The following is a 114995-nucleotide window of genomic DNA, read 5'->3' as shown; positions in this document are numbered from 1 at the left end:
CGGCGCGCTAGAATTGCGGGCGACGGGAGGGATTCAAGTGATGGTGCGTAAAGCCGTTTTCGTGGCCGCGTTGCTGGCGTCGGCAAGCCTGGCGCATGCCAGCGACAAGCCGATCTATGCCCCGGCGCCCGATTGGGTGAGGCCGGCGCCGGCGGTCGATCCCGCCAAGCTCGGCGACGATGCGCCGGTGTTCCTGATTCTCGACCGGCAGCAACGGCTGAAGGACGGTCAGGTCTGGTCCTACCAGGATACCGAAACGCGCGCGGCAAGCCCGCAGGTGCTCTCGCAGATCGGCACCATCACGTTGACCTGGGCACCCGACAAGGGCGATCTCGTCATTCATCGCGTCGAGATCATCCGCGGCGCCGATCATATCGATCTGCTTAAGGGCGGCGATCCGTTCACCGTTCTTCACCGCGAGCAACAGCTCGAGCAGCTCCAGCTCGACGGTATGTTGACGGCGACGATGCCGGTCAGCGGCCTGCGCGTCGGCGATGTGCTGCGGTTGACCTATTCGGTGACCGAGAAGGACCCGACGCTGGCCGGCAACGTGCAGGATTTCGCGCCGCTGCTGGCCGATCCGTTCCGCGTGCAGTTCGCACGCGAGCGGATGATCTGGCCCGATGGGATGGACCTTCATTACAAGGTGCTGGGCGACAAGGTCGCGCCGGCGCTGAGCGATGCCGGCGGCTATCACGAACTGGTCGTTACCGAGCCCGTCGCCAAGCAGCCCGACATGCCTGACGACGCGCCGGCGCGCTATCGGCGCGGCACCGCGATCGAGGCATCGAGCTTCCCCGACTGGGCGTCTGTATCGAAGATCATGGCGCCGCTCTATGACACCGCGGGCACGATCCAGCCCGGCAGCCCGCTCGCCGCCGAGGTGGCCAAGATCGAGGCTGCGAGTCTCGATCCCACCAGGCGCGCGATGCTGGCGCTGCAACTCGTGCAGGACAAGATCCGCTATCTCTTCAAGGGCATGGACAACGGCAATTACGTGCCGCAGAAGCCCGCCGACACCTGGCAGCTGCGCTATGGCGACTGCAAGGCCAAGACGATGCTGCTGCTCGCGCTGCTCCACGAGATGAAGATCGACGCCGAGCCGGTGCTCGCCTCGAGCCAGCTCGGCGATGCCGTACCGACGCGGTTGCCGATGCCGGGCGCGTTCGACCATGTCTTCGTCCACGCCACCATCGACGGCAAGTCGCTGTGGCTCGACGGTACCAGCGCCGGCGCGCAGCTTGCCGACGTGGACGACGTGCCGCCGTTCCGCAACGTGCTGCCGCTGCGCAGCGCCGGTGCCGGGATCATGCCGCTGCCGGTGCGGGCCAGCGCGCGGCCGGACATGACCGTGGCGATCACCTATGACAAGCGCGCCGGGCTGTTCTTTCCCGGGCCGTTCGAAATGAACTTCACGATGCGCGGTCCGCTGGCGCAAACGATCAAGGCTGGTGCCGCGCAAGCGAGCAAGGACGATATCGAAAAGATCGCGGCGAAAGCGGCCAACGACATGATCTCGGCCAGCATCACCGTCACCGGCGGCAAGCTTACCTTCGATGATGCCGCCGGCACCGCGACGGTCGTCGCCACCGGCATTGCCTACCCCGAATGGACTCATGAGGACGAGCGGTATCGCGTCGCGGTCGACAAGATGATCTCCACGCTGAGCTTCGATCCCGATCGTTCGCGCACCGCCTGGCAATCGATCCCGGTCGCCACCGGCGATCCCGCGCATGTGCAATTCACCACCCGCTACGAATTGCCGGATGGCGGCAAGGGCTTCACGCTCGACGGCGCGCAGACGCTCGACACCACGCTGGCCGGCCAGACTTTCCATCGCACGACCAGCCTGGCCGATGGGGTGCTGACGATCCACGACGATGCGGTGAACACCGGCGCCGAGATCGCGCCCGCGGATATCGCCGCCGAGCGCCAGCGTGTGGCCGCGGCGCAAACCCATCTGCTGCGGTTACAGGCGCCGGTCGATTATCCGCAGGGCTGGGCGACGGTGGCGGCGGTGCGCAAGGCGCACGGTTTCGATGCCGCGCTTGCCGACTATCAGGCCAATATCGCCGCGCATCCCGATGAGGCCGATCCCTATCTTGCCCGGGCGCGCTTTCGCGTGATGACCTATGATCGCGAGGGTGCCCTCGCCGATCTCACCAAGGCGATCGCATTGGCGCCGACCGCGGACACCTATGCGTGGCGCGCGGGAATCTATCGAGATCTGGGGCAGAAGGACAAGGCGCTTGCCGATTACAAGGCGGCGCAGGCGCTCGATCCCGGCTCCTCCGGCGTCATCAGCGGCCTGGCGTCGATCGAGGCCGATCAGGGCGACAAGGATGCCGCGCTCGCGCTGGTGCAGGAGCGGATCGATGCCGGCGGCAAGGACAAGAGTGATTTCCTTGCGCTCAAGGCCGATATCCTGAGCCGCGTCGGCGATAAGGACGATGCTCTGGCGGCGATCGACAGCGCTATCGCTGCCAGTCCCGGCAATCCGACGCTGCTCAACAATCGCTGCTGGATCAAGGGGACGCAGAACACCGCGCTCGATACCGCGCTCAAGGATTGCACCAAGTCGATGGAGCTCAGCGATTCGCCGATCTCGGCGCTCGACAGCCGGGCGATGGTCTATTTCCGGCTGAACCGGATCGACGACGCGCTCGCCGATCTCAACGCGGCACTCGATCTCAATCCCAACCTTGCGGCGAGCCTCTATATGCGCGGGGTGATTCGCAAACGGCAGGGCGACGCCGCCAAGGCCGCGGCGGATCTGGCCGCCGCGCGCCTGCTCTCGCCGCAGATCGATCAGGATTACGCTCGCTACGGGATCAAGCCGTAACGGGCTGGCGCGCCGCATGGCAGCGCGCGTAGAAGCGCTGCGATGCAGGTCCGCGCCGATGCCCTGATCCTCGCCGTTCGCGGCCATGGCGAGCATGGTGCGATCGTCCGCGCGATGACGGCTGGGCACGGGCTGCTCGCCGGCTATGTTCGCGGCGGGCGATCGCGGCGGCTGCGGCCGGTATTGCAGCCCGCCAACCTGGTGATCGGCGAGTGGCGCGCGCGCACCGAGGACCAGCTCGCGCAACTCTCGGTCGAGTTGATTCACAGCCGCGCGCCGCTGTTCGGCGAACCGCTGCCCGCCGCGGCGCTCGATTGGGTGACGGCGCTGACCGCGGCATCGCTGCCCGAAGGCCATCCCTATCCTGCGGTCCACACCGCGTTGACCGGCGTGATCGAGGCGATCGAAGCGGCGCCGGCGGCGCGCGGCTGGGCGGTCGCGCTGGTCCGCTACGAATTGTTGCTGCTTGCCCAACTCGGGTTCGGCCTCGCGCTCGATCGCTGCATCGTGACGGGCGACAGAGAGGATCTCACCTGGGTCAGCCCGAAAAGCGGCGCCGCCGTCAGCCGCGCGGCGGGCGAAGGCTATGCCGATCGCTTGCTGCCGCTCCCCGCCTTCCTGCGCGAAGGGGGTATGGCGGCATGGGACGATATCCTCGCCGGCTTGCGGCTGACCGGGCATTTCCTCGAGCGCGATCTGCTCACCGAGCGGCGCGCGGAGACGCTCGCGGCGCGTGGGCGATTGATCGATCGGCTGAAAAGGGCGGTTGCGTGAGGCGGCGTCACCCGGCACAGGCGTTCCCCACGCAACCAGGGAGCCCCGCATGCCGTTGATCGCCGTCCTCGCCGGAGATGGAATTGGTCCCGAAGTCACCGCCGAGGCCCGGCGCGTGCTCGAGGCACTCGATCTCGGGCTCGATTTCGAGGACGGATTGGTTGGCGGAGCGGGTTATCGCGGTGCTGGGCATCCGTTGCCGCCAGCGACGCTGGAACTGGCGAAACGTGCCGATGGCGTCCTGTTCGGCGCGGTCGGCGATCCGGCGTGCGACGCGCTCGAACGATCGATGCGGCCCGAACAGGCGATCCTCGGCCTGCGCAAGGCGCTTGGCCTGTTTGCCAACCTCCGCCCGGCCAAGCTGTTCGAAGGGCTGGAGGATGCCTCCGCGCTGCGCGCGGAAGTCGCGCGCGAGATCGATCTCGTCATCCTGCGCGAGCTGACCGGCGACGTCTATTTCGGCGAGAAGGGCATCCGCACCACCGCAGCCGGGCTACGTCAGGGCTATGACGTAATGGCCTATGACGAAGCCGAGGTCCGCCGCATCGCCACCGTCGGTTTCGAGATGGCCAAGCGGCGCAAGGGCGTGCTGCATTCGGTGGACAAGGCCAACGTGCTGGAAACCTCGCAATTGTGGCGCGACGTGGTCAGCGAGATCGCGGCCGATTATCCCGAGGTTACGCTAATCCATATGTACGCCGACAATGCAGCGATGCAGCTCGTCCGCAATCCGGGCCAGTTCGACGTGATGGTGACGGGCAACATGTTCGGCGACATCCTGTCCGATCAGGCCAGCATGTGCGCCGGCTCGATCGGCATGCTGCCCTCCGCGGCGCTCCGGCAATGGTCGGACGATACCGGCCTGTACGAGCCGATCCATGGCAGCGCTCCGGACATCGCCGGGCAGGGCAAGGCCAATCCGTGCGCGGCGATCCTGTCGGCGGCGATGCTGCTCCGCCACTCGCTGGAAATGCCCGAACCCGCGGACCGGATCGAGGCGGCGGTGGCCAAGGCGATCGTGGGCGGCGCGCGGACGCCCGATCTGGGCGGATCGCTGTCGACGAGCGGCATGGGCGACGCGGTGCTGGCGGCGCTGTGACGCACGGCCCGGCGATTGCAGGGCCGGGCGACGGGATGGCCCGATGACCGCCTCCCTCGAGCTGGCCGTGGTCATCCCGACTTTCAACGAGGTGGCGAACGTGGCGGCTCTCGTCGCCCGGCTCGATGCGGCGCTCGCGGGGCGGGTGTGGGAAGCGATCGTCGTCGACGACGACAGCCCCGATGGCACCGCCGACGCGGCGCGCGCGATCGCGCGGCACGATAATCGCATCCGGGTCATTCAGCGGATCGGTCGGCGTGGTCTTTCCTCGGCCTGCATCGAGGGGATGTGCGCCACCGCCGCGCCGCTGGTCGCGGTGATCGACGGCGATTTGCAGCATGACGAGACGATCCTGCCGGCGATGCTCGATGCGTTGCAGGCCGACGACGGGCTCGATGTCGCGATCGGCTCCCGCTTCGTCGAGGGCGGCGGCACCGGCGATTGGGACCGCGATCGCGTCGCCAAGTCGGCGCTGGCGACGCGGCTGTCGCGCCATGTGCTCAAGGCCGAGTTGAGCGACCCGATGAGCGGCTTCTTCATGATCCGCACCGCGATCGTCCGCACGCTTGCCCCCGACCTTGCGGGAATCGGCTTCAAGATCCTGCTCGACATCATGACCGGCAGCCCGCGCCCGCTCGTCTTTCGCGAGTTCGGCTATGTTTTCCGCACGCGTGAGGCGGGCGAATCGAAGCTCGATCATGTCGTCGCGATGGAATATCTGGTCGCGCTTTACGATCGCATGTTCGGGCGCTTCGTGCCGGTGCGGTTTGCGATGTTTTCTGCAATCGGGCTGCTCGGCGTCGCGGTGCACATGGCTGTGCTGTCGCTGCTATACCTCGCGCTTGGCACGACCTTTGTCGCCGGGCAGATAATCGCTGCGCTGGCGGCGATGACCGGCAACTTCTTCCTCAACAACGCCCTCACCTATCGCGACCGGCGGTTGCGCGGGTGGCGGCAGCTGCTCGATGGCTGGGTGTCGTTCTGCGCGGTCTGCGCAGTCGGGCTGGTCGCCAACGTCGGCGTTGCCGCGTTCGTCCACGATGCCCAGCACGGCGAATGGGCAGCGTCCGCGCTGCTTGGCGTGCTGGTCGGCGCAGTGTGGAATTATGCCCTGTCCTCGCGCTTCGTCTGGGGACGGTATTGAGAGGCCGAGATGAAAATACGTGAGGCGCGCGCGGCTGATGCCGAGGCGATGTCGGATGTTCTGGTAGAACTGGCGTTGGCCGGAAAGCGCGCACAGGCCGGCGATGCCGCATTCGTTCGGGAAAGATATCTGGACGATCCACAGCGCGTGCGATGCTCGGTTGCGACAGACGGCGCCGGTCGAGTTCTCGGTTTTCAGTCGCTCAAGGTCGCCGATGAGGGCAATCCCTACGATACGCCGCTCGGTTGGGGGATCATCGGCACCCATATCCGACCGTCGGCTGCCCGGCTCGGCATCGGCCGTGCACTGTTCGTCGAGACGCTGGCGGCCGCTCGCGGTGCCGGGCTGAAAGATATCGAAGCGTTTATCGGGATGTCGAATACCGAGGGCCAGGGCTATTACGAGGCGATGGGATTCGAGACCTGGCGCGAAACCGAAACCGCGATCTGCAAGTCGTTCAAGATCGATCGGCAGTCTGATTAGGCCGCGCTCAAGGCCAGCTCGGTAGCCACATCCAATATTGGAACGACTGCGGGCCGGCCAACGCTTGCGAAGAAATGATCGGGTAGAAATAAGCGAACAGGCCGATCGCGACGATGACGAACCATTCGTCGATCCGTCGCTGCCTAAGCCAGGCATAATGTTCGAACGCGCCGGCGAGCGCGAGGCTCAGGAAGATGCTCGCCGGATAGTAATAATAATAGAAGCCCAGCGATTTGGGGATGACGATGAAGATCGCGAGCGCGCCGAGCCACAGGCTGGCGACGCCGAGCAATCGCCATGATCCGTCCCGCCACCAGCCCCAGAAACACGCGATCGCCGCGACGAGGCCGCCCCAGATCACCGCCGGATTGCCGAGCATCAGCACGCCACGCTGCGCGCCGTCGACCACTTCATAGAGATACCAGATCGGACGAATGTCGAGCGGCCAGCTCCACCAGCTCGACTGGTAGGTGTGCGGGGGCAGCACCTGCGTCTGCTCGGCATACATGCGGAGCTGGAACGGCAGCAGGTGGGCGAAATCGAGCGGGTCGGTGGCGTAGAAGAATTGCGGGGCGAAGGTCGCCAGATAGGTCGCGACGCTGACTGTGCCGAAGAGCAGCAGCAGCGGCAGCGTGCCGACACCGGGCCAGTGCCGCTGCCCGCGCGCGTAGAGCGCGGCTTCGAGGTCGCGCCCCGCCTTCCGCCCGTCGCGGATACGGATCGCGATGACGGCGAGCCCGGCGAAACCCAGAAACGGCACCGCCGTCCATTTCGCCCCCGCCGCGAGCCCGAGCAGCACCGCCGCGAGCACCGTCTTCGCTTTTACCCAGCGCGGTCCGCGCATCGCCCACAGCATCGCCGCCACCGAGAGCACGAGGAATGCCGCCATGAAGCCATCCAGCATCGCGATGCGCGCCTGGATGAAGACGGTCATGTCGACGATCGTCAGCACCGCTGCGATCACCGCCGGGCGCATCCGGCCGAAGGTCAGCCAGGCGATCGCGAACACGCCCATCACCACCGCGCTCGCCGCGATCGTCGAGGGGAAGCGCCAGCCGAAGCTGGTGTCACCGATGAGATGGGTACCCAGCCCGATCAGTTCCTTGCCGACCAGGGGATGTTCGATATTGACCGGATGATCGAGCGCCCACAGCGTCCTTGCCGCGGGAACATAATAGATTTCGTCGAACATCTGCTTGTGCGGAAAGCCGAGCCGGAAGACGAATAGCAGTTCCGCGACGAAGCCGAGCAGCAGCGCGACCAGCAGCGGACGGGGCTTGGCGGTCGCGGGCGTCATCATGGCAAGGCTTAGCGACTCGCGGCGGCGGGCAAAAGAGCCTTGGGCACGCGAAAGGCCAAGGCCATTGCATCGGCCGCGCCCGCCCGGCATTGACGGTGCGATGAAACGCCGTACCGGACAAGACCGCTCGATCACCCAGAACTGGCGCCCTGCGACGCAGGCCGTGCGCGGCGGCACCGCGCGTTCCGAATGGGGCGAGACGTCGGAAGCGATCTTCCTCACCTCCGGCTACGCCTATGATTGCGCCGGCGATGCCGCCGCGCGCTTCGCCGGCGAGCAGGACGGGATGACCTATTCGCGTCTGCAGAACCCGACGGTGCAGATGCTCGAGGAGCGCATCGCGCTGCTCGAAGGCGCCGAGGCGTGCCGGACGATGGCGACCGGCATGGCGGCGATGACCGCGGTGCTGCTGTGCCAGTTGTCGCAGGGCGACCACGTCGTCGCCGGCCGCGCGGCGTTCGGATCGTGCCGCTGGCTGGTCGATTCGCTGCTGCCGCGCTTCGGCATCGAGACGACGACCGTCGACGCACGCGACCCGCAGCAATTCGCCGACGCGGTGAAGCCGAATACCAGGGTGTTCTTCTTCGAAACCCCGGCCAACCCGACGATGGACGTGGTCGATCTCGCGGCGGTGTGCGGCATCGCGCGCGAGCGCGGCATCACCAGCGTGGTCGACAATGCCTTCGCCACGCCGGCGCTGCAGCGCCCGCTGGAGTTCGGGGCCGATGTCGTCGCTTATTCGGCGACCAAGATGATGGACGGGCAAGGTCGTGTGCTGGCCGGCGCGGTGGCGGGACCACGCGACTTCATCGAGGAAACGCTGCTCTCCTTCACGCGCAATACCGGGCCGACGCTTTCGGCATTCAATGCCTGGGTGGTGCTGAAGGGGCTGGAGACGCTCGACCTGCGCATCCGCAAACAGAGCGAAAACAGCCTGACGGTCGGCACATTCCTCGAAAGCCGTGTGCCGCGTATCCTTCACCCCGGCCTGCCGAGCCACCCGCAGCACGAACTGGCGATGCGGCAGATGGAGGCGAGCGGCCCGATCTTCGCCTTTCATGTCGATGGCGGCCGCGCACAGGCGCACGCCCTGCTCGACGCGCTCAAGCTGATCGATATCTCGAACAATATCGGCGATTCGCGCTCGCTGATGACGCATCCCGCGTCGACCACCCACGCCAGCGTCTCGCCCGAGAACCGGCGCGAGATGGGGATCGACGAAGGCATGCTGCGCTTCAATGTCGGCCTGGAAGACCCGCAGGATCTGATCGAGGATCTCGACCAGGCGCTGCGGGCCGTGGGATTGTGAAGGCGCTGTTCCCCAATGTCGCGGAGACGCGGGGAGTCGTGGTCCGCGTGTCGGTCAGCTATCTGGCCGAACAGTCCGAGCCCGATCGCGGCCGCTGGTTCTGGGCCTATCATATCCGCATCGAGAACGAGGGCGAGCGCACGGTGCAGCTTCTCACCCGCCATTGGACGATCATCGACGGTCGCGGCGTCAGCCACACGGTCGAGGGTGAGGGCGTGGTCGGCGAGCAGCCGACGATCGAGCCCGGCGCGAGCTACGATTATGTCTCCGGCTGCCCGCTGGCGACGCCCACCGGCGCGATGCAGGGCAGCTATCACATGATGGATGACACCGGCACCGGGTTCGACGTCGCCATCCCCCGGTTCGCGCTGATCGCGCCGGCGGTGGCGCAATGAAGCGCACGCATCTTCCGCTGAACGGCTTGCGCGTGCTCGACGCAGCGGCGCGGCACTTGTCGTTCACCCGCGCCGCCGACGAGCTGGCGGTCACGCCCGCCGCGGTCGGCCAGCAGGTTCGCGCGCTGGAAGACACGCTCGGCGTCGTGCTGTTCCGGCGCACGACGCGCGGGCTGGAGCTCACGCCCGAGGGCGAAGCCGGGCTCGATGCCTTGCGCCAGGGCTTCCTGCAGTTCGAGGAAGCGGTTCGGGCGATGCAGGCCGGGCAATCGTCCAAATCGCTGACGATCGCCGCGCCGCGTGACCTCACCACCAAATGGCTGATGCCTCGCCTCGCCGAGATCGCCAAGGCGGATGGCGAGCTGCGCTTCGTGCTCGTCGCCGCGGACGACGCGGTCGATTTCACCGAGGCCAATCTCGATCTCGCGATCCGCTGGGGCGAGGGGCCGGGCGAGCATGAGGGCGAGGCGATCGAATCGGACGGCATGGTGACGCTTGCCCATCCGGACGGCGGGATCGATACGAAGATCGCCTGGCCCGGCTGCCTTGCCGAGGATGCCGGCGCGCTGGTGCGGGTTGCCGATGCCGGCCTGGCGATCGATGCCGCCGCGCAGGGGCTGGGTCGTGCGACGGTGCCCGAGCTGCTCGCCGCGCGCGATATTGCTGCCGGCCGCGTGACAGTGATCGGCGAGCCGCGGCCGTCGAAGCTTGGTTACTGGCTGGTCGCGCCGCTGCCGCAATGGCGGCAGAAAAAGGTCAAGGCGCTGGTCGACGCGCTGGTTTCATGATCGACGTGCCGGCCCTCGCCACCGCGCGCCTGCGGTTGCGCAAGCTGGTGGCCGACGATGCCGACGCGCTCCATCCGACGCTTGCCGACGTCGAGCTGATGCATTGGTGGTCGAGCGCGCCGCACACCTCCATCGAGGAAACCCGCGCCTATTTCGCGCCGCGCATCGATCGCGACGGCTGGCGCTGCTGGGCGATCACGCTGGCCGGGCAGGATCGCGCGATCGGCTGGGTGGCGGCGGGCGAGAAGCGGCAGGGCGGCGTGACCGAGATCGGTTACATCCTGTCGCGCGATCATTGGGGAAAGGGCATCGCCGCCGAGGCCGTCTCCGCGGTGATCGACCGCTTGTTCGCCGAGGGGCAGCGGCGCGTGTTCGCCGATACCGATCCCGAGAACGCGGCATCGCTGGCGCTGCTCGAACGGCTCGGCTTCCGGCGCGAAGGCTATCTGCGCGGCGAGTGGGAAACGCATATCGGCGTGCGCGACAGCGTGATCCTGGGATTGCTCAGGGACGAATGGCGCGCGTCATAGTGGGCTGGTGCCGCTTCCACGCAAGTGGATCAAATTCTAACGCGGTAAATCGCAGGCGCGGCGGCGGTCCCAGCGCGGCCAGCCGAACGACAGGCGCACGGCATAGCGGGCATAAGGCCGCTGCCATCCGGCATAATGCGCCGACTCGCCGGGATCGAGCCGCTCGGCCGGGCCGTTGAACAACCGCCCGATCGCGATCTCGCGCTCGCCATGATCGTCGGGCAGCTGATGAAAGCCGCCGACATTCTTCATCGTGCCCTTCGCGTCGCGGATGACCACCGACGCGAAATAGGCCTCGCTCCAGTGTCGCGCGAGCACGCCGTGGAACATCAGCATCCGCGCCGGGCGATCGTCGCCGACGGCCTCCGGCAACGGCCGCACGCAGATCAGCGCGAGCAGCGCCAGCGTCGCCGCCATCGTCACCGCCCAATCGCGCCACCGGATGAACGCGCGCAGCCAGAGCCACATTCCGGCACCGCCGAGCGGCAGCAGCCAGATCAGATAATGCGCATTGCCATAGACCCACATTCCGGAGGGCTGGAAATCGGTATAAGCGAGCTGGATCGCGAGCAGCGGCAGCCCGGTCGCGGCGATCAGTGCCAGCATCCGCCGTGCCGCTTGTCCACCGATCGCCGCGGTCGCCACCAGCCCGGCCGCGCCCGGCAGCAGGAACGGTGCGACCTCGATCAGCCCGCGCCCGTCGGGGAACCACGGCCGGGGCGCGACGAGCAGCGTGTAAGCCTTCCACGGCAGATCTCCGAACGCGAACCCCTGGCCCCTGCCGGCGATGATATAGCCGCTGAGCTCAGGCCCGTAGATCGCGAGATAGAGCAACCCATAAGGCAGCGCGACGGCCAGACCACCGGCTGCGACCAGCCCGATCGTGCGGCGATCGAGCACCCCGCGCCGCGCCGCGATCACGCCCGCCGCGACCAGCGCCGCGAGCCCGCCAACGGCATCCGCCGGCCGCGTCGCCGGCAACGCGGCGACCAGCGCGCCGACCGCTACCAATGGCCCGGCGGGCGGCTTGCCCTCGCTTTCGAACAGCATCGCCATTGCCGCGAACAGGCCGTAGAGCAGCGCCGCGGACAGCGTCGTCGTCCACGGTTCGACCCACAGGATGGCGACTTGTGAAATCGTGAGCGTCGACAGCGCGAAGATCGCCGCGCCGAGCCATGGGCCGATCCCGAACGGCCGCATCGCGCGCGCGAATGCGGCGGCGGTCAGCGCGAACAGCACCATGTCGGCGATCAGGAACGGCGTGTTCGGGGTGATCCAGGCGAACGGCAGCGCGCTCAACGCATAAGCGGGCGGATACCAATGCTGCGCGGCATCGAAATCGAGCTGCATCAGCGCGCGGACGGATGCGAGATAACGGCTCTGATCGAACCAGCCGGCCCAAGGAGGCGCCGCCGGAAAGCCGAAATCGTGCGCATAGCGCGCCAGCCACAACAGGCCGACGACAAGCGCCGGCAGCCAATAGCCGCCTCGCCAGCGCGAAGCCGCGGTCAATGCGCCACCAGCGTCAGCGCGCGGTTCATCAGCGTGACGAAATCGAACTCGCTGACGGCCGCACCGGCATCGTGCCAGTTGCCCGTCACCGCGAGCCATTGCCCGGCCGTGGTCCTGACCAGGAAATTGAGGGTGATGACGCCCGGTTCGGACCCACCCTTGAAGCCGACATAATCGAACCGGCCGGCGATGGCCGGCGCGGTGCCGGGGTTGACCGCCAGGATCGCGCGCGTCGTGTCGTCACCGTGGCGGCGCAACCAGTCGAGCGTTCGCGCCATGTCGCGCGGACTGGCGAACCATTCGATCGTGTCGATCGCGAGCGGCTTGCCGTCGAACATGTGCGGATCGACGGGCGTCGCGGCGAAGGCGGCCGCGTTATCGTCGAGCAGCTTGGCGCGGGCCGCTGGCGCCTCTTTCGCCCAGGCAGCGGCCAGCGCGGCATTGGCAGGCGATTTGAGCTCGAACGCTTGCATCGTCGTCAACACCGGTAACGTCCGCGCCGGATCGGCGACACCGATCGTCTTGACCATCGTGCCGACCTTGTCGCGGCCGAGCGTCGTCAACAGCGTATCGGTCGCGGTATTGTCGCTGATCGAGATCATCTGCGTCGCCAGCGTCTGCAGCGTCACCGGCGCGTGATCGGGCCAGGTCTGCAGCACCCCGCCGGGCAGCGACTTGCGGCCGACGCGCAGCACATCGTCCCAATGTCGCGTGCCCTTTTGCACGTCGCGCGAGGCTTCTGCCAATATCCACAATTTGAATGCCGAGCCGAGCGGTGCGGCGGCCTCGCCGTTGATTTCCGCGATCGGCGTCAGCCCGGAGTCGCCGAGCCGATAGATGCCGAACCCGGCGCTGCCGTGGAGCTTGCCGAAATCGGTTTCCAGTCTGGCGAGCGAATCGTCGCGCGGTTCGGCGCCGGTGATCCTGAGGCCGGTGATCTGGTGCGGATCGGCGGGATCGACTGCCACCAGCATCGTCGCGACGATCTTCTCATAGCCGACCGTGATCGTTGCCTGCCATGCGGTGTCGGGCGTGATATTTTCGATGCCGGTCGCTGCGCCGCCTTGCGCCTTTAGTTGCGCGACGATCGCATCGAATTTCGCCTGTGGCACGGCCTCGCGGAACACCGGTGCGAACAGTTCGTCATAATCACCACTGCCGTTGAGCAGCGTTACGAGCTGATCGAGCCGCGCCTTGAAGGTCGGCGCGGGCGTGATCGACGTGGTTGCCGCTGGTGCGGGTTGCGCCGATGCCGGCTGGGCAGCGATCAGCGCGACGAGCGACAGTGCCATGAGTTTCGGCATGATAATGTCCTAGCGTGAATCAGTTGGAGGCGTCGAGCGCGTCGATGGCGCGGGTCAGCCGGCGCGCGGCGGCGCGGTTGAGCCAGTGGATACCGGTGAAGACGATGACCGCGATCAGCACGGCGGGCACGATTCTGGCCGTCGCGGCCAAGGCGCCGGCGTGGACATATGCCATTCGCCAGACGGCCGCGAACAACAGCGCCAACCCCGGCACCAGCGGCGCGAGATACCATTGCCACACGGACCGAAGTGCGTCGCGCTGACGCACCAGCTGGGCGCGATGATGGTCCAGCACGGGCGCCGCCCAGTCTTCCTTGCGCGCCGCGCCGCCGTGAACGTGGACGCCACGCAGCACGACGATGACGCCGAGCAGGATTGCCGCGCAAGCCGCGCGCAGCAGCCAGTCGTGCTGCATAAGGGCGACGGCGCCGAAGATCGGAATCAACAGCGCACCGGCGCCATATTCAAGCGCGTTGCGCCGCCGCACGCGGCGGTCGAGTTCCCGTGCGCGATGGGCGAGTTGCTCGGGCGTCGGCCGCGATGGCGTGATCGGCTGGCCGCCCCATAGCGCCTGAGTCGGATCGGTCATGGCTGGTCTCCGGCATGGAAACGGCGCGCGAGCAGCGCCTTGAGGCGATGCACTTTCACGCCAATATGGTTAGCAGAAAGGCCCGTGATTTCGCCGGTCTGGCGGGCGTCGACGCCTTCGAGATAAAGCAGCATCACGCTGCGGTCGGCGGGTGTCAGCCGCGCGATCAGCGCGTACAGCCGGTCGAGCGTCAGCGCCGCGTCGGCAGCGTGTTCGGGATTATCCGATGCCGGCGCCTCGGTGATCGCGTCGAGCCCGACGAGCGGCGCGGCACGCGCGCCCCTGGCGGCGTGGCTCGCTGCGACATTATGGGCGACGCGATAGGTCCAGGTCGCTAGCGCGCAATCGCCCGCGAAGCTATCGAGGCTTCGCCAGAGCGCGAGGTGGATGTCCTGTTCCAGGTCGCGCGCCCGATCGGGATCGCGTTCGACCGCCCGGGCGAGGCGGGCAAGCGCCGGGCCCAGCGTCTCGGCGGCCTCCTTATACAGGCGATCACGCCGATCGGGGCGCGGCGTGTCGGATGGCGGATTGTCCCTGCTCATGCTCCCTTTAGTCGCCGGGCGTCGTGATGTCTTACGCGCGCCCGGCGAAAAAAGGCGATCAGGCGTCGATCGCCTCTTCGTCGAGCCGCGCCGCGTTTTCCTGGATGAAGGCGAAACGGTGCGCCGGGTTGTTGCCCATCAGCCGGTCGACCAGATCCTTGACCACCGCGCGCTCCTCATATTCCTGCGGCAGCGTGATGCGCAACAGGCTGCGGGTGCCCGGGTCCATGGTCGTTTCCTTGAGCTGCGCCGGGTTCATCTCGCCCAGGCCCTTGAACCGCGCCACGTCTACCTTCTTGCCCTTGAACGGCCCGGCCTCGATCTCGGCGCGATGGGCGTCGTCGCGCGCGTAGAGGCTCTTGCCCCCGGCGGTGAGACGATAGAGCGGCGGCTGCGCGAGATAGAGGTGCCCCTGCCGTACGATATCGGGCATTTCCTGAAAGAAGAAGGTCATCAGCAACGTCGCGATATGCGCGCCGTCGACATCGGCGTCGGTCATGATGACGATGCGTTCGTAGCGCAGATTGTCGGGCCGGCAGTCCTTGCGCGTGCCGCATCCCAGCGCCTGGATCAAATCGGCGATTTCCTGGTTGGCCAGGATCTTCGCCGCGGTAGCGCTGGCGACGTTCAATATCTTGCCGCGGATCGGCAGGATCGCCTGCGTCTTGCGGTCGCGCGCCTGCTTGGCCGAGCCGCCCGCCGAATCGCCCTCGACGATGAAGATCTCGGTGCCCGCGGGATCGTCCGCCGAGCAATCGGTGAGCTTGCCGGGCAGACGCAGCTTGCGCGACGAGGTGGCGGTCTTGCGCTTGACCTCGCGCTCCTGCTTGCGACGCAGGCGCTCGTCCATCCGCTCGAGCACATAACCGAGCAGCGCCTTGCCGCGCTCCATATTGTCGGTGAGGAAATGGTCGAAATGATCGCGCACCGCCTTCTCGACCAGCCCCGCCGCCTCGGGCGAGGTCAGGCGGTCCTTGGTCTGGCTCTGGAATTGCGGATCGCGGATGAAGACCGAGAGCATCAGTTCGCTGCCCGTCATCACGTCGTCGGCGGTAAGATCCTTGGCCTTTTTCTGGCCCGTCAGTTCGCCGAACGCGCGCAGGCCGCGCACCAGCGCCGCGCGCAGGCCCTGTTCGTGGGTGCCGCCATCAGGGGTCGGGATCGTATTGCAATACCAGCTGTAGCTGCCGTCGGACCATAATGGCCAGGCCACCGCCCATTCGACGCGGCCCTGCTCGTCGGGGAAATCCTGGCTGCCGGAAAAGAACTCGGCCGTCGCGCACTCGCGGCCGCTGATCTGTTCCTTGAGATGATCGGCGAGGCCGCCGGGAAACTGGAATACCGCTTCAGGCGGCGTATCGTCGGTAATCAGCTCGGGCGCGCACTTCCAGCGGATCTCGACCCCGGCGAACAGATACGCCTTCGATCGGGCGAGCTTGTAGAGCCGCGCCGGCTTGAAGTGCATCTCCGGCCCGAAAATCTCGGTATCGGGCACAAACGACACGCTCGTCCCGCGCCGGTTGGGCGTGCCGCCGAGCTTCTCGATCGGCCCCAGCGTAACGCCGCGCGAGAAGCTCTGGCGATAGAGCTCGCGGTTGAGCGCCACTTCGACCACCGTCTCCGACGACAGCGCATTGACCACGCTGACGCCGACGCCGTGCAAGCCGCCCGAGGTCGCATAGGCCTTGCCGTCGAACTTGCCTCCCGAATGCAGCGTCGAGAGGATCACTTCGAGCGCCGACTTGCCGGGAAATTTCGGGTGCGGATCGACCGGGATGCCGCGGCCATTGTCGACGATCGTCAGCCGGTTGCCCGCCTCCAGCGTCACCTCGATCCGACTGGCATGTCCTGCCACGGCCTCGTCCATCGCATTGTCGAGCACTTCGGCGGCGAGGTGGTGCATCGCGCGTTCGTCGGTGCCGCCGACATACATGCCGGGGCGGCGGCGGACGGGCTCCAGCCCTTCGAGCACCTCGATCGACGAGGCGTCGTATGTGGGCGTGGTCTTGGCGGTGGACGCGAACAGATCGGACATCGTCACGATATAGGAGGCGGGGAGTCGCGCAGGCAAGCGTCGCGACAATCGGCCGGGCTGCAGCATTGCGGGCTTGCCGCCGGCGCGATCCGCCGTCAGGAGCCGCGGCAATGCCCGCCGCCGAGCCTCGCGCGCCCGCGCCCCCGCCGAACCGCCGCCAGTCGGCCGCGATCGGCATCGCGCGCGTCGTCTGCATCCTCGGCATCGTCTATGTTCATGCCTGGACGGGGATGAGTGGCGACAAGCTCCGGGCGATGGCGGACTCTTGGCAGGGCGTATTGCGCTGGGCGGTCGCCGAGCTGTTCGGGCTGAGCGCGGTGCCGCTGCTCAGCGTCATCTCGGGCTGGCTGGTCGCGCCGTCGCTGGTACGGCGCGGGCTTGGCGACTTCTATGCCAGCAAGACGCGCACGATCCTGCTGCCGATGCTGATCTGGAACGCGCTCGCCTTGCTGTTCGTCGCGCTGCCGGGCTGGCTCGGCTGGCTCGCCGCGCCGGCGCCGTCGAGCTGGGTCTGGACGCTCAACGAGCTCACCGCGATCGCCCGGCCCAACGAGATCGACGTGCAGATGCCCTTCCTGCGTGACCTGTTCGTCTGCATGCTCGCGGCGCCGGCATTGGTTCGCCTGCCGGGCTGGGCGTTGGGGCTGGTGATCGCGCTGTCGCTCGCCTGGTCGATCACCGGCCTGCAACTCTACGTGTTGTTGCGCCCGGCAATTCTCGTCTTTTTTGTGGTCGGCATCCTTGCGCGGCGCCACGATTGGGCGCGCCGCGTTGCCGAGCGGCCGTTATGGCTAACCGGGCTGGGCTATGCAGTGTTCGCCGGGATCGAAATCTGGCTGCAGATTGGCGGGGCGTCGGTCGATCGCCCGCATTTGCTCGCGACGCTCGACCTTGCGATGCGGCTGGCAACGGCGATGTTCTTCTGGTCGCTGGTCTGGCGTCTCGCCGTGACGCGCGCCGGCGCGATATTGCTCAAGCTCGAGCCATACGCTTTCCTGCTGTTCTGCGCGCAATTGATCGTCATCTGGCTCGGCGGCCCTGCGGTCGGACGGCTCACCGGCCCGCTCGGCGCGCCGCTCTATCCGCTGTTCCTGCTGCTCCAGCCCGTGCTGGTGCTGGCCGCGGTGCTGGCGATCGGCCGGCTGCTTGCCGCGCTTTCTCCCGCCGTCGCGGCGCTGCTCAGCGGTGGACGCCTGTCGGCCGAACGGATTGCCGCCGATCGCGCGCGCAACGCCGGCTGATTCAGGCGACCAGCGCTGGCGTGCCGCACCGCATCCCGGTCACGCGCACATCGGCCTGCCCGTAATGAACCCCCAGCGCGCTGGTGATCGTGTCGATCACCTGATCGAGTACCGGGGCGACCAGCATCAGCGTCGACCCCAGCGCGCCGACGACCGGGCCGAGCGCAAGCCCGGACACGTCGAGTTGCAGGTTGCCGATCAGCGATTCGGCGATCCCCGAAACCGCCGAACTGCTCGACACCGTCTGGATTGCCGCCTGGTCGATCTGCGCCTGGTTGAAATGCACCGGCTGCCAATTTTCCGCCGCGCCGAGATCGATCGTCGCGCGCCCGTCGACGTTGAGCAGCAGCGCGTGGACCAGCGTCACCTTGTTCACCGCCAGCTCGGTGGTGAAATCCTGCAATTGCGCGGTATCGACCGATCCGATCGCCAGCGTGCTCGGCCCGGTCTTTGCTTCGATGGTGACGCCGCGGCTGGCATCGGTGGAACAATCGATCGCCTTGAGGCGCGCCTCGGCGCTCGCCATCTCGACATAGAGCGGCAGCTTGATCGACACGATCTTGCCGAGCAGCGAGGCGCCGCCGATCACCGTTTCGGCATAGATGCGGGCCTGCGCGGTGCGGATCACGGGATCGCCGTCGTCGCTCACCGCCAGCCAGGGCGAATGTTCCGGCCGCTCGCCGATCGCCACCGTCACCTTGGTCTGCGCGAGCCCGGGAATGCCCGCGCCGAGATCGAGCGCGACCTGTCGTTTCGCCGTCGCCGTCTCCAGTGCGGCGGTAACCAGATCCATCGCGTTGACCTTGAATGCGCCGGGATCCACCTTGTCCTGTCCGCCCAGCAGCCCCGGATCGATCAATGCGCCGAGCTTCAGACTATTGCTTCCGGCTTGCCCGGCAAGCAACTTGAGCGCGGCCGCGGCGGCGAGATCGCCATTGGCCTGCGCCACCGAAGCAGCAGCCTGCAGCACCTGCCCGGCGGTCACCGTCGTATCGAGTGCGTTGTCGTAGCTGCCGGCGCTGATCGAGGCGGTGGTGCGCAGCGCGTCGATGAACCCGAACAGATCGATATTGGCGCCGGCCAGCGCATTGTAATCCATCACGCTCAACGAGATATTGCTGCCGGTCAGCCCGCCGAGCAGCCCGTTGACCAGCCCGCCGTTCAGCGCCGCGAGCCGGCTGCCGAGCGAATAGCTGGCAAGGTTGATCTGCGCCGCGGTGGCGCTGCGGCTGATCGGGATGCTGCGGATGCCGAAAATGCGCGCGAAATAACTCGGCGCGGGCGTCGAGAGCGTCACGCGCACCGCATTGGCGGTACCCGCGCCGGCAACGAACCGGTCGGCCGGTGCGATCGCGCGGTCGCCCGAATAATGGCCGGGTGTCGTCGTCACCGTGATGGCGCCGGGCCAGCGATCGGTCGCGATCGCCGCGCGGGCGAGCGCGTCGGCGCGGCGGGGATCGCCGGCGGCGGCCATTGCGGCGGCGTCGGCGGCGCCTTGCAGCTGTCGGGTCTCGAGCATCGCCGAGCCGAGATCGACCGCCAGCGCGGTCGCACCGATCAACACCGGCATCGATGCGGCGATCATGATCCCGACGCCGCCGCGCCGGGCGCCAAACAGGCGGCGGATCATGTCAGCCCGCCGCGCCGCACCACCGCGCGCCGCTCGATCAGTGGTGCCGGCATCGGCACGATCGGCGTGTTGAACGGCGGCAGCCCGTGCGCGTCGAGCGTGACCTCGACGGCGACCGCGTCGCCATCCTCGTCGACCTGGGTGGCGACGCGCGAATCGGCAAATTCCCGAAGCGCCGAGACATCGTCGGAGACGCTCTGCTTCGCCAGCGCCTCGCGTTCGTCCTTGTCGAGCCCGGCGACCGTGGCGCGCGCGGCGTCATTGGCGATCTGCTGCACGCTGTGCGCCAGCAGGAAATATTGGCCATAGCCAAGCACGCCCAGCAACAGGCAGATCAGGATCGGCAGCACCAACGCGAACTCGACGATCGTCGCGCCGCGCGTGCTTGGGCCAAGGGGCGGTTTTGCCATATCGGGTCCTCCGTCGAGGACACGATCATCGCGATTTGCAGTTAGGGCATGGCGAAGCGCCAGCCGCCAATGGCATACGTCAGTTGCAGACGATATGTGCCCTCGGCGGCTTGGCTGGCGGTCCAATTACGCCGTTTCGGCGCAATCCTTGCGCGATTCGCGTCAGCGCGCGCGGGGGCCGCCGAACGGCATCGGTGGCGGCGGGCGACGATCGCGACGCGGCAGCTGTGCCTGATAGGCGTGGCCGCAATGCTCCACGCAATACGGGAAACCCGGATTCACCGGGTCGCCGCAGAAATGGAAGTCGGGCTCGCCGGGATGGCCGATCGGCCATTTGCAGATGCGGTCATTGAGATCGAGCAGCGAGGTCTTGTCGGCAACCTCGGGGCTGGGGCGCGCAGGCACCAGGCGGCGCGGCGGGGCCGGCGTGGCGGGCGGCTGCTGCTCGCCGGGAGACTGGCGGATGAAGCCGCCGGGCCCGACCGAACGGACCATCAGCCGCGCGTCCTTTTCCCCCGCCGCAGGCTGCGGCGCCGGGGCCGCGGCCGGCGGAGCGGGACGGGCGGGCGCGGCAGCCGGTGCCGGCTTGGGAGCCGGCGCCGCAGCAGCCGCAGGCTTGGGCTCGACCGGCTTGGGCGCAGGCGCGGGCGCCGGCCTGGCCGCCTTAGGCGCCGGCTTGTCCTCGGCGTCATTGGCCTTGACCGGCGACGGGCGCGATTGCAGCCCCAGCCGGTGCGCCTTGCCGATCACCGCATTACGGCTCACGCCGCCGAGCTTCTCCGCGATCTGGCTTGCGGTCATGCCGCTTTCCCACATCGACTTCAGCGTATCGATGCGTTCGTCGGTCCAGGCCATTCTTCGTCCTTCAAATCCAAGTGCCGGGTTGCCGGGAGGTGCGGCAGCGATTAGTCGATCGCGCCATGAGCAGCCAGCCCGAATTCGGCCAAATTCCGTCAGCGATCACCAATGCCCCCGGCGTGCCGGTGATCCGGAACGTCAATTGGGGTGGCTTACGCACCCTCTATGTGAAGGAGGTGCGGCGTTTCTTCAAGGTCCAGCTCCAGACGGTGTGGGCACCAGCGGTAACGACGCTGCTTTATCTCATCATCTTCACGCTGGCGTTTTCGGGCCGCGGGCGCGGCGCGGTGATGGGCGTGCCCTTCGCCGAATTCATCGCGCCGGGGCTGATCGTGATGGGGATGCTCAACAACGCCTTCCAGAATGCGAGCTTCTCGCTCCTGGTCGGCAAGATCCAGGGCACGATCGTCGATTACCTGCAACCGCCGCTTTCGACCGGGGAGCTGCTGGTCGGCCTCACCGGCGGCGCGGTGACGCGCGCTTATTGCGTCGGCGGCGCGGTGTGGCTGGCGATGCTGCTGTGGCCGGGCATCCACGTTACCCCGCACCATCTTTGGGCCGTGCTGTGGTTCGGCACGCTGGGCGCGATCTTCCTTGCCTTCATCGGCGTGCTGACGTCGATCTGGGCCGAGAAATTCGATCACGCGGCGGCCGTGACCAATTTCGTGATCGCGCCGCTGACGCTGCTTTCGGGCACCTTCTATTCGGTCGATCGCCTGGCGCCGGCATTCCGCACGATCAGCCATCTCAACCCGTTCTTCTACATCATCTCGGGCTTTCGCTACGGCTTCCTCGGGGTCGCCGATTCGCCGATCGCGTTGGGCAGCGTCGTCGTCATCGTGATGGATGTGGCGCTCGGGACGGTCTGCTACATGGCGTTGAGCAAGGGGTGGAAGCTCAAGAGCTAGTCGCCCGAATCCAAGGTTCGCGTCATAAATGCCGTCATGCTGAACTTGTTTCAGCATCCATGGCGCAACGCCAACCGCCCCGCTTGGCGGCGATGGAGCACCTTGGGCTCTTATCGTCCCCCTGGAACCCTTTGCAATGTTGGAGTTCTTCTGGTCTATCCTGCGGGATGGAACAGCATCGCATCCGCGCCGCTTCTCGCCACCGCCGCGCAGTCGCCGCCCGTCCGCCGCGTCCCTGTCGCGTCCCTGTCGCGTCCGTGTCGCGCGTGTGTCGCCGAACCGGCGCGTCGTCGGCGCAGAAGGCGACAAAACCCCGCGACGTTCTCCACTTTCTCCACTTCAGCGGTCGGTCCCGGTATTTCCGGCGTGACGGTTTCTCCGATGGTGTTGCGCCGCACCCCCGCCAGTTCTAGAAGCGCGTTGGGGCAGCCGACCGGCTGCCCTTTCAGTTTCTGCAATCAGGAGCACGTTCCGATGGCCATCACCCCGCTCATGCCCGTTTACCCGCGGTGCGATGTGCGTCCGGTGCGAGGCGAGGGCGTCTACCTGATTTCCGATGACGGCCGCCGCTTCCTCGATTTCGCGGCCGGGATCGCGGTCAATGCGCTGGGCCACAGCCATCCGCACCTGATCGAGGCGATCCAGGAGCAGACCGAGACGCTGATGCACGTCTCGAATCTCTACGGCAGCCCGCAGGGCGAGAAACTGGCGCAGCGGCTGGTCGACAACACCTTCGCCGACACGGTGTTCTTCACCAATTCGGGCACCGAGGCGGTTGAGTGCGCGATCAAGACCGCGCGCCGCTATCATTTCGCCAACGGCCATCCCGAGCGGCACGATCTCATCACCTTCTCGTCGGCTTTCCACGGCCGCACGATGGGCGCGATCTCCGCGACCAACCAGGCCAAGATGCGCGAGGGGTTCGAGCCGCTTGCCCCCGGCTTCAAATATGCCGAGTTCAACGATCTCGACGGCGCGCTCGCGTTGATCGACGACAATACCGCCGGTTTCCTGGTCGAGCCGATCCAGGGCGAAGGCGGCATCCGCCCGGCGACCGACGAATTCCTCCAAGGCCTGCGCAAGGCCTGCGACGAGCATGGCCTGTTGCTGGTGCTCGACGAGGTGCAAGCGGGCTACGGCCGCACCGGCAAGTTCTTCGCGCACGAACTCTACGGCATCACGCCGGATATCATGGCGGTCGCCAAGGGCATCGGCGGCGGCTTCCCACTCGGCGCCTGCCTCGCCACCGAAGAAGCGGCCAAGGGCATGGTGTTCGGCACCCACGGCTCGACCTATGGCGGCAACCCGCTGGCGATGGCGGCGGGCCAGGCAGTGCTCGACGTGATTTTCGAGCCGGGCTTCCTCGACCATGTCACCAAGATGGGCGAACGGCTGCGCGCGAGCCTCGAACAGCTTATCCCCAACCATGACGAGCTGTTCGAGGGCGTCCGTGGCAAGGGGCTGATGCAGGGCCTCAAGCTCAAGCACCCGAGCCGTGATTTCGTCGCTCACCTGCGCGATCACCACGGCCTGCTGACGGTTGCCGCGGGCGACAATATCGTCCGGCTGCTGCCGCCCCTCATCATCGAGGAAAAGCACATCGCCGAAGCGATGGAGAAGCTCTCCGAAGGCGCGCGGACCTATGTGGTGCCCAGCGATGATTGATTCCGGACTCTGATTCCCGTTCGTCCGGAGCCGTCGAACGGTCGTTCTTTCCTTCCGCCCGGCGCGAGGAATGCACAATGTTCGGCAAATTCGGCACGAACGGCGGGGGAACTGACTGATGACCTACCGCAACTTCCTCGATCTCTCCTCGGCCGGCGCCGATGGCATCGCCGCGATCCTGGCCGACGCGCTCGATCGAAAGCAGGCGCGTGCCGGCTGGCCCAAGGGCAAGCCCGATGCCGATGCACCGTTGACCAACCACGTCCTGGCGATGGTGTTCGAGAAGAACTCGACGCGCACGCGCTTCAGCTTCGACGCGGCGATCCGCCAATTGGGCGGGCAGGCGATCATCTCCGATTCGAGCCAGATGCAGCTCGGCCGCGGCGAAACCGTCGCCGATACCGCGCGCATCCTGTCGGGCTATTGCGACGCGATCATGGTCCGCACCGATGATCACGCCAAATTGCTCGAGATGGCCGAATACGCTTCGGTGCCCGTCATCAATGGCCTCACCGATGCCTCGCACCCGTGCCAGATCATGGCCGATCTGCTGACCATCCTCGAAACCGGCACCTCGCTCCCCGGCCTCAAGGTCGCGTGGCTGGGTGACGGCAACAACGTGCTCGCCTCGATCGTCGAGGCGGCGGGGCTGCTCCAGTTCGATGTGGTCGCCGCGTGTCCGCAGGGATTTCAGCCCGAGGAAGCCGATATCGCCCGCGGCAATGGCCGCGCCCGCGTCGTCGGCAGCCCGCGCGAGGCAGTCGAGGGCGCCGATGTGGTCGTCACCGACACCTGGATCTCGATGGGGCAGGACCACGCCGACACCAAGCTCGCCGCGATGATGCCGTTCCAGGTCACTGCCGAGCTGATGGCGGCGGCGAAACCGGGCGCCAAATTCCTTCACTGCCTGCCCGCCCACCGTGGCGAGGAAGTGACGGCGGACGTGATCGACGGCCCGCAATCGCTGATCTGGCCCGAGGCCGAAAACCGCCTCCACGCCCAGAAATCGATCCTGCGCTGGTGCTTCGGCCAGATCGGCTGAGTTGCGAGCGGGGGCGAACTTCCTATCTAGCTGTCCATCCATCCAATCGCCGTTCGCCCCGAGCTTGTCGACGGGCGAAAAGCCCGCTGGTCGGGTTTCCACAGGCTCAGCCCGAACGGGACATCATGCAGGATAAGCAAATACCCGATCTCGATCGCGCGCTCGGCTTCACCATTCCCTCGCGCCACGCACGCGGGCGGCTGGTGCGGCTTGGCCAGGCGCTCGATACGATTCTCGCCGCGCACGCCTATCCGCCGCCGATCGAGCGCCTGCTCGCCGAGGCGTTGACGCTGACCGCGCTGATCGGATCGACGCTCAAGGACGCCGGCGGCCAGTTGACGCTGCAAACGCAGTCCGAAACCGGCGTCGTCAAGCTGCTCGTCTGCGATTACCGCGGCGGCGAGCTGCGCGGTTATATCCAGTTCGACGCCGAAGCGCTCGCCGCGGCGCCGGCCGATCCCACGCTATTCGCGCTGTTCGGCCAGGGTTATCTGGCGATCACCTTCGATCAGGCCGCCACCGGCGAACGCTATCAGGGCATCGTCCCGCTCGACGGCGAGACGCTGGCCGAGGCCGCGCAAAGCTATTTCGTCCAGTCCGAGCAGATCCCGACGCTGGTCCGCCTCGGCATGGAGCGCGACGCCGATGGCCATCACCGCGCCGGTGGTCTGTTCCTCCAGCATTTGCCCGAAGGCGAGGAGGGTCGAGACCGCCTCCACACCCGGCTCGACCATCCCGAATGGGAGCATGTCGCCGCGCTGGGCGAAACGATGGGCGCCGCGGAGCTCGCCGATCCGTCGATTCCGCTCGAAACGCTCGTCTGGCGGCTGTTCAATGAGGAGTCCGAAGTCCGTGTCCTCGCCGAAACCCGGCTGACGCGCGGCTGTCGCTGTACCCCCGATTACATCGCCAGCGTGCTCGCCAAATTTCCGCCCGAGGAGCAGCGCGAAATGGCCGATGAAAACGGCATGATAACCGTCGATTGCGCCTTCTGCGCGCGCAAGTTCCCGGTGCCCGTCGTAGCCTGATCGCGCGTGTTAAGCCGATATTTACGCTGATCGGATATCAGGTTTGCGTGCTTCTTCATTGGGCACGCTTTCCTCCCTAGCAGGCTCGCAAGAGTCATCCTGGGCCGCTCTTCGTAGCGGCCCTCTTTTCGTCAGCCTCCGGCCGCGACGCGCATGTCACCGGCGAGCTCGACCGGCTCGGCCATCTCCTTCACATGGAGGTAGTTTTCATTGAAATCGGCAGCCGCACGCAGCGCTGCCCAATCGCCGACGATAACCGCGCGCTTGCTGCGCCGGATCAGCCCGTCAGCCTCCAGCACGCGCAGGGTGCGGTTGACGTGCACCGCGGTCAGCGCCAGCGCGTCGCCGATCTGCTCCTGTGTCATCGGCAATTCGAACGAACGGCGGGAGCCGAGCTCCGCGGCTTCGCGCCGCACTGCCAGCTCGCACAGCAGATGCGCCACCCGCGCTCGCGCGTCGCGCCGGCCGATATTGGCGATCCATTCGCGGAACAGCGACGCCTCGACCAGCGATTCGCGCCACAACGCCTTGCCGATCGCCGGATGGCGGAACGCCAGTTCGAGCATATCGGCATGCGGGAACTGGCACACCGTCGCATGGGTGAGGGCCTGGATATTATGGTCGGCGGCGTCGAGCAGGATGTTCTGCAGATCGATGAAATCGCCGGGAATATGCACCGCGACGATCTGCCGCCCGCCATCCTGCACCAGCTTGTGCCGATAGACGTAGCCATCGACCACCACCGTAGAATTCTTCGGCCGCTCGCCTTCGCGGATGAAATAATCCGCCGGCTTGAGCGCGCGAAGCTGATGCGGAATCGCGAGAATCTCGCGAACCGCGTCATCCTCGAGCGGGATCCGGCTGTCGAGCCGCCGCGCGATCAGCCCCATCGGCGTGGGCCCGAACCGTGTCATCGTGCGAACCGTGAAATGAAGCATGATCGAGATGAAGACTCGGGCACGGCAATCTTTCCCCAACCGGCCGATGCGGCCACGCAGCACAAGGCAGCGAAGCCGGGTCGTCTATGGCCCGGTGGTCGCCCCCGCACCGCAATCTACTCGGTTGCTGTCTGTCGCGGAAGTGCAATTAATCGACCGTTACAGCCGGTAGTTGAAGCTGATGCTGATGCGTTCTTCGTCAGCGGCGTTGGGCATCACTTCGTGGCGCAGCCAGCTTTCCCACAGGAAAACCGTGCCCGGCGCCGGCTCGGCGTAGATGAAGGTGCCCGGCCGCTGCGGCGCCGCCATCATCAACGGCAGCCGCGGGTCTTCCAGCTTGAGCGGCCCCGATCCCGCCGGCACCGCGACATAGATCGTCCCCGAAACGACGCTGTGGGGGTGGATGTGGCCCGAATGCGTGCCGCCGGGCTCGAGCACGTTGATCCACAGACTGTCGAGCTTGAGTCGCTTGCCGCCGAGCTCGAACCCGCATTCCCTGGCGAACGCGGCGACGTGCCTGTTCAGATGCCGCACCAGATCGCCGAACCGCGGGTCACGCCGCGGCAAATCGTTGAGCGACGCATAGCTGGTATAGCCGCGATAGCCGTGCGCCGCGCTCCATGCCTGGCCCGCGCCATCCTCGTCGGCGAGTTCCCGACAAGCGTCGTCGAGCTCGGCGAGCAGCAGCTCGTCGTCGAGCGCGCCTTCGTAGAATTGCGTGGCAAACAGCTGGCGTATCGGCATCCCTCAGCGATTAGAGCCTGTTCGATAACCGCGCCAGCCCGCCATTCGCCTTGATGTTCGTGCGGACGATCGAGCGGACGGTCGTGCGGATGTTGCCGAGCGCCCAGTCAGCCCTCGCCTTCCAGCGCGTTGATTCCGGCGTGGACGCGCGCCTCGGCTTCGGCGCGGGGCAGGCCGGGCGGCACCGGCTCGCCGAAGCGGAAGGTGACGGTGCCGGCGCGCTTGGCCCCCTTGCGCGGCCAGACGCGTCCGCTGTCGAGCGCGACCGGCACAACCGCGACGCCGAGTGCCCGGTAGAGCCCGGCGAAGCCGGCGCGCAGCGGCGGGCGCTCGCCGGGGCGGACGCGTGTGCCTTCGGGAAAGATCACGATCGAGCGCCCCGCGTCGATCGCGCCGCGCGCCTCGCGCATCATCTGCCGCATCGTCGCCGCCGCGCCGGCGCGATCGATGACGATGACGCCGTAGCGCCGCGCCGCCCAGCCCCAGATCGGAATACGGGCAAGCTCGGCCTTCATCACCAGCGCCGGGCCATTGAGCATCAGCGCCAGTTCGAGCGTTTCGAACATCGATTGGTGCTTGGCGGCATAGAGCGCCGGCTCGGACGGGCGCTTCCCCTCGATTCGCGTATCAATGCCGAGCAGCAGGCGCGCCGCCCAGCGATGGAACACCGCCCAGCCATGGGCATAAGCGATCAGCGCGCGCTGGCCGATCAGCGCGGGGATCGGCACTAGCAGCACGATCGGCACCGACAGGCCGTAGAAGACCAGCATGAAGGCCAGGGTGCGCAGCCAGGCGATCATCCGCCGATCCCCAGCCACAGCGCGACGCGGCGCAGCAGCAGCTTGTTGTATTCGGCGAGCAGCAGCTTGAGGTTGGGCTCTCCCTTCACCCCGTCGCGCACGATGACGACGTCCTTGTCGAGCGCGGCGCCGAGCTCCATCCGCGCGCGCGCCATATGCCAATCGGAGGTGACGAGGCGTACTGAGTGGTAATGATGCGCACGCACCCATTGCGCCGTTTCCTCGGCATTCGATCGCGTATCGACCGCCTCGCGGCCGAGGTCGATGCAGCAGGCGAACAGCGCCGGCGGCGCGTGATATTCTAGCGCGAGGTCGATCGGGCGCACCGTCGGCGCGACGCCGGTAATCAGCAAGCGCTTGGCCTCGTGCGCCTCGATCAGATCGATCCCGCGATCGATCCGGCCGGCGGCGCCGGTCGGCACCACGATCGCATCGGTGGGATGGCCGTCGAGCGGCGCCGGCAGCAGCAGCATGAACGCGACGAAGCCAAGCGCCCAGGCGAGTGCGACGAAGGCGAGGAAGCGCGTGATCACAATTTCGCCCCCAGCGTGCGCAGCACCGCGATCCGCGCCGCCAGTGTCGCCAGCCCGACGAAGAGAAACGGGATCGCCGCCAGTGCGATCCATCCGCCCGGCCCCAGCGTTGCGCCGCTCGCCAGCGCCGAACCGAGGCCGGCGAGCCGCGTGCCGACCAATGCCGTCACCGCCAGCGCGGCGATCCCGCCGACCGCGCCGCCGATCGCGGTGTCGCGGGCGATGCGGCGCTGAAAAAGGCGTGCGACCTGCACGTCGGTCGAGCCGAGCATGTGCATGATTTCGATCGTGTCGCGGTGGGTTTCAAGCCCGGCGCGCGCGGCGAGCACGACCACCGTCCCGGTCGCCAGCGCAAGCAACAGCACGATCCCGGCCGCCAGGCCGAGCAGCAGGTTCATGAATCCCGTGACCGGCGCCATCCACGCCGCGTGCCGATCAAGCCGCGCCGCCGGCACGATTGCGTGGATTCGCCTGGCGAGCGCCGCCACGGCGAGGTCGCTCGCGTCGTGCAGATCGAGATCGATCAGTACCGGCATCGGCAAATCGGGATCATTGCCGATCGCGCCGAGCCAGGGTTGCAGCAATTTGGCGAGCCGCGCCGGATCGACCGGCCGCGCCGCCGCGACGTTGCGGTCACCGCGCGCCATCGCCAGTACCTGTGCGGCATCATGGTCTCGTGCAATGGGGTTCGGCTCGACCAGCTCGATGGTCAATCGCCCGGCGAGCTGCCGGTCGAGCGCGCGCGAGGCGGCCAGTGCGCCAAGCCCCAGCGCGGCGGCGAGCACCGTCAGGAACAGCATGATCGCCATCACCCAGCGCATCGTCCGCGTGGCGCGACCGGCATCGAGCAAGCGGCGCTCGGGGCGTTTCTCCTCGCTCATCCGTCGCGCTCGCTCGGCGGAAAGCGCAGCGCGCCGGTTGGATCGAGCAGCCGCCCGCGATCGAGCCGCATCATCTGCGCGTTGGCGGTGCGCTGGATCATCTGGATATCGTGGGTGGCGACGACCACGGTAGTGCCGAGCCGGTTGAGCGAATCGAACAGGTGCATCAGCCGCTCGGCCATCGCCGGATCGACGTTGCCGGTCGGTTCGTCGGCGACGAGGATCTCGGGACGGCCGATCACGGCGCGGGCGATCGCCACGCGCTGCTGCTCGCCGCCCGAAAGCGTCGGCGGCCGGGCGTGGATGCGATCGGACAGGCCCACCCAGGTCAGCATCTCGTGAACCGGCTGCTCGATATCCTCCTCGCGCACCCCGGCGATGCGCAGCGGCAGCGCGATATTGTCATAGGCGGAAAGATGCGGGGCGAGGCGGAAATCCTGGAACACCACGCCGATCCGGCGACGGAAGCCAGGCAGGCGCTTGCGCGGCATCGTGACCGCGTCCTCGCCGAACAAACGGATCACCCCGCGCGTCGGGCGCTGCGCGAGGTAAAGCAGGCGCAGTAGCGAGGTCTTGCCCGCACCCGATGCGCCGGTCAGGAAATAGAAGGCGCCGCTGGTCAGCGCAAAGCTGAGGTCGGACAGCGTCTCGTCGCCGGCGCCGTAGCGCAGCCCGACATTCTCGAACTGGACGATATTCGCCATGGCCGGCGTCAGCGCTCACTCACGGTCATGCCCCACGCCGCTGCCATCGCATGAGCGGGGCGCGGCATCAAGCGCGCTGGCCCTTGCCTTGCGCGAGTCGCGGGCGCTAGGTTCGCGCGAGAACGGGCCGGCACGGCGGCCCAGGTAGAAGCGCGCTGCATGATCCTCGAATGTCCTGAATGCCATACCCGCTATCTCGTCCCCGATGCCGCGATCGGCACGGCCGGGCGAACGGTGCGTTGCGCGTCGTGCAAGCACAGCTGGTTCCAGCCGCCGCCGGCGGTCGTGACCGAGGAGCGCCCGGCGCCAATCGCGCCGCCGGACCCGGCGCCCGCCCCGACGCCGGTTGCTTCGCCCGATCCGGCGTCGGATGCCGCGCCCGAGCCGCCGCCGATCGAGCGACCCGTGCCGCCTCCACCGCCGCCACCGGCCGTCGCCGCCGCTCCCGAGCAGACGGCGGCGTTCGATGCCTTTGCTCACGAGCCACCCTTCCGCCCGCGCCGCAATCCGGCGCGAACCTGGACGATCCTGGCGAGCATCGCCGCGCTGATCATGCTCGGGGCGATCGGGGCCATGCTCTATTTCGGCACGCCCGGCGTGATCGGCCGCTTCGCGCCGGCGGCGACCGCCGCCACGCCGCTGCGCATCAAGATGAAGCCGATCGATCGCCGCGAGCTGGCGTCGGGCAGCGAGTTGTTCGCGATCAGCGGCAGCGTGATCAATCCGACCGACGAGCGCCAGCGCGTGCCCAATATCCAGGTCGAGCTTCGCGACGATCATCAACGCATCGTCTATGGCTGGACGGTGACGCCCGCACAGCGCTGGATCGCGCCGCGGGCATCGATGGATTTCAATAGTGCCCAGCTTGATGTGCCGCGCGATGCCAAGCAGCTCGGCCTGAGCTTTGCCGGATCGACGATGTAATGCCGCTTGTCCGTATGTGGATCAAACCCTAGCGCCGCGCCGGCGGATCAGCGTCCCGAGCGCAGCTTTCGGCTTACCCAGGCGAACCGGCCGCCGTGGAGGATCGCGGCGGCAACCATCCCGGCGCCCGAGGCATAGACCAGCCCCACCGCCCCGAAGCCGTGATGGACGAGCGAGATGCCCGCGCCACCAGTGACGATGAAATAGGCGATGATGCTGTTGACGCCCGCCGCCACCTGGTCGCCGAGCGAGCGCAGCGCATAAACCAGCACCACCTGGACGCCGTCGAAGCAGATGAACGGCGCCCAGACCGGCACGATCGCCAGCGCGAGCATATGGACGGCGTCGGCCGCCGGAAACAGCGCGATCAGCGGCGCGCGCGCAATCGTCATCAGCAGCGCCAGCAGCGCAGTAGCGATCGCGGCGAGGCCGGCGGCAATCAACACGCGCGGCACGGCGCGCGCCGGCTCGCCTTCTCCCACGGCGTTGCCGCTCCTCACGCCCGCTGCCGAGCCGAGGCCGAGCGCAACGCCGAAGGTGACGTTGTGGATTGAGAAGACGATCTGGAAAGCGTGTGCGGTGACGTCGCCCAATTCGGTAGACAGCGCGATCAGGATCGCGAAGCCAGCGAGTTCGAGCCCGGAGGCGAGCGCCGGCACCGCGCCGAACCGTGCCAATTGCCAGGCGCCGGCGCCAATGCCTCGCCACGCCGCCGGCGACAGGTCGCGCACGCCGCGCGCCACCGCTTGCGGCAAGGTCCACACCGCTGCCAGCATCGCTGCGGCACCGACCAGCGAAGCGATCGCCGTCGCCAGGGCGGCGCCGGCCGCGCCCAGCTCGGGCAGGCCCAGCCGCCCCGCGGCGAGCGCCCAGGCGAGCAGCGCGTTGAGCGGCAGCACGCCTAGGTTGACGACCATCACCCGGCGCGGGCGGCTGACGCCTTCGAGGAAGAAGCTGCCCGCGATCGACAGCAGCTGGAACGGGTAGGACAAGGCCATGATGCGCACCACTCGCGCGGCATCGGGGATCAGCTCGCGCGCAACGCCGAGCCCGGCAAGCATCGCCGGCGCGAAGGCGAGCAGCAGCGCCGCCGAGGCAAGACCGATCACGATCGCCAGCAGCACCCCTTCACGCAGCACGCGCCCGGTGCGGCGCAGATCGCCCGCACCATCGGCACGCGAGGCGAACACCAGGACGCCCGACATCGCCGACAGCGCGGCGACGATGACGATGTAGGTCAGCGTCCGACTCGCCCCCAGCGCGGCGACCTGCTCGGTCGAGACGAGACCGACGACGACGACGTCGGTGACGTGCAGGATCGTCCAGTTGAGGCTGGTCAGCATCACCGGCCAGGCGAGCGAAATCAGGCGCCGCGTCTCGGCGGAAAGGGAAAGCGCGGGCGGCATCGATCTTCCAGTTGCACGCCCCGAATTGCTTTGCTAGGGGCGACCGCCTGCCAGCCTCCGGCCCCGCCGGAAGCAGTTCACGTGCGGTCGTGGCGGAACTGGTAGACGCGCAACGTTGAGGTCGTTGTGGCCGAAAGGCCGTGGAAGTTCGAGTCTTCTCGACCGCACCAGACAGTCCTTGTTTCCCCGCCCGTTTTCGAATGGGCGCGGCGAAGCAGGCGTTTCCCGCCCGAGCGCGCTGAGGGCGTCCGATAAGCCAACCGGCCCGGACGCGCGGATTGCGGCAGTCCGGCTACCGTTCTCGATGTCGGTCCAGGTTCGCGCTACGCCCCGGCGAGCATCTTGCCCTTGGTGACGATCACCTTGTCGCCGAGCCTGGTCGCGCCGAACAGCAGCTTGGCGAACGGCTTGGGCACGCCGATGCAGCCATGCGTCGCGTAGCTGGGATCGATCGGGGCACCGTGGATCGACACGCCATCCCATGTCAGCCGCTGCATATAGGGCATCGGCGCCCCCCAATAGGTCGACGATTTGTGGTCGGCATCCTTCTGCAGGATCGGGAAGGTGCCGAGCGGCGTCGGCTTCTCGTCGGCGCCGTAGATGATCGCCGCGGTGCCGATTTCATAACCGTCGCGGAAGATCGACAGCACCTGCGCGTCGAGGTCGACGGTGATGACGACGGGGCCGGCGGGCACGCCCTTCTCGTCCCAGAACCAGTCACCGAACTTGATCGGGCCGCCGGTATCGAGCACGCGTTTCAGCGTCATGCCGGGTTCGATCTGCGGCCGCGACGGCGCGACAGGCGGCGTCTTGAGCGCGGCGGGCGGCGCGGGCCGGGCCGCCGGCATCGTCGCCGGCGCAGCATCGGCGCGGGCCCGCGTCACGGGGGTCAGCATCAGCCCGGCGCCGGCCGCCAGCACGGCGAGCGGCACGAGGACGGCCAGCAGCACGATCATCCGTTTCGGCATGCGACTCTCCCGATTGCGAGGCGCGATCATGCCCCAAGGCGGGACGGGCCGCCACCACGCGATTCGGAACGTTCCAGCGCGGGACGAGCGCGCCGCCGGTTAACCCTCTCCCCTCGCGTGACGATCCGCCTTGCCTATATCGGGGGTGCGACGGCATAAGCCGCGCCATCATTGCTCCAACAGAAAGTCTGAAATCCGTGTCCGAGATGTTCCGCATTACGCTGCCCGACGGTTCCGTCCGCGAGGTAGCCCCGGGGACCACCCCGGCGGACGTCGCCGCGGCGATCGGGCCGGGGCTGGCCAAGGCGGCGATCGCCGCGCGCGTTGATGGCGAGGTGCGCGATATCATGCGGCCGTTCGAGGGCGACACCAGCCTCGCGCTGATCACGTCGAAGGACGAGAAGGACGCGCTCGAGCTGGCGCGCCACGATTACGCGCATGTGCTGGCCGAGGCGGTGCAAAGGCTGTTCCCCGGCACGCAGATCACCTTCGGCCCGGCGACCGACGACGGCTTCTATTACGATTTCGCGCCGTCACCCGAACACGGCCCGTTCACCGAGGAAGACCTGCCGGTGATCGAGGAGGAGATGCGCCGCATCATCGCGCGCGACGAGCCACTGATCCGCGAAGTGTGGAGCCGCGAGCAGCTGATCGACCGCTGGAAGAAGCAGGGCGAGACGTTCAAGGCCGAATGGGCGGCCGAGCTGCCCGATAACGAGGAACTGACCGTCTATCGCGCCGGCAGGGGCGAGGATGCTTGGCTCGACATGTGCCGCGGGCCGCACTTGGCCTCGACGGGGAAGCTCGATCCAAGCGCGTTCAAACTGACGCGCGTTTCGGGCGCTTATTGGCGCGGCGACCAGAACAACGCGATGCTCAGCCGCATCTACGGCACCGGCTGGCTCAACAAGAAACAGCTCGACCAGCATCTGATGCGGCTGGAGGAAGCGGCCAAGCGCGACCATCGCAAGTTGGGGCAGGAAATGGACCTGTTCCACCTCCAGGCCGAGGCGCATGGCAGCGTGTTCTGGCATCCCAAGGGCTATATCATCTGGCGCGAGCTGGAGGCCTATATGCGCCGCCGGATCGACGCGGCGGGCTACCGCGAGGTCAAGACGCCGCAGGTGATGGACGCGCGCCAGTGGGAGCAGTCCGGCCATTGGGGCAAGTATCGCGAGAACATGTTCGTCATCCCCGACGAGGTGCCGAACATCGACGACGACGGGCCGATCATCTCGGGCAATGCCGAGTGGATGGCGCTGAAGCCGATGAACTGCCCGGCGCACGTGCTGATCTTCCGCCAGGGGATCAAGTCGTATCGCGACCTGCCGCTGCGCCTCTATGAGAACGGCTGCTGCCACCGCAACGAGCCGCACGGCGCGCTGCATGGGCTGATGCGCGTGCGCCAGTTCACCCAGGACGACGCGCATATCTTCTGCCGCGAAGATCAGTTGGTCGCCGAGGTCGGCGCGTTCTGCCAGCTGGCCGATCGCATCTATCGCGACATGGGTTTCGAGGGATACGCGATCAAACTGGCGCTGCGCCCCGACAAACGCTTCGGCTCAGACGAAATGTGGGACAAGGCCGAGGCCGAATTGCGCGAGGCGGTTCAGCGCGCCGGGCTCGCGACGGACGAATACGGCTGGGAAGAACTGCCGGGCGAAGGCGCCTTCTACGCGCCCAAGCTCGAATGGCATCTGACCGACGCGATCGGGCGGACGTGGCAGGTCGGCACGATCCAGTCGGATCGCGTGCTGCCCGACCGGCTCGACGCGAGCTTCGTCGGCGAGGATGGTGAGCGGCATCGCCCGGTGATGCTCCACCGCGCGATTTTCGGCAGCTACGAGCGCTTCATCGGCATCCTGATCGAGCACTACGCCGGCAAGCTGCCGTTGTGGCTGGCGCCGGTGCAGGCGGTGGTGGCGACGATCGTGTCCGACGCCGACGATTATGCCCGCGAGGTCGCCGAGAAGCTGAAGGCGGCAGGGCTGCGCGTCGAGACCGACCTCAGGAACGAGAAGATCAACTACAAGGTGCGCGAGCACAGCCTCGCCAAGGTTCCCAACCTGCTGGTCGTCGGCAAGCGCGAGGCAGAGGAAGGCACTGTTGCCCTGCGTCCCTTGGGTGAGAGCGCGCGTCAGGAAGTGCTCAACCTCGACGAGGCGATCGCGCGCCTTGCGCACGACGCGCTCGCTCCCGATATGAAGTGAGTTGCCGCCGCGCCACGGCGTGGCGGGAAATCGACCGGTGATCGGTGCCCGCTCTTTCGCGCGGGCCCGATCCCGGCTATTCTATTCGCCCAGTGTAATAACTTGCAGGAGCACCTTCTATCCGTCCTCCAATGACCCGGCGCCCCGTGACCCCGCCGATGAATGGGCCGCGCTACAACGAATTCATTCAATCGCCCAAGGTCCGCGTGATCGACCATGAGGGCGAGAATCTCGGCGTGATGTATACGCGAGAGGCGATGGAGCAGGCGGCCGAAGTCGGTCTCGACCTGGTCGAGGTGTCGCCCAACGCGGACCCGCCGGTCGCCAAGTTCCTAGATGTCGGCAAATACAAGTACGAGGCGCAGAAAAAGGCCAACCTCGCGCGCAAGAGCCAGAAGACGCAGGAGATCAAGGAGATCAAGATGCGTCCGAACATCGACGATCACGATTACGACACCAAGATGAAGAAGGTCGTCGAGTTCATCGAGGAAGGCGACAAGGTGAAGGTCACCATGCGCTTCCGCGGCCGCGAGCTCAGCCACGGCCAGCTCGGCATGGCCGTCCTCCAGCGCGTTGCCGAGGCGACCAACGAGATCGCCAAGGTCGAGGCCTATCCGCGCATGGAAGGCCGCCAGATGCTGATGGTGCTCGCGCCCAAATAAGCCCGAATCACGAGATGATCGAAACGGCCGGCCGCCCCCGTGACAGCCGGCCGTTTTGGTATCAGGCCGCCTCCACGTCGGCTGGCGCCTCGCGATTGGCGGCGGCGTCAAGCAGGCGTTTTTCCAGCGAGCGCAGGCGCTGCTGATTGGCGATCTTGTCGCCGGTAAGATCGGTCACGTAAAACGTATCGACCGCACGTTCGCCATAGGTGGCGACATGCGCCGAGTGAATCGTCGTGCGCGATTCGAACAGGGCGCGCGCCAGCCGGTTGAGCAACGCCGGCCCGTCGCGCGCATTGACCTCGATCACCGTAAACCGGTTCGATGCGGCATTGTCGACGAACACATTTGGCTCGACCTCGAACGCTTCGGCACGGGTCCGCGGCAACGGCTTGGCCTTGAGGCGCTCGATCAGCTGACCGCGATTGGCGAAGGCATCCTCGATCGCGGTCTTGATCCGTGCGAGCTGCTCGGGATGATCGAACGGACGGCCGAACGGATCTTGAACGAGGAAATTGTCGAGCGCCATGCCGTCACGCGTGGTGTGGATGCGCGCATCGATGATGTTGCCGCCGGCGACGTGGATCGCGCCCGCTGCCCGATAGAACAACCCCGGATGATCGGTTGCGTAGACCGTCACCAACGTCGCGCCACGCTCGGCATAAACCTCGGCCTCGATCGATAGCGATGCGTCGCCCGCCGCCGCCATCTGCGCGGCGTTGCGGGCGAGCACGTCATCGGGCTCGGCGATCCAGTAGGATTCGGGCAAGCGTTTGACGAGCTTGCGAAACGCCGCCTCGTCCCAGCCCAGCACCCGTTTGAGATCGTCCTGCTTGGCAGCGATCCGCTCGCCACGACCCTTGTGCTTGTGGCCGAGCCGCAGCACTTCTTCCGCGGCGTCGTAGAGCGTGGTGAGCAATTGCCGTTTCCACCCGTTCCACACGCCGGGACCAACCGCGCGGATGTCGACCACCGTCAGCACCAGCAGCAGGCGCAGCCGTTCGGGGCTCTTCACGATCTCGCAGAAATCGAGGATCGTCTTGAAATCGGCGAGGTCGCGCTTGAACGCGGTGGCCGACATCAGCAGATGGTATCGCACCAGCCACGCCACCGTCTCGGTTTCCGCCGGCGTGAGGCCCAGCCGCGGGCACAGCCGCTGCGCCACCTCGGCGCCGAGCACCGAATGATCGCCGCCGCGCCCCTTGGCGATGTCGTGGATCAGCACCGCGACATACAAGGCGCGGCGCGACACCAGCCGCTTCATGATCCCGGTGGCGAGCGGGTGGTCGTCCCTGAGCTCCCCCTTTTCGATCTTCGCCAGCAGACCGATCGCGCGGATGGTGTGCTCGTCGACGGTGTAGTGGTGATACATGTCGAACTGCATCTGCGCGACGACGCGGCCGAAATCGGGCACGAAGCGCCCGAACACGCCCGCCTCGTTCATCCAGCGCAGCACCGTCTCGGGATCGCGTGGCGACGAGAGCACGTCGAGAAACAGCGTATTGGCGCGCGGATCGCGACGGATATCGTCGACCAGCTTGGCATCGCGCGCTGCCGCCCGCATCGCCAGCGGATGGATTTCCAGGCCGTGGAGATCGGCAAGCTGGAACAGCTCGATCAGGCGCACCGGCTCCTCGGCGAAGAAATCGTCGGTCGGGATCGCCAGCCGGCCGCGATCGAGCACGAAGCCGTGCAGCTTGCGCGGGCGGCGGCGCAGGCTCGGCAACCCGAAGCGGCGGCCGCGCGCGGCGAAGCTCTCGTCGAGATGGGCAAGGAACACACCGGTAAGATCGCCGACCGCCTTGGCCTGCAGGAAATAGAATTGCATGAACCGCTCGACCGCCGCCTTGCCGGGGCGATCGGCGTAGCGCATCCGCACCGCGATCTCGCGCTGCATGTCGAAGGTCAGCCGGTCCTCGGCGCGCTTGGCGATGGCGTGGAGGTGGCAGCGAACCGCCCAGAGGAAATTCTCGGCGCGCTGGAACTGGCGATATTCGGCCGCGGTCAGCAGTCCGGCATCGACGAGGTCGGCGGCATAGCGGACATTATAGGCGTATTTGCCGATCCAGAAGAGCGTCTGGAGATCGCGCAGCCCGCCCTTGCCTTCCTTGACGTTGGGCTCGACGACGTAGCGGCTGTCGCCCATCTTCTTGTGCCGCGCCTCGCGCTCGGCGAGTTTGTCGGCGATAAACTGGCGCGCGGTATCGGCCTGCACCTCGGCATTGAAGCGACGCGCGGCTTCTTCATAGAGATCGGTATCGCCCCAGATGTAGCGCGCCTCCAGCAAGGCAGTGCGCACGGTGATGTCGCCCTTCGCCTGGCGGATCATCTCGTCCAGCGAGCGCGATGAATGCCCGACCTTGAGCCCGAGATCCCAGAGTGAATAGAGGATCGATTCGATCACCTGCTCGGCCCAGGCGGGCTGCTTCCAGGGCGTGAGGAAGCCGATGTCGACATCCGAATAGGGCGCCATCTCGCCGCGCCCATAGCCACCAACCGCTATAAGCACGAGCCGTTCGGCGGCAGTAGGATTGGCATTGGGATGCAGCCGCGTCGTCGTCACGTCGTAAAGCAGCCGCAAGATCTGATCGATCAGGAACGCCTGGGCGGCAGCGAGTTCGAGCCCGCGGGTCGGATGTTCGGCCATGCGCCGCTCGATCTCGGCCCGGCCGGCGTCGAGCGCCTGCTTCAACCGCTGCACCGTCGCGCCGCGCAGCGCGGCGCCATCCTTCGCCTCGATTGCGGCGAGATCGTCGGCGATCGCACGGCGATCGATGATCGCGCGGCGGTGCGGCAGGCTGTCGATACGGGCAGTCATGCGCCACATCTATCGGGTGATCCGCGCCGGCGAAAGCGCCGCCGCGCCGATAACGATCAGGGCAATCGATAATAATCCGCGATCCGATCGAGCGCGAGGCCGAGCACCAGCTTGCCCGCGCGCGTCGGCCAGCCGAGCGCCCGCTCCGCCGCGGGCAGCCCCTCACCTGCGCAGATCACCCGCCACAGGATATCGGCGAGGCCCGGCCCGGCGGCCGCGATCGCGCCGTCGAACCGCCGCTTGGCATCGATCTGCGCGGTCGTGGGATCGAGATGGTCGGCGGGGCCGGGCCGACCGCCGCTCGGGGCGGCATCCCAGCGCATCGTGACGCGCGGGCCGAGCTGCGCCTTTTCATAATCGGCGCGAAGCCTTTCGCCCGCTTCGAACTGGCGGGCATCGACCTTGCCCCGCGCGCGCAGCCAGGCGAGCGGTGATTCGGCGATGTTGACCGTCACGCTGCGCCGCCGGCCGCGCCCGGATTTGGGCCTTCGAACGATGCCGCGGTCGTCGATTTCGCTCTCCACGAGATGGCGCATTGATTGTTCTCCATTTGTTCGAATCGATGCCCCCTTGCCACAGCGCCCCTGTTGTAGGAAAGAGAATAAACCGATTTGGTTATTGCGAGGGAATGATGATAACCGCGATCCGCGAGGTCCGCCGCGCCAAGGGACTGACGCTCGAGGAGGTTGCCGCGCGCTGCGTGCCGCCGACCACGGCGCAGACAATTGGCCGGCTCGAAACGGGAACGCGCACGGTGTCGGTCGCCTGGCTCAACCGTATCGCCGATGCGCTCGGCGTTGCCGCGGCCGATCTCGTCAAGCTGCCCGAGCGCGCGGACCTTCCCGTTGCGGCGATCCTTGACGGCGATGGCGCCCATGCGCCGCGGCACCAGCAGGCGGTGACGCCACCGCAGCCAGCCCCCGGCCTCGTCGCGGTGCTGGTTTCGGCCGGCGCCGGCGATTATCGCGCGGGCGACGAATTGTGGTGCGAGCGGCTTGCGCCCGGCGACTTTGCACGCGCACTCAATCGCGACGTGCTGGTGCCGCGCCCGGCCGGCAGGTTCATGTTCGGGCGGCTGATCGGCCGTGACGGCGAAAAACTGCACCTGCTGCCGCCCGGGGCCGGCGCACGGCAGCAAGTCGTCGCCGATCCACCATGGATCGCCTGTGCGGTCCGCCTCGTCCGCACCTTATAACGCGAGGCGCATCAGCAATGCGGCAGCGGCGACAAGCGCCGCGCGCTCATCATCGTCGAGCCGCTCAGCGATCGCCGCCGCGAGCCAGCGGCGACGCTCGCGCATCGCCTGACTCAGGGTACGCCGCCCCTCGATCGTTATGGCAATCACGAGGTTGCGGCGATCATCGGGATCGGGCGAGCGGGCGATCGCCCCCTCCTGCTCGAGCTTGGTCAGCAGACGCGTGAGCGATTGCGGTTTGAGCCCCTCCGCCGCGGCGAGCGCGACGCCGGGCATCGCCCCTTCGCGATGCAGCGTCGCCAGCAACCCAAGAGCGGCCGGCGACGGCCCCGCCACCTCGGTCGTTTCGGATCGCAGCCGCCGCGCCAGCCGCAACACCCCCCGCGCCACCAGCGCGGCGTCCGAATCCCGATCGATTGCGCTCGACATAATAATACGCATAGCTTATTAATTGCCTCATCTCAACCGGAGGTTCAGCATGACGGCCAACGATTCTACCCGCCCTGGGCTCACCGCGATCGTGCCCTGCAACGATCTCGACGCGGCCGAAGCCTGGTGGAACCGGCTCGGCTTCTTCCGTCCCGCCGGTCAGGGCTATGACGATTACCGCATGCTTTCCGACGGCGACGGCTGCGATGTCCACCTCAACAAGGCGGTCGACGGCTGGGTGGTGCCCGGCCGCAACCCGTTCGGCGTCTATCTCTACACGCCGCGCGTCGATGCACTGGCCGAGACAATGCGCGAGGCGATCATCGAGCGCGAGAAGGCGCCGACCCACAAGCCGTGGGGGATGTACGAATTCGCCCTCAACGGCCCCGACGATCTGCTCGTCCGCGTCGGCTGGCCGAGCCGGCTGATCGCGGCCCGCTGATTGCGGTAGCCGCGCCGCGCCGCTAGCGCGGCGACGATGGCCGTCGCTCCGCTCACCCGCCGTTCGATATTCGCCCAGGCGTGGCCGATCATGCTCGGCCAGACGACGGTGCCGCTGGTCGGCCTGGTCGATACCGCGGTGATCGGGCGGACTGGCGACGCCACAGCGCTGGCCGGCGTGGCGCTCGGTACAACGGTCATCAACTTCATTTTCTGGACGTTCGGCTTCCTGCGCATGGGGATGACCGGGATGACCGCGCAGGCCGAAGGCTCGGGTGACCGCGCGGAGGTGGAGGCGATGCTGCTGCGCGGGCTCGCGCTCGGCTTCGGGCTGGGCTGCGCGCTGTTCGTGCTGCAGATCGCGCTGATCCCGCTCGCCTTCGCGCTGCTCGCGGGTGGCAAGGGGCTGGACGCGGCGGCGAGCGGCTATGTCAGCGCCCGCTTTCTCGGCGCGCCGGCATCGTTGAGTGTATTCGCGCTCAACGGCTGGCTGCTCGGCTTGGGCCGCACGCGCGCCGCGCTGGCACTGCAGATCGTGATGAACCTGGTCAACGTCGCGCTCGACCTGTTGTTCGTCTGGCATTTCGGGCTGGGCGCGCGCGGGGTCGGGCTGGGCACTGCGTGTGCGGAATGGACCGCGCTCGTCACCGGCACGCTGATCGCCACGCGCTACACCGACGGCCTCGGCGTGCTGAGGGGCCTCGTCTCGCGCGCCTTGTTCGCGCGCGCCGCGCTCAAGCGGCTGTTTGCGGTGAATGGCGACATCATGATCCGCACCATCGCGCTGCTGCTGCTGTTCGCCTGGTTCACCAATGCCGGCGCCCGGCTCGGCGCGACCACGCTGGCCGCCAATCAGGTGCTGATGCAGTTCGTCAGCGTGTCGGCGTTCGTGCTCGACGGCTTCGCCTTTACCGCCGAATCGCGCATCGGCCAGGCAATCGGCGCCGGCTCGGCCAGCGCGATGCGCCGCGCGATCCGGCTGACCGGCGAGTTCTGCCTTGCCTCGGGCGTCGCGTTCGCCGCCGTCTTTCTCATCGTCGGCCAACCGATCATCGACTTCCTCGCCACCAATGCCGATGTCCGCGCGATCGCCGGCGACATGCTGGTGTTCGCCGCGATCGTGCCGGCGATCGGCGCGCCGGCCTGGCTGCTCGACGGTATCTTCATCGGCGCGACGCGCGGCCGCGCGCTGAGGAATGCGGCGATCCTCGCCACCGCGCTCTATATCGCCACAGACCTGCTGTTCCGCCGCTTTGGAGAAAATGGCGTGTGGTGGGCGCTTGGCCTCAGCTACATCTATCGTGCGGCGGCGCTCGGCGCGCATCTACCGGCGCTGCTCCTCTCGGTCGATCTTGCACATGGCGAACGCGCAACCTAGAGCGCGGCGCGACTCTCTCCCTTCACGTCCGGAGCCTGCCATGTCGGAAAAGATCAATCGCGTCGTCCTCGCTTATTCGGGCGGCCTCGACACCAGCGTGATCCTGAAGTGGCTGCAACAGACCTATGGCTGCGAGGTCGTTACCTTCACCGCCGATCTCGGCCAGGGCGAGGAACTCGAGCCGGCGCGCAAGAAGGCGCTCGATGCCGGGGTGAAGCCCGAACACATCTTCATCGACGACCTGCGCGAGGAATTCGTCAAGGATTACGTATTCCCGATGATGCGCGCCAATGCGTTGTATGAGGGGCTGTACCTGCTCGGCACGTCGATCGCGCGGCCGCTAATCGCCAAGCGCCAGATCGAGATCGCCAGGCAGGTCAATGCCGATGCCGTCGCGCACGGTGCGACCGGCAAGGGCAATGACCAGGTCCGTTTCGAGCTCGGCTATTACGCGCTGGCGCCCGACATCAAGGTGATCGCGCCGTGGCGCGAATGGGACCTGAACAGTCGCACCGCGCTGATCGACTTCGCCGAGAAGCACCAGATCATGGTGCCCAAGGACAAGCGCGGCGAATCGCCCTTCTCGACCGACGCGAACCTTCTCCACACCTCGTCGGAGGGCAAGGTGCTGGAGGATCCGTGGGAGGAGGTGCCCGATTACGTCTATTCGCGCACGGCCAACCCCGAGGATGCGCCCGACCAGCCGGAAATCATCACCATCGATTTCGAGAAGGGCGACGGCGTCGCGCTAAACGGCGAAGCGATGAGCCCGGCGACGTTGCTGGCCGCACTGAACGATCTCGGTCGCACCCACGGCATCGGCCGTCTCGACCTGGTCGAGAACCGCTTCGTCGGGATGAAGTCGCGCGGCATGTACGAAACGCCGGGCGGGACGATCTACCACCTCGCGCATCGCGGCATCGAACAGCTCACGCTCGATCGCGGCGCGGCGCACCTCAAGGACGAGCTCGCGGTGCGCTATGCTGAGCTGCTCTACAACGGCTTCTGGTTCTCGCCCGAGCGCGAGATGCTGCAGGCGGCGATCGATCACAGCCAGGAAAAGGTCGCCGGCACGGTGCGGCTGAAGCTCTACAAGGGCGGCGTGCATGTGATCGGCCGCAAGTCGCCCAATTCGCTCTATTCGGAGAAGGTCGTCACCTTCGAGGACGATCAGGGCGCTTATGACCAGCGCGATGCGGCGGGCTTCATCAAATTGAACGCGCTCAGGCTGCGGCTGCTCGGCCGGCGGGATCGCTGAGTTCAATCCGGCCGTCATGCTGAACTTGGTTCAGCATCCATGAAGCAACGCTGGCCGCTCGTGCGGGGGATGTGTTGCACCATGGACCCTGAACCAGGTTCAGGGTGACGGACTTGGAGCCATGCGTGCCTCTAATTTCTCGTTAACCAGCCTTTAAAGGCTTTCGTTCACTCCACTTCGCAGTGACCAAGCTGGGGGTTGGAATGAACGAGACGCGTGCTGCCGATGTGGCGATCATCGGCGCTGGGCCAGCGGGCCTCACCGCCGCCTATCTTCTGACGAAAGCCGGAAAATCGGTCGTCGTGATCGAGAAAGACCCGGTCTATGTCGGCGGCATCAGCCGCACCGTCGAGCATTCCGGCTTCCGCTTCGATATCGGCGGCCACCGTTTCTTCTCGAAATCGAAGGAAGTGGTCGATCTCTGGAACGAGATCCTGCCGGACGATTTCATCCAGCGCCCGCGCATGAGCCGCATCTATTACGAGGGTAAATTCTATTCCTACCCGCTGCGTGCGTTCGAAGCACTCGGCAATCTCGGCATCTGGCGATCGAGCCTGTGCATGCTCTCCTACCTGCGCTGGAAGATGTTTCCGAAGAAGGACGCGACCAGCTTTCAGGACTGGGTGGTCAATCAGTTCGGTCACAAGCTGTTCTCGATCTTTTTCAAGACCTATACCGAGAAAGTGTGGGGCATGCCGTGCGACGAAATTTCGGCTGATTGGGCGGCGCAGCGGATCAAGGGGTTGAGCCTCGGCGGCGCGGTGCTCGACGGGCTCAAGCGCTCGCTCGGCCTGCACAAGCGGCGCAACGACGGCATGGCGGTCAAGACGCTGCTCGAGACGTTCCGCTATCCGCGCCAGGGCCCCGGCATGATGTGGGAAGCGGCACGCGACAAGGTGATCGCCGGCGGCAACCGCATCTTGATGGGTCACGCGCTGCAGCAGCTCCGCCACGATCCCGTCACCGGCCGCTGGCGGGTCGCCGCGCGGACGTCCGACGGCGAAACCATGGTGATCAGCGCCACCGATGTGATTTCGTCGGCGCCGATGCGCGAGCTCGCCGGCCGCATCCACCCGCTGCCAACGACGACCGCCAACGCGCTCGACCTCAAATATCGCGACTTCCTCACCGTCGCGCTGATCATCCGATCGCCCGACCTGTTCCCCGATAACTGGATCTACATCCACGATTCGAAGGTGAAGGTCGGCCGCATCCAGAATTTCCGGTCGTGGTCGCCGGAGATGGTGCCCGATCCCGAGGTCGCCTGCGTCGGCCTCGAATATTTCTGCTTCGAAGGCGACGGCCTGTGGAACGCCAGCGACGACGATCTCGTCGCGCTGGCGACGCGGGAGATGGCGACACTGGGGCTTTGTGATCCCGCGCAGGTCGAAGGCGGCGTGGTGGTGCGCCAGGAAAAGGCCTATCCTGTCTATGACGACAGCTATCGCGACAATGTCGAGGCGATGCGCCGTGAGTTGGAGGGCGCCTATCCGACGCTCCACATGGTCGGGCGCAACGGCATGCATCGCTACAACAACCAGGATCACGCGATGATGACGGCGATGCTGACGGTGAAGAACATCCTCGCCGGCCACCGCATCTACGATATCTGGTGCGTCAACGAGGACGCCGAATATCACGAGTCGGGCGACGAGGGGCAGCAGGAAGCGCTGCACTCCGAACGGCTGGTGCCCAAGCGCCTCAAGGCCGCCTGACGTGGCGACGGCGGCAGACACCCCGACCGTCGCTCCCGTCGCTCCGAACGTCAGCGCGGTAGAGACAGACAGCGCGCTACCGCCATTCCCCTGGCTGGGCCTGCTGCTTGTCTGGATCATCGTGTCTGCGATGTTGCTGGTTCGATTCTGGCCCGATATCGCGACGCATCACCTGACGGATGTCGACGATGCGATGCGACTCCAGCAGGTACGCGATCTCGTTCACGGGCAAAGCTGGTTCGACATGACCCAGCATCGGATCGATCCGCCCTTCGGCCTGGCCATGCATTGGTCGCGGCTGGTCGACCTTCCTCTGCTTGCCGTGATCGCTCCGCTTGCGCCGCTGCTCGGCGAAGCGCGCGCAGAGCAGATAGCTATAACATTGGTGCCGTTGGCCACACTCGGGGCAACGATGGTTGCCCTGATGATCGCGGTCCGCCGCCTGATCGGTCCTGATTCGTTGCTCGTCCTGCTTGCGCCGTTCATGCTCGCCACCGCCCCCGCCGTGCTGATTCAGATGTTTCCCACCCGGATCGATCATCACGGCTGGCAAATCTGTTTCGGCACCGCCGCCTTTGCCGCTTTGCTCGATCAGTCGCCACGGCGCTCCGGTCTCCTTGCCGGCGTCGCAACCGCCACGTTTCTGTCGATCTCGCTTGAGGGACTTCCCTTCGCCGTCGCATTGGCGGGAATATTGGCGCTGCTTTGGGCGATCGGTCGTGAGTCGAGCGCGAGACTGGTTGCCTTCATGGCATCTTTAGCAGCGACCGAGTTGGTCTATTTCGTTGCCACCGCACCAACCATTCGGTGGGCCACGCAATTATGCGACGTCATCAAGCCCGCTCACGTCGAAGCGTTGATCGTGGCGGCTGCCGCCACTGCGCTGGCGGTACAATTGACGAGGCGCCGCGGCATGGCACAACGCTTCGCCGCGCTTGCCGTCGCTGGAGCAATCGGTGCCGGATTCTTCGCGCTGGCCGCGCCCAATTGCCTGGGAAGTCCGTTTGGCCAGATGGATCCTCTCGTCCGGCGATTCTGGTACGACAACGTCGTGGAAGGGCTTCCCTTCTACGACCAATCCTTGGTTGGCGCCGTCTCCATGATCGCCTTTCCCGTAGTCGGGCTGGTAGGCGCGGCGTTTGGCTGGGCTCGCGCTGAAGCATCGGAAACACGGAGACGCTGGCTCCTCTTGGTGCTCGTTGCGCTCGCCACTTTTCTTATCGGTGTGATGGTAAGACGAGCAGCCGGTCTGTCCAACGTCATCGCGATCCCCGGCGCGTTGCTGATCGTGCAGACGCTGCGTCCGCGTGTCGAGAGCATCGGCGCATCGATACCGCGCATTCTCTCTATGGCTGCGATGATATTTGCCCTGTCACCGCTTATGCCCGTCTCGGCCGCGGGATGGATCGCACCCGAGACGGACGCGCCAGATCTGACTCCCAAGACGGGCTGTGGCGTCGATTGCGGTATCGCGGCACTGAATCGGCTGCCGGCAGGGCTCATGTTCAATGAAGTCGACATCGGTCCGCGGTTGATCTCGGCGACGCATCATGATGTCTATGTCGGCGGCTATCACCGCATGGAGCGTCAGCTCCACCGCGCAATCGCCGCTTTCATCGGCTCGCCGGAGCGAGCCCGATCAATCATTTGCGCCGGGTCGTTCGATTATGTTTTGCTAGCCCCGGACTCAGGTGAATCCGCCGTTTACCGCACCGCAGCTCCAAACGGTTTCGCCGCACGCCTGATAGCCGGCCGAACACCGGGATGGCTGTCGCCGATCGTACTACCGACGACCGACCTCCTACTCTATCGGGTCAATCACGGCGCGCCATGCCGGGGGTGAGCCGCGCCGACGGCTGGCCTCTTTCCCGCTGGCTGGCGCTCGCCGCGATCGTCGCCGCCACCGTGCCCTTGTGGTGGCCGGCGGTGCCACCGCTGACCGATTTTCCGGGGCATCTCGGCAGCTACCGCATCCTCGCCGAAGCGGGGCACGGCCCGCTCGCGCGTCATTATGCGGTGCATTGGCACCTGATCGGCAACCTCGGGATCGAGAGCGTGGTGCTGGCACTGCGGCCGCTGCTCGGCCTGGAGCCAGCCGCCAAGCTCGCGGTCATAGCGATTCCGGCGGCCAGCATCGCTGCGATGCTGTGGCTGACGTACGAAGTTCACGGGCGCGTACCGGCAACGGCACCCTTCGCTTTCCCGCTGGCCTATGCGCTGCCCTTCCAGTTCGGCTTCGTCAATTTCTGCCTGTCGGCGGCGCTGGCGCTTGCCGCGCTGGCGCTGTGGATCAGGCTCGCGCGCACCTGGCCGGCATGGCGACGTGCGCTGTTGTTCGCGCCGCTCGCCTGCCTGATCTGGCTTTGCCATTCGTTCGGCTGGGCGATGACCGGCCTGTTTGTGCTCGGCGCCGAGACCGTGCTGCGCCGCCGCGCGGGGGCAGCATGGCCGAAAGCGGTGCTCCTCGCCGGGCTGATGGTGCTGCCGATGGCGCTGCCGCTCGTCGCGACGGCGACCGACCTCGCGCAACCGGCGGCGGGCGATACCGGCGACTGGTTCGATCTGCCGCTCAAGCTGGTCTGGCTGCTATCGGTGCTACGCGAACGCTGGCTTGTTTACGATCTGCTGAGTGCTATCGCCCTGTTTACATTGACCGCCCTCGCCGCTCGCTCGACGCGGCTACGGCTCGATCCGCTACTCGCCATGCCCGCCGCGTTCGGATTGCTCGCCTTCCTGGCGCTACCTCGCCTGTTCGACGGCGGCGCTTATGTCGACATGCGCATCCTGCCGGCCACGCTGGCGCTGGCGATACTCGCAATCCGCGTCGAGCAGGGCTGGCCGCGCGCGCGCTGGCTGGCGGCCGCGGCAACCGGCTTCTTCGTCATGCGCCTGGCGACCACGACGATCGTGTTCGCGCAAGCCGCCAACGCCCAATCGCGCGACCTCGCCGTGCTCGATGCGCTGCCCGCCGGGTCGGCCGTGCTGGTCCTCGAAGCGGAGCCGGCCAAGACCGATTGGCCGGTTTCCCGCGATACGCATCTGGCTGGCATCGCCATCGCGCGGCGGCACGTGTTCACCAACGAACAATGGTCGCTCACGGGCCAGCAACTCGTCACGCCGCTGCATCCGGCCGCGGCGCCTTACGATCGCGATCCGTCGCAGATCGTCTACCCGGCCGGCGCCGGCTACCAGATCACCGATTTCGATACGGCAATCGCGCACTTCGATCGCGGCACGTTCGATCGCGTCTGGACGATCGGCTTCCCGCCCGGCCGCGCGCATGCGCCGGATCTTTCGCTGATCTGGCAAAACGGCCGATCGGCGGTCTATCGCATCGCGCCGCGCGGATAGGAATGCGGCGAAGCGTGCTTGTCTGACGCTGCCCACCGCCGCTAAAGCCTCTGAATGATGGGGGACAGCGGCCGAGAGCCAATCCACTGGTGGCAGACGCGATGGTTCGTCGTGGCGATCGCGCTCGCTTCGATCATCCCGCTTCTCTATCCCTCGATCCCGCCGATGGTCGATCTGCCTGGGCACATGGGCCGCTATCGCGTGCAGCTCGATATCGGGCACGATCCGTGGTTCACCCAATGGTATCATTTTCATTGGCAGCTGATCGGCAATCTCGGCATCGATCTGCTGGTCATTCCGCTGGCGCCGATCTTCGGGCTCGAGCTCGCGGTCAAGCTGATCGTCATGACGATCCCCCTGTTGATCGTTTCGGGGCTGTTGTGGATCGCGCGCGAGGTGCACGGGCGCATCCCCGCCACCGCGCTGTTCGCGCTGCCGCTTGCCTATAGCTATCCCTTCCACTTCGGCTTCGTGAATTTCGCATTGTCGATGGGCCTAGCGCTCAACGCCTTCGCCTTGTGGCTGCGCCTCGCCCGGCTCAATCGAATCGGCCTGCGCGCTGCGCTGTTCGTGCCGATTTCGTGCCTGATCTGGCTATGCCACACGTACGGCTGGGGGACGCTCGGCGTGCTCGCCTTCTCGGCCGAACTGGTCCGCGCGCACGACAAGGGCAAGAGCTGGCTCAAGGCGCCGTTCATGGCCGCGCCGCACTGCCTGCCGCTGTGCGTACCGATGGCGCTGATGGTGATCTGGCGCGGCGGCAAGCATGTCGGCGGCTTCACCGGAGACTGGTTCAACTGGCGGCTCAAGTGGCGCTGGGTGAAGGACATATTGCGTGACCGCTGGCAGGATTTCGACCTCGCCTCGCTCGGCGTCATCGGACTGTTGTTGGTCAAGGGGCTGCGCGACCGCACGATCACCTATTCGCGCAACCTCACGCTTTCGGCGCTATGCCTGATCGCCGCCTATCTGGTGCTGCCGCGCATCGTGTTCGGATCGGCCTATGCCGACATGCGGCTCGCGCCATTCATGCTGGCGGTGCTGGTGATCGCGCTGCGCGAGCGGCCCGGCTATCACATGCGCGATGCCAACCTCGTTGCCGCGATCGGCCTGGCCTTCACGCTGGTGCGGCTGACCGCGACCACGGTGAGCTTCGGCATGTACGCCCAGACCTACAAGACCGAGCTTGCCGCGCTCGACCACGTGCCCGCCGGCGCGCGCGTGCTCGGGCTGGTTGGCGGGCATTGTCGCGACGTCTGGGCGATGTCGCGGCTCGAGCATCTGCCGGCGATGGTGATGGTCCGCCGTCGCGGCTTTTCCAACGATCAATGGGATATGGCCGGCGCGCAACTGCTCAACGTCGATTATCCCGCCGCCCGCGCTTTTGCCCATGACCCTTCCGAGATCGTCACCGAGCGTAAATGCTTCCGTCAACGCTGGATGACGATCGATCAGTCGCTGGCGTGGTTCCCGCGTCGCGCGTTCGATTATGTCTGGCTGATCAATCCACCGCGCTACGACGCCAGCCTCGCCGCCGATCTGCAGCCGGTGTGGCGCGCCGGAACATCGGTACTGTACAAGGTGCCCGAGAAGCAGCCGCCGCTCGCCGAGCGCGAGGCCGCCGCCGTCAAGCTTTCCTGAACGGCATCATGCCACCAAGGAACTCTTCGTCCGCGGCGATCGCCGCGCGCTCGCGGTCGAGAAAGTCGGCGACCGCGCGGCGAAAGCCCGGATCGGGGATGTAATGCGCCGACCAGGTTGGCGTCGGCTCGTAGCCGCGCGCCAGCTTGTGCTCGCCCTGCGCGCCGGCTTCGACGGTCGCAAGGCCACGGACGATCGCTGCTTCGATCGCCTGATAATAGCATAGCTCGAAATGCAGGAACGGCACGTCCTCGATGCAGCCCCAATAACGGCCGTAGAGCGTATCCCCGCCGATCAGGTTGAGCGCGCCCGCGACCGGACGGCCATCGCGCTCGGCAAGAAACAGCAGCACCTTGTCCGCCATGCGCTCGCCGAGCAGCGAGAAGAAGGCGCGCGTAAGATAGGGCTGTCCCCATTTGCGCGCGCCGGTATCCTGATAGAATATCCAGAAGGCGTCCCAATCGGCCTCGGTGAGATCGGCGCCGGTGACATGCCGTATCGTCAGGCCATCGAGCGCCGCGGCGCGTTCCTTGCGGATCGCCTTGCGCTTGCGGGAGGCGAGCGCGCCGAGGAAATCGTCGAAGCTGGCATAGCCGCGATTGCGCCAGTGGAACTGAATGCCGCGGCGGATCAGCCAGCCCGCCTGCTCGAACAGCGGCACCTGATCGGGCGCGATGAAGGTCGCATGGGCGGACGACAGGCCATGCTGATCGGTCACCGCCTCCAACGCGGCGATCAACGGCGCCGCCGCGGCGGGATCGCGCAGCAGCAGCCGCGGCCCCGGCACGGGGCTGAACGGCGCCGCGGCCTGCAACTTGGGGTAATATTGCCCACCGGCACGCTCCCACGCATCGGCCCAGGCATGATCGAAGACATATTCGCCCTGGCTATGGCTCTTGGCATAAGCCGGTGCGATCGCATCGGGATGGCCGTCGTCGCCATCGATCACGATCGGGATCGGTTGCCACCCGGCACGGGCGACGGCGCTCCCCGATTCCTCCAGAATCGACAGGAAGGCGTGGCTGACGAAGGGATTGCCACGCCCGGCGCAACCATCCCAATCAGGAGCGGCGATCCCGGTCACGCCGGGGGCGATGCGGGCGATCACCTTGTTCGTGGTCATGCCCGCAATCGTCTCGTCATCTCGCACCTCAGTCGAGCGTGTCCTTGATCGCCTTGCCGGCCAGCAGGCCCAGCACGAGCAGGATCAGGAAGATCGCCAGCGCGATGAAGAACAGGATCTTGGCGATGCCGACGAACGCGCCGCCGATCCCGCCGAAGCCAAGCACCCCCAGCACCAATCCGATGACGAGGAAGATGAAAGCCCATTTTAGCATGATACCCTCCCGGGCAGCGGCCGGCCGCGATCGGCCGGCCGCTGTCGCGGCTTATTCAGGATTTCCGCGCGGCCTCGAACAGGAACCAGGCGCGTTCCTCCGCCTGATCGGTCCAGTCGTCGAGGATGCCGCTGGTCGCATTGTCCTTGGCCTCGTCGACAATGTCCTTGGCCTCGCGCAGCTTCTCGACCAGCTTGAGATTGTCGTCGCGAAGCTCCTTGAGCATGTCTTCGGGCTTCACGAAATCGGCGTCATTGTCCTTGATCGTCTGGTGCCGCGCAACATCGCCGATCGAACGCAGCGTGGTGTTGCCGGTCTTGCGCACACGCTCGGCAATCGCGTCGGTGGTCGCGAAGATCTGCGATGCCTGCGCGTCGAACATCAGGTGATAATCGTGGAAATGCGGGCCGGAGACATGCCAGTGGAAATTCTTGGTCTTGAGGTAAAGCGCAAACGTATCGGCGAGGATGCCGTTGAGCGCCTCGGCCACGGTCTTGGCTTCGTTCGACTTGATGTCGGTGGGCGTCTTGAGGGAAGCGTTGGTGTCGGCCATCGCGATAACTCCTGATGCGTTGATTGTGGATACGAAACGACAACGGCTCACTGCCAGATTGGGTCCGTCCCCGGCATCCGCAAGTTTACGATAACAGTAATCGAGTGTTTCAGAGCAGTCTCAAGGCGCCCAGTCCGACGATTGCGCCGACAATCAGCAGCAGCGCCGCGATCGGCAACCGGATCGCGCGGTGGGGAAGACCGCGATAGGCCCGCTCACCCGCAAGCATCGCCGGAACGAGGATGACGAGCCCGCCGAGCGTCGACCCGACCGCGGCGAGCGCCGGGATCGGCGTCCGCGCCGCCAGCGCGAAGGTGATGAACTGCGTGCGATCGCCGATGCCGAGCGCCAGCAGCGCGGCAAGGCTGGCGATGAAGGCGCCCCCGCGGAAGGTTTCAGCGGGCGGCTTGGGCGCGAACAGCGCCGCGCCGCCGGCCGAGATCAGCGCCAGGGCGAGCAGCAATGCGCTGGCATTGGGTGTCAGCATCGGCGCGATCAGCGTCGCGCCTGCCGCGGCGATCGCGTTGATCCCGACGAGCGCGATCACCAACCCGGCAACCGCCGTCCAATGCCGATCGAATCGATCGCCGAGACGAGCCGCGAGCCACACCCCACGATCGCTTGCCTGGGCCAGGAGCGCCGCGACCAGGGCGGCCATCAGCGCATCCATGGCCCTGGTCAGCTCGCCAGCCGCACCGAGCAGGCGGCGACATAGGCATCGCAGGTCGGCAGATCGTTGCGATCGCAGCCGACCGCATCACGCAGAACCTCCAGCCAGCCATGGATCAATGGCCCGCGCTCGCCGCGTGCCAGCGCCGCATCGAGCACATGCGCGACCGAGACAGCTGGCTGCATTCCCGCCGCCTGGGCAATCCGCCGGATCGCATCAAGGTCTTGCGCCAGATCACCCGCCCGGCCATGCGCGGCCAGGGCGTCGAGCGCGGCAATGCGCTGGGCAAGATCGATCCGGACATATCCCGGGTCGCGATTGATGCCATCCCCCATCAGTCCACTCCCACCTGTCAGGGAAGCACCATGCGCCCGCATGGTAAATGCCGCGTTAAAAGCGGCCTCGGCGCGAAAAGCGGCGCGTGGCGCCCTTGACTTTTCCACCCGGCTGTCGCATCGGCGCCACCTTCAAGGAGCGGCGGACGCGCGTTCGCCGCTTCTGCCGTTTCAGACACACGCAGGATTTCAGGTCATGGCCAAGCCGACCACCGTCAAGATCAAGCTCGTCAGCACCGCGGACACCGGGTTCTTCTACGTCACCAAGAAGAATCCCCGCACGCAGACCGAGAAGTTCACCTTCCGCAAGTATGATCCCGTCGCGCGCAAGCACGTCGAGTTCAAGGAAGCCAAGATCAAGTAACTCGCGCTCCCGCGCGACTTACGCGGCCCCGGCGCTGGCTGGGGCTCAAGGCCGCAAGCGGAAACGCCTGCGGCTTTTTCCGTATCAGTTGACTGCTTCGGGCAGCAGCGCCGAGACTTCCTGGACGAAGCGCGCGAGGCTGATCGGCTTCGACACATAAGCATCCGCCCCCGCGGCGCGGATGCGATCCTCGTCCTCGCGGCCGGCATAGGCCGTCACCGCCATGATCGGGATGCGGCGTAGTGCGTCATCGCCCTTCAACGTCTCGATCAGTTCGAAACCGCTGACATGCGGCATCTGGATGTCCATGATGATCAGTTCGGGATCGAAATCGCGTGCGCGCATGATCGCGTCGCGGCCGTCGCGCACCGGTTCGGCGGCGAATTCGTGCGCGCGCAGCAAATCGCAGAACAGTTTCAGATTGAGTTCGTTGTCCTCGACAACGAGCACCCTTTTTGTCACCTGCGTATCGTCCCTACTCGCTACCATCGCTATTTACTGCATGTTCCCATTCGAGACAATCGAGCCTGACACGATGGCGCTGGCGCTTCGCGCGCTGGCCTGGACGCTGGGCGATTCCGATCGTGCCTATCGGCTCCTCGCGCTCACCGGCCTTTCCCCGGAAGACTTGCGATCGCGCGCGTCCGAGCCCGCCGTCCTCGCCGCAACCCTTTGTTTTCTCGAAAATCATGAGCCGGACCTGATCGCCTGCGCCAAGGCGATCGGCGCCGCGCCGGCCGATCTGATCGCGGCGCGCCGCTGCCTGGAGACCCGATGACCAAGCCCCTGTTGATCTGCGATTGCGATGAAGTGCTGCTGCACATGGTGCGTCATTTTGGGACGTGGCTGCGCGAATCGCACGATATCGCCTTCACGCCCGATGGCGGCGATTTCGCCAACAGCATGACCCGCGCCGACGGTACGCGCCCGACCATGGAGGAGATGTGGGGCCTGCTCGGCGGGTTCTTCCCGGCCGAGATGGAACGCCAGACCCTGGTGCCGCACGCCCGCGAGGCGCTCCAGGCGCTCTCCGGCATCGCCGACATCGTCATCCTCACCAACCTTTCCGACGCCTGCCGCACGGCGCGAATCGATCAGTTGGCCGCTTTCGGCATCGATCACCGCGTCGAATGCAACCAGGGCGGCAAGGGCGATCCCGTGGCGCGCCTCGTCGCTGAACATCGCGCGAGCGTGACGGTGTTTGTCGACGATCTTGCTGTCCATCACGATTCTGTGGCGCGCCACGCGCCGGAAGTCCACCGTCTCCACATGGTCTCCGAGCCCAGCCTTGCACCCAGCGTCCCGCCGGCGCCCGCGGCGCACGCCCGGATCGACGACTGGCGCGATGCGCAGGCGTGGATCACCGAGCGCTTCGCAGCGGGTTCACCCGCCAGGGCTTGACCGGTGCGGCCCGGACCGGCACCTGCCAAGGCCATGACCGATCGAATCGAACGCACGCTCGCCGAGCTCGACCTCAAGCTGCCCGAGCCGGCCGCTCCCGTCGCTGCCTATGTCCCCGCCGTCGAGGCAGGCGGGCTGCTCCACATCTCCGGCCAGCTTCCGTTCGAGCATGGCCAGTTGATGACCGGCAGGCTCGGCGCCGATCGCGATCTCGATTACGGTCAGGAAGCCGCGCAGCGGTGCGCGCTGATGCTGGTCGCGCAGATGAAAGCGGCGCTCGGCGGCCTCCATCGCGTCGAACGGATCGTCAAGCTCGGCGTGTTCGTCAACTCGACCGCGGATTTCACCGATCAGCCGAAGGTTGCCAACGGCGCCTCCGAACTGATGGTCGCGCTGTTCGGCGATGCCGGCCGCCACGCCCGCTCCGCCGTCGGCGTCCCCACCCTGCCACTTGGCGCGGCGGTGGAAATCGATGCGATCGTTAAAATCTCGCCCGAGGACGATCTAGCGAGCTGACGACGCCGGACCGCTGACGCGCACCAGCCACACGTCCGGCGGCGCGCCGAAGCGCAACGGTAGCAGCGTGGTGCCGAGGCCGGCGGTGACGATCACCGCGCGCCCGGGATCACGCACCAGGCCACAGCGATACCGCGGATCGGCGACGCTCGCGAGCGCACCGATCACCGGCAGCACGATTTGCCCGCAATGGGTATGCCCCGCCAGCACGAGATGCACGTCATCCGGCAGATGATGCACGACGTCGGGCGTGTGCGAGATCAGCAATCGAGCCCCGGGCAGGCGTCGCATCGCTGCCACCACTTTTCCGGACCGGGCGTGATGCGTGTTGAGATCATCCACCCCGCCGATCGCCAGCGGTCCACGCCGCACCGCCTGGTTATCGAGCACGGTAATGCCTCGAGCACGCAACATCGCGACGACTGCGGGCGCATCGGTCCAGTGATCGTGATTGCCCAGGACGGCGATTACCCCGAGCGGCGCACGAAGTCCGCCGAGCGGACCGGCGAGCAGCGGCAGCGCATCAGCCGCCTCCCTCTTCCTCTCGCCTTCGATGAAATCGCCCGCCAGCACGATCAGATCGGGATGCAGGGCATCGATCTGTTTCACGATCCGCCGCAATCGCCGCGGCTCCATGCTCGCGCTTTGCATATGGATATCGGCCAGCAGCGCGACCGTCACCGGCGCCGCGCCGCGCGGCCAGCCGGGCAGCACGATCGATGCGCGACGAACCGCCGGCGCGGCGCGCGCGTTGTGATAGCCGATCGCGGCAAGTATCGCGGCCAGCAAGACCAGTCCGGCGATGACTCTCACGACCTTACGCATCACGGCTGCGTAGCGGGAGCCTTACAATATCGCCAGCGTTGAGCCGCCATGCACGCTTTTGCCCGGCTCCTCGATTCGCTGATCTACACGCGATCGCGCAACGCCAAGCTCAGGCTGATCGGCGATTACCTTCTCGCGACGCCCGACCCCGATCGCGGCTGGGCGATGGCGGCGCTGACCGGCGATCTCGATCTGCCGGCGATCAAGCCCGCGTTGATCCGCGGCCTGATCGAACAGCGCGTCGATCCAGTGCTCTACCGGATGAGTCGTGACTATGTCGGCGATTCGGCGGAGACGGTGGCGCTGCTGTGGCCCGGCGACATCGAAGGCGAAGGCGAGGATCTGCGGCTTTCGACGGTGGTCGAACGGCTCGCGACGCTATCGCGGTCCGAAGCGCCCGGCGTGCTGGCGGCGATGCTCGACCGGCTCGATGCCGAGGAGCGCTTCGCGTTACTCAAGATGGCGACCGGGGCGTTGCGGATCGGCGTTTCCGCGCGCCTCGCCAAGACCGCGCTGGCAAATGCGTTCGATCTCGATGTCGATGCCGTCGAGGAAGTCTGGCACGGCATCGCGCCGCCCTACGACGCGCTGTTCGCATGGGCGGAAGGCAGGGCTGCACAACCGACGCCGGCGGACGTGCCGGTCTTCCGTCCGTTCATGCTCGCCCACCCGCTGGAGGACGCGGCGGTCGATCTCGCCGATTATGTCGCCGAGTGGAAATGGGACGGCATCCGCGTTCAGCTGGTCCATGCCGGTGGGGAAACCCGGCTCTACAGCCGCGCCGGCGACGACGTGACGGCGAGCTTTCCGGACGTGGCGGCGGCCTTTCGCCAGCCCGGCGTGCTCGATGGCGAATTGCTCGTCAAAGGTGGCGATCAGGGCGCCGCGCTCGGTGACGGCGCTGGCGCCGCGAGCTTCAACGCGTTGCAGCAACGGCTTGGCCGCAAGAAGGTCTCGAGCCGGATGCTCGACGATTTTCCTGCGTTCGTAAGGCTTTACGACATTCTGTTCGACGGCGACGCCGATCTGCGCGAGCTGCCGTGGACCACGCGGCGTGCCCGGCTCGAAGCCTTTATCGAGCAGCTCGATCCTGCCCGTTTCGATCTTTCGGCAGTGATCGACGCCGAGCATTTCGAGGCACTCACCGCGTTGCGCGCCGGCGCGCGCGATGCGGCGATCGAAGGCGTCATGCTCAAGCGGCGCTCATCGCCTTATGTCGCCGGGCGCCGCGCCGGTTTGTGGTACAAATGGAAGCGCGATCCATTAGTCGCCGATTGCGTGATGATGTACGCGCAGCGCGGCAACGGCCGGCGCTCGTCTTTCTATTCTGACTACACCTTTGGTTGCTGGACCGAGACTGGCGACCTGCTGCCGGTCGGCAAGGCCTATTCGGGCATCACCGATGAAGAATTGCGCTTCCTCGATCGTTTCGTGCGCACGCACACGATCGACCGGTTCGGCCCGGTGCGCGAGGTTGAAAAGACGCTGGTGCTGGAAATCGCCTTCGATTCGATCCACGTTTCGAAGCGTCACAAATCGGGCGTGGCGATGCGCTTTCCGCGGATCAACCGCATCCGGACCGACAAGCCCGCATCCGAGGCGGACCGGATCGGCACGCTCGAACGGATGATCAGCTAGAGCTTCCGGCGTGTATGCCCGTGGAGCTATCGAACTGCACCGCTCACCGTGAACCGTGCCGCGCTCGCCGTGTCGGGAATTGTAAAGGCAACGGTTTGCGCGGCGGCCCCGGCGCGCTTGGCGACGCGGCGCCCGTCGGGGCCCGTCACCGTTGCCGCCGCTCGCCAGTCGTGGACGGTCAGCGCGATCTGCCGCCACCAAGGCCGGTATTTGCCGTCGCGCGGGCCGAAGTCGATTATCAGATTGCCGTTGGCGTCGGTCGAACACCGAACCGTTTGCCGAAGATAGTCGCCGCGTTCGAACGCCATCGAGTGACCGTCATCGAGATACAGCGTGCCCGCACAATCGGGTCCGGGATAGATGTCGAGCGACAGCGGCCCCTCGGGCGTTTCGGCGGTGCTCTGGACGAGGGGCTGGCGCGGCAGAATGGTGCCGGCGCGAACGAACACCGGCAGCCGATCGAGCGCGGGATGCTCGGTCAGGCGAACCGCGTCTCCCGTCGGCGCGGCCGCGATCTGTTCGTTGACCGGCGTGCCGGGTTCGCCGCTCGCCGTCGCGATCACCGCTTGGCCGGTCCAGTAATCATACCACCCCCCCTTCGGCAGGCAGACGTCATAAGCCTCGGGCGATTCCATCTTTGGCGGTGGCGCGACCAGCAAGGATCGACCCAGCGTGAAATCCATCGATTGATCGCATGTCGCGGCCGCGGCGTCGGGATAATCGTAGAACACGGGCCGCATCAGCGGATCACCGGTGCGCGCGTTCTGGTCCGCGAGCGCATAGATATAGGGCAACAGCCGATAGCGTTGCTCGACGAAGCGGCGCCGGATCGCGAGCTGCTCGGGCCCGTCGACCCACGGCTCGGCACGCGGCGTGCCCTTGGCGGCATGATCGCGAAAGATCGGCGTGAAGGCAGCGATCTCGAACCAGCGCGTCAGCAGCTCCGGGCTCGGCCCGCCGGTGAACCCACCGACATCGGCACCGGCATAAGCGAAACCGGACAGGCCGAGGTTGATCAGCTGATGCACCGACAGCCGCAGGTGATCCCAGGTCGAGCTGTTGTCGCCGGTCCAGGTCACCGCGTAACGCTGGCCACCGGCATAGCTCGCCCGCGTCATCACGAAGGCACGCTCATCGGGGCGCAGCGCCTTGATGCCGTCATAGGTCGCGCGCGTATTCTCCATCCCGAAGACATTGTGGATTTCGGCATGCGTGGCATTGCGCGGCGCGAAATCGTCGCTGGCGACATGGTGAACAATATCCAGCGGCATCGTCATCGTCGGCGTCTCGAAGACCGAGGGTTCATTCATGTCGTTCCAGAAACCGGCGACGCCATCATTCACGAATGCCTTGAAATTGCTGCCCCACCAGGCCCGAACTTTCGCGTCGGTGAAGTCCGGAAAGACCGACGGGCCCGGCCACACCGGCCCGACAAATACCGAGCCATCGGGATTGTGGACGAAAGCGTCGGCCTTGATGCCCGTATCATAGGGGGCATAGCCCTGGTTCGGCGCGGCAGCGACGTGAAGGTCGGCGATCGTGACCAGCTTGATGCCCTGCGCATCGAGATCGGCGGCCAGTTGTTTGAGATTCGGAAACGTGTGCTTGTCGACCGTGAACGGGCGGTTGCGATCCTGAAAATCGATGTCGAGCCAGATCACGTCGGTCGGGATCGCGTCCTTGCGCAGCGTAGCGGCGATCCGCCGCGTCTCGTCGGCGGACATGTAGCTGTAGCGCGATTGCTGATAACCCAGCGCCCATTCGGGTGCGAGTGGCGCCTTGCCGGTGAGATCGGTGTAGCGGCGCACCACCTCGCGCGTGGTCGGCCCGGCGATGATGTAATAATCGATCGGGCCATCCGGCCCGCCCATCGCCAGCGTGTCCGCCGCCTTGTGCCCGAAATCGAACCAGGTCCGCCACGTATTGTCGAGCAGCACGCCATAGCTGCCGCCTTCGCCGCCGACGCCGATGAAGAACGGAATCGACTTGTAGATCGGGTCGGTCGAGCTGTCGAAGCCATAGGCATCGGTATTCCAGTCGACGAACGTCTTGCCGCGGCGATCGAGCGTGCCGCCGGTCTTGTCGCCCAGCCCGTAGATATGCTCGCCGATCGGCAGCGCCTTGCGCAGCGTGAAGGCGGTGCCGTCGAGGTCGATCGGTTGCGCGGTATCGGCGGTGATGACCTTGCCCGCCGGATCGGTCACGGTCAGCGCCAGCGTCTTCGGATCGACTTTGACCACCAGCGCATCGGTGCGGAAGCCGTCGCTTGTCGGCGTCACCGCAGCCCGCTTGGCGCGCACGTCATGCGGCACCGCCCAGCTCGCATCCTCCGGAAAGGTGCCGCCACGGGCGACGCGCACGCGAATGATCGCGTCGGTCAGCGCCGTGACGCGAAGCACCGTCGCCCCGAGACGGGCCTCGATGCCGCCGGCCTGTTGCCTTATCTCGCCAGCGGCACTCGGCACGGACGCCGGGCGCGCATGGGCCGCGATCCCGGTGCCCATCAACAAGGCAACGGCAAGCAGGCGGCAAGCGGGCTTATACATTCACGTCACTCCCAGGCCGCCCGGCAAACCGGGCGGTTCACGGCTTGGATTTCGACAAAGTGCCGCACCGCCGCCGGTCGGCCGGCGGCGCGGCAGGGGAGGTATGGCATCAGAATTTCGCGCGCACCCCGAACTGGAAGCGGCGATCGACCCGGCTCCACGACGAGTCCATATAGACCGGCTTTACGCCCGGCGTCGCAGGCGAATCGCCGAAAATTTCCTGCTGATAGACGGTGGTTGTGCCAAGCAGGTTGGTGCCTTCGATCGACAGCTCGAAATGGTCGTTGATCGAGTAGCGGATCGATCCGTCGAGGAAGCCCGCTGCCTTCTGGAACACTGGCAAACCGATACAGCAATCGAGATTCTGCGTCAGGTAACGCGACCGCCAGTTATAGGCGAGCCGCAGCGCGATCGGCCCCTTTTCATAAAGCCCGACGACGTTGAACGTGTGCTTCGAGATGCCGGCAAGGCGATGCGAATCGATCACGTTGCCGTTGCCGCCGGCGGCCGGCTGGCCAGCGCCTTGCGCGCCGACATCGCCACCCGATGTGGCGTCGATCAGGTTCGAGTTGTTGATCCCCGATTGATGGACATAGGTGTAGTTGAGCTGCACCCCCAGGCCGTTGAGCAGCCCCGGCAGGAAGGTGAAGAAGGTCTGGTACGCGGCCTCGACACCGTAGAGCTTGCCCGTGCCCGAACTGTTGATCGGGCCGTTGATCTGCACCATCTGCGTGGAACCGCCATTGGTGAAGGTGCGGAACGACTCGCCGTAGGAGATGAGGTTGGTCAGCCGCTTGTAGAAGGCGTCGATGGTGAACGACGAGCTGCGGCCCATATAGCGTTCGAAGGACAGGTCGAACTGATCGGCGGTGATCGGCTTCAGCGCCGCGTTGCCGGCATTGGCCTGAAATACGAATTTATAGCCGGTGACATTGTCGGCAATGTGCTCGGCCGTCGGCGAGCTATAGACCACGTAAGGCGAATCCGGCCCGGTGTTGTAGATCGGCGCGCCGATCTGCACATAGTTGCGCAGCAGGCCGATATCGGGCCGCGAGATCGCTTTCGAATAAGCGAAGCGGACGAAATCCTTGGTGTCGAGCCCGAAGCGCACGTTGAAGCTGGGCAGCCAGTTGGTGAAGGTGTGGCGATAGGTGTTGGGGATGCCGCCGCCGGCCGCGAAGGCCTTGATATCGTCGGTCAGATAGCAGCTTGGATTGACCACCTGCCCATCGGGCAACGCGACATCGGGATCGCACGGGGCGAGCCCGGCGAACACGTTGTCGGCGATCGGGAAGCCGACGCTGCCGTGGCTGATCTCGGTGGTCTGCACCACGCGCAAGCCGACATTTCCGACGACGTTGATCCCACCGATCATCGCCTCGTCGCCACCGAAATTGAGCATCGCGTAAGCCGCCTTGGTGCGTTCGCGCAGGTCCATGATCTCGGACGGGGTGAAGCAGCCCTCGGTCGCCTCTGGCCGATCGCAGATCGGCGTGTAGCCGCCGGGCGAATTGGTGAACCGGCCGGCGAGGCCGGACATCAGCAGCTTGTAATTGGTCAGCGCGCGGCCGTTGACGAAGACGAGGTCGCCATTGGGATAGACGTTGCCGTCATACAGCCCGCCGATATTGTAGGGGCCGAACAGATTGGCGCCATAGCCCTGGAAATCGGGCCGCGCCGGGCAGTTCGGATAGGAACTCGACACCGGATAGGGCGCCGCCGAGGTGTTATCGAGGTTGAAGCCGGGGCCGTTGCACATATAGGGCGCGGCGATCGGCGACCAGTTGAAGGTCGAATAGCGCACGACCTGATGGCGATTGGCGTACCGCAGGCCGACCTTGAACGAATCGAGCCAGCCGCCGCGCGCGAAATCGTATTTCAGGTCGCCGCGGAAAGCGTCCTCGTCGGCATTGTTGCGTTCGACATGGCCCTGGATGAACGGAATCCAGTAGTTATGCGGGTTGGAGAGTCCGCCGTCGGCATAATTGACGTTGTCGCCGGGCAACAACGTGACCTGCGGCGTGCCGTCCTTGTTCACGCTGTAATCGTAATTGGCCATCGATCCGCTCGCGACGAGGATGTCGTTATTATAGGTCGAGGCCGTGATGTGCTGCGCTTCCAGGTTGAGGTGCAGCCGGTCGGTGATATCCCACTGGATCGTGCCCGACAGATCCTTGGTGCCCTCGCGATGATCGAAGTCACGCGATTCGTTCTGGAAATACATGCCGTCGCGCAGCGTGGTGCAGACGTCGGGCGCGGCGCAATTGTTGACGAACGGCAGACCGGGCACCGCTGAACCGGTGTTGATCGCATCGGCCGTGCTGCCCCACGATCCCGCCCAGCTGCCGTGCGCCTGCGTGATGATGCCGCCCTGGAGCATCCCGTCCGCGCCGAATTGCAGCGCCGCCGTGCCGTCGGCTGGGCCGAGAATCGAGGTCGCGCGCGGATTGAACGCCGGGGTGCCGTAATAGGAACCGTCGAGGATCGCGTGGCTGGCGCGTTCGAGCCAGGCGTTGTGATATTGTGAGTCGTTATATTGCACCGTGGCGCGGAAGGTGCCGGCATTATTCTCATATTGCCCGGCGAGTGCGAGGCCGTGGCGATGACGATCGTAATCGACTTGCGAATAGCGCACACCATCGGGGGCGAACGCCCATCCCGAACCACCGAACGGGTTGGCGTCGCATTGCACGACCCCGCCCGAGATGATCGCATTGCCATCGGCGTCCTTGGCGCCGTCCGAGCAATAGGTGTCGATCTTGTCCATGATCACGCTCTCGGTCCGCGTGACGACGTGGCTCCAGGCGTAATCGGCAAGCAGGCCGAAGCGGCCGATCCCGGTATCCCAGGTGTCGCTGATGAGGCCGGAGAATTCGGGCGTCCATTTGGTCGATTTGTCACCGTAATCGGCCTTGACGTTGCCGGTTACCACCAGCCCCTTCTGATCGAACGGCAGCCGCGTGCGCAGATTGACGGTGCCGGCGAGGCCGCCCTCGATCATGTCGGCGGTTTCGTTCTTGTAGGCGTCAATCCCGGCGAGCAATTCGGGCGCGATATCGTTGAAGTTCAGGCCGCGCGCAGAATCGGCGGAAAAGCTGTCGCGGCCATTGAACTCGGTGCGCACGAAGGGCAGGCCGCGGATCAGCACCTGGGTCGGCTCGCCCGAAGGGTGCGTGCTGTCGTCCGCTGACTGTAGACGATTGACGGAAATGCCCGGCACCCGCTGCAATGCTTCGGCCGCGGACTTGTCGGGAAAGGCGCCGATGTCGGTCGCAGTGATCGAATCGACGAAAGTCGCGGCGTTCTTCTTGATCGCCTGCGCATTCTCCAGCGCGGCGCGGACGCCGACGACGACGATGTCCGACGTCGTGCTTTCGGCCTTCTTGCCCGTGTCGCCGGGCGCAGCTTCACTGTTGCCCTGCTGGGTCGTCATATCGTCGGCGGTCTGCGCGAATGCCGGTGCGGCGATCGCCAGCGCCACGATCGCGAGCATCGATGCGCCGCTCCGCAGCCCATTACGACGCACGAAAGCTGTCCCCTTCATGTCTTCCCCTCCCTGTCCGCCCGATGGCCGGGCTGTCATGCAACGATCCGCGACTCGTCGCGAATGTTCTTGCGTAATTTTGCGCAAACCGCATCTTTTTGCAAGCGCCGTAGCCAAAGAGGATAAACCGTCTATCTATCAGTGCCTTATGCTTGATCTCTGCATCTTTGCGATCATATTTATCTCGGAATCCCTGGCACCTAGGTCGAGAACGCTTGCGCAATTTCCAATTTAATGCAAATTTTTGCACAATTGACGGCCGTGGATCGGCCCCCGGCGAAACACTCTCGCCGGGGGCAGTCAGTCGCGGTGATGGTCGGGAATGGTCAACGCCAACGCGGCGGCAATCACGAAGGTGGCGGCCGCGAGAACCAGCGCGAGCGCAGGCCGGCTGTCGAACAATCGATCGACGATCCAGCCCAGCAGGGCGGTCGCGACAAGCTGAGGCAGGACGAGAAACACGTTATGGATGCCCATGTAGACACCCATCCGCGCCGGCGGCACCGCGCTCGATACCATTGCATAGGGTGCCGAGAGGATCGACGCCCAGGCGATGCCGATCCCCGCCGCCGGCACCCACAGCCAGTCCGGATCGGCGATCAGCGCGAAGCCCATCAGGCCGGCGGCGCCGATCATGAGGCACAGCGCGTGCGTTTCGCGCCGGCCGAGCCGGGCGACCAGCCTGGGCAGCGCAAAGGCGCAGAGCGCGGCGATGCCGTTGTAGAAAGCGAACATCACCCCCACCCAGTCCGCGCTGGTGTTATAAGCGAGGCTAGAGGGTGTTGCGCCGCCGCTATTCACGGCCACGGCGGGGACAACGTAGATCCACATCGCGAACAAGCCGAACCAGGTGAAGAACTGCACTACCGCAAGCCGGCGCATCACGGCGGGCATGTGCACCACGTCGTCGATGATCTCGAGCAACCCGGTCGGGCGCATCCCGTTGCGCGCGCTCCAGGCGGTCGCCCATTGTCCGGCGCCGAGGATCACGCCGAGCCCGGCGATCAGATAGAGCTCGTGGCGATAGCCTTCGAACCCGGTTACGGCAGCGATCGCCAGGCCGCCGATCATCCAGATCGCGCCATGACGGACCAGCGAGGCCGAACTGGTGCTGGCCCAGGCAGGCCGGACAACAACCCGCGCCTGGCCGGCGAGGTGCCCCGGCGGCCGCTCGGGCGTGGTCAGGACGGTGATACCGACGCTTACCAGCAGCCCGAGAGCGCCGATCGCGAAAGCCGCCCGCAGCGATGGCGGCAGCACGCCCGGCGGCGCCGTGCCGGCAATCCCGAAACCGTGGGCAAGAAGCCACGGCAATATCGACGCGACCACCGCGCCGACGCCGATGAAGCCGACCTGCATCGCGAATGCGGCGGTACGCTGTTCCTCGGGCACGGTGTCGGCGACCAGCGCGCGGAACGGCTCCATCGCGACATTGATCGCGGCGGTAAGCAGCCACAGCATCACGCAGGCCGCCCAGATGCTGTGGACGTTGGGCATCAGCGCCAGCGCGATCGCCGCGAGGATCGCGCCGGCCAGCAGATAGGGCCGGCGGCGGCCGAGGCGTCCCCAGGTGCGGTCGCTCAAGTGGCCGATGACCGGCTGTACGATCAGCCCCGTGATCGGCGCTGCGATCCACAGGATCGGCAATTCGTCGAGTTCGGCGCCCAGGGTCTGGAAAATACGACTGGTGTCGACGTTCTGGAGGCCCCAGACGATCTGCACGCCGAACAGCCCGCAGCACATGCAGGCGATCGCCCAGCGCGACATCAGCGCGACCGGCGGCGATGCGACGGGCGCGGCAGGCGACAGCGGTTCGCTTACCGTGTCGGCTTGCAACTACCCCTCCCCCGTGCGTTATGTCGCGCTTCTTCCCTCCGGCCAGCGTGGGCGCAATGAGCGGCAACGGCAACAGCAAAACGACGCTCGAGGATCTCGCCCGGCTCGCCGGCGTGTCGGTCTCGACCGTGTCGCGCGCGCTCAACGATTTGCCGCTGATCAGCACGCGGACCAAGCAGCGTATCTGGGCGCTTGCGCGCGAGCATGACTATCCGTTCCGCCAATCGATGCCGCAGGCGCCGATCGGGGCGGCGGGATCGATCGTCATCGTCACGCCCAACATGCGCGGGCGGCCATTGCCGCTGTCGCATCCGTTCTTCCTCGAATTGCTCGCCAGCATCGGCGAAGCGGCGCGCGAGCGCGGCTGCGATTTCACCGTCAGCCACGTCGCCCCGGCCACGCTCGAGGATCTCGTTACCACGACGACCACCAGCCGCGCGGACGGCGTCATCTTCCTCGGTCAGTCGATGCTCCACGAGGAACTCAACCAGCTCGCAGAGACGGGCGCGCGCTTCGTCGTCTGGGGCGCGCATATTCCCGGCCAGAAATATCGCTCGATCGGTTCGGACAATCTGCTCGGCGGGCGCCGGTCGACGCTTCACCTAGCCCGGCTCGGGCGGCGGCGCATCCTGTTCATCGGCGGCTCCGATCCCGAGGCACAACAGCGTCGCCGTGGCTATCGCGAGGCGCTCGACGAAAGCGGTCTCGATTATGACGGCAGGCTGGTCTGCGAAGTCGAGTTCGAACTCGAATCGGCCGAGGCCGCGGTCGCCCGCCTGCTACGCCGCGGTATCGCATTCGACGGCATCGTCGCGGCGAGCGACATCATCGCGCTGGGCGCGATCCGCGCGCTGCGCCGCGCCGGGCTGAGGGTACCCGAGGACGCCTCGGTCGTCGGCTATGACGACATGCTGTTGAGCCGCCTCAGCACACCAGCCCTTTCGACGATCCGCCAGGACAATCAGCGCGCCGGCCAGTTGCTCGTCTCCGGCATTCTCGATGCCAGCGGCGACGATGTGCCGTCATTGCTCCCGACCGAGCTGATTATCCGCGAATCCTGCGGCGGATGATTGTGGAGAGGGACGACGCAGCTTTCACGGCTGCATTGCCGTGGCGCCGCGCACGATTTAGGTAGCGCTACCAAAGTCCGGAAAAATCGGAGAGGGCTATGCGAGTGGCATCAATTCTATCGCGAATCGGATCAGTCCTGTTGGGGGTGGCCCTGATCGCGACTCAGGCTCAGGCGCGGCAATGGCCCGGCGGCAGGCAGGCCGCCGTGGTCCTGACCTATGACGACGCCTTGTCCTCGGATCTCGACGTCGCCATTCCCGCCCTCGACGCGGCTGGCCTGAAAGGGACCTTTTTCCTGGTCGGCAATGCGTTGAAGCCAAAGCAGATCGAGCGCTGGCGGGCGGCGGCGGCCGAGGGCCATGAGCTTGGAAATCACACCATTCGCCATGCCTGTCCGCAGGCCAATTACACACCGGCGCGGAAGCTCGACACCAGCGAAGCCTATGATGTTCCGATGATGCTTGCCGAAATCCGGACGATGAACACCATGCTGACGGCGATCGACGGGAAGTTGCAGCACAGCTTTGCCACGCCGTGCGGTCAACATCTCGCCGGTGGCGTGGATTATCTCCCAGCACTGCGCGCCAGCGGGCTGGTGCGCTATACCCGCAGCGCCAGCTGGCCGGGAGACGGCAAGGCGCTGGATCCGATGGATGTGCCGTGCCGCTGGTTCGATGAGAAGTCGACCGGCGCCGATATGATCGCGGCGGTCAAAAGTGCCGAGCGGTCCGGTGGTCTGCTGGTTCTCGGCTTTCATGGAGTCGGCGGCGACTATTTGAGAGTGACCGCCAAGGCGCACGCAGAGCTCCTCGCTTATCTCAGGGAACATACCGACACCATCTGGGTGGCGCCGTTTTCGACAGTGATGGATTACGTTGCCAGCCACCCGGAAAATTCGGGCGGCAAGCCGCAATTTGTGCCATTAAAAGCAACGAACTCTCCGACTTCATCCAGATAAATGGCGATAAGTTAGCAAATTAGCGATTGATATGTTGCTTCATTAGCGATATTTGTACGCCTTGGCGAGATCGAGATTGCTCGTTTCTGAACCGGATCGATCCGCCGACAGGAGAGGCGGCGCGACGTCCAGGCATAAGGATGCGCGTTGCTCGCGGCGACCATGCGTCGCTCGGGAGAGGAGCAAGCCAATGAAAACGATCTCGATCGGTCCCAGGCAGTCGTACTGGGCCTCAGCACTTGCGGCAGCGGTCATCCTGGCGGCGACAAGCGCCGCGAAAGCAAACGCCCCGTCATCACTCTACGGCCTTGCCTGGCAAGAGGATTTCAATGGCTCCAGTATCGACACGACGCGTTGGAATTTTCGTACCGACGTCAAGGCTCTGAGCGCACAGCTCGCGGCCAACGCGACAATCGACAACAATCAGCTCAGCCTGTTGATGAAGCAGGAAAGCGTCAGCGGAAAGCAATATACCGGTGGCGGCATCGTCAGCAAACAGCAGTTCGGATACGGCTATTTCGAGGTGCGCGCCAAGACGACTTCCAACCATGGGTGGCATAATTCATTCTGGATGATGGCCGGCGACGGCAGCGACACCTATGCCGCGGGCCGCTATCTCGAGATCGACCAGTCGGAGATCAACACCCAGTCGCCCAGCCAGGTGCCGAGCGGCCTCCAGATCTGGAACGGGCAGGCCGGATCGGGCGCCAATATCGGCGGGCCACGCTGCGCGACCTATTCTCCGGGATTTTCGACCGCGGACGCCTATCACACCTATGGCGCGGATTGGCGCGAGGGCGCGATCGACTTCTATCTCGACGGCGTCAAATATTGCACGATCGCCTATCCCGCCGATCAATATCGCCAGGATCCGGTCAACATCTGGCTCACCGCGCTGGCCTATCAGGCGCCGGTCACGGTTGGCGGTACGCCACAATATTACGACACGGTCCGCTTCTACAAGAAGGACCAGTATATCATGAACGGCCGCTATGGTTACAGCGAGAGCGGGTCGGGCTGGGCCGACAGCACGCTCGCCGGATTCGGGCTGATGCCGCAGCGTTATTCCTGCACCGCCGGCGCCAAGGCGACCTTCGCGCCCGGCTTCAATCAGACCGGCCAGTATCACGTCTATATCTGGAAGACCGTCTATTCCAACGCCGATACCGCTGCGGAAGTGCGCGTGCAGTCGGCCTCCGACAACGCGACCTATACGATAAACTTCGCGAGCGGCACGTCGGGTTGGGTCGATCTCGGCACCCACACGTTCAACGCCGGGCAGACCGATCCGGCCATCGGGGTCACCAATATTGTGCATTCCGGGTGCCAGCGCGCCGGCGCGGTCAAGTTCATCCGCGTGTCCTGAGCGACGGGGAAGCGCGGTGAAACGAACCATGCTGATCGGCGGCGTTGCCGGCGTCGCACTGGCGGGGCTGGCAGTTGCGGGGCGGGAGCGACCCGCGACGCCCTCCCCCACGGCGCTTTCGATCGCCGTCGTGCCGGGCGTGTCGACCGCGACGCCGCACTCAGGCGTAGCGTCGCGGTTCGCAATGCCCACGCCGCGGCCGACACCATCGCCATCGCCGTCACCGGGCGGCACGGTCGATAACCGCGATTCGCCGGCGCATTGGGCACCAGGGGCGACCAATTATGCCGAGCTTGGCGTCCTGCCCCCACTCTGAAATCGGCACGTTCATGTCATCTCGGGGACGGACAGGCCAGCACGACAAAGGAAATATGTTGTAATGCGTTCAGCGGATGGTTCCTTTCGGCCCGATCGGCGCGCCATGCTGGGGGGTGCTGTGGGACTGTCAGTCCTCGCGGCGGTCGGTGATGCGCGGGCGGCACAGGTCAACGTGCCGTCACCGATCAAGCGTCCGCCGCCGGCAAAGACCCTGCCTGCCGCCTGGACGCGTGCCGAACGCCTCCCGCTTTGGGGCAAGGACATGCCGGGCGCGGGACAATTCCGCGCCGAGCCGCTGCCGCCGGACTATCCGCCGGTCTACAGGCGCAACATCGCCGAGCCGGCGCTGCACGTCTTCCGGCCGGCGCGACCGAACGGCGCGGCGGTGCTGGTCATTCCCGGCGGCGCGTACCTCATGGTCTCGATCGACAACGAAGGTGTCGCCATCGCCGATCGACTGACGACGATGGGCTATCACGTCTTTGTTCTCACTTATCGGCTGCCGAACGAAGGCTGGCGCGATCGGGCGGACGTGCCGCTGCAGGATGCGCAGCGCGCGGCTCGGTTGGTCCGCTCGCTGGCACCGCGCTTCGGATTCGACGCCGATCGGCTGGCCACCGTCGGCTTTTCGGCGGGCGGTCATCTCGCTGCGACGCTGGCCACGGCGTTCGATGACCGTGTCTATGCGCCGCGCGACGCGATCGATGCGCTCTCCGCACGGCCGGCCGCCACGGGGCTGATCTACCCGGTCATTACGATGACCGACCCGTACACGCATGCACAGTCACGCGCGATGCTGCTCGGCGATCATCCGTCGCCCGCGCTGATCGCGCATCGCTCGCCCGACCAGCATGTCGGCGCCGCGACGCCGCCGATCTTCCTCGCCTGCGCCTGCGATGACAGCCACGTTCCCATCGAGAACAGCGAAATGATGATGGCGGCGTGCCGCAAGGCGGGGCGCCCCGTCGAAGCGCATTTCTTCCAGGAGGGCGAGCACGCCTTCAGCGTCGGCTATGCCGGCACGCCGTCATCGCTGTGGCTCGATTTGTTCGACCTCTGGCTCAAGCGGGCGGGAGTCGGCTGACGCGCGCGGCCGGTGCCGCCTGGCGCGCCAGCCCAGCCAGGCGACCATCAGCGCCGCCGGGTGCAGCAGCGCCATCAGCAGGAACACACGCGAATAGCTGCCGCCCGAAACCAGCATGCCCACCGCCTGCGTCGAGAAGATCCCGCCGAGGCCGGATCCCGCGGCGATGACGCCGAATACCGTCGCGACCTTGCGCTGCGGATAGAGGTCGATGATCAGCGTCGAGATGTTGATCTGAAAGGTCAGGTGCGCGAACGCGACCAGCGCGCCGAGCGCGAACACAACCGTCAACGGCGGACTAGTGGCGATGAATGCGCCGAACGGCGCGGCGGCGGCGGCCATCGTCATCGCGATGATCCGGCTCCTGGCGGGATCGATGCCGCGCTTGACTAACAGGCTCGAAATCGCGCCGCCGCCGACGCTGCCGAGGTCCGACGCGAGATAGACGATCCACGCCAGCGACGCGACCGCGGTCAAGCTCATGCCGCGCGCGTCGGTGAGATATTTGGGGAACCAGAACAGGTAGAAATACCATACCGGATCGGCCAGCCCGCGCGACAGCGCAAGCAGCCAGACGGCGCGATCGCTCAGCACCTCGCGCCAGCGGATCGGCTCGCTCGCCTCCTGCGCCGCTTGCGCCGATCGCGGATAGATCAGCCACCAGAAGCCGAGCCAGACCAGCCCCGCGAGGCCTGTCGCGACGAACGCCGATCGCCAGCCCCAGGCCAGCGCCAGCCCGGCGATCAGCGGCGGCGCGATCGTCGCGCCGACCATCGCGCCGGCGGTGTAGAGGCCAAAGGCGAAGGCGCGCTCCTTCGGCGGAAAATGCTCGCCGATCGCCTTCGGACCGGCGGTGTAGTTGCCCGCCTCGCCAAGCCCCAATGCGAACCGCGCTGCGCCGAGCTGGCCGGCGCTGTTGACCAGCCCGGTCAACAGGTTGGCGACCGACCACCAGGCGACGAACAAGGCCAGGCTGAGCTTGGTCCCGAGCCAGTCGGTAATCCGCCCCGCGACCAGATAGGCGATCGTATAGGCGATCATGAACAGCTGGACGATATGCGCGTAGCCCAGATCACTGATATCCAGCGATTTCTGGACGGTCGATGCAAGGATCGAAAGCGCCTGCCGGTCGAGATAATTGATCACCGTCGACGCGAACAGCAGCGCGACGATCACCCAGCGCAGCGTGCCCCGGTCGGTTCCGGTGCCCGCGCCGCTCATGCCACCGCCACGCTTACCCGGTCGAGCGCGACGAAGCCGGCGAGGCACGCACGTTCCGGATCGACGATCCGCGCGGCACCGCCCACCGCCTCGATCGCCGCGGCGTAGAGCCGGCACAACGGCCCGTTGCCGATCAGCGGCACCGGCGCCTCACCGAACGCGCCAAGCAATTGCCCGACGTCGGCCAATTCCGCGCCGATCAGCAGCCCGCGCAGATATGAGGCGGCGTCGCGCCGCTCGAGATCGCCGCGGATCACCCGCGCCCGCGCCCCGAACAGCAACGTGCCGATCGCCAGCCCCGATCGCCGCCCCTCGTCGACGCCGCGCGCGAACGCCGCGCCAGCCTCGGCCGCGCCGTCGATGATCGACGCCAGCAGGCCGGCCTGGCTCATCCGGTCGTAGAGCTCGCCCGAAATGCTGGTGAAGAATTCGACCAGCCGCCCGCGCTCAATCGCCGCCCATTTGGTGTGCGTGCCCGGCAAAGCGATCAGGCCGTCGCGCGGCGCATCGGACGCGGCGAGATGGCCGAACAGCTCGATCTCCTCGCCGCGCAGGATATCCGGCCCGCCATCGCTGCGCCGGCGACAGGCGATGCCCGGCACCACGCGCACGGCGGTCGCCCCGATCCGCGTATCGATCACTCGGCCCACCAGATCGTGCGCCGCGACCGGCGCTTCGGCATAGGGCGCCTCGACCCAGCCGATGTTCGAGCCGATCATGCCCGACGCATAGATGCGCTCGATCCCCGGCCAGCGCGCCACGACCCGCTCGATCATCGCCTCCATGCCGGCGCGATCGAGCGTACCGACGCCGTCGCCACTGCGAAAGCTGTCCACCGCCGCGCCCTCGCTGTCGATGCGATAGGCGCGGAACGCGCTGCTGCCCCAGTTGATGCCGATGATGTCGGCCGCATTACCCCGGTTCATTGCCGCGTCACGCCGGCGCCGCCGTCGATGGCGTAGACCGATCCGGTGATCCAGGCCGCCGCTTCCGACGCCAGGAACAACGCCAGCGCCGCGACTTCCTCGGGCGTGCCGAGCCGCGCCAGCGGATGGCGGCGGCGGTTGGCGGCCTCGGCGGCGGCGGGATCGTCGGCGCGCTCGAACGAGCCGCGCAGCAGCGGCGTGTCGATCGAAGCCGGCGCGATCGCGTTGACGCGGATACCGCGCGGGGCCAGCTCACAGGCGGCGGTCCTGGCGAGACTCTCCAGCGCCGCCTTGCTCGCGGCGTAAGCAGCAAGCGTCGGCGTCGCGAAACGCGCGTTGATTGATGACAGCAGGATGATCGAGCTCCCTTCGTCCATGGTCGGCGCCAGCGCCTGGATCAGCCGCACGGCACCGACCACGTTGACGTCGTAAAGATGTTGGAAATCGCACGCCGGCGTATCGAGCACGCCGCCGGGCACGCTGGCTGCGGCGGCGTGAACGAACAGCTCCACGCGCCCGAGCGCCTCGCGCGCCTGCCTGACAGCGCCGGCGGTCGCCCGGTCGTCGGCGAGATCGGCGACGAAACGGGCCGTGCCGACCTCGCACTCTCGGCTGTCGATCGCGGCGACGCGCGCGCCTTCAGCCACGAACCGGCGAACGATCGCCGCGCCGATGCCGCCCGCCGCGCCCGTCACGATCGCGACCTTGCCGTCGAGCTGTCCGGCCACCACGCCCCCTTGCTCAGAACTTGACGCCGATCGACGCCTTGAAGATGCGACCATAAGCGACGTTGGTCCGCAAGGCTTCATCGACGCCGTCATAGGTCCGCTGGCGGCTGTCGAGCAGGTTGAGCGCCTGCGCTTCGATCGAAACCCCCGGCGTGATGTCGTAACGCACCGTCGCCGACAGGTCCGAATAGGCGCTGTTGTAGATGCCCTGGCCGGAAACCGACAGGCTGTAGAGATAGTCGTCGCGCCAGTTGTAGGCGAGCCGCACGCTCAGCGGTCCGCGCTCGTAATAGCCGATCAGATTGACATTGTTCTTCGACAGGCCGGGGAACGGCAGCTTGCGGCCACCGACGTCGGTGGTCGGCGTCGAGGAATCGATATAGGAATAGGTCGCGACGATTCCGAACCCGTCGAGCGGATGCGGCAGGAAATAGAAGGGAAGCTGAAGCAATGCCTCGGCACCCTTGATCTTGGCGCTGTCGCCGTTGACCTTGCGATTGATCAGGTATTCCACCCCCGCATAGGTTTCCGGGCTCTGTTCCTGAACGATGAAGGTCGAGACGTCCTTGTAGAACAGCCCGAGCGAGACCATCGCCTGGCGGCCGAAATAATATTCGGCGGAAACGTCGACCTGATTGGCCTTGAACGGATCGAGGTTCGGCGCGCCGCCCGATCCGGTGCCCGGCTGCACCTGCACGCCGTTGACGAACACGGCCGTGTTCGAAAGCGTCAGGCCGTTATTGAGGTCCTGCGTGTTGGGAAACGCGACGACCTTCGCCGCGCCCGCGCGCAGGATGAAGTCGTTGCCGAACGCGATCTTGGCAACCGCCGAGGGCAGCCACTCATTGTCGGTCCGCTTGAAGTCGGTCGGCACCGCCGCGCCCGACGGATCGATCTGGTTGCCGATCGAATCGAGGTAGCGGTTGACGTATCGCACGCCGATATTGCCCGAAAGCGTCGTGCTGGCGCCGAGCGGCGTGTCGAAATCGACCTTGCCATAGCCCTCGGTGAAGCGTTCCTTGATCGTGAAGGTGCCGGCCAGCGAGTTGGTCGTCGATGCCGGATCGAGGCACTGGGCGTTCTGCGACACCGCCGGGAAATCGGTGAAGACGTGGCAACTCGTCACCGCGCTCGATCCGATCAGATAGGTGCGCGGCAGCCCATCGAAGTCGCCGGTCAGGAAATGGTCGTTCGAATAGGTGCCGATCAGATCGCCCAGCGCGGTCGCCGGGATGCCGCCGGTCGGGCGGATATCGGCGCGCAGCGGGTTCTGCCGCGATTTGCTGTCGGTATAGCGGAAACCATAATCGATCGATTTGAGGAACGGCGAATCGAAGCTCATCGTCCAGTCCGATCGCGCCGCGAACGCATCGGTCTTGGCGCGGAACAGCTGGTCGAACAGGATCGTGAAGTTGAGCTGTGAGGGATCGGTCAGGTCGATGCCGCTGATCGAATAGGCGCCGAAATCGCCACTGGTCAGATCGAAATCGACCGACGGATGCACCGAGGAATTGGGCTGCAGCCGGAAATAGATCTGGCGATAGCTCGACGTCGACCGGTCATAGGAAATCTCCGCCGAGGTCTTCAGATGATCGGTGATGTCGAATTTGCCGCGCAGCGCGGAAGACCAGATGTCGGCCTTGGTGTTGGCATATTCGACATTGGTCAGCACCGATCCGGTCGAGGTGCCGCTCAACAGGATGTCATTGTCCGAATAGGTCGCGTTGCTGAGGTTGAGCGTCGGATTGAATGACAGCCAATAGCGGTCTCGATGCGATGTCAGCTTCGAATAGAAGCTGTCGGCGGTGATCTCCACGCCATCGCGCGGCTTCCATTGCACCACGCCGTCGAGGCCGAGCTTGGTACGGTTTTCCTGGATTTCCTCGGGTCGCACGTCGGCGTCGCCATAGCGCGTATTGCCGTCGGCATCGGTGAACTTGGTATAGCCCGCATAGGTGTCGAGCCCCTGCTGCGACAGGTTGCGATCCTCATAGGATGCCGACAGCAGGACCCCCAATGTGTCATTGGCGAATTTGTGCGAGGCCAGGCCGAACAGCGAATAGCCGCCCTTTCGCGCGGCGTCGGCATATTCGCCGGTCGCCTTGGCGGCGATCTGCGTCGTCGGCCCGTCGAGCGGCATCCGGGTATTGATGTCGACGATGCCGCCGAGCGCGCCCGCCACCTGGCTGGCGGCCGGCAGCTTGGTGACTTCCAGCCGCGAGATCAGTTCGGACGGCACCAGTGCGAGCAGCCCGTAGGTCGAGCTTCCAAGCTGGTCGAGCCCGGTGCCGCCCCGCCCGGTCGCGTCATAGATTTCGCGGCCGTTGAACAGGATCACGTTTTGGCGAAGGCCGCGGATCGAGATATCGGTTCCCGCTGCCACGCCGCGATCGACCTGCACGCCGGACACGCGCGCCAGCGATTCGGCGACATTGGTGTCGGGCAGCTTGCCGATATCGTCGGCGACGATCGCGTCAACGAACTGCGTCGAATCGCGCTTGATATCGCGCGCGCGCTCCAGGCTCTGGCGGATGCCGGTAACGACGATGTCGCCTTGCGCCGCGGGCGATGCCGCGGCCGGCGTATCCTGCGGCACCGCCGCTGGCGTCGCCGGAACCTGCTGCGCCCGCGCCGGCACCGCGGCCATCACGAGCGCGGGCGTCACCGCCGACGAAATCAGCAATGCACGCGTCGAAAGCTTTTTCATTCTGCCTCCCCTAAAACCGCCGGCTCGCGAACCGCCGACTTATAAGCCGCCGAGGTGATCGGGCAGGGTGCGTTGCGAGCAGCCGATGGCTCGCCGGCGATCTGGTGATGACGCACGTGCATGACCCTTTCCGATACATCCTCTCATCATGCTGCGCCTCGATCGGGCGCTAGCCGTTGTTCGTATCTTCTATAGCAACGCAAATGCCTCATCAAGCCCCATTTCAGCAAATCTTGTGACATATGCATCGCCTATTGACACAAAATGCCGCTAAAAATATTGCTGATAGTGAAACAAAAAGGAGAGGCAGATGTCTTTGGCCGGCGTTTTCCCGGTATTGCCGACGATTTTCACGGCGGCGGGCGAGATCGACGAGCGCGGGGTGCGCGGCGTGCTGGACTATATCGTCGACGCCGGCGCGGCCGGGATCGTCTATCCGGGGCTGGCCAGCGAATATGACCACCTCACCGCCGAGGAGCGGCTCGAAATGACCGCAAGCGTCGGTCGATGGCTGGCCGGCCGCGCGCAGTTCGTCGTCGGCGCAAGCGCTGGCTCGGCGGAGGAAGCGGCCGCCTTCGCCCGCGCCGGCGCCGGCGCGGGTGCGACCGCGGCGATGATCATGACCCCGCACACGCTGGCTGACGATCCGTTGGCGATGGCGAGCTTCTATCGCGACGTCGGTAACGAAACCGGCATTGCGATCATGCTGCAGAACGCGCCTGCCCCCATGGGAATCGGCTTGTCGATGGATGCGGTCGCGGCGCTTGCCCGCGACGTCGATGCGATCCGCTACGTCAAGGAGGAGGCACAGCCGTCGGGCCAGCGGATCACCGGCGTCATGTCGCGCGCCGGCGATGCGCTCGACGCGGTGTTCGGCGGCGCCGGGGGGCGTTATGTGATCGACGAACTGGTTCGCGGCGCGCAAGGCACGATGCCGGCGTGCGAGATCACGGAGGTGCATGTGCGGATGCTGCGCAGCTTTGCGTCGGGAGAGGTCGCCATGGCGCGGGATCTGTTCGAGCGGACGCTGCCGCTGCTCAGCGTGCAGGCGGTATTCCGCTGGCGCTTGACGAAGGAAGTGTTGCGGCGGCGCGGCCTGATCGACAGCGTCTACACGCGCGCGCCCGGCCCCGAGCTCGACCGCCATGATCTGGCGGAGGTCGATGCGCTGCTCGGCCGTATCGCCGATCTGACCGGCATCGCCGTCGCTGGCGACGGGCGCGGCGCGTGATCGTCGCGCGGGTCGAGACCTTCATCGTCACGCTGCCGCGCGACGAGCCGTATCTCGGGCCGCTCGGTCCGGGCGAGTCAATCAATCAGCGCGGCTATGTCGTGCGATCGGGCAACGGCACGATCTATCCCACCGTCGATCGATCGGTCGTCGTCCGCCTCACGGCGGAGGATGGGACGATCGGCTGGGGTGAGACCTATGGCATCTGCGCGCCGAAGGCGACGTGCGAAATCATCAACGACCTGCTGGCGCCGGTGCTGGTCGGCCAGCCGGTCGATGACGCGGCCGTGATTCCGGTCATCTGGGAAAGCCTCTACGGCCTGATGCGCGTGCGCGGCTGTTCGGGCGGCTTCTATGGCGATGCGCTCGCCGCGTTGGACATCGCCTTGTGGGATCTGCTCGGACGGCATGTCGGGCAGCCCGTCGCCGTCCTGCTCGGCGATCGGCGGCGCGAGACCATTCCCGGCTATGTCTCCGGCCTGCCGGCGGCGACCCCTGCCGCGCGAGTCGCGCTGGCGCAGCGTTTCCGGTCCGAAGGGCATGACGCCTTCAAGTTCGCGGCAGTCGTCAGCCATGGCGGCATCGTCGAGGAATGCGCGGCATTGCGCGCGGCGATCGGCCCGGATGCCGCGCTGATGGTCGATCTCCACTGGAAGTTCGATCCCGCCGATGCGCTCGCGCTCGCCCGCGCGCTCGCGCCTTATGATCTCAGCTTCATCGAGGCGCCGGTGAAGCCGGAGGACGTCGCCGGTCTCACCGATGTCGCGCGTGCCAGCCCGATCCCCGTCGCCGCCGGCGAGGAATGGCACAATCTCCACGAGGCGCGCCTGCGCCTCCCCGGCGCCGCGTTGCGCTACGTCCAGCCCGAAATGGGGCATACCGGCATCACTCAATTCTGCCGGATCGCAGCGCTTGCCGCCGAAGTTGGCGCATCGCTCGCACCGCATGCGACCATCGGAACCGGCATTTTTCTGGCGGCAAGCCTGCACGCATCCCAGACGATCGACCGGTTGTGGCGCCACGAGTGGCAACATTCGGTGTTCAGTGCCAACTTACGATTGCTCGAAACCGATATGGCCTACGACAACAACGCCTATCGCGTCCCCACCGGCCCCGGCCTCGGAATCGCCCCGAAACCCGCCTTCTGGGCCCATGCTGAAGCAATCGACTGACCCCCGCCCCTAGTCGCTCCCTATCGCCGACCCTGCTTCGCGCAGCGCCTCAACCAACGGCGGCGTCGCATTCTCCGGTATCCAGCCCGATACCGCAATGCCAGCATGAACCGGATCGCCAATCACGGTCGCGACGGCGTGGAAATCGCGCTCGTCAGCGACGTGGACGCGAGCGTAACCAGCTTCTCGCGTTTCCTTAAGCTTGTCCAGCAGCGCCCCGATGCCGGCGGGGAACATTGGGATGTCGCGTCCCTCATAAAGAGCCCTGACGCGCTCCTCCGGCAGTTCCGCAAGCAGCGCAATGCCGATGCCGCTGGTCGTTGCTGGCAACAGGCCGATACGTCCAAGTCCCCGCGACGCCTCGATCCCCGGCGGTGCGTGGAAAAGATAGCTGACACTGTCATTCCAGAGCACGCCGAGCGCCACGGTATGGCCAAACCGCCGCAATCCCTCCAACACCGGGAGCGCTCGCCGGAGCAGCCCTGACGCAAACAGACTCTGAGCGGCAAGCACATGCATGCCAGATCCGGCCGTATATTTTCGGTTGGCCGTTTGCCGGGCAATCCCGAGGAATGCCAAAGTCTTGAGCAGTCGATTGACCTTGGTCGTATTAATTCCGAGCTGGCGCGCGAGTGCCCGACAGCCGATCGGCTCGGGGGCTGAGGCCAAGGCTTGAAGCGTGGCAATGCCATCGATCAGGCTTTGGTTTGGTTGCGCGTTTGGCTCGGCTAGCATAGCTGATATTTAGCTGAAAAGTCAGGCAACATGCTACTCTCGATCACGCGTTAGGAGAGCGCCGCGGGCCAAGTTATGCGGGCGGCCAGCGCCGTGAATGAGTCCTCATGTGCGATCAATCTCGAAACCCTGCCAGATTAAAGCCGATCGTTCGCGCGGGCGAAACGGTTGTCGCCGCAACGGGAATGGTATCTTTCATTATGTCCGTTTTTGCGGTGATGATCGTCTGAGGTTTCGAGGGAGACGGTTCACGCGATGCCGAGCCTGTCGGAAATGTTGTCGAAGGCAAGACGGGCGGTGCTGCGGCATGGCGTGTCCGAAGCGGATGCGGATGAATTGGTGCAAGAGGCGTTTCTGAAGATAGAACAATATGAACGCGCGCATCAGGCGCGCTCGCGGGAGGCGCTTCTGGTGAAAGCGGCGGTCAATCTGTCGATCGACCAGCTTCGCCGCCGCGCGCGGGCGCCCTTCGTCGGACATGACGGTATCGATCTTCTCGCCGATCAGTCGCAACCGGACCCGAGCCAGATCGTCGAGGAGCGAGCGCGGTTGCGCCATGCATCGCGCGGGCTCGAAACGCTGCCCGAGCGGACACGCCGTATCCTGCTGATGCGCCGCCTCGACGACCTGAGCTACGCCGAAATCGCGCGGCGTGAACAGATGTCCGTCGCCGCGGTTGAAAAGCAGGTGGCGCGCGCAACTCTGCAATTGATGCGCTGGATGGACGGATGGTGAATCATTCACCCTCTCACCGACAGGTCGAAGCCGAGGCGGCGGCCTGGATCGCGCGCCTGCAGGCAACGCCGCGCGACAGCGCGACCGAAGCGGCGCTGAAAGCCTGGCTCAACGGCGACGCGGCGCGACGCGACGCCTTCGAGCGCGCAACCGAGCTCTGGGCGATGATCCCCGGCGCTGCCGCATTTGAAGACGGCGACGCTGCTCGCCAACCGTCGGGGCCGAACGCTTGGCGCGCACCTTTCGCGTCGCTGCGGGTTTTGGCTCTTGCCGCAGCGTTGCTGCTGGTTCTGGGCAGCGTCGCCTGGTGGCTGATGGATCGGCCCGTCACCTACACGACCGAACGTGGCGAACAGGAAGTCGCCACCCTCGACGACGGCAGCCGCATTGCGCTCGACACCGACACCCGGCTTGACGTCGATTACAAGCCCGATGTCCGGCAGATCACGCTGGATCACGGCGAGGCGATGTTCGACGTCGCCCACAATACCCGGCGTCCGTTCATCGTGGCGGCCGGAAACAAGCGGGTTCGCGCGGTTGGCACGAGCTTCATCGTGCGCCGCATTGATGGCGATGTCGAAGTCACGCTGCTCAAAGGCAAGGTCGCGGTAACAGAGGTGAAATCCGGCTTGTCGAGCGCGGCCGCCGAGCCGACGTTGCTTGCACCGGGAGAGCGCCTGACGACCAATAAGGATGCGCCCGCTGCGATCGACATGCCCCCGATCGATACCGTCACGGCATGGCGGCGCGGCCAAATCGTTTTCGACGAGACGCCGCTGGCCAAGGCGATCGCCGAACTGGGGCGCTATGGCGGCCCGAAGATCAAAGTTGCCGATCCCCGGCTGTCGACAACGCCCGTTTCGGGCGTGTTTTCTACCAACGACACTGCCGAATTCGCGGTTGCGATTGCCCGACTCAATGGTTGGCGCGTCGTTCATGACGGCAGCCAGTTGACGATCGAAGAGTAAAGTCCGCGCGTCTGGACCGCACGATACTGTCGGGCGGATAAGAAATGCGAACTTTTTATGTCGTGCGCATGTCGGTTTTGCGCATGATCGTCGTCTACCGTTTCAAGGGGCCGCTGCGACGGCAACTTTGGGGGGTAGTCGATGATCTCAAGAATAGCATTGGTTGCGTGTGCCCTGGCCACTCCATTGGCGGCCCAGGCGCAAACCACATTTCAAGTCGATCTTCCGCGGCAGCCGCTGGCGACATCGTTAAGGGCGCTGGCGGCCACCACGGGTTCTAACCTGGTATTCACCGAGGCCGCCGTGAAAGGCATGGTCGCGCCAGCCTTGCATGGACGATATAGCGCCGAAAGCGGCTATCGCCTTTTGCTGCGAGGCACCGGCTTGTCGCTCGATGTGACCCCCGGCGGAACATTTGTCATCGGCAGCACCCAGCCGCCGCCACCCCCGGGCAAATCGGCGCAAGCCGAGCCAGGTGACGCCGCCAGATCAGGATCGATCGGTGGCCACGTCTCTGGGCCCGGTGACAATCGCAATATCGCCGGCGCGCTGATCCACCTGGAGCCGATCGGCCGAACCGCGAAAGCCGACAATCTCGGCAACTTCCAGTTTCCGGACGTGCCGCCCGGCAATTACACGCTGGACGTCTCGTTTCTCGGGTTCGCACCCGCCTATCAGGCGATCGACCTCGCACCCGGTCAGCAATATCGCGCCGACGTGCTGCTCAGCGAGGGCATCAATGATGAGCACGGCATCGTCGTCTACGGAACGCGCAGCGCGCGGGCCAAGGCGCTCAATCTGCAGCGAACCGCCGAAAACGATTCCGATGTGATTTCGGCCGACGACCTCGGCAACTTCACCGGCACCACTTTTTCCGACGCGTTGCGTCGTGCGCCCGGCGTCTCGTTTCAGCGCGACTCGTTGACCGGCGACGGCACCAATGTCGTGGTACGCGGGCTCGATCCCGATATGAACGCGGTCAAGCTCAACGGGCTCAACCTGCCGGTCGGCAACGGCACCGGCCGTTCAGCCGATCTCAGCAATCTGCTCGCCGATTCGGTCAGCAAGATCACCATCAGCAAGAGCCTGTTGCCCAGCCAGGACAGCGCCGGCACCGGCGGGCTGGTCGAGATCGAAACCCAGTCGCCGCTCGACCGCTCGCGCCGTTATGCCAGTTTCCAGGTCGAAGGTGGGCGTAGCGCCAAGGGCTTCAGCAACGATTTTCTCGCGTCGGGCACGGTCTCCGGCAAATTCGGCGCCGGCGACAATTTCGGGGTCAGCGCGTCGGTTCAGTACCGGCGGAATTCGGTGCGCAACATCTCCTACAACACGATTCTCGATTTCGGCGCGTTCCTGCCGCCCGATGCCGACGGCCAGCCGACCCTGACCTCGACCGACGCCACCGACCCGCTCAGCACCTTTCCCTTCGTTGCCGGCGGCGACCAGGCCTATCCCAACCGCCTCGAAACCAGCTTCAACCATGTCCAGCAGAAGACGCTGGCCGCCACGCTGTCGGCCGAATGGAAGATCGACACGCATACCGACCTGAAGTTCGATTTCCAGCATTCGGAAACCGATCGCACGACATATTCACTGACCGACATTTTCGCCACGCTTGACGAATATTCGGTTATCGCGGGCGGCGATCCGGTTTCGGCGCTGCATCTCGATCTCAGCCCCGGCAACGCGGCGCTGCAGCACGAGCAGGAATATACATACGATCCGGGCGCCAAGACGGTGTCGGATACCTATGCGTTCAACGGCAAGAGCGAGATCGGCAAGATCACGCTGAAATACCTGCTCGGCTATGCCCATGGCTCCGAGCGCCACAAGGCCAATACCACGCTCGATCTGCGGATGCCCGACAGCGATGCCAAGGCGGATTATTTCCTGCCCGCCGCGACCGATCCGACGCTCGGCTACATCATCTCAGGCTTCGGCCCGCGCAACGGCAACCAGATTCCGATCCCGCTGCTCAGCGACGCCGGCTGGGCTTTCGTCAACGATCCGTCGCATTTCACGATCGACAACGGCACCGGCCAGATCGACACGACCACGGGTCTCAACAATCGTTACACCGCCGAATACAGCGCGCGCTGGTCAATGGGCTGGGGGCCGCTGAAATATATCGAGGCCGGCATCCACTTCGAAAAGACCGAGTTCAAGAGCAATCTGGTGCGCTCGCAGTTCGGCGGCGGCACGACGATTGCGGCGCTCGGCCTGCCCTTCGGCCCGTCCGACCTCGGCCGGATCGGCATCACCGACGCCAATTTCTCGGTGATGAGCGAGAAGACCTTCACCGGCTTCCTCGACAATCTCGACCAATATCTCGCTGACTATTCCAATCTGACGCTGACTCCGATCGTGCCCAATCCCGATCAGGACAAGCAGATGACCTCGGAAACGAACTATGCGGGCTATCTCCAGTCGCAGCTTCAGTTCGGCAAGCTCGAGGTGGTCGGCGGCGTCCGGTACGACCGCGTCGACCTGATGGCGCGAGACCTGATCTTCCCCACCTATATCGGGCCGATCCTGCCCGAGGACGGCGGCGGCTTTGGCGTCGACCTGGCGTTCCAGAACGCGTTTACCAAGCTCGTCACCGAGACATCGAGCACGTCGCGTTTCCTGCCGCGCATTCTGTTCAATTACCGCGAAAGCGACAACCTGATCTTCCGCGGCGGCTATTACCTGTCGGTCGCGCGCCCGCAGATCGGCGAGCTTTCGACCGCGACGCGGATCACCTTCATCAATATTCCGACGCCTGGTCCCGAAGGCGTAAAGCCGATCGTCCAGATCAACTCGGGCAATCCGAACCTGCGCCCCGCGACGACCGACAATTTCGATGTCAGCGCCGAATTCTATCACCACGTCGGGATCATCAAGCTGAGCGCGTTCTACAAGCGCATCCACAATCTGCTGCAGGCAAACGAGGTCAACGGCCCAACCAATCTCGCCAACGTGACCTTGCCCGACAGCCCCTATTTCCAGGGTCCGCCCTATTTCGATCCCGCCCATCCCGAAAATTATTTCATCAACGGCGGGATGCCGGCCAACAGCGATCACATCGCGACGATCTGGGGGATCGAGGGGCAGGTGGAGCAGCAGCTGACCTTCCTGCCCGGGGCGCTCAACGGCCTCGGCGTGTTCGCCAACTACACCTTCACCAAGAGCTCGCGGGTCCAGCAATATTCCTGGGCCTATGCCCCCGCCGGGGGGCAGAGCGTCTACGAATTCTACGGCATCCCATTCAATCAGCAGCCCAAGCATTCGGGCACCGTCGCGATGACCTACAACAAATACGGGGTCGACGCGACGCTCGCTTACAGCTTCCAGTCGCGCGCGCTCGGCGATTTCCGCCCGCGCGACCTCAGCGTCTATCAGGAAGGCGTGGGCACGCTCGATTTCCGGGCGGAATATTATTTCCGGCCGGGCTTCGGCAAATTCCGCATCTATGTCGAGGCATCCGACCTGCTGAAAGGTACGACCAGCCCCGACGTCGAGGAAACGATCGGCGGCGAAGGCAGCGCGCCGGCTTATTATACGCGGGCGACCTATCTGGGCGGCCGCAAGTTCAAGATCGGCATTTCCGCCAATTTCTAACACCTGCCGGCCGTCGCGGCCGCCCTTCAAGGACCATCGTCACCCATGAAATACCTGCATCTGCTGGCCGCGGCTTCGCTGGCCGGCGCCTTCGCCCCGGCTGCGCGCGCCGAACAACCTGTGCTCGCCCAGCCGAGCGACCTTCTCCCTTACACCCAGTTCACGCTGGCCAACGGGTTGCGGGTGGTGGTTCACGAAGATCATGCCACGCCCAAGGTGGCGGTGACGGTATGGTATCACGTTGGCTCCATGAACGAGCCGGCGGGCAAGTCCGGGTTCGCGCATCTGTTCGAGCATTTGATGTTCAACGGCTCGGAACATCACAACAAGGAATATATGCCGCCGCTGCAGGAAGTCGGCGCGTCGGCGGTCAACGGCGCCACGTCGTTCGACCAGACCTATTATTACGAAGTGGTGCCGACCGGCGGGCTGGAACGGGCATTGTGGCTCGAATCGGACCGGATGGGTCATTTGCTCGGCGCGATCGACCAGGCCAAGCTCGATGCCCAGCGCGCCGTGGTGCAGAACGAAAAGCGCGTCCGCGAAGGCCAGCCCTATGCCGATATGAGCGAGCATGAACTTGCCGGCCTGTTTCCGGTCGGCCATCCCTATCACCACACGACGATCGGCTCGATGGCCGATCTCGATGCCGCGTCGCTGGCCGACGTGAAGGCGTGGTTCGCCCAATATTATGGCGCGGCGAATTCGGTGGTGGTGCTGTCGGGCGACGTCACCGTCGCCGATGCCAGGCGTCTGATGGAAAAGTATTTCGGCAGCGTGCCCGCCGGCCCGCCGATTTCGCGGATGACCGCCTGGGTGCCGACGCTGAGCGCGACCAAGACCGAAGTGCTGCAGGATCCGGTGCCGCAGACCGCGATCGCGTGGGACTGGCCGGTGCCGGGGCGCGGGACGCCCGATTCAGAGGCGTTGCGCATGACCGCGCAGATTCTCGGCCGCGGCAAGACCGCGCGCCTGTATCGATTGCTGGTCCACGACAAGCAGATCGCGACTTCGGTCGACGTCACTTATCAGGGCTATGCCGCCGTCGGGGTTTTCTCGATCCAGTTGATGCTCAAGGATGGCGTCGATCCGGCGACGGCGCAAGCCGCGCTCAAGGACGCGCTGCGCGACTATCTCGATCACGGCCCGACGCCTAGCGAGCTGCAACAGGCCAAGACGACATCCTATGGCGACATGATCCGCTCGATGGAATCGATCTATGTTCGGGCAATGGCGCTGGCCGACGGCGAGACGTTCGCGAACGATCCCGGTCGCTATCTGAAGGACGAGCAAGCCTTCGAGGCGCTGACCGCCGATCAGGTCCGCGGCGCGGCGGACGGCTGGCTCGACAAACCGTCCTACCGCCTCACCGTCGTTCCGTTCGGCACCCACAAGGTCGCCGCCGACGGCGCCGACCGCACGGCAATGCCCGGGCTGGCGCCGTCGCCGGCGCTCAAGCTGCCTGACATGCAGCGGGCGACCCTGGCCAACGGCATCAAGGTGGTGTTCGCCCAGCGCACCGGCACGCCGACGGTGGAAATGACGATGGCGTTCGATGCCGGCCACGCCGCCGATCAGCGGATGAAGCCGGGGCTGGGCACTTTCACCCTCGGGATGATGGATGAGGGCACCAAGGATTTGTCGGCGCAGGCGTTCGCCGATCGCCAGGCCATGCTCGGCACGCGCATCTATACCTATGGCAACAGCGACACGACCGACATCCAGTTGTCGGCGTTGACGCGCAATCTGCCTGATTCGGTCGCGCTGTGGGCCGATTACATCCGCAATCCCGGTTTCCGTCAGGCCGATCTCGATCGGCTGCGGGCGCTCGATCTGTCCGGGCTGTCGCAATCGCTGTCCAACCCCACGAGCATCGCGCAGCGGACGTTCACTCACTTGCTCTACGGCGCCGACAATGCGTACGGCACCCCGCTTGCCGGCCGCGCCGCCACGTTGCGATCCTTTACCCGGGACGATGTGATCGCGTTCCACGACAGCTGGCTGCGTCCCGACAATGCGGTGATCTACGCCGCCGGCGATACGACCCTGCCGGCGCTGGTTGCCGCGCTCAACAAGGCGTTCGGCGATTGGACGCCGCCGGCGCGCGCGAAGGGCCAGAAATCGCTTGCCCCGGTCGCGCCGGCGACGGCGACGCGGATCGTGCTCATCGACAAGCCGGGCGTGGCGCAATCGACGATTCGCGTCGGCCAGCTGATGCCCTCGACGCTCGACGCGCGCGATTTCGACATCAACGCGCTGAACGATGTTCTTGGCGGCAATTTTACCTCGCGGATCAACATGAACATCCGCGAAGCCAAAGGCTGGACCTACGGCGCCAACAGCGCGGTCGACGACGCCCTGGGCGAGCGCCCGTTCGAGATCGCGACCGACGTCCAGACCGATAAGACCGCCGAGGCGATGACCGAAATCGAAAAGGAAGTGCGCGACATCGGTCACGCCCGGCCGATCACGCTCCCCGAGCTCGATCTGATGGAAAAGGGCGAGGTTCTGACGCTCCCTGGTCAGTTCGAGACCAATCAGGCGCTGGTCGGCTACATGCAGTTCGTCGACCGTTTCAATCGACCCGACAACTGGATTACGACGCTGCCCGCTCAATATGAAGCGCTGACGCCCGACACGATCACCAGCACGGCGGATGCCGTGCTGCGCCCCGACGCGTTGACTTGGGTGGTGGTCGGCGACCTGTCGAAAATCGAATCGAAAATACGCGCTCTCGATCTAGGGAAGGTCGAGGTGTGGGACGCGCAGGGCAAAGTGCTTCGCTAACTAACGTAGGGCGGAAGTCGCAATTGCTCCGGACAGCCGGCGTGGGGGGTGGAATGGCCAATTTCCAAATTAAAAGCCCGCCACCTCTTTGAGATAGCGGGCTTTTGATGGTGGGCGTGGCAAGGATTGAACTTGCGACCCCTGCGATGTCAACACAGTGCTCTACCACTGAGCTACACGCCCGTGAGGGGGGCGCTTTAGCGAGCGCGCGGCGTGCTGGCAAGCGGCTTTGGCCGGCGCATTCAATTCCCGCCCGAAAGGCTCTCCACCCCGAACATGCGGTCGACCTCGAGCACGAGGTCGCGCAGATGGAACGGCTTCGACAGAACGCGCGCCTGCGGCATCGTCTTGCCGGCCTTCAGCGTCACCGCCGCGAAGCCGGTAATGAACATCACGCGCAAATCCGGCACCATTTCGGCGGCACGCTGCGCCAGCTCGATGCCGTCCATCTCGGGCATGACGATATCGGTCAGCAACAGATCGAAATGCGCGGATTCGAGCAGCGGAATCGCCGCCGTGCCGCGATCGACCGCCGCGACCGCATAGCCCGACCGTTCCAGGGCGCGCGCCAGATATTCGCGCATCACCTGATCGTCTTCTGCGAGCAGGATTCGGATCATCGACACATCACCCCCATAGCGAGCTCCCTTATGCGCGCGCGCCTTAACATTTTCCAGCGTTTCGCCCACCCGATGCGGCCGATTGCGGGACGGGCACGCCGCGCCTAGGATCAGGCGCATGACGCCCGCCGCGCTCTCGTTCGACCTGCTTGGCTCGCTCGAGCTGCCGGCCAGCCCGCTGATCCTATCGGTGCCGCATGCCGGCCGCGACTATCCGCTCGCCCTGCGTGCCGCCCTGCGCGTGCCGATCGAGGCGCTGATCGTGCTGGAGGACCGCCATGTCGACGATCTCGCGCATGCCGCACGCGCAACCGAAACGATGCTCGTCCAGCGCCCGGCCCGCGCCTGGATCGATCTCAACCGCGCCGAAAGCGATCGCGATCCGAAAATCGACGAGGGCGTCTCTCCCGCCACGCGGCCGATCGATTCCGCCAAGCTGAGGAGCGGCCTCGGGCTGATCCCGCGTCGCGCAGGCCGAGCCGGCGACATGTTGCGGCGGCGGCTGAGCAACGAAGAGGTCGTCGCCCGTATTCGCGCCGATCATCGCCCCTATCATCAGGCGCTTTCCGCGGCGCTAACGGCCGCCCGCGCCCGCTTCGGCATCGCGATCCTCGTCGACCTGCATTCGATGCCGCCACCGGGCCACGCCGATATCGTGTTTGGCGATCGCTTCGGCCGCACGGCGGCGACGCGCTTCGTCCACCGCCTCGAGGCGGTGGCCGAGGCAGCCGGGCTGCGCCATGCGCTCAACACCCCCTATTCAGGCGGCCATATCCTCGAACGTCATGCCGAGCCCGCCCGCGGCGTGCATGCCATTCAGATCGAATGGGGCCGCCACCTCTATCTCGATGCGACGATGACCGCGCCGGGCGCCGGTCTCGGCCGCACGGCCGGCACGCTGCGCGCCATGCTCGACGCGCTCGCCGATGAGGCATGCGCACTCGGTGGCCTGCCGATCGCGGCGGAATAGAGCGGCTTTCGACATAAAAAAACCACCTCGTGCTTATGGCACGAGGTGGCCGAGGTTCAGGGAGGAGACACGCCCGAAGGCGCGCCATACGGGTCCGCGAAAGGGGGGACACGAACACCGTACAAGGCGAATATAGGGCGGTGGTTCTGACGCTTCAAGCCATCCCGGCGGGCAACGAAACTCCGTTCGTCGCAATAGAATAAATGCAGGATGAACCGCGGTTCAGCGACGGGGCAGCAGGCCCGGGATCATGCGGCCGAGCACCGTATCGTGCAGCACGAATTGATGCCGCAGCGCGCCCAGGATGTGCAGCACGGCCAGCGCCGCGAACAGATAGCCGAGCACGCTGTGGGTGAGCCCTGCCGGCGATCCGGCGGCATGGGCGACCGGCAGCAGCGGGACATCGAACAGGCCGAACCACGAAAGCGGCCGCGGATGCGTGCTCGCCGACACCATGATCCAGCCGGATAGCGGCATCAGCAGCATCAGCGCATAGAAGGTCCGCCGCACCGTGATCGCCATGGCGCGCTCCCAGGCGGCAAGATGATCGGGCAGCGGCGGCGTCCGATGCGCCAGCCGCCACGCGATTCGCGCCACCGTCAGCACCAGCACGGCGATGCCGACGGCCTTGTGTGCCGGCATCAGCGCGCGCAGCGCCGGCACGCCTTCGTGAAAGATCCCGACGATGATGTTGAAGATGATCAGCGCAGCCATGATCCAGTGAAACCAGATCGCTCCCGCCGAATAGCGATCGGCGGACGTCGCGGTGGTGGCCATCTTCAACGATCTCCTTGTCAGGTCAGACAGTGTCAGGTCAGATAGTCAGTTGCGGTTCGGGTTGCGGCATCTTGCCCTGTTGGGCCTGGCGCCCGAAGATGTCGCGCATCAGGCTCAGCGAGAAAAGATGGGCATAGAGCAGCGGCAGCATGCCGGACTGGTTCATCTTGCGCAGTTGATCGCCCCGGATGTCGGTGAGCTTCTTTTCGTCGATCATCTGGAAGCCGCGATAGACGAAGGGCCGCTCGGCGCCTTCGGGCTGAATCGACATTTCGCCGTCCATCAGCAGGCCGAGCTCGCCGAGTTCCTTCATGAAGGCCGCGGTGCGGGCACCCGCCTGCTCGAACGATTCGTTGAACGCCAGGATGTTCTTGGTCACCTCGGTCGGCTCGCCATCGGCAAACAGCGCCTCGCCGTCATCGAACTCGCCGACGCGATCCGAGGTCGGATCGAAGCATAGCGACATCTCTTCGCTATCGGGGCGCAGCCGCGCCAACATGAACGGATAGCGCCGGACATAAGCGGGCACATAGACCTGCTCGGTCAGCTTGCCGTCGTCGCCGACGAACACGTTGACGCCTTCGTTCAGGCCCATCAGCGCGATCGGAATCGCTTCCTCGCCGACGGTGAAGACGATCGGCATGTGGCGCTGCAGCAGCGGGAATTCGTCGACCGTCACCGGGATCGCATGGGCGCCAACCAGAAACGGCGCATTGTCCGTCGCCCGCACCTTGTACTTGGCGTGGGTCTGGCTCGAAAGCGGTTCGAGGGCATTGTAGAACAGCGGAAGTTGATTTTGCGGCGCGCTGGCCATGTTGGTCTCCGTGAAACGTAACGATTCGGTCGGCCGCCCGGCCGGGTCTGGATTGCCGCTCGCGCAGCGATGACGGGGGAGCGGTCTAGGGGGCCTCGTTGCCCGGCGCAAGCGTGACGAGCTTGCCCGGATTCATGATGCCGGCGGGATCGAGCGCACGGCGAATGGCGCGGATCGCCTCGATCCGCCCCGGCGGCGCGAGCCGCGCCAGTTCGCCGATCTTCATCTGGCCGATACCGTGCTCGGCGGAGATCGAGCCGCCGGCCGCGACGACCAGATCGTTGACGAACCGCGTGATTCCCGGCGCCTCTTCGGCATACCACCGATCGCGATCGGTGCCGGCCGGCGCGCGGACGTGGAAATGCACGTTGCCGTCGCCGAGATGACCGAACGCCGTCGCATGCGTGCCGGCAAAGCGCTGCTCGGCGGCGCGCGCCGCTTCGATCATGAAGCGCGGCATGACATCGACCGGCACCGATATATCGTGCTGCACCGCCGGGCCCGACGCCCGCTCGGCCTCCGACAGCGAATCGCGGATGCGCCAGAAGGCGTCGGCCTGGGCCTCGCTGGCGGCGATCACGGCATCGGCGACCAGCCCCGATTCGAGCGCGGGCGCGAGCAATCGTTCGAGCAACGCCGCCGGGGATTCGGCAGCGGGATCGCTCGACACCGCCTCGATCAGCACATGCCAGGGATGCGTGCCGGCGAGCGGTTTGCGCGTGCCTGGAATATGCTCGACGACCAGCTCCAGCGAATCGCCGGGAATGATCTCGAAGCTCTCGATCGCCGAGGTGGCGGCCTCCATCCGGCGCAGCAATGCCAGCGCATCCGCGGGATTTTGCAGCCCTGCCCAGGCCACGCCCCGCGCCGCGATCGCCGGCGCCAGCCGAAGCGCCGCTGCCGTCACCACCCCCAATGTTCCTTCCGCGCCGATCAATAGCTGGTTGAGATCATAGCCGCGATTGTCTTTCTTCAGCGCCGAAAGCCCGTCGTGGATCGATCCGTCCGGCAACACCGCCTCGACGCCGGCGACCAGCGCGCGCATCGTGCCCCAGCGCAATACCTGCGTGCCACCGGCGTTGGTCGAAACCAGCCCGCCGATCGTCGCCGAGCCGCGCGCGCCGAGCGTCAGCGGGAAGCGCCGGCCGATCTCCTCGGCCGCGGCGTGGAGATCGGCGAGGATCACGCCGGCCTCGGCGATCGCCAGATTGGCGTCGGCGGACAGCGACCGGATCCGGTTCATCCGCCGCGTCGACAGGATGAGTGCGCTGCCGTTGCCGGGCGGCGTCGCCCCGCCGACCATCGACGTATTGCCGCCTTGCGGCACCAGCGGCACGCCGAACCGGGTTGCCAGCCGCACCACCGCCGACACCTCGTCACGTGAAGACGGCGCGATCAGGGCCGGGGCGTGGCCATGATAGCGGCCGCGCCAGTCGGTTTCCCAAGGCGCGATCTCGGCCGGATCGGTGACGATCGACTTGGCGTCGAGCTGGCCGGACAGGGCATCGATCAGGGCGTTTTGCGCAGGCGTCATGCGCGCGGCGCTAGCACTCCACGGCCGGCTGCTCAAATTCAGCGATTGTTCAATCATGCTGATTATGCTCGTTCCCCTGATCATGACCAGTCCCGCCGTTCCCGCTGCAATGCTGTTGTTGCTTGCCGCTGCCCCCGCGCCGGCGGTCGGCCCGGGATTCGAAGGGCAGATGCTGTTTCACCAGCACATCGTGATCCGCATTCCACGAATGCCTGCGCCGGAACCGATGACACCGCCCGAGCCGCCGCTGCCGCCGGTGGAGTTTCACGAGGAAAGCGGCCCGCAATGCGTGGCCAGCGACGATCTCATCGCGGCGACGATCCCCACCAATGATCGCGTCGACGTGATGATGCGCGGCGGCGAGCGATTGCGTATCCGCCTCGACAAGAAATGCCGGACGCTCGATTATTATACGGGATTTTACGTGACGGCCGGGCACGATGGACGAGTATGCGCCAAGCGCGACTCGATCCGCACGCGATCGGGCGACGAATGCGGGATCGCCAAGTTCCGCCGGCTGGTGCCCGGGGATTGATCTCGAGCAAGGTCGGAGCGCGCAAATCTTGACATTGTGCGCCAAATCCGCAAGCGCAGACGCGCTGTTCGTGGCCGTTACCTTTGGCTGCGTCCGATCTTTTCCGGAACCGCTATGAACTTTGCCGATCTCGGCCTTTCTGAAGAACTTCTCCGCGCTGTTGGCGACGCCGGCTATGACGAGCCGACACCGATCCAGGCGAACGCGATTCCGCCGGTGCTGATGATGAAGGACATCATTGGCATCGCCCAGACCGGCACCGGCAAGACCGCATCGTTCGTGCTGCCGATGATCGACATCCTCGCTCATGGCCGCAGCCGCGCACGGATGCCGCGCAGCCTGATCCTCGAGCCGACCCGCGAGCTCGCTGCCCAGGTCGCCGAGAATTTCGAGAAATACGGCAAGTATCACAAGCTCTCGATGGCGCTGCTGATCGGCGGCGTCTCGATGGGCGATCAGATCAAGGCGCTGGAAAAGGGCGTCGACGTGCTGATCGCGACGCCCGGCCGGCTGATGGACCTGTTCGAGCGCGGCAACATCCTGCTCACCGGCTGCTCGCTGCTCGTCATCGACGAGGCGGATCGCATGCTCGACATGGGGTTCATCCCCGATATCGAACAGATCTGCACCAAGCTGCCGCGCCAGCGCCAGACATTGCTGTTCTCGGCGACGATGCCGCCGCCGATCAAGAAGCTCGCCGACAAGTTCCTCGACAATCCCAAGACGATCGAGGTCGCGCGCGCCGCGACCACCAACGCCAATATCGAGCAATGGCTGGTTCCGGTGTCGTCGTCGGACAAGCGCGGCACGCTGCGCGATTTGCTGCGTCAGCCCGAAGTGCGCACCGCGATCATCTTCTGCAATCGCAAGACGACGGTGCGCGAGCTCAACAAGAGTCTCAGGCGCTCGGGCTTCCGCTCGTGCGAGATTCACGGCGACATGGAGCAGCCGCAACGCCTCGCCGAGCTCGAGCTGTTCAAGGCAGGCGAGGTCAACATCCTGGTCGCCTCGGACGTCGCCGCGCGCGGGCTCGACATCAAGGGCGTCAGCCATGTCGTCAACTTCGACGCGCCATGGCACCCCGATGATTACGTCCACCGCATCGGCCGCACAGGTCGCGCCGGCGCCACCGGCACCGCCTACACCTTCGTCACGGCCGAAGATGGCGAGAACATTGCGAACATCGAGAAATTGACCGGCCAGAAGATCGCCCGGCTCGAGGCCAAACCCGCCGATGCCGCGCCGGAACCCGAGGGCGACGAAGAAAAACCACAACGCGCGCGAGGTCGTCGCCGTGGCGGCGAGCAGCCGAAGTCGACCGTCCGCTCGGCGGAGAAACCGCGGCGCTCGCCGGCACCACGCGCCACGCCAGCGCCCGCCGCCGACGAAGATGCCGGCGGCTGGAACGGCCCGATCCCCGGCTTCCTAGACGCCCGTATCGATCTGTAACGGCACACCATGGACGACTTCCTCGAAATCGTCCCGCCGCGCGCGATCGCGACGCCATGCGTCAATGTCTGCCGGATCGATGCGGCGACGCGGCGCTGCCACGGCTGCGCGCGCACGATCGACGAAATCACGGCGTGGACGCGATTGACCGACACCGAACGCGATCGGATCATGGCCGACTTGCCGCACCGCCGCGCCGCTCGTCGGCGCGGCTGATCGCTCAGGCCGCGGTCGGCTCGGGCGCGGGCATCAGTGCATCGTCCTTCGCTGCCGCGCGCTTCGCCGCGTCCCGCGAGGTGAGCTTTTCGGCATAAGCCACAAATGCGTCTCGCGTCGGCAGCGTGCCGAATTGCAGCCCCCACGCCACCTGCGAGCCGACATAGACATCGGCGGCGGTGAAACGATCGCCGGCGATATAGGGATTGGCCTTCACCGCGCGTTCGAGCACATCGACGGTCAGGTCGAAATTGCCGTATCCGAACATCCGGCCACGTTCGGCGGGCGGCTCAAATCCGGCGGCCTTGTTGGTCACCGCCTGCTCGACCGGGCCGGCAGCGAAGAACAGCCAGCGGTAATAATCGGCACGATCATCGAGCGCAGGCGCAAGACCTGCCGCTGGAAACGCATCGCCGAGATAGGCGCAGATCGCCGCGCATTCGGTGATGACGCGCCCCTTGTGGACGATCGCCGGCACCTTGCCCATCGGGTTGATCGCCAGATACGGATCGCCCTTCATCGTCGAGGCGTAATCGAGCAGTTCGGTGTCGTAATCGCACCCCACTTCCTCGAGCATCCAGCGGATGATCCGCCCCCGCGACATCGGGTTGGTGTAGAACACCAGATCGGCAGCCATGACACTTCTCCTCACGAGTCGGCACTGGAACGTATAGCGAACGAATTCATCGCGATCGTCAAGGGCAATTGAGGCGATCAGTCCTCGAAAACGGGTGGCCGCTTGGCCATGTTGGCGGCGACCGCCTCCATCATGTTGGGCCGGCCGATCACCTTGACCTGCTCCTCGGTCTCGGCGGCGAGCATCGCCACCGGATCAGCGTCATGCGCCATGTTGAGCAGCCGCTTGGCACCACGGATCGCATGTGGACTGCGCTCCGCGATGGTGCGCGCAAGCGCCATCGCCTGGTCGAACGGGTCTTCGGCAACACGCGTGACGAAGCCATACGTCAGCGCCTCCTCGGCACCGAATTCGCGCGCGGTATAGACCAGTTCACGCAACACATCGTCCCGTACCAACGTCCGCCACAAGGGGAATCCCGCCATATCGGGTACCAGACCCCAATGCGCCTCGCGGATCGCGAAGCGCGTGCCGGGCGCGGCGAAGCGGATGTCGGCGCCCGACATGATCTGGAAGCCACCGCCGAACGCGACGCCATGCACCGTAGCGATCACCGGCATCGGCAGGTTGCGCCATCCCCAGGAGACATGCTGCGGCAGGATCGCGCCCTGATCGTTGCGCTCGCGGCTCGACAGGCCCGAGCCCCCCGCCGCCATGCTCGCCATGTCGAGCCCGGCGCAGAACGCGCGCCCCTCACCCGACAGTACGACGCAGCGGACGTCTTTCCGCCCGGCGAGCCGATCGATCGCCGCGCCGATGCCCCTGAACATCGCGGGATCGATCGCGTTCATCTTGTCGGCGCGCGCCAATCGCACGTCGGCAATCTGGTCGGCGACCGAGATCGTCACGCGATCTTCGAATGTTTCGATATCAGACAATATGGCGTCCCTCCTTGCCCCAGTAGCGATCCCTCAACAGACGCTTGTAGAGTTTGCCGGTCGGATGGCGCGGCAGCTCGGGTGCGAAATCGATCTGGCGCGGCGTCTTTACCCCTGAAAGTTCCGTGCGACACCAGCGTTGCAGTTCCTCGGCAAAGGCCGGGGTCGCGTCCGCCATGTCGAGCGGCTGGACCACCGCGACGACACGCTCGCCCATCTCCTCGTCGGGCGCGCCGATCACGGCGACGTCGGCGACCCGCGGGTGCGTTACCAGCCGGTTCTCGATCTCCTGCGGATAGATGTTCACGCCGCCCGAGATAATCATAAAGCTCTTGCGGTCGGTTAGGTAAAGATAGCCCTCGTCATCAACCCGCCCGATGTCGCCCAGCGTCGTCCATCCGTGGCGGTTGCGCGCGTCGGCGGTCTTGCCGGGATCGTTGTGATATTCGAACTGGCCGCCGCCTTCGAAATAGACCAGCCCTTCCGCGCCCGCCGGCAGTTCCTCGCCGTCGTCGCCGCAGATATGCAGCGTGCCATAGGCTGCGCGGCCGACCGAGCCGGGATGGGCGAGCCATTCCGCCGAATTGATCGTCGTCAGCCCGTTGCCTTCCGATCCGGCATAATATTCGTAGAGCACCGGCCCCCACCAATCGATCATCGCGCGCTTGATCGGGATCGGGCACGGCGCCGCGGCATGGATCGCGACTTTCAGGCTGGAAAGATCGTGCCGCGTCCGCATGTCGTCGCTCAGCTTGAGCATCCGGACGAAGTGGGTCGGCACCCATTGGCTGGCATTGACGCGATACCGCTCGATCACCGCGAGCGCCGCCAGCGGATCGAAATGCTGCATCATCACCACGGTGCCGCCCAGCCGCTGCACCGTCATCGACCAGCGCAACGGCGCGGCGTGATAGAGCGGCGCCGGGCTGAGATAGACCGTCTCGGGCCCTAACCCGTAGAGATGCTGCGCAAGCATGCCAAGCACGGTCGGCGCGGCGACATCCGCCTCCTCGGGCAACGCGACGCGCACACCCTTGGGCCGCCCGGTCGTGCCCGAAGAATAGAGCATGTCGACCCCGGCGCGCTCGTCGGCGATCGGCTCGTCCAGCATCGCCTCCACCGCAGGCTCCCAAGGCTCCCAGCCCGACACGGCATCGCCGATCATCAACTTCGTGACACCGGGTATCAGACGCGCGAGCCGTTCGGCGGCATAAGCGAGCCCGATCGAAGCGACGACCAGCCGCGCGCCCGAATCGGCGACGATATAGGCTGCCTCGGGCGCGGTCAGTTTCGACGAGATGCAGACGAAGAACAGGCCGGCGCGCTGCGCGCCCCAGGTGAGATCATAATATTCGGGAATATTGTCGCAGAAAAAGGCGACGGTGTCGCCAACATGCAGTCCTCGCTCTCGAAACAGCTGCGCGACGCGATTCGACCGGCGATCAAGCTCGGCGAAGCTGATCGTTTCGCCGGTTTCGGCGACAATCAGCGCGGGCTTGCCAGGCGTTGCCCCGGCATGAACCTTCGGATGCACGGCCCTCTCCCAAGGGTTGCCATTTGCAACCCAAGTTACCGTGAGACACACTTCGCCGCAATCGGCTCATCATCGGCGACCAATCGATAGCCGCGCCAGCGCTCTTGCACATGGGCGCCAGCCGTGTAGGGCCATGGCGTGACCAATGCCGCTCTCCCGCCGTTCGATCCGCACTTGTTTCTCTCGCGCGGGACGGGCGGGCATGGCGGGCGGCTCGGCCTGCGTTATCATGCTCACGGCGCCGACTGGGTCGAGCTGGCACTGCCTTACGATCCCGCGCAGATCGGCGATCCGGCGAGCGGCGTGATCGCTTCGGGTCCGATCCTGACGATGATGGACATGGCGACGAGCATGGCGATCTGGAGCCGGCTCGGGCACTTCCGCGCGCAGGCAACGCTGGATCTGCGGATCGATTACCTGCGCCCCGCCACGCCGGGCAAGACGGTGATCGGGCATGGCGAATGCTATCGTATCACCCGCGCGATCGCCTTCATCCGCGGCCAGGCGCATGACGGCGACCCGGACGATCCGCTGGCGCACGTTGCCGGCACATACATGTTCCTGGAGGCGCAGCCGTGATCGCGCTGCCGCCCTATGCAAGCATCCTGGGCCTCACCGTCGAGACAGGCGAGAACGGCGCGCCGCTGCTCGTCATGCCGTTTTCCGGCGACGTGCTCGGCCGCCCCGGCTTCCTGCATGGCGGCGCGATCGGCGGCTTCCTGGAGATGGCCGCGATCGTCGCGCTGCAATATGCGCTGGAGGCCGAGGGCGGCGGGCGGATCAAGCCGATCAACGTCACCGTCGATTACATGCGCGGCGGCCGCGAGAAGGAAACGCGCGCGCAGGGCATCGTCACCCGGCTGGGCACGCGCGTCGCCAATGTCGAGGCGATCGCCTGGCAGGACGATCGCGACCGGCCGATCGCGGCGGCGCGGATGAATTATCTGCTCGCGCGCGATTAGGTCTTGGGCGTCAGACGCATCAACTGGGCGTCGTCACCGTCCTGAATCATCCAGATTGCGCCATCGGGCGCCTGGGCGATGTCGCGGATGCGCATGTCCATGTTCCACTGATCGGCCTTGCGCGCGGTCGCGCCGTCGAGCGCGATCCGCACCAGCACCTCTGCCGACATGCCGCCGACGATATAATCGCCATCCCATTGCGGGAACATCGAGCCGGTATAGATGATCGCGCCCGAGGGCGAGATCGACGGCACCCAGTAAAGCACCGGTAGCTGATAGCCGTCGCCCGCTTTGGGCTTGGGGATCGGCGAGCCATCGTAATTGTCGCCCCATGAGACGTTGGGCCAGCCGTAATTCTTGCCCGGCTCGATCAGGTTGAGCTCGTCGCCGCCTTTCGGGCCCATCTCGTTTTCCCACAGCCGGCCGTCGGCGGCGAAGACGAGGCCATAGGGATTGCGGTGCCCGGTCGACCAAGTGATTGCCCGGGCGCCGCCTTGCGCCGCCATCGGATTGTCGCTCGGCACCGAGCCATCGAGATTGAAGCGCAGGATCTTGCCGAGCGCCTGATCGGGATCCTGCGCCGGCGTCTTTCGCTGGCGCTCGCCGGAGGCGAGGAACAGGTGCTTGTGATCGGGCGAGAAGGCGATCACCGCGCCGAACTGGCCGCCCTCACCCTTCGGCATCTGGTGCCAGATCACTTTGAGGCCGACGAGCTTCGGCTGCGCGCCCGATGTATCGAGCGTGGCGCGGGCGAGCGCGAGGCTGCTGCCGCCGGCCCCAGGCTCCGAATAGCTGAGATAGATCGCGTGGCTGGATGCGAAATCAGGCGCCAGCGCGACATCGAGCAGACCGCCCTGATTGCCGTAATCGACGGCGGGAACGCCCGCGACGTCAGCAACCGAACCATCGGTCGCGCGCAGCTTGAGGTGCCCGGGCTTTTCGGTGACGAGCAAGCGCCCATCGGGCAGGAAAGCGATCGCGAACGGGTTGTCGAAATGGCCTTCGAGGCTGGCGTTGAACGGCAAGCCCGCGGGAAGCCCCTCGACCGGCTGGCCCGATGGCGTCGGCGCGGCGCTGGAGGCACCACTCCCGCTGCACGCGGCGAGCAGCATGATCGGGGCGAGACACAGACGCTTCATCACCGAAATTCTCCCGCCAGTTCGACGTGTTGGACCAATGCACGGTGTCACACTTATGTCCGCCGCGCCAGCCCGAAGGTCACGACCCTAGGCGCGGGAAAGCGGATCTGGCTCGATGGCAGGAGAGAACGTTAGCGGAACAATTTTTGTAGGAAAGGATCGAGCAGACTGCAAGAAAAAGGCCGGAGAGCGTGACGCCCCCCGGCCTGTTTTCTTGGGCTGGGCCGGGCCTCGGCAAAGCCGAGGCTTCGTCGGACGGGTCCGACGGCGTTGCCGCCGGCCCGCCGGCCGTTCTGATTTTCTGTCCGAGGCAGTGCTTCGCTGCCTCGGTCGAAAATCAGAAGTCCATGCCGCCCATGCCGCCCATGCCGCCGCCGGGCATCGCCGGCGCAGCCGACTTGTCTTCCGGCAACTCGGCGACCGTGGCTTCGGTCGTGATGAGCAGACCGGCGACCGACGCGGCATTCTGCAGCGCCGTGCGGACGACCTTGGTCGGATCGATCACGCCGGCCGAGACCAGGTTCTCATAGGTCTCGGTCGCGGCATTGAAGCCGTACGACGTATCGGCCTGATCGAGCAGCTTGCCCGACACCACCGCGCCGTCATGGCCGGCGTTGGCAGCGATCTGGCGGACCAGCGCGGTCAGCGACTTGCGGACGATGTCGATACCGCGAGTCTGGTCGTCATTCTCGCCGTTGACGCCCTCGAGCGCCTTGGTGGCGTAGAGCAGCGCGGTGCCGCCGCCGGGGACGATGCCCTCTTCGACCGCCGCCCGCGTGGCGTGCAGCGCGTCGTCGACGCGATCCTTGCGCTCCTTGACCTCGACCTCGGTGGCACCGCCGACCTTGATCACCGCGACACCGCCGGCGAGCTTGGCGAGACGCTCCTGGAGCTTCTCACGGTCGTAATCGCTGGTGGTGACTTCGATCTGCTGGCGGATCGCCTCGGTGCGGGCCTTGATCGACTCCGCATCGCCGGCGCCATCGACGATCGTGGTGTTGTCCTTGTCGATGGTGACGCGCTTGGCCTGGCCCAGCATGTTGAGCGTGACGCTCTCCAGCTTGATGCCCAGATCTTCCGAGATCATCTCGCCCTTGGTCAGGATCGCGATGTCCTCGAGCATCGCCTTGCGGCGATCGCCGAAGCCCGGCGCCTTGACGGCGGCGACCTTCAGGCCGCCACGCAGCTTGTTCACCACGAGCGTGGCCAGCGCTTCGCCCTCGATATCCTCGGCGATGATGAGCAGCGGACGCCCGCTCTGCACCACGGCTTCGAGGATCGGCAGCATCGCCTGCAGGTTCGAGAGCTTCTTCTCGTGGATCAGGATGTACGGGTCGTTGAGTTCGACCTGCATCTTTTCCGGGTTGGTGATGAAGTACGGGCTCAGATAGCCGCGATCGAACTGCATGCCCTCGACGACGTCGAGCTCGAAATCGAGACCCTTCGCCTCTTCGACGGTGATCACGCCTTCCTTGCCGACCTTCTCCATCGCTTCCGCGATCTTCTCGCCGACTTCCTTGTCGCCGTTGGCCGAGATGGTGCCGACCTGGGCAATCTCGTTATTGCCCGAGACGTTCTTCGAGCGGCTCTTGATGTCGTCGACGACCTTGTGGACGGCGAGGTCGATGCCGCGCTTCAGGTCCATCGGGTTCATGCCGGCGGCAACCGACTTCATGCCCTCGCGAACGATCGCCTGGGCGAGCACGGTGGCGGTGGTGGTGCCGTCGCCGGCGACGTCGTTGGTCTTCGAGGCGACCTCGCGGACCATCTGCGCGCCCATGTTCTCGAACTTGTCCTTCAGTTCGATTTCCTTGGCGACGGTGACGCCGTCCTTGGTGATGCGCGGGGCACCGAACGACTTGTCGATCACGACGTTGCGGCCCTTCGGCCCCAGCGTGACCTTCACCGCGTCGGCGAGGATGTCGACGCCGCGCGTGATGCGCTCACGGGCGTCGCGGGCGAATTTTACGTCCTTGGCTGCCATGTTGATTGGCTCCTATTGGCGTTGAAGTGGAGAAAGTGGAGAGTGTAGCGAGAAAGCGATCAGGCCTCGACGATGCCGAGGATGTCGCTTTCCTTCATGATGAGGAGGTCTTCGCCATCGACCTTGACCTCGGTGCCCGACCATTTGCCGAACAGGATGCGGTCACCAGCCTTGACGTCGAGCGGGGTCACCTTGCCCTCTTCGCTCTTGGCGCCCGCACCGGCGGCGACGACTTCGCCTTCCTGCGGCTTTTCCTTGGCGGTGTCGGGAATGATGATGCCGCCTGCGGTCTTTTCCTCGGCTTCGACGCGACGCACGAGAACGCGGTCGTGCAACGGACGGAAGTTCATTGCTGTGGTCCCTCTCTTCACAGGATGTGACACTTTTCTGGCACTCACCTCAGTAGAGTGCCAACAGGCGCGGATATGTGGAGGGTCGATGCGATCGTCAACGGCCATCGTGCAATATTTTCGCAGCCGTATTGGTCCGGTAAGACAGGCCGTTTACTCCCCCTGCCCGATCGTCTAGCGAAGAGGCAAGACCCTTGCGGGCAAGCGAAGGAGCAACGCGGTGAAACTGGTTCGGGGCGCATGGAAGCTGCTCGTCGGCATCAAGGACGCGCTGGTGCTGGTCGCCATGCTGCTGTTCTTCGGCGCCCTGTTCGCGGCGCTCAACGCGCGGCCGAGCCCGGCGTCGATCCATGACGGCGCGCTCGACCTCGATCTCGACGGCACGATCGTCGAGCAACCGCGCGAGGTAAGCCCGATGGCGCTGCTGTCAGGCCAGGACGTCGCCCACGAATTCCGGCTGCGCGATCTCGTCCGCGCGATCGACGCGGCGAAGAGCGACGGCCGCGTGAAAGCCGTGGTGCTCGATCTCGATCATTTCGGCGGCGGCTATCCCGAGGCGATCAGCGAGGTTGCCGACGCACTCGGCCGGGTGCGCGCGAGCGGCAAGCCGGTGCTCGCTTATGCCACCGCTTATACCGATTCGGGCTATCGCCTCGCTTCCGAAGCAAGCGAGATCTGGATCAATCCGATGGGCGGCAGCCTGTTCATGGGCCCCGGCGGATCGCAGCTTTACTACAAGGGGTTGATCGACAAGCTCGGCGTCGACGTCCACGTCTATCGCGTCGGCAAGTTCAAATCGTACGTCGAACCCTATATCCGCACCGACGCCTCGCCTGAGGCGAAGCAGGCCGACCAGCAGCTCTATGGCGCGATCTTCGATCAATGGCGCGAGGGCGTGGCGAAGGCGCGGCCCAAGGCACAGCTCGCGCAATTCCTGACTGCGCCCGACAAGCCGATCCTCGCCGCGGGCGGCGACATCGCCAAGGCCAACCTCGCCGCCGGCATCGTCGACAAGCTCGGCGACCGCATCGCCTTCGGCAAGCGCGTCGCCGAGATCGCCGGCGCGCCATCGGGCAAGGCGGCGGGCACGTTCAACAAGATCGACCTCGACGATTATATCGCGGCAAATCCGGCCAAATCGAGCGGTGATGCGATCGGCGTCATCACGGTCGCCGGCGATATCGTCGACGGCAAGGGCGGCCCCGGCGAGGCGGCTGGCGACACGATCTCCAAGCTGGTGCTCGACGGGCTGGCCAAGAAAAATCTGAAAGCGCTGGTGGTGCGCGTCGATTCGCCGGGCGGCTCGGCATTCGCGTCGGAGCAGATCCGATCGGCGATCATGCAGGCCAAGGCGCAGAAGCTGCCGGTGATCGTATCGATGGGCAGCCTGGCGGCATCGGGCGGCTATTGGGTGTCGACCGCCGGCGACATGATCTTCGCCGAGCCCAATACGATCACCGGATCGATCGGCATCTTCGGCATTGTGCCGACTTTCGAGAATACCCTGAAGAAGATCGGCGTGACCTCGGACGGGATCAAGACGACGCCGCTTTCGGGCCAGCCCGACGTGATCGGCGGCACCAACCAGACCGTCGACGCGATCTTCCAGGCCGGCATCGAGAATGGCTACAATCAGTTCATCGGCCGCGTGTCGCAAGCGCGCAAGATGAGCCCTGAGCGCGTCAACGAGATCGCGCAGGGCCATGTGTGGGACGGCGGCACCGCGCGGCAGATCGGGCTGGTCGATCGCTTCGGCAACCTCCACGACGCGATCGCCGAGGCCGCGAAGCGCGCCGGGCTCGATCCGGCCAAGGTCCATGCCGAATATCTCGAAAAGAAGCCGGGGCGGCTCGAACAGCTCGCTGCCCAGATCGCGCGCAACAGCGATGACGACGATGCCGATACGCAAGGCGACGCGTTTAGCCGCATCGCGGCGCAGCGCCGGGCGGTGTTCGCCGACGTGCTGGGCGAGGTTCGCCGGCTGTCGAACGGCGCCGCGATCCAGGCGCGATGCCTGGAATGCGGTGCGCTGGGGCCGGCCGATCCCTCCCCCAGGGACGTCAGCCTGATGGATGCGATCCTGGCAAAGCTGTCGCTGTGATCGCGATCCGCCCGGCTCGGCCCGAGGATGCCGCCGCGATCGCGGCGATCTATGCGCCGCATGTGCTGACCAACGTCGTCTCGTTCGAGACGGTCGCGCCCGACGCGCGGGCGATGCGGCGGCGGATGGAAGCGTCGGACGGCTTCTATCCCTGGCTGGTCGCGACCGACGGCGACGACGAGGGCGTGCTCGCTTATGCCTATGCCACCAAGTTCCGCGAGCGCGAGGCCTATCGCTGGGTGGTCGAGACCTCGATCTACGTCACCGGCGCGGTGCAGGGCCAGGGCGTCGGGCGGCTGCTCTACGCCGCTTTGATCGACACGCTCAGGGCGCAGGGCTTCACCCAGGCGATCGGCGCGATCGCGCTGCCCAACGATCACTCGATCGCGCTGCACGAGGCAGTCGGCTTCCGCCGCGCCGGGTTCTTCCGCGAAGTCGGCTTCAAGCATGGCCGCTGGATTGACGTCGGCTATTGGCAGTGCGAGCTCAACGACGCGGTGGCGTCACCCGTCGAGCCGAAGCCGTTTACCGAAACGGGCGTGGTGCGAGACTAGGGTCGGGCTTCGGCTGCGCTGAATCGGCGCGGCACTTCCACGCAAGTGGATCAAACTCAATGGGTTTCGCGGGCGGCGAAGGCGGCTCGGGCCGCCTCGATGCGGCCGAGATTCTCCTCCGCCCACAGCCACACGCCGCAAAACGCCGCGGCGAGACTGTCTCCCAGATCGGTGAGGCGGTAATCGACGCGCGGCGGCACCACGGGATGGACGGTGCGCGTCACCATCCCGTCACGCTCCATCTGGCGGAGCGTTTGCGTGAGCATCTTCTGGCTGATCCCCGGTACCTTGCGGCCGAGCTGGGTGAAACGCAGTTCGCCATGTTCGGTCAGCACCTCGATCACGATCATCGTCCATTTGTCGGCGACCCGGCCGATCAGATCGTTGACCAGCGCCTCAACGCGGGGATCGCAGTCGTCGGGCGGTTCGGTCGCGGCGATATGGCGGGCGCGATCGATCGCGGCGTCGTCGAAGGGCAGGCTGGTCATTCCTCACACTCTCTTTCGGGTAAGTATAAATCTTTCGGGTGCCTTCTCGCCAATCGATCGTAGCCGCCTAGATCGATAGCGCAACCGACCAAGGAGCAAACCCATGAAACAGACCGGCAACACCATCCTAATGACGGGCGGCGGATCGGGCATCGGCGCCGCGCTGGCACAGCGTCTCCACGATCTCGGCAACAAGGTGATCGTCGCGGGCAGGCGGCAGGACGCGCTGGACCGGGCGATCGCCGGGCGCGAGAACATGCACGCGCTGACGCTCGACATCGACAGCCCCGCCGGCATCGAGGATTTCGCCCGGCGCGTGATCGATGCGCACCCCGATCTCAACGTGCTGATCAACAATGCCGGGATCATGCGCTTCGAGGATCTCGACCACCGCCGCGACCTTGCCGATGCCGAAGCGACGATCACTACCAACCTGCTGGGTCCGATCCGCCTGACCAACGCGCTGATCGACCATCTGGCCGCGCAGCCCAACGCCGCGATCGTCAACGTGACGTCGGGGCTCGCCTTCGTCCCGCTGGTGCCGACGCCGACCTACAATGCCACCAAGGCGGCGCTGCATTCGTACAGCGTGGCGATGCGCGAGGCGCTGAGCGGCAAGGTGGAGGTCATCGAGCTGGCGCCGCCGGCGGTGCAGACCGGGCTGACACCTGGACAGGAAAGCCGGCCGGGCTATCAGCCGCTCGACGACTTCGCCGACGAGGTGATGGTGCTGTTCGCGCAGCAGCCGACGCCGCCGGAAATCCTCGTCGAGCGCGTCAAGTTCCTCCGCAACGCCGAGGCCGAGGGGCGGTTCGACGAGACCGTCAAGCAGCTCAACGAGTTCGCCGCGAAGGCGCGTGAGGGCCAATCGTAAGGGCGCTGCCGAGCGCGCCGCCCGCCCCGGCGGCGGCGGCGCGCTCAATCGTCGAAACGGTCGTCGCTGCGTCCGCGATAGGCGGGAAGCGCGAGGTTCCAGTGGATCGCCGCGGCGCGCAGGCCGAACCCGGCGAGCGCCGCCGGCGGCGCCGCCTCGAACGCGGGCAAGCCGAGCAATCGCAGGATGACGTAGAGCGTCGCCGCGAGTGCCGCCGCGGTGACGTAAAGTTCGGGGCGCATCAGGATCGAAGGCTCGCCGGCGAGCACGTCACGGATGATGCCGCCGACGCAGGCCGAGATCACGCCCATCACCACCGCCGGCACCGGCGGGACGCCGAAGCCGAGCGCCTTGCCTGCGCCGAACACCGCATAAGCGGCCAGCCCCACGGCATCGAGCCAGGCCAGGGCCGATCCCTTCCACCAGCGCTCGGGCGTCATCCAGATGACCAGCGCGACGCCAAGGCAGACGATCGCCGCTAGGCGGTCCTGCACCCAGAATACCGGCGCGCCGATCAGGAGGTCGCGCACCGTGCCGCCGCCGACGCCGGTGACAAGCGCGAAAAAGGCGAGCGTCACCATCGTCTGACCGCGTCGCGCCGCGGCCAGCGCGCCGGTCGCGGCGAATACCGCCAGCCCGGCGAGGTCGAGCCACGGGAGCAAGGGGCCGAATTGCCATGCGGTGCCGGTCATGCCCGCTCCTGTAGCGCGCGCAAACGCAACGGCAAAGTTCGGGGTGGAAACGCACGGCGCCAATCGGCAAAAGGACGCGCATGGACCGCTATCGCCCGCCGCTGATCGCCGCCGCCGTCCTGCTCGCCGCACTGGCGGGGTTCGTCGACGCGCTGGCCTATCTCGATCTCGGCGGCTTCTTCGCTTCGTTCATGAGCGGCAATACGACGCGGCTGGGCGTCGGCATCGCCACCGCCGATCATGCCAGCGCCAGGACCGCGGGCGCGCTGATCTGCGCCTTCATCTGCGGAGTGATGATCGCAACGATGCTGTCGATGCGCTTCGCGCGCCGCCGCAAGCCAGTGGTGATGCTGGCGGTCGCGGTGCTGCTCGGGCTCGCCGCGCTCGTCACCGGCTTCACCGACCGGCGGTTCCCGCTGATGCTGCTGGCGGTGGCGATGGGCGCGGAGAACGGCGTGTTCAGCCGCGACGGCGAGGTATCGATCGGGCTTACCTACATGACCGGGTCGCTGGTCAGGATCGGCCAGAAACTGACCGCCGCGCTGACCGGCGGCGGGCCGGCTTTCGGCTGGTTTCCCTATCTCGTGCTGTGGCTCGGCTTCGCATCGGGCGTGGTGCTTGGCGGACGCGCGCAGCAGACGATCGGCGACAATGCCTTATGGGTGGCGGCGGGCGCGGCCGGCGTGCTGGCGCTGCTGCTGGCATTGCTGACACACGGCGACACCGCCGTCAGCCATCACGAGCCAGCGCTTTGAGCCGATAGAGCATATCGAGGGCGTCGCGCGGCGAGAGCGCATCGACGTCGAGCGACTCGATCTCGCTGCGCAGCGCATCGCATTCCTCTTCCTCCGCCTCCTGTGCGGCGGCGAACAGCGGCAAGTCATCGAGGCCCGCGGCAAGCCCGCCGGTCTTCTCGCGCCCCGCCTCGAGCTTGGCGAGCACCGCCTTGGCGCGCGAGACGGTGCCCGGCGGCATTCCGGCGAGGCGCGCGACGGCAAGGCCGTAGCTGCGATCGGCCGGCCCGTCGGCGACCTCGTGAAGCAGCACCAGCTCACCCTTCCACTCGCGCACGCGGACATGGTGGAGCGACAGCGCGTCGCAACGCTCGGCCAGGCGCGTCAGCTCGTGATAATGCGTCGCGAACAGGCAGCGGCAGCGATTGTCCTCGTGGATCGCCTCGACCACCGCCCAGGCGATCGCCAGACCGTCATAAGTCGAGGTACCACGACCGACCTCGTCGAGGATGACGAAACTGTCGGGCGTCGCCTGTGCGAGGATCGCGGCGGTTTCGACCATCTCGACCATGAAGGTCGAGCGGCCGCGGGCGAGATTGTCCGACGCGCCGACGCGGCTGAACAAGCGATCGACCAGCCCGAGCGTCGCTTTCGCCGCCGGCACGAAGCTGCCGGCCTGGGCAAGCACGGCGATCAGCGCGTTCTGGCGCAGGAAGGTGGATTTGCCGCCCATGTTCGGCCCGGTGACGAGCCACAAGCGCGAGTTTTCCGACAGCGCACAATCGTTGGCGACGAACCGCTCGCCGGTCACCGCCAGCGCCGCCTCGACCACCGGATGGCGGCCGCCCTCGACCTCGAAACAAGCATGATCGGCGAGCGCCGGGCGCACCCAGCCGCCCTCGACCGCGCGCTCGGCCAGCGCGGCGGCTACGTCCAGCCGCGCGAGCGCGTCGGCGGTCGCGGCGACCGTTTCGCGCGTATCGAGCGCCGCGGCGATAAGGTCCTCGAGATGCGCCGCTTCCGCCGCCAGCGCGTGCGCACCGGCCTGCGTCAACTTCATCGCCACGTCATGCAGATCGGGCGCGTTGAAGCGGACCACGCCGGCCAAGGTCTGGCGATGGGTGAAGCCGCTATCGGGCGCCATCAGCGCATCGGCATGCTTGGCCGGCACTTCGATATGATAGCCGAGCACGCCGTTGTGCCGGACCTTGAGCGCGTTGATGCCGGTGCGCTGGCGATAGTCGGCCTCCAGCGCGGCGATCGCCCGCCGCCCGCCGGCGCCGGTCGCGCGCAGGTCGTCGAGCGCGGCGTCATAGCCCTCCGCGATATAGCCGCCATCGCCGGCGTCGATCGGCGGCGCGGGCACCAGCGCGCGGGTGTAGAGATCGATCAGCGCGCCGTGACCGCGCAATTGCGGGGTCAATTCGCCGAGAAGGGCGGGTCTGAGCTCGACGCGATCGAGCCGTTCGCCGAGGCGCCAGGCGCCGTCGAGCCCATCGCGAAGCTGGCCGAGATCGCGCGGGCTGCCTCGCCCGGCCACCAGCCGACCCAATGCGCGGCCGATATCGGGCAAGGCGCGCAAGGCGGCGCGCACCGTTTCGCGCAAGCTCGGCTCGTCGTGGAACAGCGCGACGAGATCGAGGCGCGCGTCGATCGCCGCGCGATCCATCAGCGGGGCGGCAATATCGGCGGCGAGCAAACGGGCGCCGGCACCGGTGACGGTGCGATCGGTGGCGTCGAGCAGGCTGCCCTTGCGCTGCCCGCTCGTCGTCTGGACGAGTTCGAGGCTCTCGCGCGTCGCCTGATCGATCGCCATCGTCTCGCTCGCCCGCGCGAGACGGGGCGGGCGAAGAAAAGGCAGGCTGCCGCGCGCGGTGTGATCGAGATAGGCAACGAGGCCGCCCGCGGCCGCCAGCGCGGCGCGCGAGAAGTGCCCGAATCCGTCGAGCGTCGCCACGCCGAACAGCGCCTTGAGGCGTTGTTCGCCGCGTCCGCTGTCAAACTCACTCTTCGGCCGGTCGCCGGTCGCGAGCATCGCGTGCTCGCTCGCTTCGGCGACGATCGTTTCGGCGGGCGCCAGCCGCGCAAGATCGGCGGCGAGGCCGGCCGCCGAGCTCTCGACGATCTCGAATCGCCCGGTCGAGATATCCGCAGCGGCAATCGCGATGCCGCCGCCCGCTTCGCCGATCGCAGCGCACCAATTGGCGGCGCGGGAATCGAGCAAGGCCTCCTCGGTCAGCGTACCGGCGGTGACGACGCGGACGATGCCGCGTGCGACCAGCGCCTTCGATCCGCCGCGCTTCTTCGCCTCGGCCGGCGTCTCGGTCTGATCGGCGATCGCGACGCGGTGGCCGGCCTTGATGAGGCGCGCGAGATAGCCTTCGGCCGAATGCGCCGGCACGCCGCACATCGGGATTTTCTCGCCGCCATGCTCGCCGCGCGAGGTCAAGGCGATGTCGAGGCAAGCGGCCGCGACCTTGGCATCGTCGAAGAACAATTCGAAGAAATCGCCCATACGGTAGAACAGCAGGCAATCCTCGGCCTCCGCCTTGAGCGCGAGATACTGGGCCATCATCGGGGTGGGAGCGGCGGACATTCGCCGCTGCCTAGCGAGTTTCACGCATCCGCTCCAGTGCCGGGGTGACGTAGCGGCGAAGGCTGCCTAAAGACATTGGAACCGACCACCCGAGAGGATGCCGATGGCCGACGAATCGAACGTCCAGTTTTCCGAGCGCGAGGCGCTGCTGTTCCATTCCGAGGGCCGCCCGGGCAAGATCGAGATCGTCGCTTCCAAGCCGATGGCGACGCAGCGTGATCTCGCGCTCGCTTATTCCCCCGGCGTTGCGGTGCCGGTGCGCGCGATCGCCGAAGACCCCGCGGCTGCTTATGACTATACCGTGAAGGGCAACCTGGTGGCGGTGATCTCGAACGGCACCGCGATCCTCGGGCTCGGCAATCTGGGCGCGCTCGCCTCCAAGCCTGTGATGGAGGGCAAGGCGGTGCTGTTCAAGCGCTTCGCCGACGTCGACTCGATCGACCTAGAGGTCGCCACCGAGGATGTCGATCGCTTCGTCGAGGCGGTCGAGCTGCTCGAACCCAGCTTCGGCGGCATCAACCTCGAAGACATCAAATCGCCCGAATGCTTCCTGATCGAGCAGGCGCTGCGCGAACGCATGAACATCCCGGTATTCCATGACGATCAGCATGGCACCGCGATCATCGCCGCCGCCGGCCTGATCAACGCGCTGCACCTCACCGGGCGCGACATCAAGGACACGCGTTGCGTGATGCTGGGTGCCGGCGCGGCAGCGATCGCCTGTGCCGAGCTCATCAAGGCGATGGGCTTGCCGTCGGATCACCTGTTGATGGTCGACAAGACCGGGGTGATCTATCAGGGCCGCGAAGACGACATGAACCAGTGGAAATCGGCCCACGCGGTTGCCACCGACAAGCGCACGCTGGCCGAAGCGATCGACGGCGCCGACGTGTTCTTCGGCCTCGCCTCGGCCAATTCGCTGCCGCCCGAATTGCTCAAGACGATGGCGCCCAAGCCGATCATCTTCGCGATGGCCAATCCCGATCCCGAGATCGCGCCGCCGCTGGCCAAGGCGACGCGCCCCGACGCGATCATCGCCACCGGCCGTTCGGATTACCCCAACCAAGTCAACAATGTGCTCGGCTTCCCGTTCATCTTCCGCGGCGCGCTGGACGTGCGCGCGACGACGATCAACGAGGAGATGAAGGTCGCCGCGGCCGAGGCGCTCGCCCGGCTCGCGCGCCAGCAGGTGCCCGAGGAAGTCGCCACCGCTTACGGCACACGCCACAGCTTCGGCCCCGATTATATCATCCCCGCGCCGTTCGATCCGCGGCTGATCGAGGAAATCCCCGCCGCGGTTGCCAAGGCGGCGATGGATTCGGGCGTCGCGACCAAGCCGATCGAGGACATGGAAGCGTATCGCGAAACGCTGCGCGGCCGCCTCAATCCCACCACGGCGGTGTTGAGCCAGGCTTATGAAGGCGCGCGGGCCTGCCCGAAGCGCGTCGTCTTTGCCGAGGCCGAGGAAGAGGTGGTGCTGCGCGCCGCGATCGCCTTCCGCGACGGCGGCTACGGCACGCCGGTGCTGGTCGGCCGCGACGAGGTTTACGAGGAACTCGCCAAGCTGGGCGTCGACGATCCCAAGAGCTTCGAACTGCACAACAGCCGGCATTCGCCGCTGGTGCCGAAGATGGTCGACTTCCTTTACGAGCGGCTGCAGCGTCGCGGCTATCTGCGCCGCGATTGCGAGCGGATGGTCAACCAGGATCGCAACATCTTCGGCTCGCTGCTGCTGCAATTGGGCGAGGCCGATGCGATGATCACCGGCATCACCCGCACCTATGCCCGCACGATGCGCGAAGTGCGCCGGGTGATCGACGTGGCCGATGGCGGCGTCGCGTTCGGCATCCACATCCTGGTCGGCCAGACGCACACCGTGTTCATGGCCGATACGACGATCAACGAGCGCCCCAATGCGGAGGAACTCGCCGATATCGCCGAGCGCACCGCGCAGGTCGCGCGGCGGATGGGCCACGAGCCACGCGTCGCCTTCCTCAGCTATTCGACCTTCGGCAATCCCGAGGGCCAGTGGCTCGACAATATCCGCGCCGCGGTGAAGGTGCTCGACGAGCGCAAGCCGGGCTTCGAATATGAAGGCGAGATGGCGCCCGATGTCGCGCTCAACCCCCGGCAACTGGCCAATTACCCCTTCGCGCGGCTGTCCGGCCCGGCCAACGTGCTGATCATGCCCGGCCTGCAATCGGCCAACATCTCGGCCAAGATTCTGCGCGAACTGGGTGGCGATTCGATGATCGGCCCGATGCTGATCGGCATGGAAAAGCCGGTGCAGATCGCGCCGATGACATCAAGCGCGAGCGAGCTGGTGACGCTGGCGGTGCTTGCCGCGGGCGGCATCGCGGGGTGAAGACACGGCCGGAGGACTCGGGTCGCGTGCGCCCTCCGGCCGTATCCCCAATCGATGACCCATCAGGCCCGTCGATCGGCCTTGGCAAACGAGCGGCGGATCGCGCCGCCGTCCGCGCGGAAATAACCCTGCGCGAATTGCCAAGCCGGCGCATCCCCAATCCAGGGTATGTCGACACTATTCGCGGGTGCAAAAGGGTGCTTTGGGTGTGGCCGGAGCAGTCGCGGGTCGCTGACGCCGCCCCGACCACACCCGCCACACGGGCCGTTGCCGGCCCATGGGCGAGCCCCCCTCGACTCGCGCCGGCCGATGCTGCACCCTGAGAGGCAATCGGGGCATCCTTCAAATGGAGGATAAATGGGGACACATAGCGGGCACGATGCGCTGATCGAGCGCATCTACGATGCAATCGTCGATCACGAAGCCTATCGCGACCTGTCCGGTGAAATCGCCACGGCGGTCAACGCCGCGAGCACCTGGCTGATGCTCGCCGAAGACGATCGGCCGGTGGTCGAGAGCGCCTACAACCTCGATCCCTCGATCTTCGTCGATTACGAGGCTTATTATCACGGCTGCGATCCGTGGTGGGAAACGCGGCACCGGATGGGCATGGATAACGCGGTTGCTTTCGAGCGACTGGTGCCGACCCGCACCTTCAGCAGCAGCGAATTCTACAATGATTTCGCGCGGCCCAATGGCGACCGGCTGCACGGGCTGGGCGCGATGACCGATATCGGCGGACGGATCGTCGCCTTGGGGCTGCACCGGTCGCGCACCGGAACGCCGTTCGACGTCGCCGACGAACAACGCATCCAGGCGCTGCTGCCGCATCTCAACCGCATGATGCGCTCTCGCGCCGCGCTGGCGCGGGTCGACCGGACGCTGTCGCTGGGCGATTATGCCTTTCGCCGGCTCGATGACGCCTGCCTGTTGTGCGATGCGCGCGGCCGTGTGCTGCACAGCAACCATGCCGCGCACTCCTTGCCCGCCGACCTGCTGTCGCTTAGCGCGGACGGGGTGATCGCGATGGCCGATCCGGCGCTGGGCGAAACGCTGGCACGGGCGCTGCGCGACGCGGCGCGACGGCGAGTCGGCGCCAGCTTGCTGGCCGGGCGCGCCGGGCGGCTGCCATGGCGGATCGCGGTCGACCCGACCGATCGCGACGAGCCGGCGGCGATCGTCACGATCATCGATCTCGAAGCCGCCTTGCGCGCCCGGCTGGCGCGTGCCGCGGCGCGATTCGGCTTCACGCCATCGGAGACGGCGCTTGCCGAAAGCCTGATGCGTGGCCGCTCGCTCGACGATCATGCCGACCTGCGCGGGGTTCGGATCAGCACGACGCGCGCGCAGCTTCGCGCGCTGCTCGCCAAATCGGGCACCGCCCGCCAGTCGGCGCTGGTCGCGGCGATCGACCGCTGCTGATCAGGCGTCGATCGAGCTGCCGAGCGCCGCGTTGACCAGCCCGCCGTCCACCGTGATCGTGTCGCCGACGATATAATCGCCGGCCCGGCTGGCGAGATAGATCGCCGCCCCGGCCATATCCTCGTCGACGCCGATCCGCTTCGCCGGGATCGCCTGCGCCACCGCATCGCCATGATCGCGCGCGGCGCGGTTCATCTCGCTGGCGAACGCCCCCGGTGCGATCGATGTCACGTTGATCGAATCGCGGATCAGCCGCGCCGCCATCCGCTTGGTGAGATAGATCAGCGCCGATTTCGAGGCGTGATAGCTATAGGTTTCCCACGGATTGAGCCGCTGCCCGTCGATCGAGGTGATGTTGATGACCTTGCCCGGCCGATCGCGCGAGGCAGCGGCCTTGAGCGGCTCGTAGAGCGCCTGCGTCAGGAAGAAGGGCGACTTGACGTTGAGGTCCATCACCTTGTCCCAGCCCTTTTCGGGGAAATCCTCGAACGGTTCGCCCCAGGCCGCGCCGGCGTTGTTGACGAGGATGTCGAGCTTCGCCTCATGCTCGGCGAATTGCGCGGCGAGCGCCTTGCAGCCGGCGACGGTGGAGACATCCTGCGGCAACGCGATGCATTTGTCGCCGAGTTCCTTCGCGGTTTCGAAACATGCCTCGGCCTTGCGCGACGAGATGTAGACCGTCGCCCCCTGCGCAACGAAGCCCGCGGCGATCATCCGGCCGATCCCGCGGCTGCCCCCGGTGACGAGCGCGACGCGGCCATCGAGGCGGAACAGGTTGGTGGTATCCATCATCTCTCTCCGTTCAGCCGCCGCGCTTCATCGTTTCGCGGGCGATGATGAGTTGCTGGATCTGGCTGGTGCCTTCGTAGATGCGGAACAGCCGCACGTCGCGGTACAGCCGCTCGATGCCATAATCGGCGATATAGCCCGCCCCGCCGAAAATCTGCACCGCGCGATCGGCGACGCGGCCGACCATCTCGCTGGCGAACAGCTTGGCGGCGGAGGATTCGAGGACAACGTCGCGACCCGCATCCTTGGCGGCGGCGGTTTCCAGCACCAGCGCCCGGGCGGCGAGCGCCTCGGTCTTCGAATCGGCCAGCATCGCCTGGATGAGTTGATGCTCGGCGATCGGCTTGCCGAACTGCCTGCGCTCGCCGGCATAAGCGACGCAATC

General features: G+C 66.1%; 103 protein-coding genes and 2 tRNA genes. 54 read left to right on the top strand and 51 right to left on the bottom strand.

The window, feature by feature from the left end:
- Nucleotides 1–40 precede the first annotated feature (40 nt).
- From K7G81_RS15900 to K7G81_RS15880, 5 genes are read left to right on the top strand one after another with little or no spacing between them, the layout of a single operon-like run.
- Entirely contained in the window at nt 41–2842 is a 2802-nt protein-coding gene (locus K7G81_RS15900; protein ID WP_223031800.1) for a DUF3857 domain-containing protein, read from the top strand.
- Nucleotides 2843–2884: 42 nt separating this feature from the next.
- A complete protein-coding gene (gene recO / locus K7G81_RS15895) occupies nt 2885–3616 on the top strand; it encodes a DNA repair protein RecO (protein ID WP_223031799.1) in 732 nt (243 codons plus the stop codon).
- A 49-nt stretch (nt 3617–3665) separates the two neighbouring features.
- Nucleotides 3666–4715: a 3-isopropylmalate dehydrogenase gene (gene leuB, locus K7G81_RS15890; RefSeq protein WP_223031798.1), complete on the top strand. Its 1050-nt coding sequence runs from the start codon at nt 3666–3668 to the stop codon at nt 4713–4715.
- A 43-nt stretch (nt 4716–4758) separates the two neighbouring features.
- Entirely contained in the window at nt 4759–5859 is a 1101-nt protein-coding gene (locus K7G81_RS15885) for a glycosyltransferase (RefSeq protein ID WP_223031797.1), read from the top strand.
- Nucleotides 5860–5868: 9 nt separating this feature from the next.
- Nucleotides 5869–6342 (top strand): GNAT family N-acetyltransferase, encoded by a 474-nt coding sequence (locus K7G81_RS15880; protein ID WP_223031796.1) that lies wholly within the window; start codon nt 5869–5871, stop codon nt 6340–6342.
- 7 nt (nt 6343–6349) lie between these two features.
- On the opposite strand, the gene K7G81_RS15875 is transcribed toward K7G81_RS15880, so the two are convergent.
- On the bottom strand, nt 6350–7642 hold the full coding sequence (locus tag K7G81_RS15875; protein ID WP_223031795.1) for a glycosyltransferase family 39 protein: 1293 nt from the start codon (nt 7640–7642) through the stop codon (nt 6350–6352).
- 100 nt (nt 7643–7742) lie between these two features.
- Between K7G81_RS15875 and K7G81_RS15870 the strand changes: the two genes are divergently transcribed.
- From K7G81_RS15870 to K7G81_RS15855, 4 genes are read left to right on the top strand one after another with little or no spacing between them, the layout of a single operon-like run.
- Nucleotides 7743–8951 carry a trans-sulfuration enzyme family protein gene (locus K7G81_RS15870; protein ID WP_223031794.1) on the top strand — a complete coding sequence of 403 codons (1209 nt, stop codon included), beginning with the start codon at nt 7743–7745 and terminating at the stop codon, nt 8949–8951.
- Entirely contained in the window at nt 8948–9346 is a 399-nt protein-coding gene (apaG, locus tag K7G81_RS15865) for a Co2+/Mg2+ efflux facilitator ApaG/CorD (RefSeq protein ID WP_223031793.1), read from the top strand. Before K7G81_RS15870 ends, apaG begins: the two co-directional genes overlap by 4 nt.
- A complete protein-coding gene (locus K7G81_RS15860) occupies nt 9343–10134 on the top strand; it encodes a LysR family transcriptional regulator (protein ID WP_223031792.1) in 792 nt (263 codons plus the stop codon). The genes apaG and K7G81_RS15860 overlap by 4 nt, the downstream gene beginning before the upstream one ends.
- The gene (locus K7G81_RS15855; protein ID WP_223031791.1) at nt 10131–10664 is read left to right on the top strand and encodes a GNAT family N-acetyltransferase; all 534 of its coding nucleotides are present in this window, start codon (nt 10131–10133) and stop codon (nt 10662–10664) included. The genes K7G81_RS15860 and K7G81_RS15855 overlap by 4 nt, the downstream gene beginning before the upstream one ends.
- A 36-nt stretch (nt 10665–10700) precedes the next feature.
- Here K7G81_RS15855 and K7G81_RS15850 read toward each other — a convergent pair whose 3' ends face one another.
- The 5 genes from K7G81_RS15850 to parE are packed head-to-tail and all read right to left on the bottom strand — an operon-like array spanning nt 10701 to nt 16646.
- On the bottom strand, nt 10701–12176 hold the full coding sequence (locus K7G81_RS15850) for a hypothetical protein (RefSeq protein WP_223031790.1): 1476 nt from the start codon (nt 12174–12176) through the stop codon (nt 10701–10703).
- Entirely contained in the window at nt 12173–13480 is a 1308-nt protein-coding gene (locus K7G81_RS15845; RefSeq protein ID WP_223031789.1) for a serine hydrolase, read from the bottom strand. Before K7G81_RS15845 ends, K7G81_RS15850 begins: the two co-directional genes overlap by 4 nt.
- 19 nt (nt 13481–13499) lie before the next feature.
- Nucleotides 13500–14069, bottom strand: coding sequence for a hypothetical protein (locus K7G81_RS15840; protein ID WP_223031788.1), 570 nt, complete (start codon nt 14067–14069; stop codon nt 13500–13502).
- A complete protein-coding gene (locus K7G81_RS15835) occupies nt 14066–14611 on the bottom strand; it encodes an RNA polymerase sigma factor (protein WP_223031787.1) in 546 nt (181 codons plus the stop codon). Before K7G81_RS15835 ends, K7G81_RS15840 begins: the two co-directional genes overlap by 4 nt.
- A gap of 58 nt (nt 14612–14669) precedes the next feature.
- Entirely contained in the window at nt 14670–16646 is a 1977-nt protein-coding gene (parE, locus tag K7G81_RS15830; RefSeq protein WP_223031833.1) for a DNA topoisomerase IV subunit B, read from the bottom strand.
- Between the two features lie 110 nt (nt 16647–16756).
- On the opposite strand from parE, the gene K7G81_RS15825 reads away from it, so the two are divergent.
- On the top strand, nt 16757–17887 hold the full coding sequence (locus K7G81_RS15825; protein ID WP_223031786.1) for an acyltransferase family protein: 1131 nt from the start codon (nt 16757–16759) through the stop codon (nt 17885–17887).
- Nucleotide 17888: 1 nt separating this feature from the next.
- Here the strand turns inward: K7G81_RS15825 and K7G81_RS15820 are convergent, their stop codons facing one another.
- From K7G81_RS15820 to K7G81_RS15810, 3 genes are all read right to left on the bottom strand, one after another.
- On the bottom strand, nt 17889–19517 hold the full coding sequence (locus K7G81_RS15820; RefSeq protein ID WP_223031785.1) for a TadG family pilus assembly protein: 1629 nt from the start codon (nt 19515–19517) through the stop codon (nt 17889–17891).
- Nucleotides 19514–19927, bottom strand: coding sequence for a TadE/TadG family type IV pilus assembly protein (locus K7G81_RS15815; RefSeq protein ID WP_223031784.1), 414 nt, complete (start codon nt 19925–19927; stop codon nt 19514–19516). Before K7G81_RS15815 ends, K7G81_RS15820 begins: the two co-directional genes overlap by 4 nt.
- Before the next feature lie 162 nt (nt 19928–20089).
- Nucleotides 20090–20782, bottom strand: coding sequence for a GcrA family cell cycle regulator (locus K7G81_RS15810; RefSeq protein WP_223031783.1), 693 nt, complete (start codon nt 20780–20782; stop codon nt 20090–20092).
- 65 nt (nt 20783–20847) lie between these two features.
- Between K7G81_RS15810 and K7G81_RS15805 the strand changes: the two genes are divergently transcribed.
- From K7G81_RS15805 to hslO, 4 genes are all read left to right on the top strand, one after another.
- Nucleotides 20848–21693, top strand: coding sequence for an ABC transporter permease (locus K7G81_RS15805; RefSeq protein ID WP_223031782.1), 846 nt, complete (start codon nt 20848–20850; stop codon nt 21691–21693).
- A 474-nt stretch (nt 21694–22167) separates the two neighbouring features.
- On the top strand, nt 22168–23358 hold the full coding sequence (locus tag K7G81_RS15800; RefSeq protein WP_223031781.1) for an aspartate aminotransferase family protein: 1191 nt from the start codon (nt 22168–22170) through the stop codon (nt 23356–23358).
- 118 nt (nt 23359–23476) lie between these two features.
- Nucleotides 23477–24400: an ornithine carbamoyltransferase gene (gene argF, locus K7G81_RS15795; protein WP_223031780.1), complete on the top strand. Its 924-nt coding sequence runs from the start codon at nt 23477–23479 to the stop codon at nt 24398–24400.
- A gap of 125 nt (nt 24401–24525) precedes the next feature.
- Nucleotides 24526–25428 (top strand): Hsp33 family molecular chaperone HslO, encoded by a 903-nt coding sequence (gene hslO / locus K7G81_RS15790; RefSeq protein WP_223031779.1) that lies wholly within the window; start codon nt 24526–24528, stop codon nt 25426–25428.
- A 131-nt stretch (nt 25429–25559) separates the two neighbouring features.
- Here hslO and K7G81_RS15785 read toward each other — a convergent pair whose 3' ends face one another.
- The 6 genes from K7G81_RS15785 to ftsE form a co-directional block, all read right to left on the bottom strand.
- Nucleotides 25560–26342, bottom strand: coding sequence for a Crp/Fnr family transcriptional regulator (locus tag K7G81_RS15785; RefSeq protein ID WP_255587169.1), 783 nt, complete (start codon nt 26340–26342; stop codon nt 25560–25562).
- A gap of 183 nt (nt 26343–26525) precedes the next feature.
- The gene (locus tag K7G81_RS15780) at nt 26526–27110 is read right to left on the bottom strand and encodes a TIGR02466 family protein (protein WP_223031778.1); all 585 of its coding nucleotides are present in this window, start codon (nt 27108–27110) and stop codon (nt 26526–26528) included.
- A 107-nt stretch (nt 27111–27217) separates the two neighbouring features.
- Nucleotides 27218–27910, bottom strand: coding sequence for a lysophospholipid acyltransferase family protein (locus K7G81_RS15775; protein WP_223031777.1), 693 nt, complete (start codon nt 27908–27910; stop codon nt 27218–27220).
- Nucleotides 27907–28443, bottom strand: a complete 537-nt coding sequence (locus tag K7G81_RS15770; RefSeq protein WP_223031776.1) for a YdcF family protein — start codon at nt 28441–28443, stop codon at nt 27907–27909. Before K7G81_RS15770 ends, K7G81_RS15775 begins: the two co-directional genes overlap by 4 nt.
- Complete coding sequence (locus K7G81_RS15765; protein ID WP_223031775.1) at nt 28440–29324, bottom strand: cell division protein FtsX; 885 nt, start codon at nt 29322–29324, stop codon at nt 28440–28442. Before K7G81_RS15765 ends, K7G81_RS15770 begins: the two co-directional genes overlap by 4 nt.
- Nucleotides 29321–30028 (bottom strand): cell division ATP-binding protein FtsE, encoded by a 708-nt coding sequence (gene ftsE, locus K7G81_RS15760; RefSeq protein WP_223031774.1) that lies wholly within the window; start codon nt 30026–30028, stop codon nt 29321–29323. Before ftsE ends, K7G81_RS15765 begins: the two co-directional genes overlap by 4 nt.
- Nucleotides 30029–30187: 159 nt before the next feature.
- On the opposite strand from ftsE, the gene K7G81_RS15755 reads away from it, so the two are divergent.
- Nucleotides 30188–30952 (top strand): MJ0042-type zinc finger domain-containing protein, encoded by a 765-nt coding sequence (locus tag K7G81_RS15755; protein ID WP_223031773.1) that lies wholly within the window; start codon nt 30188–30190, stop codon nt 30950–30952.
- A 47-nt stretch (nt 30953–30999) separates the two neighbouring features.
- Here K7G81_RS15755 and K7G81_RS15750 read toward each other — a convergent pair whose 3' ends face one another.
- Complete coding sequence (locus tag K7G81_RS15750) at nt 31000–32358, bottom strand: MATE family efflux transporter (protein WP_255587164.1); 1359 nt, start codon at nt 32356–32358, stop codon at nt 31000–31002.
- A gap of 83 nt (nt 32359–32441) precedes the next feature.
- On the opposite strand from K7G81_RS15750, the gene K7G81_RS15745 reads away from it, so the two are divergent.
- Nucleotides 32442–32528, top strand: a tRNA-Leu gene (locus tag K7G81_RS15745).
- Nucleotides 32529–32681: 153 nt separating this feature from the next.
- On the opposite strand, the gene K7G81_RS15740 is transcribed toward K7G81_RS15745, so the two are convergent.
- Nucleotides 32682–33326, bottom strand: a complete 645-nt coding sequence (locus K7G81_RS15740; protein WP_255587162.1) for a L,D-transpeptidase family protein — start codon at nt 33324–33326, stop codon at nt 32682–32684.
- A gap of 206 nt (nt 33327–33532) precedes the next feature.
- On the opposite strand from K7G81_RS15740, the gene thrS reads away from it, so the two are divergent.
- Together thrS and infC are read left to right on the top strand one after the other, a co-directional pair.
- On the top strand, nt 33533–35536 hold the full coding sequence (gene thrS, locus K7G81_RS15735; protein WP_255587180.1) for a threonine--tRNA ligase: 2004 nt from the start codon (nt 33533–33535) through the stop codon (nt 35534–35536).
- Between the two features lie 131 nt (nt 35537–35667).
- Nucleotides 35668–36198 (top strand): translation initiation factor IF-3, encoded by a 531-nt coding sequence (gene infC, locus K7G81_RS15730; protein WP_223031771.1) that lies wholly within the window; start codon nt 35668–35670, stop codon nt 36196–36198.
- 61 nt (nt 36199–36259) lie between these two features.
- On the opposite strand, the gene K7G81_RS15725 is transcribed toward infC, so the two are convergent.
- The gene (locus K7G81_RS15725) at nt 36260–39016 is read right to left on the bottom strand and encodes a [protein-PII] uridylyltransferase (RefSeq protein WP_223031770.1); all 2757 of its coding nucleotides are present in this window, start codon (nt 39014–39016) and stop codon (nt 36260–36262) included.
- A gap of 56 nt (nt 39017–39072) precedes the next feature.
- Entirely contained in the window at nt 39073–39552 is a 480-nt protein-coding gene (locus tag K7G81_RS15720) for a DUF6456 domain-containing protein (RefSeq protein WP_223031769.1), read from the bottom strand.
- 95 nt (nt 39553–39647) lie between these two features.
- Between K7G81_RS15720 and K7G81_RS15715 the strand changes: the two genes are divergently transcribed.
- On the top strand, nt 39648–40211 hold the full coding sequence (locus tag K7G81_RS15715; protein ID WP_223031829.1) for a helix-turn-helix domain-containing protein: 564 nt from the start codon (nt 39648–39650) through the stop codon (nt 40209–40211).
- Here K7G81_RS15715 and K7G81_RS15710 read toward each other — a convergent pair.
- Complete coding sequence (locus K7G81_RS15710) at nt 40206–40640, bottom strand: MarR family transcriptional regulator (RefSeq protein ID WP_223031768.1); 435 nt, start codon at nt 40638–40640, stop codon at nt 40206–40208. The two genes, K7G81_RS15715 and K7G81_RS15710, sit on opposite strands and share 6 nt — an antisense overlap.
- Nucleotides 40641–40689: 49 nt before the next feature.
- Here K7G81_RS15710 and K7G81_RS15705 point away from each other — a divergent pair, with 49 nt between their 5' ends.
- The 7 genes from K7G81_RS15705 (at nt 40690) to K7G81_RS15675 (ending at nt 50424) form a co-directional block, all read left to right on the top strand.
- A complete protein-coding gene (locus K7G81_RS15705) occupies nt 40690–41082 on the top strand; it encodes a VOC family protein (RefSeq protein ID WP_223031767.1) in 393 nt (130 codons plus the stop codon).
- Nucleotides 41083–41118: 36 nt separating this feature from the next.
- Nucleotides 41119–42459 carry an MATE family efflux transporter gene (locus tag K7G81_RS15700; protein WP_255587158.1) on the top strand — a complete coding sequence of 447 codons (1341 nt, stop codon included), beginning with the start codon at nt 41119–41121 and terminating at the stop codon, nt 42457–42459.
- Nucleotides 42460–42499: 40 nt separating this feature from the next.
- Nucleotides 42500–43717 carry an argininosuccinate synthase gene (locus K7G81_RS15695; RefSeq protein WP_223031766.1) on the top strand — a complete coding sequence of 406 codons (1218 nt, stop codon included), beginning with the start codon at nt 42500–42502 and terminating at the stop codon, nt 43715–43717.
- A gap of 203 nt (nt 43718–43920) precedes the next feature.
- Nucleotides 43921–45432 (top strand): NAD(P)/FAD-dependent oxidoreductase, encoded by a 1512-nt coding sequence (locus K7G81_RS15690; protein ID WP_223031765.1) that lies wholly within the window; start codon nt 43921–43923, stop codon nt 45430–45432.
- Nucleotide 45433: 1 nt separating this feature from the next.
- Nucleotides 45434–47275, top strand: coding sequence for a hypothetical protein (locus K7G81_RS15685; RefSeq protein WP_223031764.1), 1842 nt, complete (start codon nt 45434–45436; stop codon nt 47273–47275).
- On the top strand, nt 47263–48783 hold the full coding sequence (locus K7G81_RS15680; RefSeq protein ID WP_223031763.1) for a hypothetical protein: 1521 nt from the start codon (nt 47263–47265) through the stop codon (nt 48781–48783). Before K7G81_RS15685 ends, K7G81_RS15680 begins: the two co-directional genes overlap by 13 nt.
- A 54-nt stretch (nt 48784–48837) precedes the next feature.
- Nucleotides 48838–50424, top strand: a complete 1587-nt coding sequence (locus K7G81_RS15675) for a hypothetical protein (RefSeq protein WP_255587156.1) — start codon at nt 48838–48840, stop codon at nt 50422–50424.
- Here K7G81_RS15675 and K7G81_RS15670 read toward each other — a convergent pair.
- The 5 genes from K7G81_RS15670 to K7G81_RS15650 form a co-directional block, all read right to left on the bottom strand.
- Nucleotides 50411–51547, bottom strand: a complete 1137-nt coding sequence (locus K7G81_RS15670; protein WP_223031762.1) for a GNAT family N-acetyltransferase — start codon at nt 51545–51547, stop codon at nt 50411–50413. The two genes, K7G81_RS15675 and K7G81_RS15670, sit on opposite strands and share 14 nt — an antisense overlap.
- A gap of 28 nt (nt 51548–51575) precedes the next feature.
- The gene (locus K7G81_RS15665; RefSeq protein WP_223031761.1) at nt 51576–51761 is read right to left on the bottom strand and encodes a DUF1328 family protein; all 186 of its coding nucleotides are present in this window, start codon (nt 51759–51761) and stop codon (nt 51576–51578) included.
- Nucleotides 51762–51816: 55 nt separating this feature from the next.
- The gene (locus tag K7G81_RS15660; protein WP_223031760.1) at nt 51817–52314 is read right to left on the bottom strand and encodes a Dps family protein; all 498 of its coding nucleotides are present in this window, start codon (nt 52312–52314) and stop codon (nt 51817–51819) included.
- A 109-nt stretch (nt 52315–52423) separates the two neighbouring features.
- Nucleotides 52424–52972 carry a TMEM165/GDT1 family protein gene (locus tag K7G81_RS15655; RefSeq protein WP_255587155.1) on the bottom strand — a complete coding sequence of 183 codons (549 nt, stop codon included), beginning with the start codon at nt 52970–52972 and terminating at the stop codon, nt 52424–52426.
- A 20-nt stretch (nt 52973–52992) separates the two neighbouring features.
- The gene (locus K7G81_RS15650; protein WP_223031758.1) at nt 52993–53319 is read right to left on the bottom strand and encodes a hypothetical protein; all 327 of its coding nucleotides are present in this window, start codon (nt 53317–53319) and stop codon (nt 52993–52995) included.
- Between the two features lie 196 nt (nt 53320–53515).
- On the opposite strand from K7G81_RS15650, the gene rpmG reads away from it, so the two are divergent.
- Nucleotides 53516–53683: a 50S ribosomal protein L33 gene (gene rpmG / locus K7G81_RS15645; protein WP_223031757.1), complete on the top strand. Its 168-nt coding sequence runs from the start codon at nt 53516–53518 to the stop codon at nt 53681–53683.
- 84 nt (nt 53684–53767) lie between these two features.
- On the opposite strand, the gene K7G81_RS15640 is transcribed toward rpmG, so the two are convergent.
- Nucleotides 53768–54145, bottom strand: a complete 378-nt coding sequence (locus K7G81_RS15640; protein ID WP_223031826.1) for a response regulator — start codon at nt 54143–54145, stop codon at nt 53768–53770.
- A gap of 73 nt (nt 54146–54218) precedes the next feature.
- Between K7G81_RS15640 and K7G81_RS15635 the strand changes: the two genes are divergently transcribed.
- The 3 genes from K7G81_RS15635 to K7G81_RS15625 are packed head-to-tail and all read left to right on the top strand — an operon-like array spanning nt 54219 to nt 55600.
- A complete protein-coding gene (locus tag K7G81_RS15635; RefSeq protein WP_223031756.1) occupies nt 54219–54461 on the top strand; it encodes a DUF3572 domain-containing protein in 243 nt (80 codons plus the stop codon).
- Nucleotides 54458–55084 carry an HAD family hydrolase gene (locus tag K7G81_RS15630; protein WP_223031755.1) on the top strand — a complete coding sequence of 209 codons (627 nt, stop codon included), beginning with the start codon at nt 54458–54460 and terminating at the stop codon, nt 55082–55084. Before K7G81_RS15635 ends, K7G81_RS15630 begins: the two co-directional genes overlap by 4 nt.
- Before the next feature lie 33 nt (nt 55085–55117).
- Nucleotides 55118–55600: a RidA family protein gene (locus K7G81_RS15625; RefSeq protein ID WP_223031754.1), complete on the top strand. Its 483-nt coding sequence runs from the start codon at nt 55118–55120 to the stop codon at nt 55598–55600.
- On the opposite strand, the gene K7G81_RS15620 is transcribed toward K7G81_RS15625, so the two are convergent.
- Nucleotides 55589–56425, bottom strand: a complete 837-nt coding sequence (locus tag K7G81_RS15620) for a metallophosphoesterase (RefSeq protein ID WP_223031753.1) — start codon at nt 56423–56425, stop codon at nt 55589–55591. The two genes, K7G81_RS15625 and K7G81_RS15620, sit on opposite strands and share 12 nt — an antisense overlap.
- A gap of 48 nt (nt 56426–56473) precedes the next feature.
- Between K7G81_RS15620 and K7G81_RS15615 the strand changes: the two genes are divergently transcribed.
- On the top strand, nt 56474–58063 hold the full coding sequence (locus tag K7G81_RS15615; protein WP_223031752.1) for a cisplatin damage response ATP-dependent DNA ligase: 1590 nt from the start codon (nt 56474–56476) through the stop codon (nt 58061–58063).
- A 26-nt stretch (nt 58064–58089) separates the two neighbouring features.
- Here K7G81_RS15615 and K7G81_RS15610 read toward each other — a convergent pair whose 3' ends face one another.
- The 3 genes from K7G81_RS15610 to K7G81_RS15600 form a co-directional block, all read right to left on the bottom strand.
- Complete coding sequence (locus K7G81_RS15610; RefSeq protein WP_255587153.1) at nt 58090–60609, bottom strand: glycoside hydrolase family 31 protein; 2520 nt, start codon at nt 60607–60609, stop codon at nt 58090–58092.
- Nucleotides 60610–60718: 109 nt separating this feature from the next.
- A complete protein-coding gene (locus K7G81_RS15605; protein ID WP_255587152.1) occupies nt 60719–64153 on the bottom strand; it encodes a TonB-dependent receptor in 3435 nt (1144 codons plus the stop codon).
- A gap of 300 nt (nt 64154–64453) precedes the next feature.
- Nucleotides 64454–65989: an MFS transporter gene (locus K7G81_RS15600; RefSeq protein WP_255587151.1), complete on the bottom strand. Its 1536-nt coding sequence runs from the start codon at nt 65987–65989 to the stop codon at nt 64454–64456.
- A gap of 56 nt (nt 65990–66045) precedes the next feature.
- On the opposite strand from K7G81_RS15600, the gene K7G81_RS15595 reads away from it, so the two are divergent.
- The 5 genes from K7G81_RS15595 (at nt 66046) to K7G81_RS15575 (ending at nt 70786) form a co-directional block, all read left to right on the top strand.
- Nucleotides 66046–67059: a LacI family DNA-binding transcriptional regulator gene (locus K7G81_RS15595; protein ID WP_223031750.1), complete on the top strand. Its 1014-nt coding sequence runs from the start codon at nt 66046–66048 to the stop codon at nt 67057–67059.
- Nucleotides 67060–67205: 146 nt separating this feature from the next.
- The gene (locus K7G81_RS15590; protein WP_369412135.1) at nt 67206–68018 is read left to right on the top strand and encodes a polysaccharide deacetylase family protein; all 813 of its coding nucleotides are present in this window, start codon (nt 67206–67208) and stop codon (nt 68016–68018) included.
- Nucleotides 68019–68208: 190 nt separating this feature from the next.
- Entirely contained in the window at nt 68209–69384 is a 1176-nt protein-coding gene (locus K7G81_RS15585) for a family 16 glycosylhydrolase (RefSeq protein ID WP_223031748.1), read from the top strand.
- A 16-nt stretch (nt 69385–69400) separates the two neighbouring features.
- Complete coding sequence (locus K7G81_RS15580; RefSeq protein ID WP_223031747.1) at nt 69401–69700, top strand: hypothetical protein; 300 nt, start codon at nt 69401–69403, stop codon at nt 69698–69700.
- 120 nt (nt 69701–69820) lie between these two features.
- Nucleotides 69821–70786, top strand: a complete 966-nt coding sequence (locus K7G81_RS15575; protein WP_369412130.1) for an alpha/beta hydrolase — start codon at nt 69821–69823, stop codon at nt 70784–70786.
- Here the strand turns inward: K7G81_RS15575 and K7G81_RS15570 are convergent.
- The 4 genes from K7G81_RS15570 to K7G81_RS15555 are packed head-to-tail and all read right to left on the bottom strand — an operon-like array spanning nt 70730 to nt 76368.
- Nucleotides 70730–72007 (bottom strand): MFS transporter, encoded by a 1278-nt coding sequence (locus K7G81_RS15570; protein ID WP_223031745.1) that lies wholly within the window; start codon nt 72005–72007, stop codon nt 70730–70732. The two genes, K7G81_RS15575 and K7G81_RS15570, sit on opposite strands and share 57 nt — an antisense overlap.
- Nucleotides 72004–72933 (bottom strand): 2-dehydro-3-deoxygalactonokinase, encoded by a 930-nt coding sequence (locus tag K7G81_RS15565; protein ID WP_223031744.1) that lies wholly within the window; start codon nt 72931–72933, stop codon nt 72004–72006. Before K7G81_RS15565 ends, K7G81_RS15570 begins: the two co-directional genes overlap by 4 nt.
- Nucleotides 72930–73661 carry an SDR family NAD(P)-dependent oxidoreductase gene (locus K7G81_RS15560; protein WP_369412129.1) on the bottom strand — a complete coding sequence of 244 codons (732 nt, stop codon included), beginning with the start codon at nt 73659–73661 and terminating at the stop codon, nt 72930–72932. The genes K7G81_RS15565 and K7G81_RS15560 overlap by 4 nt, the downstream gene beginning before the upstream one ends.
- A 13-nt stretch (nt 73662–73674) precedes the next feature.
- On the bottom strand, nt 73675–76368 hold the full coding sequence (locus K7G81_RS15555; protein WP_223031742.1) for a TonB-dependent receptor: 2694 nt from the start codon (nt 76366–76368) through the stop codon (nt 73675–73677).
- Between the two features lie 310 nt (nt 76369–76678).
- On the opposite strand from K7G81_RS15555, the gene K7G81_RS15550 reads away from it, so the two are divergent.
- Complete coding sequence (locus K7G81_RS15550) at nt 76679–77599, top strand: dihydrodipicolinate synthase family protein (RefSeq protein WP_223031741.1); 921 nt, start codon at nt 76679–76681, stop codon at nt 77597–77599.
- Nucleotides 77596–78771 (top strand): mandelate racemase/muconate lactonizing enzyme family protein, encoded by a 1176-nt coding sequence (locus K7G81_RS15545; RefSeq protein WP_223031740.1) that lies wholly within the window; start codon nt 77596–77598, stop codon nt 78769–78771. Before K7G81_RS15550 ends, K7G81_RS15545 begins: the two co-directional genes overlap by 4 nt.
- 9 nt (nt 78772–78780) lie before the next feature.
- Here the strand turns inward: K7G81_RS15545 and K7G81_RS15540 are convergent, their stop codons facing one another.
- Complete coding sequence (locus K7G81_RS15540; protein ID WP_223031739.1) at nt 78781–79506, bottom strand: IclR family transcriptional regulator; 726 nt, start codon at nt 79504–79506, stop codon at nt 78781–78783.
- Nucleotides 79507–79761: 255 nt separating this feature from the next.
- Between K7G81_RS15540 and K7G81_RS15535 the strand changes: the two genes are divergently transcribed.
- The 4 genes from K7G81_RS15535 (at nt 79762) to K7G81_RS15520 (ending at nt 87596) form a co-directional block, all read left to right on the top strand.
- Complete coding sequence (locus K7G81_RS15535; RefSeq protein WP_223031738.1) at nt 79762–80241, top strand: RNA polymerase sigma factor; 480 nt, start codon at nt 79762–79764, stop codon at nt 80239–80241.
- Complete coding sequence (locus tag K7G81_RS15530) at nt 80235–81209, top strand: FecR family protein (protein WP_223031737.1); 975 nt, start codon at nt 80235–80237, stop codon at nt 81207–81209. Before K7G81_RS15535 ends, K7G81_RS15530 begins: the two co-directional genes overlap by 7 nt.
- A 384-nt stretch (nt 81210–81593) precedes the next feature.
- The gene (locus K7G81_RS15525) at nt 81594–84809 is read left to right on the top strand and encodes a TonB-dependent receptor (RefSeq protein WP_223031736.1); all 3216 of its coding nucleotides are present in this window, start codon (nt 81594–81596) and stop codon (nt 84807–84809) included.
- Between the two features lie 45 nt (nt 84810–84854).
- On the top strand, nt 84855–87596 hold the full coding sequence (locus tag K7G81_RS15520) for a M16 family metallopeptidase (RefSeq protein WP_223031735.1): 2742 nt from the start codon (nt 84855–84857) through the stop codon (nt 87594–87596).
- A gap of 108 nt (nt 87597–87704) precedes the next feature.
- Here the strand turns inward: K7G81_RS15520 and K7G81_RS15515 are convergent.
- Together K7G81_RS15515 and cpdR are read right to left on the bottom strand one after the other, a co-directional pair.
- Nucleotides 87705–87779: transfer RNA gene (locus tag K7G81_RS15515), tRNA-Val, on the bottom strand.
- Nucleotides 87780–87838: 59 nt separating this feature from the next.
- Complete coding sequence (cpdR, locus tag K7G81_RS15510; protein WP_223031823.1) at nt 87839–88216, bottom strand: cell cycle two-component system response regulator CpdR; 378 nt, start codon at nt 88214–88216, stop codon at nt 87839–87841.
- Between the two features lie 118 nt (nt 88217–88334).
- Here cpdR and K7G81_RS15505 point away from each other — a divergent pair, with 118 nt between their 5' ends.
- Nucleotides 88335–89186, top strand: coding sequence for an N-formylglutamate amidohydrolase (locus tag K7G81_RS15505; RefSeq protein WP_223031734.1), 852 nt, complete (start codon nt 88335–88337; stop codon nt 89184–89186).
- Between the two features lie 222 nt (nt 89187–89408).
- On the opposite strand, the gene K7G81_RS15500 is transcribed toward K7G81_RS15505, so the two are convergent.
- The 3 genes from K7G81_RS15500 to K7G81_RS15490 all read right to left on the bottom strand — a co-directional run bounded on the left by K7G81_RS15500 (nt 89409) and on the right by K7G81_RS15490 (nt 92311).
- Nucleotides 89409–89963: a cytochrome b gene (locus K7G81_RS15500; RefSeq protein ID WP_223031733.1), complete on the bottom strand. Its 555-nt coding sequence runs from the start codon at nt 89961–89963 to the stop codon at nt 89409–89411.
- A 37-nt stretch (nt 89964–90000) separates the two neighbouring features.
- Nucleotides 90001–90777, bottom strand: coding sequence for a SapC family protein (locus tag K7G81_RS15495; protein WP_223031732.1), 777 nt, complete (start codon nt 90775–90777; stop codon nt 90001–90003).
- A gap of 85 nt (nt 90778–90862) precedes the next feature.
- Complete coding sequence (locus K7G81_RS15490; protein WP_223031731.1) at nt 90863–92311, bottom strand: FAD-binding oxidoreductase; 1449 nt, start codon at nt 92309–92311, stop codon at nt 90863–90865.
- A gap of 55 nt (nt 92312–92366) precedes the next feature.
- On the opposite strand from K7G81_RS15490, the gene K7G81_RS15485 reads away from it, so the two are divergent.
- From K7G81_RS15485 to K7G81_RS15475, 3 genes are all read left to right on the top strand, one after another.
- Entirely contained in the window at nt 92367–92846 is a 480-nt protein-coding gene (locus K7G81_RS15485) for a hypothetical protein (protein WP_223031730.1), read from the top strand.
- A gap of 114 nt (nt 92847–92960) precedes the next feature.
- Nucleotides 92961–94295: a DEAD/DEAH box helicase gene (locus K7G81_RS15480; protein ID WP_223031729.1), complete on the top strand. Its 1335-nt coding sequence runs from the start codon at nt 92961–92963 to the stop codon at nt 94293–94295.
- Between the two features lie 9 nt (nt 94296–94304).
- Nucleotides 94305–94511 (top strand): DUF1289 domain-containing protein, encoded by a 207-nt coding sequence (locus K7G81_RS15475; RefSeq protein WP_223031728.1) that lies wholly within the window; start codon nt 94305–94307, stop codon nt 94509–94511.
- Between the two features lie 4 nt (nt 94512–94515).
- Here the strand turns inward: K7G81_RS15475 and K7G81_RS15470 are convergent, their stop codons facing one another.
- The 3 genes from K7G81_RS15470 to K7G81_RS15460 form a co-directional block, all read right to left on the bottom strand.
- A complete protein-coding gene (locus K7G81_RS15470) occupies nt 94516–95148 on the bottom strand; it encodes a glutathione S-transferase family protein (RefSeq protein ID WP_223031727.1) in 633 nt (210 codons plus the stop codon).
- Nucleotides 95149–95225: 77 nt separating this feature from the next.
- On the bottom strand, nt 95226–96026 hold the full coding sequence (locus tag K7G81_RS15465; protein ID WP_255587145.1) for a crotonase/enoyl-CoA hydratase family protein: 801 nt from the start codon (nt 96024–96026) through the stop codon (nt 95226–95228).
- Nucleotides 96019–97560: an acyl-CoA synthetase gene (locus K7G81_RS15460; RefSeq protein ID WP_223031726.1), complete on the bottom strand. Its 1542-nt coding sequence runs from the start codon at nt 97558–97560 to the stop codon at nt 96019–96021. The genes K7G81_RS15465 and K7G81_RS15460 overlap by 8 nt, the downstream gene beginning before the upstream one ends.
- Before the next feature lie 138 nt (nt 97561–97698).
- Here K7G81_RS15460 and K7G81_RS15455 point away from each other — a divergent pair, with 138 nt between their 5' ends.
- Complete coding sequence (locus K7G81_RS15455) at nt 97699–98139, top strand: PaaI family thioesterase (protein ID WP_223031725.1); 441 nt, start codon at nt 97699–97701, stop codon at nt 98137–98139.
- Nucleotides 98139–98522: a PaaI family thioesterase gene (locus tag K7G81_RS15450; RefSeq protein ID WP_223031821.1), complete on the top strand. Its 384-nt coding sequence runs from the start codon at nt 98139–98141 to the stop codon at nt 98520–98522. Before K7G81_RS15455 ends, K7G81_RS15450 begins: the two co-directional genes overlap by 1 nt.
- On the opposite strand, the gene K7G81_RS15445 is transcribed toward K7G81_RS15450, so the two are convergent.
- From K7G81_RS15445 to groES, 3 genes are all read right to left on the bottom strand, one after another.
- Nucleotides 98519–99661 carry a PQQ-dependent sugar dehydrogenase gene (locus K7G81_RS15445; protein ID WP_223031724.1) on the bottom strand — a complete coding sequence of 381 codons (1143 nt, stop codon included), beginning with the start codon at nt 99659–99661 and terminating at the stop codon, nt 98519–98521. The two genes, K7G81_RS15450 and K7G81_RS15445, sit on opposite strands and share 4 nt — an antisense overlap.
- Before the next feature lie 337 nt (nt 99662–99998).
- Nucleotides 99999–101645 (bottom strand): chaperonin GroEL, encoded by a 1647-nt coding sequence (groL, locus tag K7G81_RS15440; protein WP_223031723.1) that lies wholly within the window; start codon nt 101643–101645, stop codon nt 99999–100001.
- A 59-nt stretch (nt 101646–101704) separates the two neighbouring features.
- A complete protein-coding gene (gene groES, locus K7G81_RS15435) occupies nt 101705–101995 on the bottom strand; it encodes a co-chaperone GroES (RefSeq protein ID WP_223031722.1) in 291 nt (96 codons plus the stop codon).
- A 220-nt stretch (nt 101996–102215) separates the two neighbouring features.
- Between groES and sppA the strand changes: the two genes are divergently transcribed.
- Both sppA and K7G81_RS15425 read left to right on the top strand, forming a co-directional pair.
- On the top strand, nt 102216–104096 hold the full coding sequence (sppA, locus tag K7G81_RS15430) for a signal peptide peptidase SppA (RefSeq protein WP_223031721.1): 1881 nt from the start codon (nt 102216–102218) through the stop codon (nt 104094–104096).
- Entirely contained in the window at nt 104093–104650 is a 558-nt protein-coding gene (locus K7G81_RS15425) for a GNAT family N-acetyltransferase (protein WP_223031720.1), read from the top strand. The genes sppA and K7G81_RS15425 overlap by 4 nt, the downstream gene beginning before the upstream one ends.
- A 56-nt stretch (nt 104651–104706) precedes the next feature.
- On the opposite strand, the gene K7G81_RS15420 is transcribed toward K7G81_RS15425, so the two are convergent.
- The gene (locus tag K7G81_RS15420) at nt 104707–105138 is read right to left on the bottom strand and encodes a winged helix-turn-helix transcriptional regulator (RefSeq protein ID WP_223031719.1); all 432 of its coding nucleotides are present in this window, start codon (nt 105136–105138) and stop codon (nt 104707–104709) included.
- Nucleotides 105139–105241: 103 nt separating this feature from the next.
- On the opposite strand from K7G81_RS15420, the gene K7G81_RS15415 reads away from it, so the two are divergent.
- Complete coding sequence (locus tag K7G81_RS15415; protein WP_223031718.1) at nt 105242–106012, top strand: SDR family oxidoreductase; 771 nt, start codon at nt 105242–105244, stop codon at nt 106010–106012.
- A 44-nt stretch (nt 106013–106056) separates the two neighbouring features.
- On the opposite strand, the gene K7G81_RS15410 is transcribed toward K7G81_RS15415, so the two are convergent.
- Nucleotides 106057–106704 carry a trimeric intracellular cation channel family protein gene (locus K7G81_RS15410; RefSeq protein WP_223031717.1) on the bottom strand — a complete coding sequence of 216 codons (648 nt, stop codon included), beginning with the start codon at nt 106702–106704 and terminating at the stop codon, nt 106057–106059.
- Between the two features lie 80 nt (nt 106705–106784).
- On the opposite strand from K7G81_RS15410, the gene K7G81_RS15405 reads away from it, so the two are divergent.
- Nucleotides 106785–107459: a YoaK family protein gene (locus K7G81_RS15405; protein ID WP_223031716.1), complete on the top strand. Its 675-nt coding sequence runs from the start codon at nt 106785–106787 to the stop codon at nt 107457–107459.
- On the opposite strand, the gene mutS is transcribed toward K7G81_RS15405, so the two are convergent.
- Complete coding sequence (gene mutS / locus K7G81_RS15400; RefSeq protein ID WP_223031820.1) at nt 107434–110013, bottom strand: DNA mismatch repair protein MutS; 2580 nt, start codon at nt 110011–110013, stop codon at nt 107434–107436. The genes K7G81_RS15405 and mutS overlap by 26 nt on opposite strands.
- A gap of 124 nt (nt 110014–110137) precedes the next feature.
- On the opposite strand from mutS, the gene K7G81_RS15395 reads away from it, so the two are divergent.
- Complete coding sequence (locus tag K7G81_RS15395) at nt 110138–112399, top strand: NADP-dependent malic enzyme (protein WP_223031715.1); 2262 nt, start codon at nt 110138–110140, stop codon at nt 112397–112399.
- Nucleotides 112400–112756: 357 nt separating this feature from the next.
- Nucleotides 112757–113821, top strand: coding sequence for a helix-turn-helix transcriptional regulator (locus K7G81_RS15390; protein WP_223031714.1), 1065 nt, complete (start codon nt 112757–112759; stop codon nt 113819–113821).
- Here K7G81_RS15390 and K7G81_RS15385 read toward each other — a convergent pair whose 3' ends face one another.
- Nucleotides 113822–114610 carry an SDR family oxidoreductase gene (locus K7G81_RS15385; RefSeq protein ID WP_223031819.1) on the bottom strand — a complete coding sequence of 263 codons (789 nt, stop codon included), beginning with the start codon at nt 114608–114610 and terminating at the stop codon, nt 113822–113824.
- Between the two features lie 13 nt (nt 114611–114623).
- The coding region (locus tag K7G81_RS15380) for an acyl-CoA dehydrogenase family protein (RefSeq protein WP_255587143.1) at nt 114624–114995 on the bottom strand (372 nt) is incomplete at its 5' end.

The sequence above is a fragment of the Hephaestia mangrovi genome, assembly GCF_019880555.1.
GTDB classification, from domain to species: Bacteria; Pseudomonadota; Alphaproteobacteria; order Sphingomonadales; family Sphingomonadaceae; genus Sphingomonas; species Sphingomonas mangrovi.
This window is presented reverse-complemented; position numbering and strand designations above follow the sequence as displayed.

Coding starts and splice junctions, on each gene's coding strand:
- K7G81_RS15695 (WP_223031766.1), top strand. CDS start 42,500: ATGTCGGAAAAGATCAATCGCGTCGTCCTCGCTTATTCGGGCGGCCTC.
- argF (WP_223031780.1), top strand. CDS start 23,477: ATGACCTACCGCAACTTCCTCGATCTCTCCTCGGCCGGCGCCGATGGC.
- K7G81_RS15570 (WP_223031745.1), bottom strand. CDS start 72,007: ATGAGCGGCGCGGGCACCGGAACCGACCGGGGCACGCTGCGCTGGGTG.
- K7G81_RS15710 (WP_223031768.1), bottom strand. CDS start 40,640: ATGTCGAGCGCAATCGATCGGGATTCGGACGCCGCGCTGGTGGCGCGG.
- recO (WP_223031799.1), top strand. CDS start 2,885: ATGCAGGTCCGCGCCGATGCCCTGATCCTCGCCGTTCGCGGCCATGGC.
- K7G81_RS15625 (WP_223031754.1), top strand. CDS start 55,118: ATGACCGATCGAATCGAACGCACGCTCGCCGAGCTCGACCTCAAGCTG.
- K7G81_RS15395 (WP_223031715.1), top strand. CDS start 110,138: ATGGCCGACGAATCGAACGTCCAGTTTTCCGAGCGCGAGGCGCTGCTG.
- K7G81_RS15765 (WP_223031775.1), bottom strand. CDS start 29,324: ATGAGCGAGGAGAAACGCCCCGAGCGCCGCTTGCTCGATGCCGGTCGC.
- rpmG (WP_223031757.1), top strand. CDS start 53,516: ATGGCCAAGCCGACCACCGTCAAGATCAAGCTCGTCAGCACCGCGGAC.
- K7G81_RS15880 (WP_223031796.1), top strand. CDS start 5,869: ATGAAAATACGTGAGGCGCGCGCGGCTGATGCCGAGGCGATGTCGGAT.
- K7G81_RS15780 (WP_223031778.1), bottom strand. CDS start 27,110: ATGCCGATACGCCAGCTGTTTGCCACGCAATTCTACGAAGGCGCGCTC.
- K7G81_RS15875 (WP_223031795.1), bottom strand. CDS start 7,642: ATGATGACGCCCGCGACCGCCAAGCCCCGTCCGCTGCTGGTCGCGCTG.
- K7G81_RS15630 (WP_223031755.1), top strand. CDS start 54,458: ATGACCAAGCCCCTGTTGATCTGCGATTGCGATGAAGTGCTGCTGCAC.
- K7G81_RS15835 (WP_223031787.1), bottom strand. CDS start 14,611: ATGAGCAGGGACAATCCGCCATCCGACACGCCGCGCCCCGATCGGCGT.
- groL (WP_223031723.1), bottom strand. CDS start 101,645: ATGGCAGCCAAGGACGTAAAATTCGCCCGCGACGCCCGTGAGCGCATC.
- K7G81_RS15620 (WP_223031753.1), bottom strand. CDS start 56,425: ATGCGTAAGGTCGTGAGAGTCATCGCCGGACTGGTCTTGCTGGCCGCG.
- K7G81_RS15480 (WP_223031729.1), top strand. CDS start 92,961: ATGAACTTTGCCGATCTCGGCCTTTCTGAAGAACTTCTCCGCGCTGTT.
- K7G81_RS15705 (WP_223031767.1), top strand. CDS start 40,690: ATGACGGCCAACGATTCTACCCGCCCTGGGCTCACCGCGATCGTGCCC.
- K7G81_RS15680 (WP_223031763.1), top strand. CDS start 47,263: ATGCCGGGGGTGAGCCGCGCCGACGGCTGGCCTCTTTCCCGCTGGCTG.
- K7G81_RS15405 (WP_223031716.1), top strand. CDS start 106,785: ATGGACCGCTATCGCCCGCCGCTGATCGCCGCCGCCGTCCTGCTCGCC.
- infC (WP_223031771.1), top strand. CDS start 35,668: ATGACCCGGCGCCCCGTGACCCCGCCGATGAATGGGCCGCGCTACAAC.
- K7G81_RS15750 (WP_255587164.1), bottom strand. CDS start 32,358: ATGCCGCCCGCGCTTTCCCTTTCCGCCGAGACGCGGCGCCTGATTTCG.
- cpdR (WP_223031823.1), bottom strand. CDS start 88,216: ATGATCCGAATCCTGCTCGCAGAAGACGATCAGGTGATGCGCGAATAT.
- K7G81_RS15420 (WP_223031719.1), bottom strand. CDS start 105,138: ATGACCAGCCTGCCCTTCGACGACGCCGCGATCGATCGCGCCCGCCAT.
- K7G81_RS15740 (WP_255587162.1), bottom strand. CDS start 33,326: ATGCCGAAACGGATGATCGTGCTGCTGGCCGTCCTCGTGCCGCTCGCC.
- K7G81_RS15540 (WP_223031739.1), bottom strand. CDS start 79,506: ATGCTAGCCGAGCCAAACGCGCAACCAAACCAAAGCCTGATCGATGGC.
- groES (WP_223031722.1), bottom strand. CDS start 101,995: ATGAACTTCCGTCCGTTGCACGACCGCGTTCTCGTGCGTCGCGTCGAA.
- K7G81_RS15550 (WP_223031741.1), top strand. CDS start 76,679: ATGTCTTTGGCCGGCGTTTTCCCGGTATTGCCGACGATTTTCACGGCG.
- K7G81_RS15530 (WP_223031737.1), top strand. CDS start 80,235: ATGGTGAATCATTCACCCTCTCACCGACAGGTCGAAGCCGAGGCGGCG.
- K7G81_RS15505 (WP_223031734.1), top strand. CDS start 88,335: ATGACGCCCGCCGCGCTCTCGTTCGACCTGCTTGGCTCGCTCGAGCTG.
- K7G81_RS15900 (WP_223031800.1), top strand. CDS start 41: ATGGTGCGTAAAGCCGTTTTCGTGGCCGCGTTGCTGGCGTCGGCAAGC.
- K7G81_RS15660 (WP_223031760.1), bottom strand. CDS start 52,314: ATGGCCGACACCAACGCTTCCCTCAAGACGCCCACCGACATCAAGTCG.
- K7G81_RS15700 (WP_255587158.1), top strand. CDS start 41,119: ATGGCCGTCGCTCCGCTCACCCGCCGTTCGATATTCGCCCAGGCGTGG.
- K7G81_RS15800 (WP_223031781.1), top strand. CDS start 22,168: ATGGCCATCACCCCGCTCATGCCCGTTTACCCGCGGTGCGATGTGCGT.
- K7G81_RS15565 (WP_223031744.1), bottom strand. CDS start 72,933: ATGAACCGGGGTAATGCGGCCGACATCATCGGCATCAACTGGGGCAGC.
- K7G81_RS15715 (WP_223031829.1), top strand. CDS start 39,648: ATGATAACCGCGATCCGCGAGGTCCGCCGCGCCAAGGGACTGACGCTC.
- hslO (WP_223031779.1), top strand. CDS start 24,526: ATGCAGGATAAGCAAATACCCGATCTCGATCGCGCGCTCGGCTTCACC.
- K7G81_RS15650 (WP_223031758.1), bottom strand. CDS start 53,319: ATGGGGGATGGCATCAATCGCGACCCGGGATATGTCCGGATCGATCTT.
- K7G81_RS15755 (WP_223031773.1), top strand. CDS start 30,188: ATGATCCTCGAATGTCCTGAATGCCATACCCGCTATCTCGTCCCCGAT.
- thrS (WP_255587180.1), top strand. CDS start 33,533: ATGTTCCGCATTACGCTGCCCGACGGTTCCGTCCGCGAGGTAGCCCCG.
- K7G81_RS15475 (WP_223031728.1), top strand. CDS start 94,305: ATGGACGACTTCCTCGAAATCGTCCCGCCGCGCGCGATCGCGACGCCA.
- K7G81_RS15815 (WP_223031784.1), bottom strand. CDS start 19,927: ATGGCAAAACCGCCCCTTGGCCCAAGCACGCGCGGCGCGACGATCGTC.
- K7G81_RS15860 (WP_223031792.1), top strand. CDS start 9,343: ATGAAGCGCACGCATCTTCCGCTGAACGGCTTGCGCGTGCTCGACGCA.
- K7G81_RS15820 (WP_223031785.1), bottom strand. CDS start 19,517: ATGATCCGCCGCCTGTTTGGCGCCCGGCGCGGCGGCGTCGGGATCATG.
- K7G81_RS15490 (WP_223031731.1), bottom strand. CDS start 92,311: ATGACGCCTGCGCAAAACGCCCTGATCGATGCCCTGTCCGGCCAGCTC.
- K7G81_RS15495 (WP_223031732.1), bottom strand. CDS start 90,777: ATGGCCAGCGCGCCGCAAAATCAACTTCCGCTGTTCTACAATGCCCTC.
- K7G81_RS15775 (WP_223031777.1), bottom strand. CDS start 27,910: ATGATCGCCTGGCTGCGCACCCTGGCCTTCATGCTGGTCTTCTACGGC.
- K7G81_RS15635 (WP_223031756.1), top strand. CDS start 54,219: ATGGCGCTGGCGCTTCGCGCGCTGGCCTGGACGCTGGGCGATTCCGAT.
- K7G81_RS15725 (WP_223031770.1), bottom strand. CDS start 39,016: ATGACTGCCCGTATCGACAGCCTGCCGCACCGCCGCGCGATCATCGAT.
- ftsE (WP_223031774.1), bottom strand. CDS start 30,028: ATGGCGAATATCGTCCAGTTCGAGAATGTCGGGCTGCGCTACGGCGCC.
- K7G81_RS15610 (WP_255587153.1), bottom strand. CDS start 60,609: ATGTATAAGCCCGCTTGCCGCCTGCTTGCCGTTGCCTTGTTGATGGGC.
- K7G81_RS15415 (WP_223031718.1), top strand. CDS start 105,242: ATGAAACAGACCGGCAACACCATCCTAATGACGGGCGGCGGATCGGGC.
- K7G81_RS15585 (WP_223031748.1), top strand. CDS start 68,209: ATGAAAACGATCTCGATCGGTCCCAGGCAGTCGTACTGGGCCTCAGCA.
- K7G81_RS15840 (WP_223031788.1), bottom strand. CDS start 14,069: ATGACCGATCCGACTCAGGCGCTATGGGGCGGCCAGCCGATCACGCCA.
- K7G81_RS15385 (WP_223031819.1), bottom strand. CDS start 114,610: ATGGATACCACCAACCTGTTCCGCCTCGATGGCCGCGTCGCGCTCGTC.
- K7G81_RS15805 (WP_223031782.1), top strand. CDS start 20,848: ATGAGCAGCCAGCCCGAATTCGGCCAAATTCCGTCAGCGATCACCAAT.
- K7G81_RS15855 (WP_223031791.1), top strand. CDS start 10,131: ATGATCGACGTGCCGGCCCTCGCCACCGCGCGCCTGCGGTTGCGCAAG.
- K7G81_RS15810 (WP_223031783.1), bottom strand. CDS start 20,782: ATGGCCTGGACCGACGAACGCATCGATACGCTGAAGTCGATGTGGGAA.
- K7G81_RS15470 (WP_223031727.1), bottom strand. CDS start 95,148: ATGGCTGCCGATCTGGTGTTCTACACCAACCCGATGTCGCGGGGGCGG.
- K7G81_RS15485 (WP_223031730.1), top strand. CDS start 92,367: ATGCTGATTATGCTCGTTCCCCTGATCATGACCAGTCCCGCCGTTCCC.
- K7G81_RS15655 (WP_255587155.1), bottom strand. CDS start 52,972: ATGGCCGCCCTGGTCGCGGCGCTCCTGGCCCAGGCAAGCGATCGTGGG.
- K7G81_RS15675 (WP_255587156.1), top strand. CDS start 48,838: ATGATGGGGGACAGCGGCCGAGAGCCAATCCACTGGTGGCAGACGCGA.
- mutS (WP_223031820.1), bottom strand. CDS start 110,013: ATGATGGCCCAGTATCTCGCGCTCAAGGCGGAGGCCGAGGATTGCCTG.
- parE (WP_223031833.1), bottom strand. CDS start 16,646: ATGTCCGATCTGTTCGCGTCCACCGCCAAGACCACGCCCACATACGAC.
- K7G81_RS15785 (WP_255587169.1), bottom strand. CDS start 26,342: ATGACACGGTTCGGGCCCACGCCGATGGGGCTGATCGCGCGGCGGCTC.
- K7G81_RS15390 (WP_223031714.1), top strand. CDS start 112,757: ATGGGGACACATAGCGGGCACGATGCGCTGATCGAGCGCATCTACGAT.
- K7G81_RS15825 (WP_223031786.1), top strand. CDS start 16,757: ATGCCCGCCGCCGAGCCTCGCGCGCCCGCGCCCCCGCCGAACCGCCGC.
- K7G81_RS15410 (WP_223031717.1), bottom strand. CDS start 106,704: ATGACCGGCACCGCATGGCAATTCGGCCCCTTGCTCCCGTGGCTCGAC.
- K7G81_RS15500 (WP_223031733.1), bottom strand. CDS start 89,963: ATGGCCACCACCGCGACGTCCGCCGATCGCTATTCGGCGGGAGCGATC.
- K7G81_RS15670 (WP_223031762.1), bottom strand. CDS start 51,547: ATGACCACGAACAAGGTGATCGCCCGCATCGCCCCCGGCGTGACCGGG.
- K7G81_RS15870 (WP_223031794.1), top strand. CDS start 7,743: ATGAAACGCCGTACCGGACAAGACCGCTCGATCACCCAGAACTGGCGC.
- K7G81_RS15690 (WP_223031765.1), top strand. CDS start 43,921: ATGAACGAGACGCGTGCTGCCGATGTGGCGATCATCGGCGCTGGGCCA.
- K7G81_RS15535 (WP_223031738.1), top strand. CDS start 79,762: ATGCCGAGCCTGTCGGAAATGTTGTCGAAGGCAAGACGGGCGGTGCTG.
- K7G81_RS15845 (WP_223031789.1), bottom strand. CDS start 13,480: ATGCCGAAACTCATGGCACTGTCGCTCGTCGCGCTGATCGCTGCCCAG.
- K7G81_RS15615 (WP_223031752.1), top strand. CDS start 56,474: ATGCACGCTTTTGCCCGGCTCCTCGATTCGCTGATCTACACGCGATCG.
- K7G81_RS15555 (WP_223031742.1), bottom strand. CDS start 76,368: ATGAAAAAGCTTTCGACGCGTGCATTGCTGATTTCGTCGGCGGTGACG.
- K7G81_RS15720 (WP_223031769.1), bottom strand. CDS start 39,552: ATGCGCCATCTCGTGGAGAGCGAAATCGACGACCGCGGCATCGTTCGA.
- K7G81_RS15605 (WP_255587152.1), bottom strand. CDS start 64,153: ATGAAGGGGACAGCTTTCGTGCGTCGTAATGGGCTGCGGAGCGGCGCA.
- K7G81_RS15520 (WP_223031735.1), top strand. CDS start 84,855: ATGAAATACCTGCATCTGCTGGCCGCGGCTTCGCTGGCCGGCGCCTTC.
- K7G81_RS15595 (WP_223031750.1), top strand. CDS start 66,046: ATGAGCGGCAACGGCAACAGCAAAACGACGCTCGAGGATCTCGCCCGG.
- K7G81_RS15445 (WP_223031724.1), bottom strand. CDS start 99,661: ATGAAGCGTCTGTGTCTCGCCCCGATCATGCTGCTCGCCGCGTGCAGC.
- K7G81_RS15885 (WP_223031797.1), top strand. CDS start 4,759: ATGACCGCCTCCCTCGAGCTGGCCGTGGTCATCCCGACTTTCAACGAG.
- leuB (WP_223031798.1), top strand. CDS start 3,666: ATGCCGTTGATCGCCGTCCTCGCCGGAGATGGAATTGGTCCCGAAGTC.
- K7G81_RS15665 (WP_223031761.1), bottom strand. CDS start 51,761: ATGCTAAAATGGGCTTTCATCTTCCTCGTCATCGGATTGGTGCTGGGG.